The sequence below is a fragment of the Microbulbifer sp. TB1203 genome, from assembly GCF_030997045.1.
Taxonomy (GTDB): Bacteria; Pseudomonadota; Gammaproteobacteria; order Pseudomonadales; family Cellvibrionaceae; genus Microbulbifer.
In genome coordinates this window covers 1,499,462-1,614,804 of sequence record NZ_CP116899.1, presented here as the reverse complement: position 1 = coordinate 1,614,804, position 115,343 = coordinate 1,499,462, and the positions used below count along the sequence as shown (strand labels likewise).

General features: G+C 58.3%; 99 protein-coding genes (2 of these 99 running past the window's edge). 65 read left to right on the top strand and 34 right to left on the bottom strand.

Annotated elements, in window-relative coordinates:
- The 19 genes from pseB to PP263_RS06745 form a co-directional block, all read left to right on the top strand.
- Positions 1–160: the 3' portion of a UDP-N-acetylglucosamine 4,6-dehydratase (inverting) gene (gene pseB / locus PP263_RS06835; RefSeq protein WP_308367625.1), read on the top strand. Its footprint begins 839 nt before the window's first position; 160 of the gene's 999 nt are visible here — the last part of the coding sequence; the start codon falls outside the window, past its left edge; the stop codon is at positions 158–160.
- A 3-nt stretch (positions 161–163) separates the two neighbouring features.
- A complete protein-coding gene (gene pseC / locus PP263_RS06830; RefSeq protein WP_308367624.1) occupies positions 164–1,321 on the top strand; it encodes a UDP-4-amino-4,6-dideoxy-N-acetyl-beta-L-altrosamine transaminase in 1,158 nt (385 codons plus the stop codon).
- 5 nt (positions 1,322–1,326) lie between these two features.
- Positions 1,327–2,949: an aldo/keto reductase gene (locus tag PP263_RS06825; RefSeq protein ID WP_308368579.1), complete on the top strand. Its 1,623-nt coding sequence runs from the start codon at positions 1,327–1,329 to the stop codon at positions 2,947–2,949.
- Complete coding sequence (locus PP263_RS06820; RefSeq protein ID WP_308367623.1) at positions 2,946–3,746, top strand: SDR family oxidoreductase; 801 nt, start codon at positions 2,946–2,948, stop codon at positions 3,744–3,746. Before PP263_RS06825 ends, PP263_RS06820 begins: the two co-directional genes overlap by 4 nt.
- Positions 3,712–4,878: a UDP-2,4-diacetamido-2,4,6-trideoxy-beta-L-altropyranose hydrolase gene (pseG, locus tag PP263_RS06815; protein ID WP_308367622.1), complete on the top strand. Its 1,167-nt coding sequence runs from the start codon at positions 3,712–3,714 to the stop codon at positions 4,876–4,878. Before PP263_RS06820 ends, pseG begins: the two co-directional genes overlap by 35 nt.
- Before the next feature lie 40 nt (positions 4,879–4,918).
- Positions 4,919–5,401 carry a UDP-4-amino-4,6-dideoxy-N-acetyl-beta-L-altrosamine N-acetyltransferase gene (gene pseH, locus PP263_RS06810; RefSeq protein ID WP_308367621.1) on the top strand — a complete coding sequence of 161 codons (483 nt, stop codon included), beginning with the start codon at positions 4,919–4,921 and terminating at the stop codon, positions 5,399–5,401.
- Positions 5,402–5,412: 11 nt separating this feature from the next.
- Positions 5,413–6,474, top strand: a complete 1,062-nt coding sequence (pseI, locus tag PP263_RS06805) for a pseudaminic acid synthase (RefSeq protein ID WP_308367620.1) — start codon at positions 5,413–5,415, stop codon at positions 6,472–6,474.
- 50 nt (positions 6,475–6,524) lie between these two features.
- Entirely contained in the window at positions 6,525–7,718 is a 1,194-nt protein-coding gene (locus PP263_RS06800) for an acyltransferase (RefSeq protein ID WP_308367619.1), read from the top strand.
- A gap of 209 nt (positions 7,719–7,927) precedes the next feature.
- Positions 7,928–9,301, top strand: a complete 1,374-nt coding sequence (locus PP263_RS06795; RefSeq protein WP_308367617.1) for a hypothetical protein — start codon at positions 7,928–7,930, stop codon at positions 9,299–9,301.
- 196 nt (positions 9,302–9,497) lie between these two features.
- A complete protein-coding gene (locus PP263_RS06790; protein ID WP_308367616.1) occupies positions 9,498–10,811 on the top strand; it encodes an oligosaccharide repeat unit polymerase in 1,314 nt (437 codons plus the stop codon).
- A 115-nt stretch (positions 10,812–10,926) separates the two neighbouring features.
- Positions 10,927–12,045, top strand: a complete 1,119-nt coding sequence (gmd, locus tag PP263_RS06785) for a GDP-mannose 4,6-dehydratase (RefSeq protein WP_308367615.1) — start codon at positions 10,927–10,929, stop codon at positions 12,043–12,045.
- Between the two features lie 2 nt (positions 12,046–12,047).
- Positions 12,048–13,028, top strand: a complete 981-nt coding sequence (locus tag PP263_RS06780; protein WP_308367614.1) for a GDP-L-fucose synthase — start codon at positions 12,048–12,050, stop codon at positions 13,026–13,028.
- The gene (locus PP263_RS06775) at positions 13,028–13,516 is read left to right on the top strand and encodes a GDP-mannose mannosyl hydrolase (RefSeq protein ID WP_308367613.1); all 489 of its coding nucleotides are present in this window, start codon (positions 13,028–13,030) and stop codon (positions 13,514–13,516) included. The genes PP263_RS06780 and PP263_RS06775 overlap by 1 nt, the downstream gene beginning before the upstream one ends.
- Positions 13,517–13,518: 2 nt before the next feature.
- Positions 13,519–14,925: a mannose-1-phosphate guanylyltransferase/mannose-6-phosphate isomerase gene (locus PP263_RS06770; protein WP_308368578.1), complete on the top strand. Its 1,407-nt coding sequence runs from the start codon at positions 13,519–13,521 to the stop codon at positions 14,923–14,925.
- Positions 14,926–14,947: 22 nt separating this feature from the next.
- Positions 14,948–15,703, top strand: a complete 756-nt coding sequence (locus PP263_RS06765) for a glycosyltransferase family 2 protein (RefSeq protein ID WP_308367612.1) — start codon at positions 14,948–14,950, stop codon at positions 15,701–15,703.
- 6 nt (positions 15,704–15,709) lie between these two features.
- Positions 15,710–16,669 carry an SDR family oxidoreductase gene (locus PP263_RS06760; RefSeq protein ID WP_308367611.1) on the top strand — a complete coding sequence of 320 codons (960 nt, stop codon included), beginning with the start codon at positions 15,710–15,712 and terminating at the stop codon, positions 16,667–16,669.
- Positions 16,666–17,691, top strand: coding sequence for a glycosyltransferase family 4 protein (locus tag PP263_RS06755; RefSeq protein WP_308367610.1), 1,026 nt, complete (start codon positions 16,666–16,668; stop codon positions 17,689–17,691). The genes PP263_RS06760 and PP263_RS06755 overlap by 4 nt, the downstream gene beginning before the upstream one ends.
- A gap of 278 nt (positions 17,692–17,969) precedes the next feature.
- Positions 17,970–18,551, top strand: coding sequence for an acetyltransferase (locus PP263_RS06750; RefSeq protein WP_308367609.1), 582 nt, complete (start codon positions 17,970–17,972; stop codon positions 18,549–18,551).
- Between the two features lie 37 nt (positions 18,552–18,588).
- On the top strand, positions 18,589–20,592 hold the full coding sequence (locus tag PP263_RS06745) for a nucleoside-diphosphate sugar epimerase/dehydratase (protein WP_308367608.1): 2,004 nt from the start codon (positions 18,589–18,591) through the stop codon (positions 20,590–20,592).
- A 237-nt stretch (positions 20,593–20,829) separates the two neighbouring features.
- Here the strand turns inward: PP263_RS06745 and PP263_RS06740 are convergent, their stop codons facing one another.
- The 8 genes from PP263_RS06740 to PP263_RS06705 all read right to left on the bottom strand — a co-directional run bounded on the left by PP263_RS06740 (position 20,830) and on the right by PP263_RS06705 (position 29,051).
- Positions 20,830–22,407, bottom strand: a complete 1,578-nt coding sequence (locus PP263_RS06740; RefSeq protein ID WP_308367607.1) for a BatD family protein — start codon at positions 22,405–22,407, stop codon at positions 20,830–20,832.
- 193 nt (positions 22,408–22,600) lie between these two features.
- On the bottom strand, positions 22,601–22,936 hold the full coding sequence (locus tag PP263_RS06735; RefSeq protein ID WP_308367606.1) for a HepT-like ribonuclease domain-containing protein: 336 nt from the start codon (positions 22,934–22,936) through the stop codon (positions 22,601–22,603).
- Positions 22,933–23,223, bottom strand: coding sequence for a nucleotidyltransferase domain-containing protein (locus tag PP263_RS06730; RefSeq protein WP_308367605.1), 291 nt, complete (start codon positions 23,221–23,223; stop codon positions 22,933–22,935). Before PP263_RS06730 ends, PP263_RS06735 begins: the two co-directional genes overlap by 4 nt.
- A gap of 239 nt (positions 23,224–23,462) precedes the next feature.
- On the bottom strand, positions 23,463–25,313 hold the full coding sequence (locus tag PP263_RS06725) for a VWA domain-containing protein (RefSeq protein ID WP_308367604.1): 1,851 nt from the start codon (positions 25,311–25,313) through the stop codon (positions 23,463–23,465).
- The gene (locus PP263_RS06720; RefSeq protein ID WP_308367603.1) at positions 25,313–26,440 is read right to left on the bottom strand and encodes a VWA domain-containing protein; all 1,128 of its coding nucleotides are present in this window, start codon (positions 26,438–26,440) and stop codon (positions 25,313–25,315) included. The genes PP263_RS06725 and PP263_RS06720 overlap by 1 nt, the downstream gene beginning before the upstream one ends.
- Positions 26,433–26,975 carry a DUF4381 domain-containing protein gene (locus tag PP263_RS06715; protein ID WP_308367602.1) on the bottom strand — a complete coding sequence of 181 codons (543 nt, stop codon included), beginning with the start codon at positions 26,973–26,975 and terminating at the stop codon, positions 26,433–26,435. The genes PP263_RS06720 and PP263_RS06715 overlap by 8 nt, the downstream gene beginning before the upstream one ends.
- A 139-nt stretch (positions 26,976–27,114) precedes the next feature.
- A complete protein-coding gene (locus PP263_RS06710; RefSeq protein ID WP_308367601.1) occupies positions 27,115–28,080 on the bottom strand; it encodes a DUF58 domain-containing protein in 966 nt (321 codons plus the stop codon).
- Positions 28,080–29,051, bottom strand: coding sequence for a MoxR family ATPase (locus PP263_RS06705; protein ID WP_308367600.1), 972 nt, complete (start codon positions 29,049–29,051; stop codon positions 28,080–28,082). The genes PP263_RS06710 and PP263_RS06705 overlap by 1 nt, the downstream gene beginning before the upstream one ends.
- Positions 29,052–29,304: 253 nt before the next feature.
- On the opposite strand from PP263_RS06705, the gene PP263_RS06700 reads away from it, so the two are divergent.
- Together PP263_RS06700 and PP263_RS06695 are read left to right on the top strand one after the other, a co-directional pair.
- On the top strand, positions 29,305–34,176 hold the full coding sequence (locus PP263_RS06700; RefSeq protein WP_308368577.1) for an NAD-glutamate dehydrogenase: 4,872 nt from the start codon (positions 29,305–29,307) through the stop codon (positions 34,174–34,176).
- A gap of 52 nt (positions 34,177–34,228) precedes the next feature.
- Positions 34,229–35,269, top strand: coding sequence for a quinone-dependent dihydroorotate dehydrogenase (locus PP263_RS06695; protein WP_308367599.1), 1,041 nt, complete (start codon positions 34,229–34,231; stop codon positions 35,267–35,269).
- Between the two features lie 76 nt (positions 35,270–35,345).
- On the opposite strand, the gene rmf is transcribed toward PP263_RS06695, so the two are convergent.
- Positions 35,346–35,597, bottom strand: coding sequence for a ribosome modulation factor (gene rmf / locus PP263_RS06690; protein ID WP_308367598.1), 252 nt, complete (start codon positions 35,595–35,597; stop codon positions 35,346–35,348).
- A 316-nt stretch (positions 35,598–35,913) separates the two neighbouring features.
- Between rmf and rlmKL the strand changes: the two genes are divergently transcribed.
- Entirely contained in the window at positions 35,914–38,085 is a 2,172-nt protein-coding gene (gene rlmKL, locus PP263_RS06685) for a bifunctional 23S rRNA (guanine(2069)-N(7))-methyltransferase RlmK/23S rRNA (guanine(2445)-N(2))-methyltransferase RlmL (protein WP_308367597.1), read from the top strand.
- A gap of 54 nt (positions 38,086–38,139) precedes the next feature.
- Here the strand turns inward: rlmKL and PP263_RS06680 are convergent, their stop codons facing one another.
- The 4 genes from PP263_RS06680 to PP263_RS06665 all read right to left on the bottom strand — a co-directional run bounded on the left by PP263_RS06680 (position 38,140) and on the right by PP263_RS06665 (position 43,799).
- Positions 38,140–39,105: a threonine/serine dehydratase gene (locus tag PP263_RS06680; protein ID WP_308367596.1), complete on the bottom strand. Its 966-nt coding sequence runs from the start codon at positions 39,103–39,105 to the stop codon at positions 38,140–38,142.
- Positions 39,102–40,349 carry a Xaa-Pro peptidase family protein gene (locus tag PP263_RS06675; RefSeq protein ID WP_308367595.1) on the bottom strand — a complete coding sequence of 416 codons (1,248 nt, stop codon included), beginning with the start codon at positions 40,347–40,349 and terminating at the stop codon, positions 39,102–39,104. The genes PP263_RS06680 and PP263_RS06675 overlap by 4 nt, the downstream gene beginning before the upstream one ends.
- Positions 40,350–40,424: 75 nt before the next feature.
- On the bottom strand, positions 40,425–42,851 hold the full coding sequence (locus tag PP263_RS06670; protein ID WP_308367593.1) for an SUMF1/EgtB/PvdO family nonheme iron enzyme: 2,427 nt from the start codon (positions 42,849–42,851) through the stop codon (positions 40,425–40,427).
- Between the two features lie 21 nt (positions 42,852–42,872).
- On the bottom strand, positions 42,873–43,799 hold the full coding sequence (locus PP263_RS06665; RefSeq protein ID WP_308367592.1) for a protein phosphatase 2C domain-containing protein: 927 nt from the start codon (positions 43,797–43,799) through the stop codon (positions 42,873–42,875).
- Positions 43,800–44,097: 298 nt separating this feature from the next.
- On the opposite strand from PP263_RS06665, the gene PP263_RS06660 reads away from it, so the two are divergent.
- Positions 44,098–44,958, top strand: coding sequence for an FHA domain-containing protein (locus tag PP263_RS06660; RefSeq protein ID WP_308367591.1), 861 nt, complete (start codon positions 44,098–44,100; stop codon positions 44,956–44,958).
- A gap of 2 nt (positions 44,959–44,960) precedes the next feature.
- Positions 44,961–45,218, top strand: a complete 258-nt coding sequence (locus PP263_RS06655) for a glutaredoxin family protein (protein WP_308367590.1) — start codon at positions 44,961–44,963, stop codon at positions 45,216–45,218.
- 30 nt (positions 45,219–45,248) lie between these two features.
- Here PP263_RS06655 and PP263_RS06650 read toward each other — a convergent pair whose 3' ends face one another.
- From PP263_RS06650 to PP263_RS06640, 3 genes are all read right to left on the bottom strand, one after another.
- Positions 45,249–45,557 (bottom strand): hypothetical protein, encoded by a 309-nt coding sequence (locus PP263_RS06650; RefSeq protein ID WP_308367589.1) that lies wholly within the window; start codon positions 45,555–45,557, stop codon positions 45,249–45,251.
- A complete protein-coding gene (locus PP263_RS06645) occupies positions 45,557–46,345 on the bottom strand; it encodes a CPBP family intramembrane glutamic endopeptidase (RefSeq protein WP_308367588.1) in 789 nt (262 codons plus the stop codon). The genes PP263_RS06650 and PP263_RS06645 overlap by 1 nt, the downstream gene beginning before the upstream one ends.
- A gap of 731 nt (positions 46,346–47,076) precedes the next feature.
- The gene (locus PP263_RS06640; RefSeq protein WP_308367586.1) at positions 47,077–49,041 is read right to left on the bottom strand and encodes a transglycosylase SLT domain-containing protein; all 1,965 of its coding nucleotides are present in this window, start codon (positions 49,039–49,041) and stop codon (positions 47,077–47,079) included.
- A 122-nt stretch (positions 49,042–49,163) separates the two neighbouring features.
- Here PP263_RS06640 and PP263_RS06635 point away from each other — a divergent pair, with 122 nt between their 5' ends.
- Positions 49,164–51,026 (top strand): ATP-binding cassette domain-containing protein, encoded by a 1,863-nt coding sequence (locus tag PP263_RS06635; protein WP_308367585.1) that lies wholly within the window; start codon positions 49,164–49,166, stop codon positions 51,024–51,026.
- A gap of 26 nt (positions 51,027–51,052) precedes the next feature.
- Here PP263_RS06635 and PP263_RS06630 read toward each other — a convergent pair whose 3' ends face one another.
- The gene (locus tag PP263_RS06630) at positions 51,053–51,496 is read right to left on the bottom strand and encodes a universal stress protein (RefSeq protein ID WP_308367584.1); all 444 of its coding nucleotides are present in this window, start codon (positions 51,494–51,496) and stop codon (positions 51,053–51,055) included.
- Positions 51,497–51,807: 311 nt separating this feature from the next.
- On the opposite strand from PP263_RS06630, the gene PP263_RS06625 reads away from it, so the two are divergent.
- The 4 genes from PP263_RS06625 to PP263_RS06610 all read left to right on the top strand — a co-directional run bounded on the left by PP263_RS06625 (position 51,808) and on the right by PP263_RS06610 (position 56,084).
- Positions 51,808–52,323 carry a hypothetical protein gene (locus PP263_RS06625; protein ID WP_308367582.1) on the top strand — a complete coding sequence of 172 codons (516 nt, stop codon included), beginning with the start codon at positions 51,808–51,810 and terminating at the stop codon, positions 52,321–52,323.
- A 252-nt stretch (positions 52,324–52,575) separates the two neighbouring features.
- The gene (gene topA, locus PP263_RS06620; RefSeq protein ID WP_308367581.1) at positions 52,576–55,254 is read left to right on the top strand and encodes a type I DNA topoisomerase; all 2,679 of its coding nucleotides are present in this window, start codon (positions 52,576–52,578) and stop codon (positions 55,252–55,254) included.
- A complete protein-coding gene (locus PP263_RS06615) occupies positions 55,251–55,742 on the top strand; it encodes a DUF6586 family protein (RefSeq protein ID WP_308367579.1) in 492 nt (163 codons plus the stop codon). The genes topA and PP263_RS06615 overlap by 4 nt, the downstream gene beginning before the upstream one ends.
- An 84-nt stretch (positions 55,743–55,826) precedes the next feature.
- Positions 55,827–56,084 (top strand): hypothetical protein, encoded by a 258-nt coding sequence (locus PP263_RS06610; protein WP_308367578.1) that lies wholly within the window; start codon positions 55,827–55,829, stop codon positions 56,082–56,084.
- 59 nt (positions 56,085–56,143) lie between these two features.
- Here the strand turns inward: PP263_RS06610 and lexA are convergent, their stop codons facing one another.
- On the bottom strand, positions 56,144–56,749 hold the full coding sequence (gene lexA / locus PP263_RS06605) for a transcriptional repressor LexA (RefSeq protein ID WP_308367577.1): 606 nt from the start codon (positions 56,747–56,749) through the stop codon (positions 56,144–56,146).
- A gap of 185 nt (positions 56,750–56,934) precedes the next feature.
- On the opposite strand from lexA, the gene PP263_RS06600 reads away from it, so the two are divergent.
- Positions 56,935–57,576, top strand: a complete 642-nt coding sequence (locus PP263_RS06600) for a TIGR00730 family Rossman fold protein (protein ID WP_308367576.1) — start codon at positions 56,935–56,937, stop codon at positions 57,574–57,576.
- Positions 57,577–57,613: 37 nt separating this feature from the next.
- Here PP263_RS06600 and PP263_RS06595 read toward each other — a convergent pair whose 3' ends face one another.
- Complete coding sequence (locus PP263_RS06595; RefSeq protein WP_308367575.1) at positions 57,614–57,925, bottom strand: DUF6763 family protein; 312 nt, start codon at positions 57,923–57,925, stop codon at positions 57,614–57,616.
- Positions 57,926–58,056: 131 nt separating this feature from the next.
- On the opposite strand from PP263_RS06595, the gene PP263_RS06590 reads away from it, so the two are divergent.
- From PP263_RS06590 to PP263_RS06565, 6 genes are all read left to right on the top strand, one after another.
- Complete coding sequence (locus PP263_RS06590) at positions 58,057–58,689, top strand: TetR/AcrR family transcriptional regulator (protein WP_308367574.1); 633 nt, start codon at positions 58,057–58,059, stop codon at positions 58,687–58,689.
- 241 nt (positions 58,690–58,930) lie between these two features.
- Positions 58,931–59,938 (top strand): beta-N-acetylhexosaminidase, encoded by a 1,008-nt coding sequence (gene nagZ, locus PP263_RS06585; RefSeq protein ID WP_308367572.1) that lies wholly within the window; start codon positions 58,931–58,933, stop codon positions 59,936–59,938.
- A gap of 66 nt (positions 59,939–60,004) precedes the next feature.
- A complete protein-coding gene (locus PP263_RS06580) occupies positions 60,005–61,804 on the top strand; it encodes an SLC13 family permease (protein WP_308367571.1) in 1,800 nt (599 codons plus the stop codon).
- 55 nt (positions 61,805–61,859) lie between these two features.
- Positions 61,860–62,012: a glycoside hydrolase family 3 N-terminal domain-containing protein gene (locus PP263_RS06575; RefSeq protein WP_308367570.1), complete on the top strand. Its 153-nt coding sequence runs from the start codon at positions 61,860–61,862 to the stop codon at positions 62,010–62,012.
- A complete protein-coding gene (locus PP263_RS06570; protein WP_374693701.1) occupies positions 62,000–63,091 on the top strand; it encodes a mechanosensitive ion channel family protein in 1,092 nt (363 codons plus the stop codon). The genes PP263_RS06575 and PP263_RS06570 overlap by 13 nt, the downstream gene beginning before the upstream one ends.
- 284 nt (positions 63,092–63,375) lie before the next feature.
- Positions 63,376–63,591: a cold-shock protein gene (locus PP263_RS06565; protein WP_183459825.1), complete on the top strand. Its 216-nt coding sequence runs from the start codon at positions 63,376–63,378 to the stop codon at positions 63,589–63,591.
- Between the two features lie 156 nt (positions 63,592–63,747).
- Here PP263_RS06565 and PP263_RS06560 read toward each other — a convergent pair whose 3' ends face one another.
- The 3 genes from PP263_RS06560 to mfd form a co-directional block, all read right to left on the bottom strand.
- Positions 63,748–64,986 carry a DUF819 family protein gene (locus tag PP263_RS06560; RefSeq protein WP_308367569.1) on the bottom strand — a complete coding sequence of 413 codons (1,239 nt, stop codon included), beginning with the start codon at positions 64,984–64,986 and terminating at the stop codon, positions 63,748–63,750.
- 95 nt (positions 64,987–65,081) lie between these two features.
- Positions 65,082–65,789, bottom strand: coding sequence for a CsiV family protein (locus PP263_RS06555; RefSeq protein ID WP_308367568.1), 708 nt, complete (start codon positions 65,787–65,789; stop codon positions 65,082–65,084).
- A gap of 76 nt (positions 65,790–65,865) precedes the next feature.
- A complete protein-coding gene (gene mfd, locus PP263_RS06550) occupies positions 65,866–69,363 on the bottom strand; it encodes a transcription-repair coupling factor (protein ID WP_308367567.1) in 3,498 nt (1,165 codons plus the stop codon).
- Positions 69,364–69,606: 243 nt separating this feature from the next.
- Between mfd and PP263_RS06545 the strand changes: the two genes are divergently transcribed.
- The 11 genes from PP263_RS06545 to PP263_RS06495 all read left to right on the top strand — a co-directional run bounded on the left by PP263_RS06545 (position 69,607) and on the right by PP263_RS06495 (position 80,632).
- Complete coding sequence (locus PP263_RS06545) at positions 69,607–71,070, top strand: glyceraldehyde-3-phosphate dehydrogenase (RefSeq protein ID WP_308368575.1); 1,464 nt, start codon at positions 69,607–69,609, stop codon at positions 71,068–71,070.
- A 484-nt stretch (positions 71,071–71,554) separates the two neighbouring features.
- Positions 71,555–72,895: a Na(+)-translocating NADH-quinone reductase subunit A gene (locus PP263_RS06540; RefSeq protein ID WP_308367565.1), complete on the top strand. Its 1,341-nt coding sequence runs from the start codon at positions 71,555–71,557 to the stop codon at positions 72,893–72,895.
- 2 nt (positions 72,896–72,897) lie between these two features.
- Positions 72,898–74,109, top strand: a complete 1,212-nt coding sequence (locus tag PP263_RS06535) for an NADH:ubiquinone reductase (Na(+)-transporting) subunit B (RefSeq protein ID WP_308367564.1) — start codon at positions 72,898–72,900, stop codon at positions 74,107–74,109.
- Positions 74,102–74,884, top strand: a complete 783-nt coding sequence (locus PP263_RS06530) for a Na(+)-translocating NADH-quinone reductase subunit C (RefSeq protein WP_308367563.1) — start codon at positions 74,102–74,104, stop codon at positions 74,882–74,884. The genes PP263_RS06535 and PP263_RS06530 overlap by 8 nt, the downstream gene beginning before the upstream one ends.
- Before the next feature lie 3 nt (positions 74,885–74,887).
- Positions 74,888–75,559 carry an NADH:ubiquinone reductase (Na(+)-transporting) subunit D gene (locus tag PP263_RS06525; RefSeq protein WP_308367562.1) on the top strand — a complete coding sequence of 224 codons (672 nt, stop codon included), beginning with the start codon at positions 74,888–74,890 and terminating at the stop codon, positions 75,557–75,559.
- 3 nt (positions 75,560–75,562) lie between these two features.
- Positions 75,563–76,171, top strand: coding sequence for an NADH:ubiquinone reductase (Na(+)-transporting) subunit E (gene nqrE, locus PP263_RS06520; RefSeq protein WP_308367561.1), 609 nt, complete (start codon positions 75,563–75,565; stop codon positions 76,169–76,171).
- Between the two features lie 18 nt (positions 76,172–76,189).
- Positions 76,190–77,413: an NADH:ubiquinone reductase (Na(+)-transporting) subunit F gene (gene nqrF / locus PP263_RS06515; protein WP_308367560.1), complete on the top strand. Its 1,224-nt coding sequence runs from the start codon at positions 76,190–76,192 to the stop codon at positions 77,411–77,413.
- Positions 77,414–77,460: 47 nt separating this feature from the next.
- Positions 77,461–78,465 (top strand): FAD:protein FMN transferase, encoded by a 1,005-nt coding sequence (locus tag PP263_RS06510; RefSeq protein WP_308367559.1) that lies wholly within the window; start codon positions 77,461–77,463, stop codon positions 78,463–78,465.
- Between the two features lie 22 nt (positions 78,466–78,487).
- Positions 78,488–78,724 (top strand): (Na+)-NQR maturation NqrM, encoded by a 237-nt coding sequence (nqrM, locus tag PP263_RS06505; RefSeq protein WP_308367558.1) that lies wholly within the window; start codon positions 78,488–78,490, stop codon positions 78,722–78,724.
- 49 nt (positions 78,725–78,773) lie between these two features.
- Positions 78,774–80,171: a Si-specific NAD(P)(+) transhydrogenase gene (sthA, locus tag PP263_RS06500; RefSeq protein WP_308367557.1), complete on the top strand. Its 1,398-nt coding sequence runs from the start codon at positions 78,774–78,776 to the stop codon at positions 80,169–80,171.
- Positions 80,168–80,632 (top strand): thioesterase family protein, encoded by a 465-nt coding sequence (locus PP263_RS06495; RefSeq protein WP_308367556.1) that lies wholly within the window; start codon positions 80,168–80,170, stop codon positions 80,630–80,632. Before sthA ends, PP263_RS06495 begins: the two co-directional genes overlap by 4 nt.
- Before the next feature lie 61 nt (positions 80,633–80,693).
- Here the strand turns inward: PP263_RS06495 and PP263_RS06490 are convergent, their stop codons facing one another.
- From PP263_RS06490 to PP263_RS06480, 3 genes are all read right to left on the bottom strand, one after another.
- Entirely contained in the window at positions 80,694–82,004 is a 1,311-nt protein-coding gene (locus PP263_RS06490; protein WP_308367555.1) for a PQQ-binding-like beta-propeller repeat protein, read from the bottom strand.
- Positions 82,005–82,210: 206 nt separating this feature from the next.
- Positions 82,211–83,617, bottom strand: coding sequence for a winged helix-turn-helix domain-containing protein (locus PP263_RS06485; protein WP_308367554.1), 1,407 nt, complete (start codon positions 83,615–83,617; stop codon positions 82,211–82,213).
- Positions 83,618–83,812: 195 nt separating this feature from the next.
- A complete protein-coding gene (locus tag PP263_RS06480; protein WP_308367553.1) occupies positions 83,813–84,115 on the bottom strand; it encodes a hypothetical protein in 303 nt (100 codons plus the stop codon).
- A gap of 104 nt (positions 84,116–84,219) precedes the next feature.
- Here PP263_RS06480 and PP263_RS06475 point away from each other — a divergent pair, with 104 nt between their 5' ends.
- The 3 genes from PP263_RS06475 to PP263_RS06465 all read left to right on the top strand — a co-directional run bounded on the left by PP263_RS06475 (position 84,220) and on the right by PP263_RS06465 (position 87,696).
- The gene (locus PP263_RS06475) at positions 84,220–85,461 is read left to right on the top strand and encodes a lipoprotein-releasing ABC transporter permease subunit (RefSeq protein ID WP_308367552.1); all 1,242 of its coding nucleotides are present in this window, start codon (positions 84,220–84,222) and stop codon (positions 85,459–85,461) included.
- Positions 85,462–85,691: 230 nt separating this feature from the next.
- A complete protein-coding gene (gene lolD, locus PP263_RS06470; protein ID WP_308367550.1) occupies positions 85,692–86,444 on the top strand; it encodes a lipoprotein-releasing ABC transporter ATP-binding protein LolD in 753 nt (250 codons plus the stop codon).
- Positions 86,437–87,696 carry a lipoprotein-releasing ABC transporter permease subunit gene (locus PP263_RS06465; protein ID WP_308367549.1) on the top strand — a complete coding sequence of 420 codons (1,260 nt, stop codon included), beginning with the start codon at positions 86,437–86,439 and terminating at the stop codon, positions 87,694–87,696. Before lolD ends, PP263_RS06465 begins: the two co-directional genes overlap by 8 nt.
- Positions 87,697–87,884: 188 nt before the next feature.
- On the opposite strand, the gene PP263_RS06460 is transcribed toward PP263_RS06465, so the two are convergent.
- On the bottom strand, positions 87,885–88,412 hold the full coding sequence (locus PP263_RS06460) for a DUF2062 domain-containing protein (RefSeq protein WP_308367547.1): 528 nt from the start codon (positions 88,410–88,412) through the stop codon (positions 87,885–87,887).
- Between the two features lie 328 nt (positions 88,413–88,740).
- Here PP263_RS06460 and PP263_RS06455 point away from each other — a divergent pair, with 328 nt between their 5' ends.
- The 7 genes from PP263_RS06455 to PP263_RS06425 all read left to right on the top strand — a co-directional run bounded on the left by PP263_RS06455 (position 88,741) and on the right by PP263_RS06425 (position 98,203).
- Positions 88,741–89,415, top strand: a complete 675-nt coding sequence (locus PP263_RS06455) for a GntR family transcriptional regulator (protein WP_308367546.1) — start codon at positions 88,741–88,743, stop codon at positions 89,413–89,415.
- Between the two features lie 4 nt (positions 89,416–89,419).
- Positions 89,420–90,298, top strand: a complete 879-nt coding sequence (gene prpB, locus PP263_RS06450; protein WP_308367545.1) for a methylisocitrate lyase — start codon at positions 89,420–89,422, stop codon at positions 90,296–90,298.
- A gap of 142 nt (positions 90,299–90,440) precedes the next feature.
- Complete coding sequence (prpC, locus tag PP263_RS06445; protein ID WP_308367544.1) at positions 90,441–91,568, top strand: 2-methylcitrate synthase; 1,128 nt, start codon at positions 90,441–90,443, stop codon at positions 91,566–91,568.
- A gap of 221 nt (positions 91,569–91,789) precedes the next feature.
- On the top strand, positions 91,790–94,399 hold the full coding sequence (acnD, locus tag PP263_RS06440) for a Fe/S-dependent 2-methylisocitrate dehydratase AcnD (RefSeq protein ID WP_308367543.1): 2,610 nt from the start codon (positions 91,790–91,792) through the stop codon (positions 94,397–94,399).
- A 167-nt stretch (positions 94,400–94,566) separates the two neighbouring features.
- A complete protein-coding gene (gene prpF / locus PP263_RS06435; RefSeq protein WP_308367542.1) occupies positions 94,567–95,745 on the top strand; it encodes a 2-methylaconitate cis-trans isomerase PrpF in 1,179 nt (392 codons plus the stop codon).
- A gap of 189 nt (positions 95,746–95,934) precedes the next feature.
- Entirely contained in the window at positions 95,935–97,380 is a 1,446-nt protein-coding gene (locus PP263_RS06430; protein ID WP_308367541.1) for a helix-turn-helix domain-containing protein, read from the top strand.
- A 142-nt stretch (positions 97,381–97,522) separates the two neighbouring features.
- Positions 97,523–98,203, top strand: coding sequence for a PrpF domain-containing protein (locus PP263_RS06425; RefSeq protein ID WP_308367540.1), 681 nt, complete (start codon positions 97,523–97,525; stop codon positions 98,201–98,203).
- 51 nt (positions 98,204–98,254) lie between these two features.
- Here PP263_RS06425 and PP263_RS06420 read toward each other — a convergent pair whose 3' ends face one another.
- From PP263_RS06420 to PP263_RS06410, 3 genes are all read right to left on the bottom strand, one after another.
- The gene (locus PP263_RS06420) at positions 98,255–98,605 is read right to left on the bottom strand and encodes a methylated-DNA--[protein]-cysteine S-methyltransferase (protein WP_308367539.1); all 351 of its coding nucleotides are present in this window, start codon (positions 98,603–98,605) and stop codon (positions 98,255–98,257) included.
- A gap of 217 nt (positions 98,606–98,822) precedes the next feature.
- On the bottom strand, positions 98,823–99,224 hold the full coding sequence (locus PP263_RS06415; RefSeq protein ID WP_308367538.1) for an SRPBCC family protein: 402 nt from the start codon (positions 99,222–99,224) through the stop codon (positions 98,823–98,825).
- 100 nt (positions 99,225–99,324) lie between these two features.
- On the bottom strand, positions 99,325–100,170 hold the full coding sequence (locus PP263_RS06410; RefSeq protein WP_308367537.1) for an AraC family transcriptional regulator: 846 nt from the start codon (positions 100,168–100,170) through the stop codon (positions 99,325–99,327).
- A 124-nt stretch (positions 100,171–100,294) separates the two neighbouring features.
- Here PP263_RS06410 and PP263_RS06405 point away from each other — a divergent pair, with 124 nt between their 5' ends.
- Positions 100,295–100,471 carry a PrpF domain-containing protein gene (locus PP263_RS06405; protein WP_308367536.1) on the top strand — a complete coding sequence of 59 codons (177 nt, stop codon included), beginning with the start codon at positions 100,295–100,297 and terminating at the stop codon, positions 100,469–100,471.
- Between the two features lie 100 nt (positions 100,472–100,571).
- Here PP263_RS06405 and PP263_RS06400 read toward each other — a convergent pair whose 3' ends face one another.
- Entirely contained in the window at positions 100,572–101,051 is a 480-nt protein-coding gene (locus tag PP263_RS06400; RefSeq protein ID WP_308367534.1) for a DUF4234 domain-containing protein, read from the bottom strand.
- 611 nt (positions 101,052–101,662) lie between these two features.
- Positions 101,663–102,121: a GNAT family N-acetyltransferase gene (locus PP263_RS06395; protein ID WP_308367532.1), complete on the bottom strand. Its 459-nt coding sequence runs from the start codon at positions 102,119–102,121 to the stop codon at positions 101,663–101,665.
- Here PP263_RS06395 and PP263_RS06390 point away from each other — a divergent pair.
- A complete protein-coding gene (locus PP263_RS06390; protein WP_308367530.1) occupies positions 102,088–102,696 on the top strand; it encodes a tRNA-uridine aminocarboxypropyltransferase in 609 nt (202 codons plus the stop codon). The genes PP263_RS06395 and PP263_RS06390 overlap by 34 nt on opposite strands.
- An 80-nt stretch (positions 102,697–102,776) precedes the next feature.
- A complete protein-coding gene (locus tag PP263_RS06385) occupies positions 102,777–103,220 on the top strand; it encodes a PrpF domain-containing protein (RefSeq protein ID WP_308367529.1) in 444 nt (147 codons plus the stop codon).
- A 184-nt stretch (positions 103,221–103,404) separates the two neighbouring features.
- Here PP263_RS06385 and PP263_RS06380 read toward each other — a convergent pair whose 3' ends face one another.
- The gene (locus tag PP263_RS06380; RefSeq protein ID WP_308367528.1) at positions 103,405–103,857 is read right to left on the bottom strand and encodes a very short patch repair endonuclease; all 453 of its coding nucleotides are present in this window, start codon (positions 103,855–103,857) and stop codon (positions 103,405–103,407) included.
- Positions 103,858–103,929: 72 nt separating this feature from the next.
- Here PP263_RS06380 and PP263_RS06375 point away from each other — a divergent pair, with 72 nt between their 5' ends.
- Positions 103,930–105,519, top strand: coding sequence for a DNA (cytosine-5-)-methyltransferase (locus tag PP263_RS06375; RefSeq protein ID WP_308367527.1), 1,590 nt, complete (start codon positions 103,930–103,932; stop codon positions 105,517–105,519).
- 43 nt (positions 105,520–105,562) lie between these two features.
- On the opposite strand, the gene PP263_RS06370 is transcribed toward PP263_RS06375, so the two are convergent.
- A complete protein-coding gene (locus tag PP263_RS06370) occupies positions 105,563–106,723 on the bottom strand; it encodes a hypothetical protein (RefSeq protein ID WP_308367526.1) in 1,161 nt (386 codons plus the stop codon).
- A gap of 2 nt (positions 106,724–106,725) precedes the next feature.
- Positions 106,726–108,918, bottom strand: coding sequence for a sensor histidine kinase (locus PP263_RS06365; RefSeq protein WP_308367525.1), 2,193 nt, complete (start codon positions 108,916–108,918; stop codon positions 106,726–106,728).
- Between the two features lie 765 nt (positions 108,919–109,683).
- On the opposite strand from PP263_RS06365, the gene PP263_RS06360 reads away from it, so the two are divergent.
- From PP263_RS06360 to PP263_RS06345, 4 genes are all read left to right on the top strand, one after another.
- Positions 109,684–112,065: a TonB-dependent receptor gene (locus tag PP263_RS06360; RefSeq protein WP_308367524.1), complete on the top strand. Its 2,382-nt coding sequence runs from the start codon at positions 109,684–109,686 to the stop codon at positions 112,063–112,065.
- A gap of 54 nt (positions 112,066–112,119) precedes the next feature.
- Positions 112,120–112,797 (top strand): response regulator transcription factor, encoded by a 678-nt coding sequence (locus PP263_RS06355; RefSeq protein ID WP_308368574.1) that lies wholly within the window; start codon positions 112,120–112,122, stop codon positions 112,795–112,797.
- On the top strand, positions 112,797–114,071 hold the full coding sequence (locus PP263_RS06350; protein ID WP_308367522.1) for a HAMP domain-containing sensor histidine kinase: 1,275 nt from the start codon (positions 112,797–112,799) through the stop codon (positions 114,069–114,071). The genes PP263_RS06355 and PP263_RS06350 overlap by 1 nt, the downstream gene beginning before the upstream one ends.
- A 126-nt stretch (positions 114,072–114,197) precedes the next feature.
- Positions 114,198–115,343 carry the 5' portion of a DNA polymerase II gene (locus PP263_RS06345; protein ID WP_308367521.1) on the top strand. It continues 1,227 nt past the right edge of the window, so only the first 1,146 of its 2,373 coding nucleotides appear in the window; the start codon lies at positions 114,198–114,200; its stop codon lies off the right edge, out of view.

Below are 115,343 nucleotides of genomic sequence, written 5' to 3'. Positions count from 1 at the left end.
GGTCATCAACAACTGGTCGACTTGCTCTAAACGCATTAAAGGTGGTACTAAAGTGCCCGAAGGCTTCGTCTATTCCAGCGATAATAATTGCGAGTGGATGAGCGACGAGGAACTGCTAGCCTGGATCGATCGCAACTATGAAAAGATCGGGAGCATCTGAGTAATGATCCCCTATGGTCGTCAGGATATCATCCAAGCCGATATCGATGCGGTTCTTGAAGTACTGAAGTCCGATTTTCTCACCCAGGGACCGATGGTGCCTCGCTTCGAACAGAGAGTGGCGCAGCATGTCGGCGCCGGTCATGCCCTGGCCGTGAACAGTGCCACCTCGGCGCTACATATCGCCTGCCTGGCACTCAAGCTCGGTCCCGGCGACCACTTGTGGACCACGCCGATCACCTTCGTAGCCTCGGCTAATTGCGGCCTATATTGTGGCGCCCAGGTCGATTTCGTTGATATTGACCCACGCTCCTACAACCTATGCCCTCGGGCGCTGGAGCGCAAGCTGGCGCAGGCAGAGCGAGAAGGCAAATTGCCTAAGGTCGTGGTTCCAGTCCATCTCTGTGGCCAGCCCTGTGACATGCAGGCCATCCATGCACTGGCCCAGCGCTATGGCTTCAAGATCATCGAAGACGCCTCCCACGCTATCGGCGGCAAATACCAGGGCGAATTTATTGGCAGCTGTCGCTTCAGCGACATCACCGTGTTCAGCTTCCATCCGGTGAAGATCATCACCACCGCCGAAGGCGGCATGGCGCTGACCAACGATGCCGCGCTGGCCGAACGCATGGCGCTGCTGCGCAGCCACGGCATCACCCGCGATGGGGCGCTGATGACCCACGAGGCCGATGGCCCCTGGTACTACCAGCAGATTGACCTCGGCTTCAATTACCGGATGACCGAGCTGCAAGCAGCATTGGGTATCAGTCAGATGGAGCGCTTGGATCACTACGTCGCGCGACGTCATCAGTTAGCCGGGCGCTATAACGATTTGCTGGTCGATCTGCCCGTGACCATTCCTTGGCAGCATTCGGACGGTTACTCCGGGCTGCATCTATATGTGATCCGCCTACAGTTGGGCAAGTTGCAGAAGAGCCATCGCCAAGTCTTCGAGTCATTGCGCGAACAGGGTGTTGGGGTCAACCTGCATTACATACCGGTGCATACCCAACCGTACTACCAGCGTATGGGATTCAAGCTCGGCGACTTCCCACAGGCGGAAAGTTATTATAACGAAGCGATTAGCCTGCCGATGTTCCAGACCATGAGCGATGAACAGCAGGATCGAGTGACAGCAGCTTTGAGTGAGGTTCTCTATTGAAAAGCGTGGCAGTGTTGCAGGCGCGGACAAACTCTTCACGTCTACCCGGTAAAGTACTTCTTCCTATCAATGGAGTCCCTTTAGTGGTATTGGCGGCCAAACGTGCAGCAAATACCGGTAGACAGGTTGTCGTCGCTACGTCAAATGAGACAAGCGATGACGGTTTAGCAGCAATCGTCGAGCAATATGGTTTGAACTGTTTCAGGGGAAGCCTAGAAAATACCTTGAGAAGGATTGTAGATGCCCTCTCTGAGTATGACGATGAGACTATAGTTTTCCGCTTGACTGCAGATAATGCATTTCCAGATGGGGCGCTGCTTGATGAGATCGAACAGGAGTTCATTGCTGCAAAACTTGATTATATATGCTGCAACGGGGAATCATCTGGGCTTCCATATGGCTTGAGCGCTGAAGTGACTCGATTAGGCCATTTGAGGGAAGCACTAAAGAAGGGTGTCAGTGCTTATGAGCAAGAACATGTAACTCCTTATGTAATTAAGAAGTTTGGTAGGGCTTACTTCAGCAAGTATAAGTATCTTAATAAAGGGCACTATCGTTGCACTATCGACTGCTTCGACGATTATCTGTGTGTCCAAAAAGTTTTTTCAATGTTTGATGATGCTGTTTTTGCCTCGCCTTTCGAGTTGATGGCCGGGTTAGAAGGTGCAGACTATCAACCATCCGGGCTCAAGGCGACTACAAGGCTTGTATTAGGAACAGCTCAGCTTGGTATCGATTACGGTATTGCGAATACAATCGGCAAGCCTAATATAGAGTTGAGTCAGAAGTTAATAAAGACCGCCATAGCGAATGGTGTTGAATTCCTCGATACCGCACATGCATATGGTAATAGCGAAGAGGTTATTGGAAAATCATTGCTGGGGGGGTGGCAGGGGAGGGCAAAGATAATAACTAAACTATCGCCATTGGCTTCCTGTCCACAGCGTGCAACATTAGAGACAGTCAAGGCTTTTGTGGATGCCAGTATTTTCAAATCTTGCTCCAGGCTACGCATACAGAGCCTGGATGTGTTGATGTTGCATCGTGCAAGTCATTTGTACGAATGGAATGGTGCTGCTTGGAATAGACTCTTGGAGTTTAAGCAGATCGGTATGCTCAAGGAGCTTGGTGTGTCTGTGCAGAGTCCAGAGGAGCTAAAGTGGGCTCTGGCGGAGAAAGAAATATCTTTTATTCAAATGCCTCTCAATATTTTAGATTGGCGCTGGGAGGATTGTATTTCTGAAATCCGTATAGCTAAAGCTTCTCGGGGATTGACCATTCATGTGCGGAGTGCGCTTCTGCAGGGACTGTTAGTAAGTAATGATACAGCTTTGTGGAGAAAAGCTAATGTCAAACAGGCTGAAGTGGTAATAAAATGGTTGCAGGATCAGGTTGAGACATGTGGCCGACTTGATGCTGTAGATTTGTGCATAAGTTACTTGAGGGCCCAGGATTGGGTTGATGGCATAGTGGTTGGGCTAGAGTCATTGAGTCAATTGTTTGAGAATATAAAAATATTCTGTCTTTCACCTATGAATGAAGAAAACTTGGCTAAGATTCAAGCGTCCCGGCCAAAATTAGATGAGGCAACTCTCAATCCGGCATATTGGAGGAGGGGATTGAAATGAGCAAAGGCACCGATATCTTTTCCCTTGATGGCAAAGTCGCCCTCGTGACAGGAGCTACAGGCTACCTTGGATCGGCTATTGCTCTTATTCTTGCAGAGGCGGGCGCTAAGGTATTGGCGAATTCGCGCTCTCATGAGCGCAGCGAGTCCCTGGTCAATAAAATCAGAGCAGCAGGGTTTTTGGCTGAACCAGCTGTATTTGACGTGACTTCGAAAGAAAGCATCGACAGTTTTTTTTCTTCATATAAAGATCATCCCTTAGATATATTAATTAATAACGCTTATATAGGGGGGGCTGGTAGCATCGAGTTGTCATCGTCCGACTCCTATGCAGCCAGTTATGAGGTGACGCTCCTTGCGGCCCATAACCTGCTTCAACAGGCGTTACCTTGCCTACGCAAAGCGGTAGAGATATCAGGGGATGCAAGTGTAATAAATATTGCTTCAATGTATGCAATGGTAAGCCCCGATCAACGAATCTATGATCATGCGCAAGCTATAAACCCTCCATTTTATGGGGCCGCCAAAGCAGGATTGCTTCAATGGTCACGTTATGCTGCTTGTGAGTTTGGTCATGAAGCCATAAGAATAAATTGTATATCCCCTGGACCTTTCCCATCTGAGACAGTCCAGCAAGGCAATCCCGATTTTATTAACGAGCTAAGAAAGAGAGTACCCTTGGGGCGTGTCGGTGCTGCAGAAGAGATCAATGGGCCCGTACTTTTTTTAGCCTCATCCGCTTCATCTTTCGTCAGTGGTGCAAATGTCGTTGTTGATGGTGGCTGGACATGCTGGTGAAGCAGTGAAAGAAAGGATGATGGTCGTTTTTCGAGCAGATGCCTCTCTGCAAATCGGTAGTGGGCATGTTATGCGCTGCTTGACTTTGGCTGACGCGCTTAAAGCAAAAGATGTAGAGTGCCATTTTATTTGTCGTGCACACCCAGGCAATCTACTGGACTACATTAAAGATAAGGGTTACAGCACTTATGCTATCCCTATTATGCAGAAGGGTAAGGCAAAGTCGCGAGATGCAAGCCTCTTGCAGCAAACAGAATTAGTTCAATTGTCTCACGCTCATTGGCTGGACGTTTCACAACAGCAGGATGCTGATGAGTGCGTACCGATTCTAAGTGAATTGCAGCCGGACTGGTTGATAGTCGACCACTATGCGTTGGATGCTTGTTGGGAAAGTGCGCTGCAGCCGCACTATCGAAAACTGATGGTTATTGACGACCTGGCTGATCGCCCCCACACATGTGATGTGTTAGTGGATCAGACCTTTGGCCGCAAGGCAGATGACTACCTACCGAAGGTACCGACCGGGTGCAGGGTGCTCTGTGGTTCGCAATACGCTTTGTTGCGCCCTGAGTTTGCCGCACTACGCCAGTACAGCCTCAAGCGTCGAGAAACCCGGCAGATGCAAAGCTTGCTCGTCAACATGGGAGGCGTTGATAGGAACAACGCGACCGGAAAAGTAATGCAGGCGCTTAGGCACTGTGACCTGCCAGTGAGCTGCAGTATCACCGTAGTCATGGGTACTAGCGCTCCTTGGTTGAGTGAGGTGCGATTGCAGGCTGAGCAAATGCCGTGGCCAACAGATATTCGGGTTGGCGTTAGCAATATGGCCCAGTTGATGGCAGACAGTGACTTGGCGATTGGGGCCGCCGGTTCGACTTCTTGGGAGCGCTGTTGTCTAGGGCTGCCTACGGTAATGATCGTTCTCGCGGATAATCAGCGGCAAGTCGCTCAAAGCCTCGAACGGGTTGGCGCTGCAGTGGCAATAGATCAGGAACAGATTGCTGAATCTCTCCCCACTCTGTTGGCCCCGCTGGCGTCATTGTCAATTCCACGGTTGGCCATGGGTCAGGTCGCTGCCGGAATAACTGATGGGTGTGGTGTGACAGCGGTTATTCAATATTTGGACCTCTGAAGTGACTTTGATAGGATCGAATATGCAACGGGTTCGCCCAATGACAAGTGATGATCTGGAACTGGTGCTGGCTTGGCGCAACCACGAAGAGGTCCGTCCCTACATGTATACGCAACATGAAATCAGTTTTTCTGAGCACGCTTCCTGGTTTGAGCGGGTGTCCCAAGACCCCAATCGTCATCTACTAATTTTTGAAGGTAATGGAGCCCCACTTGGCTTTATCAATATTCATCAGATAGCTCTTGGTGGCATAGCCGACTGGGGTTTTTACACGGATCCGGCTGCCCCGAAAGGCACTGGGGGGAAGCTCGGCCAAGCGGCCTTGAAATACGCTTTCATCCATGCAGGGCTGCATAAAATTTGTGGTCAGGCATTAATTTACAATGAGCGCTCAATAAAATTTCACCTGCGTTTAGGCTTTCAGCAGGAAGGAATTCAGCGTGACCAGCACTTCGATGGCCAGAAATATCACAATGTTGTGTGCTTTGGCCTGCTGGCCTCCGAATGGCAAATGAGTATTTAAGAGATCTGACTATGTCAATTTTACCCGCTATTAATATTGCCGGCCGTCGTATTGCTACGGATGTACCACCTTATATCATTGCCGAGCTTTCTGCTAATCATAATGGCAAGTTAGAGACGGCGTTGAAAATCATCGAAGAAGCCAAAAAAGCCGGGGCCGATGCGATTAAGCTGCAGACTTATACGGCTGATACCATCACGCTTGATTGTGATTCCGAAGAGTTTCAGATTCATGGTGGATTGTGGGGGGGCAAAACGCTCTATCAGCTTTACCAAGAAGCTCATATGCCTTGGGATTGGCATAAACCATTGTTCGAACATGCGCGCAAGATGGAGATCACCATCTTCAGCTCGCCATTCGACAATAGTGCTGTCGATTTGCTGGAGGATTTGAATGCGCCTGCCTATAAAATCGCATCATTCGAAGCGGTTGATTTGCCTCTTATCAAATATGTGGCCAGCACAGGCAAACCGATGATTATTTCCACCGGCATGGCAGATGCCGAAGAAATTCAAGAAGCCATTGACGCTGCACTCGCGGGCGGTTGTAAAGAATTAGCCATATTGCATTGTGTAAGTGGCTATCCTGCGCCTGCAGAAGATTACAATCTGCGGATCATATCCGACATGGTGCAGCGTTTTGGTTTAGTCACCGGTCTGTCCGACCATACACTGGATAATACTACAGCCATTGCCAGCGTGGCATTGGGGGCTTCTATTATTGAGAAGCACGTTACCCTTGATCGTAGTGGCGGAGGTCCTGATGATAGCTTCTCTCTGGAGCCTAAGGAGTTAGCGGAGCTATGCAAGAACAGTAGTGTTGCGTGGAGCGCATTAGGGAAAATCGATTACGGAAGAAAGTCGAGCGAGCAAGGCAATGTTAAATTCAGAAGATCACTATACTTTGTGAAAGCGTTGAAGAAAGGTGAGACAATTACTGCCGATTCAATAAGGAGTGTTCGGCCGGGATTCGGCTTAGCTCCGAAATATATAGAAAATTTAATTGGTTGTTCTGTTGCGTCAGACGTTAAAGCCAATACTGCGGTGAGTGATGAACTAGTAGCTATGCCATAATTTGGTGCGCGAACCTCAACAAATTAGCATTGCGCTGAATCGGAATAAGTATGTTAAAGCCAGATGAGTCGCTGTTGCTGGACTTTTTAAGGGGGGGGAGTGCTGTTCTTGTCTTGGTTGCACATGTTCAGCAAATTTTGATAAATCCTAGCTGGATGCCGTTTTCGCTGAATGAGAGAAGTGACGTTGTGTCATTCATATATTCGCAGATTGGTGCCCTTGGTGTAATGATTTTCTTTGTGTTGAGTGGTTTTTTAATAACATATTCGATTGATGATAATTTAAAGAAAAACAGATATCAGAAGTTTGATGCTGCTAAGTATTTTAAGAGTCGGCTGAGAAGGTTGCTTCCACCATTGTTTTTTAGCCAGGGGCTGGTTTTACTAGTTTTTGGGTTGCTTTATTTTTTTGATGCAAATAGTTCTACGTTTTTTGCAACGGGAAAAGAATTATATTTGGCACGAAGTAAATTGGAGTTCAATGTTGTTGACTACCTTGGAAGCTTCTTTTTTTTAAATACTATTATTGATGACGTTAGTAGCCCAATTATAAATGGCCCATTGTGGTCCGTCGCACAAGAATTTTGGTTTTATGTGATTGCTGGATTGCTTGTATTGTCTTTCTATAATAGGAAGGTATTAGTCGCTCTTGCAATTGTACTGACGTTCCTTATATCTCAGGGAAGTGTGTTTTTTTTATATGGTTTTGGAGTGTGGTTATTTGGTTGTTTGGCTGCGGTTCTTCACATTAAGAAATTCTATGAACGCAAGACTGTGATCGTCATGACCATATGTTTAATTACATTCTTTATGTGGAGTGTATTGATCTACTTGAATGAGAGCTCATTTATTAGGGCGCGTCATAAGTTTGTCTTTGGGGTCGCCTTTTCATTTATTTTGCTGTTGCTGTTAAATGCTAATTCTCTAGTGAGAGCGGCGGCACGTTTGTGGCTGGTCAAGAAAATTGCTGGCCAGGCGGGGTTTTCTTACACGCTCTATCTGATTCACTTCCCATTACTTCTATTCATATGGGTGTTCACAAATAAGTATGTTCAAGGCGATATTCTATTAGCATTCTCTCTGGCTTCAGTATCTGTTGTTCTAGTGATGTGGGTTTCTGCAAAGGCTTCAAACTTGATTGAAGGGGATGCGAAGATGAAGGCTCGGCAACGCTATTTATCTCCAACATTACCTGATACCTTTTCAGCTTCAGAAAGCTCTAATGGGATAGACGTCAAGTTGTGAGGACGGCATGGATTTAAAAAACTCAGGAAGAGGTTGATGCAGTGTATGCGATTTAAACAATCGACCAGGAAAAACATTAGGCTTTGAAGCGCCAGTAAATTTAATGCAGATTCATTTGACAGCTCAGGCTGCATGAGCGATTTTCGCTTCAAAGTTGAACCCGCAAAATGAAAATTTAGTGGCGCTAAATTTTATTAAAGGTTAGATTTATGTTGAACCTGAACCAAGTTGTAAATATTTTGTGCTATGTGCGGCCATGGAATGTTGATCAGTTTCGTTCTTTGGCGAAGAATATTTTCTCTGAGGCTTCAGTTGAGTGCTGTAGCGAGCACGAGGCCGTCGACGGCGTAGGCCTACGTGCCACTTATTATATAAATCTTGAGGGCAAGTCGGAGATGGCATTAAAAGGAGTCGATATGACGTCTGATGACATCCGAGACATGATTGCTCGCTGTAGGCTTCTCAGAAAACTTCCGGTGGCCGTGGCGAAAAAACATCTGTTTGCAATGGCTATTGCGGTAAAGAGCATATTAGAGGAAAGAAAACCACAGATTGTGCTTTCAACCACTGTGGATTCATACATTATCGATTTGTTGCGCTATTTTAGTGAGCGCATGGATATTAAGTTTATTGCTTTGGTGCCGACCTTTGTCAATGGCTATTTTCGTGTCACTTCACGTGGGGAGATGAGTCTGAATCCTCAGTATGACCTTTCTGTTATAAGTGACTTGAGGCATAAATTGCTGGATCCACTTTATAGTCCGGCATTTAATGCGAAGGCTCTTTCCAACCCCAAGGCAGGTGTTTTAAAACGCTGGGCAGCAAATATAGCAAGAGTGCCATATTTTTTTGCGAAGCGTTATATAACGGGAGATCGATATAATTACCACTACTGGGCCTCTCAGCTTGTTGCGATGGAGCAGTTCAATGCTTTTTTACCGAGTGAGCCTGGTAATCCAAGTTGGGAAGTTGAGTTGGAAAAGGATTCCCGGCCTGCAATTTATATTCCTCTCCAGATGTTTCCTGAGTGCACGGTTGATTACTGGAGCGAAGAGGTAAGTGTTGTTGACTATTACGGGGTGCTTGAGCGCTTGATAGAAAAGCATCATGTTGCATTTAACATATTTATTAAAGAGCATCCTTCCGTTATGGGAGCAAGGCCTGCTGGATTTTATAAAAAAATTCAAAATGATGCGCGAGTTACAATTATTCCTACATATACACCATCAAATCTTGTCCTAGATAGAATGCAAGGTGTTGTAGTTTGGACTGGGACGGTCGGGTTTGAGTCTGCGCTTAGAGGGAAGGCTGTCTTCACGTTGTGTGAACCTTACTATGTCTGTGGTAAGAGGTTTTTGAAGATAACAGAGAATACTGATAGTAAAACAATGCTATCGCATGTGGATGCAATGGGAAGTATTGAGGTTGCAATTGAAGAACAGGAAGAGTTATTGGCTCGGCTTGTCCAACAATTGTTTCAGGGGGTTTTTAAAAATAATGGTACTTGGAGTTTAGATAATATGAAAGATTTAGAAGATGCCCAGACTATGGCTATTTCATTGCGCCCTTTGCTCTCTTCGTGATGAGTGTGGTGATTGGAGTGCGTCATGATATGCCTGTAGCTGGGTGTGAGGTGCGCGGTTCCTTGATGGCCTGATGCGTCTTTAGTGACAGGCTTTATGAGTGCGTCGCTTGTTGTCGAACTCAATGCTGTCTTATTTGTTAGGCTATAGGCGCGCGTGACGATATGAATGTAAAAGTAAATTAGGGATGATAGGTGTGAATGTGAAAGTAAATAGAGTCGGCGTCGCTCTTCTTCTGCAAGCATTTTTCTTGCCATGGCTTGCGTTTATTGTGCTGCGCTATTTGGGGCCCGTAACTTATCCGTCAGTTGATGGGTTTTCTTTTTTGTTTTTGGCGATTTTTATGTTGCCCTTCTTTTTATTGTTGCCATTTCTTTTAGTAAGCAAAAAGGTTGTTGTTAGAGAAGTGTCTGGCGTTTGGGTGAGTAATCCACTTGCCGAAGGAAGGGGGTTTAGTGTCGTAATTTTATTGGTTTTTATTTATTTTTTTGCTGTAGTACTGGATAAGATTGTGTTGTCTAACGTTTTGACCGTCGGGATTACGGAGGCGCGCTATGCAGCAATGGTTGATGGCCCCCGAGGGTCGCTGTTGGGGGCGGTCCATTATCTCCTTGCCGGTGCTCCTGTGCTTCTTGCGTGTCTACTCTTATCAAGGAGCAGGTGGCAGAAAGGAGGTGTTTTAGAATTTTGCCTATGGGTTTTGGTGGTTGTGTGTTTTGCCAGTTTTTTTCTGTCTGGAGGAAGGAATAGTTATGTTGTTGGAGTGGTTTTTATCTTGTTTTATTTTTCCCTAGAAAAGAAGCGGAGTGTTGGAGGTGAGGGTAGTGAGGGAGGCCGAAATTTAAGGTTTCCGCTATGGATAAAAGTCTTCTCAGTTTTTGGTTTTTTTTATGTGTTGTATATTTTCGTTGAGCGAGCAGAAATAAGAGGAACAAATTTAGAGGGGGCTGTTTTTGCGTTGGCTAAGAACTACAATGTTGACGTGGTGGTGCCGGAATGGATTCCCGGTGCTTTTCTACAGATTTATTATTGTTTTTTGTTTCTAGTGTTTTATGTGACGCACTCTCTTTCTTATCTTTCGTCATATTTTGAGCTGGGCTATTCTCCGAACATTGGGGGGGGGTACTCTTTTTCCGTTGTATTTAGAATTATTGATGTACTCTTCGGGACAAGTTATGTTCCTGATGCACTCGATCAGTTAATTATACCTGGAGTTTACCTAACTCTTCCGGGAACGATGTATGTGGATTTTGGGTTGTTTGGTGCGTTTTTAGCTGGGATTTTGCTTGCATTTCTTTCTTTGGTTTATGTCAGTAGAGCTCTGAGGCGTGGGGGGTGGAGTTTGTTAGCAGGTGCGTATCTTCTTACTTTACTAGCTTTGTCACCCATCTTTAGTATTACTAATGTTGGTAATGGGTTTTCAACTTTGATGATTATTATTTTTCTCTCTTTCTGGAATAGGCGACGATCTCTTTCTCGTAGTTCGGCGCGACTCTTGGTCTCTGATTGAGGCGGACTTTCCTATAGAGAGGGTGGTTCACGATTTCGGGTTGCCAGAAAAGTAATAGATTTGTCGAGAGGTATTCTTGCCTAGGACGAAATGAATTGTTCTTTTGGAGGATGTAATGAAAAAAGCTCTAATTACAGGTGTCACTGGGCAGGATGGTTCCTATCTTGCTGAGTTTCTTCTGGAGAAAGGTTATGAGGTGCATGGCATAAAACGTCGTGCTTCATCGTTCAACACCCAGCGCGTGGATCATATCTATCAGGATCCTCATGTGGAAAATCAGCGTTTCGTGCTTCATTACGGTGATTTGACCGACTCCTCCAATCTCACGCGTATCATTCAGGAAGTACAGCCGGACGAAGTGTATAACCTGGGAGCTCAGTCCCATGTGGCGGTGAGTTTCGAATCTCCCGAATACACCGCAGATGTGGATGCCATGGGCACCTTACGGATTCTGGAGGCCATTCGCTTGTTGGGGCTGGAGAAGAAAACCCGTTTCTATCAGGCCTCTACTTCTGAACTCTACGGTTTAGTGCAGGAAACTCCCCAGAAGGAAACTACGCCCTTCTATCCGCGTTCGCCATATGCGGTTGCCAAGCTCTATGCTTATTGGATCACGGTCAATTACCGAGAAGCTTACGGTATGTATGCCTGTAATGGCATTCTGTTCAATCACGAGTCGCCGCGTCGTGGTGAAACCTTCGTCACCCGTAAAATCACCCGCGCGCTAGCCAATATCGGGCAGGGTCTCGAGAAATGTTTGTTCTTGGGCAATATGGATGCGTTACGTGACTGGGGCCATGCCAAGGATTATGTGCGCATGCAATGGATGATGCTGCAACAGGATCAACCGGAAGACTTTGTGATTGCTACGGGCGTGCAGTATACGGTGCGCGAATTTGTTCGTTGGTCAGCTGCTGAACTGGGTATCAGCCTGCGTTTTGAAGGGGAGGGAGTGAGCGAGCAAGCCTTCGTCGAGAGCATTGACGGAGACAACGCACCAGCACTTAAGGTGGGTGATGTGATCGTTTCTGTCGATCCCCGCTACTTCCGTCCGACTGAAGTGGAGACTCTGCTCGGAGATCCGTCCAAAGCCAAGAGCAAACTCGGTTGGGTTCCGGAAATTACCGTGCAGGAAATGTGTGCGGAGATGGTGCGTGAAGACCTTGAGGTGGCCCAGCGTCATGCCTTGCTCAAACAGCATGGACATGATGTGCCTGTTGCATTGGAGAACTAACAGTGGCGGATGATCTGAACCAAACTATTTTCGTTGCCGGTCATCGCGGGATGGTTGGCTCCGCCATAGTCCGTCGCCTTAGGGGTTTGGGCTATAGCAATATACTCACTGCTGGCCGAGATGAACTGGACTTGTTGGATCAGCGTGCAGTACAGGCTTTCTTCTCGATAAATCGAATCGCCCAGGTGTATTTAGCTGCCGCCAAGGTAGGTGGGATTCATGCCAACAACACTTACCCTGCTGATTTTATCTACGAAAATCTGATCATCGAGACGAATATCATTCAGGTGGCACATCAGACCGGTGTGCAGAAGCTCCTGTTTCTCGGCTCTTCGTGCATTTACCCTAAGCATGCTGAGCAGCCTATGAAAGAAGAGGCGCTCCTTACCGGTGCTCTCGAACCGACCAATGAGCCTTATGCCATTGCCAAAATTGCCGGGATCAAGCTGTGTGAAAGCTATAACCGCCAGCATGGCCGCGACTACCGCAGTGTGATGCCGACGAATCTCTATGGTCCCCATGACAATTTTCATCCAGAAAACAGCCATGTGATTCCGGCGCTGTTGCGCCGTTTCCATGACGCAGTACTGCGAGGTGATCAGGAGGTAGTGATTTGGGGGAGCGGTACGCCCATGCGTGAGTTCCTGCATGTCGATGATATGGCCACCGCCAGCATCCACGTCATGCAACTGGATGACGTGACTTATCAGGCTCATACCCAGCCGATGCTCTCGCATATCAATGTGGGCACTGGGGTGGACTGCACTATTCGCGAATTGGCGGAAGCCATTGTCAAGGTGACTGGCTTCAAGGGCAGTTTAACTTTCGATAGCGGCAAGCCCGATGGTGCTCCCCGTAAGTTGATGGATGTTTCCCGTTTGAAAGCGCTAGGTTGGGAAGCGTCCATTGGTCTGGAGGAGGGGCTACACGATGCCTATCAGTGGTTCCTTGACCATCAAGACCAATTTCGGGGCCAAGTGTAGTGTTTCTTGACCAAGCTTCCTTCCGTACGGTGGTCGCGGCAACTCCGTTGGTGTCCATCGATCTGTTAGTGCAAAACGCCGAAGGCGAAGTCCTGCTTGGTCAGCGCCTGAACCGCCCCGCCCAAGGATACTGGTTCGTACCGGGCGGGCGGATTCTGAAAAGTGAGACCCTTGATGTGGCTTTTACGCGGTTGACGCAGATGGAGCTAGGCACCTGTTTCGCACGTAACGAGGCTGATTTCATGGGAGTATATGAGCATTTTTATACCGACAGCGTATTCGGAGCGAGCCCTGACACCCACTACGTCGTGCTCTGCTATCATTTACAGTTACCAACTGAGGTGCGACTTGCGCTGCCTCAAACCCAACACGGACACTTCCGCTGGTGGTCATTAGATGAAATGCGGTTGAATGTCGCTGTGCATGAAAACACTCGTGCTTATTTGCCAGCGTTGCCGCAAGCTGACGATTTGAGCAAGGGGTGTTGATGATGCTACTTCCTGTAATTATGGCCGGTGGGTCCGGCTCTCGCTTATGGCCCTTGTCCCGTCAATTGAATCCCAAGCAGTTCTTGGCGCTGGCTGATAATCTCACCATGCTGCAAGCCACGATTGCGCGCCTTGAGGGAGTGATCCATTCTGTACCTTGTCTGATTTGTAATGAACAACATCGTTTTCTGGCGGCTGAACAATTGCGCCAGATGGGCCTTGAGGCTGCGGAGATTCTGTTGGAGCCAGAGGGACGTAATACCGCACCAGCGATTGCCTTGGCAGCCTTGAATGCAACAGCCAACGGTGATGATCCTATCTTACTAACACTGGCGGCGGATCACCTAATTCGTAATGTGCCGGCTTTTCATAGGGCAATTCAAGTTGCCCTTCCGCTTGCAGAAGCGGGCAAACTGGTGACCTTTGGCATTGTGCCTACGCATCCAGAAACGGGCTATGGGTATATTCAACGCGGAACCAGCCTAGATCAGCATAGCTTTACTGTTGCCCGCTTTGTCGAAAAGCCGAACGTTGAGACTGCTAATGGGTATGTCGACAGCGGTGAGTATTTTTGGAATAGCGGCATGTTCATGTTCCGTGCCAGTCGCTACCTGGATGAACTCAGGCATTTCCAGCCCGATATACTAGAGGCGTGTCGTGAGGCTTTGCTCAAGAGTGAGCATGATATACATTTTATCCGGGTTGATAGTGACGCCTTTGTTGCATGTCCGGAAAACTCGATTGACTATGCGGTTATGGAAAAAACCGAGAGTGCAGCCATGGTGACACTCGATGCTGGCTGGAGTGATATTGGATCTTGGTCAGCGCTGCGGGATGTCAGTGGTAAGGATGCCAATGGGAATGTACTGAAAGGTGACGTACTTTATGAAAGTACTCAGAACTCTTTGGTATATGCGGAAAATCGGCTCGTAGCGACAGTTGGCGTGGATGATTTGGTCATAGTGGAAACCAAGGACGCTGTGTTGGTGGCCCATAAGAACAAGGTGCAAGATGTCAAAAAGATCGTCGAACAAATCAAAGTGCAAGGACGTAACGAGCACTTCAATCACCGTGAGGTGTATCGCCCCTGGGGTGTCTATGACTGCATCGACAATGGTGAGCGTTATCAAGTCAAGCGAATTACTGTAAGGCCGGGAGCCAAGCTATCCGTGCAGATGCATCACCACCGGGCTGAACATTGGATTGTGGTGAGTGGTACCGCAAAAGTGACCAATGGTGAGAAGACGTATCTCATGACAGAAAACCAATCGACGTTTATCCCAATTGGCCAAGTCCATGCTTTGGAAAATCCTGGCAAGATTCCGCTAGAGCTGATTGAAGTGCAGTCTGGTTCTTATTTGGGCGAAGACGATATCGTGCGCTTTGAAGATCGCTATGGTCGAACTTAGCTGCAGTTACTTTAGGTGAGAGTTGATTTTGAAAATTTCTATTATCACTGTTTGCTATAACAGTGAGACTACTATACGAGACACCATTGAGTCAGTCCTTTCGCAGAGCTATTCGGACATCGAATATATTATCGTGGATGGGGCCTCGAAAGATGGCACAATGACGATTGTGAACGAGTACAAAGATCGCATTGCAACGATTGTCAGTGAGCCTGATAACGGTATCTATGACGCCATGAATAAAGGGATCGAACTGGCAAGCGGAGATTTTATAGGGATACTCAATTCAGATGATATTTTTGCAAGCACGTGCGCAGTAAGTGATATGTCTGAGTTTCTAGCCGCTAGTCCGCAGCTTGATGGCGCTTATGCTGATTTGGTTTTTGTTCGGCGCGAGCATATTGATGATATCACTCGCACCTATTCATCAAAGAACTTTTCTCCTTGGAAAATTCGTTTCGGTTTTATGTGTCCGCACCCTACTTTTTATGTAAAGCGTAGATTCTTTGATGAGTTGGGCTCTTATAAGCTTGGTTACCGTGTGTCGGCTGATTTTGAATTGATGGCGCGATTCATGAAGCACGGCGTAAGGCTCGGTAGAAATCCTCGTGTAATGGTAAAGATGCGAGATGGGGGGATTAGCACGACGGGGTTTTGGTGGTGTATTCATCAAAATATGGAGATTGTACGGGCCTGCAAAGAAAATGGTATATACACCAATATTTTTATGGTGGCACTCAAGGTTCCATTTAAATTAATTAGCTATTTTAAAAGGTAATTGAATATGCCTGCTTTGTTGCTGACGGGAGGGACTGGGTTTGTGGGTCTGGCGCTGATCCATCGCTTACTAGAGAATGGCCACAATTCGCTTGTTGCTGCTATACGTCGTCCGTCTGTTGATTTTTCTTCGAATGTACTTAGTGTTCAGGTTGGTGATCTTTCTGCAAATACCGATTGGTCGGCTGCCCTTGTTGGGGTCAAAGTTGTTATTCATGCTGCAGGCCGGGCCCATGTATTGAATGATGTCGCTGATGATCCGCTTGCTGAGTTTCGCCATGTAAACGTTAGAGGCACCTTGGCACTTGCACAGCAAGCAGTACAAGCTGGTGTTAAGCGCTTTATTTTTATTAGTTCAATTGGTGTGAATGGTAATCAGAGTTCTCGCCCGTTTACTGTAGAAGACGTGCCAAGTCCGGCAGAGCCTTATGCAGTTTCCAAGTATGAGGCTGAGTTGGCATTACATCAGTTAGCGACAGAGACGGGTATAGAAGTGGTAATTATCCGACCTCCATTGGTTTATGGTCCTAACGCTCCGGGTAATTTTAATCGCTTAATAAAAATTGTTAGCAGCGGGGTTCCCCTGCCCTTGGGTGCCACTCGTAACCGTCGCAGTCTAGTTGCCCTAGATAACTTGGTGGACCTGATTGCGACCTGCGTCGACCACCCTGCCGCAGCCAACCAGACCTTTCTGGTCAGCGACGGTGAGGATCTGTCGACTACCGAGTTGTTGCGCAGGATGGGCTCTGCCTTGGGTAAGCCCGCACGGTTATTGCCGGTGCCTTGCTGGATGCTCGAAGCGGGCGCAGCGATGCTCGGGAAGAGAGCGCTATCCCAGCGACTGTGTGGCTCGCTACAAGTCGATATCAGCAAGACACGTGAGTTACTCAACTGGACCCCGCCGGTCAGCGTCGATGAGGCGCTGCACAAGACGGCCAAGCATTTTCTGGAACAGCATAGCAAATGACTATCTGGTGGTTGCTGCCGGCCGTGGCCGGCGTTTCGCTTTTTATGACCGGCGCGTTGCGTCGTTACGCCTTGGCCCGCAGCCTGATGGATATCCCCAATGCGCGCAGCTCGCACTCGGAGCCGACGCCCCGCGGTGGTGGGGTGGCCATCGTGCTGGCTTTTCTGGTGGCTTTGCCGGTTTTGGCCTTTGCCAATATATTGCCCTGGGCTGTGATGTGGGGTCTGTTGGGGGCGGGTGCTGGCGTGGCTGTGATTGGTTTTTTGGATGACCACGGCCATATTCCCGCGCGTTGGCGGGTATTGGGTCACTTTGCCGGGGCCATTTGGGCATTGTTTTGGTTGGGCGGGCTGCCGCCGTTGAGCCTGTTCGGCATGAGCCTCGATCTGGGTTGGTTTGGCCATGCACTGGCCGCGGTCTACCTGGTGTGGTTGTTGAACCTCTACAACTTCATGGATGGCATCGATGGCATTGCCAGTGTCGAGGCTATTTGTGTGTGCCTGGGTGGGGCACTGTTGTACGCGATGCTGGGCTTCTCGGGCTCGGCACAGCCTACGGCTGGGGTCATGCCGATGCTGTTGGCGGCCGCGGTGGCGGGCTTCCTGTACTGGAACTTCCCGCCGGCACGGATCTTCATGGGCGATGCGGGCAGTGGTTTCCTAGGAATCGCTCTCGGGGTGTTGTCCCTGCAGGCAGCCTGGGTGGCGCCCGAGCTGCTGTGGAGCTGGCTGATTCTGCTCGGGGTTTTTGTGCTGGATGCGACCTGGACCTTGATGCGCCGTTTGCTGCGCGGGGACAAAGTGTATGAGGCGCATCGCAGCCATGCCTATCAGTACGCATCGCGCCAGTTCGGCAAGCATTTACCGGTGACCTTGGCGGTGCTGGGGATCAATCTGTTTTGGTTGCTGCCGATCGCCATCTGGGTTGGGCTCGGTGGGCTAGATGGCTTGCTGGGCTTGTTGGTTGCCTATCTGCCGCTTGTGGTGCTGGCGATGAAGTTCAGGGCAGGGGAACGGGAGTAGGGAATGCTTCAGTGTGTTCTCGCAGAATTATTGCGGTTGGTGAAATGATTAGGGACGCACCCTCCCTGTAGGAGCTGGCTTGCTGGCGAACCACTGCGGTCGTCTGGTTGAATGCATCGCTAGCAAGCTGGCTCCTACAGGGTTGAGGTTTCTCCTGTAAGAGAGGGGCGGTTACAGGAGTCGAATTATCCGCGGGGTTTTGTCGTTGCTGCGTAGATTTTCGCGGATGAATCCGCTCCTACAAAAGCATTACCCCTTACGCGACACAATATTGGGATATGGCATTGAAAAAAACACTGTTGATTCTCGGTGCGGGTGGGCATGGTAAGGCGGTGGCCGAGGCAGCATTGTTATCGGGAAAGTGGCAACGGGTCTGTTTCGCGGATGACCGTTGGCCGGAATTGCACGAATCTTTCGGCTGCCCGGTGGTTGCTAGTAGTAGTACCTTGGCCGATGTGGCTGGGGAGATGGATGCGGCCATCGCTGCAGTGGGAAACAACACTTTGCGTGAACAATGGCAGGCTAGACTACAGGACTGTGGCCTGCCGCAGGCCACGGTGATGCATCCGGCCGCCTCCGTCAGCCCTAGCGCCGAACTGGGGGCGGGCAGTGCGGTGATGGCGCTGGCCCTGGTAGGGGTGGATGCACGGATTGGCAAAGGTGTTATCGTCAATGCCCATGCGACCGTCGATTATGATGCGATATTGGGCGATTTCGCTCATTTGGGCGTCGGCGTGCACTTGGCCGGCGGTGTGCAGGTGGGCGCGCGAGCGTGGTTGCAGGCGGGTTGCAGCGCGGGCTATCGCGTAGTGGTAGCCGAGGGGGAGGTGCTGGCACCGGGAACGGCGCTGATTGGGTAGTGAATGCTTCGAGATGGGAGAGGGTTTGGGAGGGATAATGGAAAAGCTACGGAATTGGTTGTTGGGGTTGTCGCGTCGTAATAAGCGCCTGCTGCAAGTGGCCACAGATGTGCTGTTGGTGTGGCTGGCGCTGTGGCTGGCGTTTGCGGTTCGTTTGGGGTTCGACAAGCCGATCAACCCCTTAGCCGGGCATGCCTGGTTGTTTATCAGTGCGCCGTTGATTGCGATACCTATTTTTATCAGGTTCGGCATGTACCGGGCGGTGATGCGCTATTTCGGCAAGGATGCGCTGATCACCATTTTCAAAGCGGTAACGCTCTCGGCCCTGGTGCTGGCCTTGGTGGTCTATTGGTATCGCGAGCCGCCGGCTGTGGTGCCGCGCTCACTGGTATTCAACTATTGGTGGTTAAGCCTGGTGATGATCGGTAGCCTGCGCTTAGCCATGCGCCAGTATTTTATGGGCGATTGGTATGAGGCTGTCCGGCAAATCCCATTTATCAACCGGGGAGACCATTTACCGAAGGTGGCCATCTACGGTGCCGGTGCGGCAGGCAACCAACTGGTAGCGGCCTTGCGTATAGGCCGGGTTATGCGGCCGGTGGCTTTCATCGACGATGATGGTGGCATTGCTACCCGGGTGATCGCCGGCTTGCGGGTCTTCAAACCCAAGCATATTCAACAGATGATCGAGCAGACCGGAGCCCAGGAGATACTCCTTGCGATTCCGTCTGCCTCCCGTGCGCGGCGCCGCGAGATTCTCGATCTGCTTGAGGGCTTTCCCCTGCACGTGCGCAGCGTGCCGGGTTTCATGGACTTGGCCAGCGGTAGGGTCAAGGTCGAGGATATCCAGGAAGTAGATATCGCCGACCTGCTTGGGCGCGATGCGGTGCCACCGCAGAAAGTGCTTTTCGAGCGCTGCATCCGTGGCCAGGTGGTGATGGTGACAGGAGCTGGTGGCTCGATTGGCTCGGAGCTGTGCCGGCAGATCGTGGCGACTGGGCCGACCACTCTGCTGCTGTTCGAGCACAGCGAATTCAATCTTTACAGCATCCACACCGAGTTGGAGCAGCGAATCCGGCGCGAGTCGTTGCCAGTGCGTCTGGTGCCGATCCTGGGTTCAATTCGCAACCCGGGTCGTTTGCTGGATGTGATGCGCACCTGGGCGGTGAACACGGTGTATCACGCCGCGGCGTACAAGCATGTGCCGATGGTCGAGCACAATATCGCCGAGGGTGTGCTGAATAATGTGCTTGGCTCCTTGTATACCGCGCAGGCTGCGGTCAAGGCTGGGGTCGAGCATTTCGTGTTGATCTCCACCGATAAGGCGGTACGTCCGACCAATGTGATGGGCAGCACCAAACGCCTCGCGGAGATGGTGCTACAGGCCCTGAGTGCAGAGTCCGCGCCGGTGCTGTTCGGTGATGGCGAGGCTGTACACCAGGTCAACAAGACCCGTTTCACCATGGTGCGTTTCGGAAATGTGCTGGGCTCTTCGGGTTCGGTGATTCCGCGTTTCCGTGAGCAGATCAAGCAGGGGGGCCCTGTGACGGTGACGCACCCGAATATCACCCGCTACTTCATGACCATTCCCGAGGCTGCGCAGTTGGTCATTCAGGCAGGTGCCATGGGTCAGGGCGGTGATGTGTTCGTGCTGGACATGGGCAGGCCGGTGAAGATTGTCGAGCTGGCGGAGAAGATGATTCACCTCAGCGGGCTTAGTGTGTGCTCGGAGAAAACCCCACGCGGCGACATTGCCATTGAGTTCACCGGCTTACGGCCTGGTGAGAAGCTCTATGAGGAGTTGCTGATTGGTGACAACGTGAGCCCCACCGATCATCCGATGATCATGCGCGCCAATGAAGAGAGCCTGTCCTGGGAGACGTTCAAGGCCGTGATGGCGAAGCTGCTCAAGGCGGTCGAGCGGGATGATTACGACCACGTGCGTCAGCTGCTGCGGGAAACGGTGAGTGGTTACACGCCGGAAGGGGAGATCGTCGATTGGATTTACCGGAAGCGATGTACAGAACCTGAATTGGTCTAATACTAACTCAAGTTTCTGAGTTCAGATCAAGGCGCCGTGCCGCCTGGTTGTGCACTGCGTCTGCTGTGGGAGCCTGCCCTGCAGGCGAAAAGAGGGTGCTAAATGGCAACGTCATTATTCGCCAGCAGGGCTGGCTCCCACAGGGTGCGGTCCCATGACTCAACAGCACCAAGGCTGGTTCCGAGAACTCCGAAGTTTGAGTACTAAGCGATCAGGAAACAGCACCTTGCATCCAGGTTAAGCGAATAAATCCGGCAGCTCGGCTGGCGCTGCCTTTTCTGCTTGCCCGGCTTTGTGTTTCAGCAATCTCTCCACCAGTATCTGTACCTGTTGCTGGTTTAACGGTTTAGGCGGTATCTGGTACAGGGCGGCGTTTAGTAATCCCCTGAGTTTTTCCAGTTCCTCATCTCCGGGTTGTAACTGTGATTTGTTGGTAGTTAGCCAGTTTTGCAGAGTCCGGTGTATTTCCTGGGCGTCACCTCTTGCGGCTGCTTCCTGCAGGGCGAGAGCTTGTTGTTGGCTGGTTGTGTTGTCTGTGGGGCGGCAATGCGGCTCGCGTGGGGCGCGCCGGCGCCAGAAATAGAGCAGCCAGAGTAGGTGCGAACCGAGTGCTGCGATGGCGAGGGTTTGCCAGAATCGGTTGTGATTTGGCGCTGGGGCCGCATCGGGCGTGATCTCGGCTGTGGCTGTTTGTGGGCTTGTGATTGGTGCGCCGGCAACCGTGAATCGGAAAGCAGGCAACTGCGTAGCCCGCTGCCGCCCACTCTTGGTATCCCACCAGGTCACCGTAATCGCCGGCAACTGATAATCCCCAGGCTTGGTGGCCACTATGGCGGTAGTTTCTATCCGGCTGCCAGTAATACCATTCGGTCCCACCTGATCCTCTTGCTGCGGCTGGTCCGGGTAGGTCTTCAAGCCTTCCACGTTCAGTGCGGGCAGCGGTGGCAGCTGCGCCGCGCGCAGGCCTTCGGCGCGCAGGGTGATAATACGGGTGATGGGTTCGCCGACCTTGAAGGTTTCCGGGTCCTGGCTCCAGCTCTGTACCAGTCCCAGGCTGGCGGCGGGGAGCCATTGGGCGCCGCTGTAGCTGTCGGGTTTGGGCATTACCTGAATGCTTTGGGGTTGCGAGCGCAGCCGCAGCCGCTGGCTGTTGCGGTTGAACAGGGAAAAGGGGTCGCGGCGGCCGGCGATGGCGACGTAGTTGAGCGCGGGGATCTGCAGTTCGCCGGAGCTCTCCGGGAAGAGGGCGTAAGTCAGTTCGTAGACGGCGTGGGCCACGCCGCCGATGCGCCGTTCGTAGCGCTGTTCATCCAGCTTTTCCACATGGGCGCCGGGAACCTGGAGGGGCTCGGTGGCGATGTCGTGCAGGCCGATGGTGGTGTAGAGGCGGACCTTGACCAGTAGTTGTTCCTGTACGTAGACCTGTTCTTTATCCAGTTCCACTTCCAGGAAGGCCTGGCGGTCGCCACCGTCCGGGCGGGCACCGGCTTCAGTGACGGTGATGGGGATGGCATCGGAGACGTTGCCGTGGTAATGCAGGGAGGGCACGAACAGTTTGCCTTCCCTTTTCGGTGCCACGGTCAGAGTCCATTCGACAAAGCTTTCGGCGCGGCCGTTGATCACCCGGTACTGGTTGGACTGCTGGCGGGAGAGGATATCGAAGTCCTGTTCCAGCAGTTCGAAATCCGGTTGGCCGCCGCTTTCGTTGCCGGAGTAGCGCAGGCGCAGATTGAGGGTTTCGTCGATGCCGATTTGGTTGCGGTCGACGGTGGCGGTGAGGTCGGAGGCGTGGGCGGTGCTGGCAAGGATAAGCAACAGCAGTACCTGTAGGAGCTTGCTTGCAAGCGATCGGAGGTGTTCGCCTGCAAGCAGGCTCCTACAGGGAGAGGGAGGGTCGATGGGCACGAGCCCGCGATGGATGGCGGGATGCCGCCCAGCGGGAATGCAGGAAACGCATGGAGCAGTTTTCTGCCTGCGCTTTGCCCGTCCTACAAATTGGAACATGGAGTTACTCATTCTCTTCCAGCATCTTCCGTACAGCTTGCTCAAGTGGGGGAAGGTGTTTGTCCACAACCTGGGCGACCGCTTCCGGGTCGATGTCGCCCAGGTAGTTGTGTACCAGGATATTGCGAAATCCGCTGATTTCTTTCCAGGGAATATCCGCCTGCTCGGCTTTCAGGTTGCCGGGTAACCGCTGGGTTGCTTCCGAGAGGGTTTGCAGATTGCGCAGTGCCGCATCATATAGCACTTCATCGGATGTGATTTCGCCGCGATCGCTTATGCGCCGAATCTTGGCGATTGAGTCGAGAATGTGCATTGCATAGGTCCGCCAGTCTTTGCTCACAAGTCAACGGCCTCTTTCAGCACTGAATCGCGGATATACCGGTTGAGTTCGTGTTCGGGGATTACTTCTACTTGACGACCGGTTAGTTCGGCGAGTCGCTGTGTGAGTGGAATTCTCTGGCCAAACAGATCGTAGCCGCGTGGTAGGTCTACCAGGAAGTCGATATCGCTATCCGGTTTTTCTTCTCCACGGGATACGGAGCCGAATACCCGGATCCGACGAGCGCCGTATTGCTTGGCCAGGGCGTTGATTTCCCTTTTTTGGCGGTGCAGGGTGTCGAGTAACATGATCGATCTTGGCGTCTTGGTCCTACGGGGAGTATACCCGGTGATTTAGTGGCTGTAGATGGTTCGGTCGTTGCCGGGGGCCGCTCTTGCGGCGAACCTGTGGCCCGCTTTGCCGAGCTGGCGGCGGGCGCTCCCGAGCTCGGCGTTCCCAGGGGCAGCCCTCTCCCCCGGCCCCTCTCCCGCAAGCGGGAGAGGGGAGGGTATTCCGCATTCATCATTCATCATTCCGCATTCTCTCCCTACCATCTCTGCGTGGCTCCGTTCTCCGGGGGCTGCCATTCGCCGCTGCGGTAGGCGCGGCGGCGCTGCAGGCTTTCATATTTGAATTTCTCGCGCATCAGGCCGGCGGGATCGTCGGGAATCTGGCGCAGCCATTGGTCCAGGGCCTGCTGGGTCTCCGGGTCCAGGTGGCTTTCCTCGGCACCGGCCCGCTGGGGCTCGCCCTGTTGCTGCTCTTGCCTCTCTCCGTTTTCGCCCTTGGCCGTCTGCTGTTCCTGTTTTTCTGATTCCTGTTGTCCCTGCTCGGATGGCTGTTCTGGCGGCTGCTCACCCGCCTGTTGCTGCTCCTGGGTATCCTGCGAGCCGCTGTTTCCGGAATCGGAGCCCTGCTGGCTCTGTTGCTGTTGCCCGCTCTGGTTCTGCTGTTGTTCGTTGTCTCCGGACTGCTGTTGTTGCTGTTGCTGCTGGTCGGATTGATTCTGCTGCGATTGCTGCTGCTGTTGTTGTTGTTTCTGCAATTCCCTGAGCTTTTCTGCGATCTCGCGGTTGTGCCGGGCGTCGGCCATCTGCGGCTGCTGTTTCAGTGCCTCGTCGTAGGCGGCGATGGCCTCGTCGTAGCGGCCCTGCTGGGTGAGGCTGTTGCCGAGATTATAGAGCCCCTGAGGGTCATCACTTTGTGCAAAATTCTCTGCCGCGGCGGGGAAGTTACCTGCGCGGTAGTTGGCGGTGCCGCGCCAGCGGGGGTTCTTGAAGGTCTTCGCGGCCTGTTCCGGTTCTCCCTGTTCCAGCAGTTCCTCACCGCGCTGGTCCGGGGTGCGCCACAGTTCCTGGGCGTCGCTGTGTTGCGGCAGCAGCAGGGCCAGGGGAAGGGCGCAGGCGAGGGCGCCGCGGCGGAACAGCAGGGCGGTCAAGGGCAACAGCAGCAGGATCAGCCACGGGCCCTCTTCGCGCCACTGGTCGAATTCGCGCTCGGTGAGCTGGGCCTGCTGCGGCGTTTCACCCTCTGGCAGCAGGTAATGGATATCGCTGTCGTCCACGGTGATTTCGGCGAAGCGGCCGCCGCTTTCCCGGGCCAGCTTTCTCAGTTCGCCGGCATTGAAATTGGCGATGATGATCGCGCCGTTACTGTCGGTGGCGAAGCCGCCGCCATTGCCCCGGGGGATGGGGCTGCCCTCGCCGCTGCCGACGGCCAGTATCGACAGTTCGACGCCGGCTTCGGAAACCAGTTTCTTCACTCCGCCCAGTGCCGATTCATCGATGCCGTCGGTGACCGCAAGCAGGTCGCCGTTGCCATTGGCGCCGTCCCGCAGCAGTTGGAGGCCCGTCTCCACTGCCATTTCGATATTGCTGCCGGGCACAGGCACAATCGACGGTGACAGGGCGGGCACCAGGTTGGCGATGGTGACGGTGTCCTCAGTGAGCGGAGTGACCACATGGGCCTCACCGCCGTAGGCTACCAGGGCGGTGAGGCCGTCTTTGCGCTCCTTGAGAATATCGAGAATTTTCAGCCGCGCGCGGGTGAGGCGGTCCGGCGACAGGTCGGTGGCCATCATCGACGGCGACAGGTCCAGCAGGATCACCAGCGCGTCCTGGTTGCTGTACACCGGCGTGGGCAGCTTGCGCCAAGTGGGGCCCGCCAGCGCCAGGATAGCGCCGGCGAGCAGGGCGAAAATCAGCGCGAACAGCCAGGGGCGTTTTTCCCCGCCGCGCAAGAGCAGATGGGGCAGCAGGTCCGGGTCGATAATTTTTTGCAGGTTGCCGCTGTTCAGCACGGTGCGCGCCAGGCCCCAGCAGAGCAGGGCGGCCGGCAGCAGCAGCCAGAGGAACTGGGGGCGCAGGAAATGGAATTGGTGCAGTTCGGAGAAAAACATCAGGCTGACTGGCTCCGCTTTGAGTATTCACCAGCGGAGCTGGGCTCTATGGCGGGCCTGCGGCCCGCTTTGCCGAGCTGGCGGCGGGCGCTCCCGAGCTCGGCGTTCCCAGGGGCCGCTTTGCGGCGCTGGAACTCGGCGCTCCCGCTGGCGAGCAGTGGCACCGCGGCCCACAGCATGGTCAGCAGCAGCGCTGCACCCAGCGGCCACACATACAGGGATTTCAGCGGGCGGTAGCTGGCGGCCTCCTGTTCCACCGGTTCCAGGCGGTCCAGTTCGTTGTAGATGTCCACCAGTTCCTGCGGGTTGTGCGCCCGGAAATACTGGCCACCGGTTTCGTCGGCGATAGCCTGCAGGGTCTCGCTGTCCAGATCCCGGGAGGGGTTGATGCGGCGCGCGCCGAAGCGGCTGCCCAGCAGGCCAGGCTGGATCATCTCCTCCGCGCCCACGCCGATGGTATAGACGGTCACCCCCGCCTGCTGCGCCAGCTCGGCGGCTTTGCGGGGGGAGATTTCTCCGGCGGTATTCGCGCCGTCGGTGAGCAGGATCAGCACCCGCTGTTCCGCGGGGCGCTGGGTCAGGCGCTTGACCGCCAAGCCGATGGCGTCGCCGATGGCGGTGCCCTGGCCGGCGAAGCCGATCTGCGCTTCCTGTAAAAGCGTGCCCACGGTTTTCCGGTCGTAGGTGAGGGGCGCCTGCAGGTAGGCGCGGGTGCCGAACAGTACCAGTCCCAGGCGGTCGCCCTCGCGCCGTTCGACAAAGTCGCTCACCACCCGCTTCACCGCTTCGACGCGCATGGCCGGGCGGCCGTCCAGCAACATGTCCGGGGTCTCCATGCTGCCGGAAATGTCCACTGCCACCAGCAGGTCCCGGGCGCTGCTCTTCTGTGCAATGGGCTCGCCGTACCACTGTGGACGGGCCGCGGCGGTCAGCAGCAGCAACCACAGCAGGCTGAGCAGCAACAGGTTGGCGAGGTTGCCCTGGCCGGCGTCGCCACTCTGGGACAATTCAGAGTAAAAAGGCACTTTGAGGGCGCTGGTGAGCGGCCTGGCACGGGGCAGCAGGCGGCGGGCCAGCCAGGGCAGTGGCAGCAGGGCGAAGACCCAGGGGGTGGCGAACTCAAACACCGTTGGCCTCCCGCTGGTGGGATTCCACCCACTGTATGGCGCAGTCGCGCAGCGCTACGGTGCAATCGCGCAGCTTCCGGTCCCACTCCGGGTTTTTATCCGGTCGCCGGTAAAGATGTTCCAGCAGGGCCTCCCGGGCTTCGGCCGGGAGTTCGTTGCCGGAGGAATTTTCCAGGAACTCGATCCAGCGCCGGCCGGTGAGATTGCCGCAGGCTGGGCGGCCGAAGCTGGCGACCGCCACCCGCTTGAGAATTTCGTTGATCTGTTCGACTGCGCGGGGATTGGCCGGGGCGACATCCTGCAACAGGCGCACGGCTTCCACGCGGTAGCGGTTGCGCGCGCGGATTTTTCGCTGCCGGTGCCAAAAGAAAATCGCCGCGGCCACGGCGGTGAGAATCAGTGCTCCCAGCAGCCACCAGCCGGGCGCCGGCGGCCACCAGCTGACCGGCGATGGTTCGTGGATATCGCGCAGTTGGGCCAGTAGTTCCTGTGCTTCGGGGCTGGGCGGGGGCTGTTGCGCTGGAGTGAATCTCATCGCGTTGCCCCCGCCTTTCGGGATCCGGGACCCGGGACCATCGGGACCCGGGGGGAACCCCGTAGGGTGCGCCGTGCGCACCGGAGAGGCCGGGCGGTGCGCACGGCGCACCCTACGCCAGTTTCGGTCGGCCGGGGTTTCATCGGGTCAACCTCCCACCGGCCTTCTGCCGCTGGCCGTAGTAAGAGAGCAGCGCTGGCACCAGCGGGCGGGTGTTGTCGAAATCCAGCAGCGGCAACCGGTGCCGCCGACAAAGCTGGGCCACTTCCGCGCGGGCCTGGGTCTGGTGGTCGGCAAAATGTTCGCGCAACGGGCGGTTGCCGGCGTTCAGGAAGGTGCGCTGGCGGCCGTCGGAAATGGTCAGCGACTGCTCCGGCAGCTCCCGTTCCATCGGGTCGCTGATCCGCAGTACCTGAAGGTCCGCATGGCGGCCGAGCAGATAGAGGGGCTGCTCGCAGGTCTCGTTCAAGTCGTGGCAGTCGCTGATGAGGAACAGGGCGCTGCCGGGGCGGGTAATGCGCCGGGCTTCCTCCAGGAGCTGTTTGAGCGGTTGCGCGGTCCCCTCGGGCACCGGGCTCCGCAGGGCGCCGGCGCGGGCCACTGTGCCGTGAATCATCGACAGGACAGCGTGATGACTGCGACGCGGGCGAACGGTTTCGAAGTCACCGTCGGAATACAGCAGGGCACCGATGCGATCGCCGTTCTGCAGGCCCGCCCAGGCCAGGGCGGCGGCGATGCCGCTGGCGGCGACGGACTTGAATGCCTGGCGACTGCCAAAAAACATTGGTGAGCGCAGATCCACCAGGATGACAACCGGTCGCTCCCGCTCCTCCTGGTAGAGCTTGGTGTGGGTCTTGCCGGTGCGCGCGGTTACCCGCCAGTCGATGGTGCGCACGTCGTCGCCGGGCTGATAGTCGCGCACCTCCTCGAAATTCATGCCGCGGCCACGGTAGCGGGTGAGCAGGTTTCCGGCCTGGTCGCTTTTCGCCAGATGCGGTTTGAACAGCTGCAGCTGGCGGGCGATGGCGCGCAGTTGGACCAGCGGCGTCACTTCCGGATAGGCGCCGCGGGGATTCAGTTCGGTGTGGGAAATGACAGTGGGCATCAGATGGCCGGCACCTGTTGCAGCAGTCGCCGGATAACCTGGTCGGCGGTGATGCCGGCCGCCTCGGCCTCGAAACTGAGCAGCAGGCGGTGGCGGAATACATCCGGGGCCACTTCCATCACGTCGTCCGGGGTGACGAAGTCCCGGCCTTTGAGCCAGGCGAGCGCGCGGGCGCACCGATCCAGTGCAATCGTGGCCCGGGGGCTTGCACCAAAATCTAGCCAGGAGGCCAGCTCGCTGTCATACTTCGCGGGCTCTCGGGTAGCAATGACAAGTTGGACAGTATAGGTCTCTACCGCTTCCACCATCTGCATTTCCAGAATCTGGCTGCGGGCGCGAAAAATGGTGTCCTGGCTGACAACACCGGAAGGGCGATTTTCGCCAAGACTTGCCTCGGATCTGGCCAGGCGCAAAATTTTCGCTTCCGCAACTGCATCGGGATAGGCAAGATTCACTTGCATGAGGAACCTATCCAGTTGCGCCTCTGGCAGCGGATAAGTCCCTTCCTGTTCTATAGGGTTCTGTGTCGCCATCACCAGGAATAATTCGGGCAGCGGATAAGTTTTGCGGCCCACGCTGATCTGGCGTTCCGCCATGGCCTCCAGCAGCGCCGACTGCACCTTGGCCGGCGCGCGGTTGATCTCGTCCGCCAGCACCAGGTTGTGGAACACAGGCCCGGGCTGAAAGTGGAACTCTCCGGTTTCCGGTCGGTAGATATCGGTGCCGGTAATATCCGCCGGCAACAGGTCCGGCGTAAATTGGACGCGATGGAAATCACCCTCAATAGCCTCGCCCAGTGTTTTGATCGCCTTGGTTTTGGCCAGTCCCGGGGCCCCTTCCACCAGCAGGTGGCCGTCCGCGAGCAGGGCGATCAGTATCCGTTCGACCAGGGTCCTCTGGCCGATAATCTGCTGTTCCAGCCAGTCGCCGAGGGCGGTGATCTGGTCTCGGGTATTCAGGTTCTGTTCCATAGCGCCACTTCTTTTATTGCGAATAATCCTGCGTCCGCCCGCCCAGGGCAGCACTCTATCTTTATGTATAGCTACCCGCGACAAAGGGCTGCGGGCGCGTTGATTTTAACGGCGGCTGCAGATGAGGCAACCGTTGGACGAATTGTAGACAGTTGGTGCGGCGCGGAGTTCAACAACTCGAAACGCCGGCCCGATATAACACAGTAATATCCGCGGCCGAGGGCTGCGAATCAATAGGAGGTTTTCCGTGAATATGGCGACGGTGATTACCGACAGCCGCGAAGAGCTGCTGGAGCAGCTGACCGCACTGATCCAGGAAAAGCTTGCGGGGGAGGCGGAACCGGTGGTGGCTTTTGCCGAGCAGTTCCTGCACCAATACCCGATGGAGGACCTAGCCGGCCGCCGCCTGGCCGACATATACGGCTGTATCTACACCTGGTGGAACTTTATCCAGGACCGCGCTCCGGATACCCCCAAGGTGCGGGTATGCAATCCGCGGCTGGAGGACGACGGCTGGGAGTGCTCGCACACGGTGGTGGGGGTGCTGCAGCGGGACATGCCATTTCTGGTGGATTCGGTACGCATGGAAATCAACCGCCGCAACACGGCGATCCACTCCATCAAGAGCACGATACTGCATTTGCGGCGCGGCCGCGGCGGCAAGCTGCTGGAGTTGTTACCGCGCTGTCAGGTCGGCGAGGAGCTCGGAGCGGACGTGTCTGGCGAGGCGCTGATCTATTTGGAGATCAATCTGGACACCTCGACAGGGCACGCCGCGGATCTGGTCGTAGCGTTGAAAGACGTGCTCGGCGACGTGGAACTGGTGGTGGACGACTATCTGCCCATGCTCGACATCTGTAGCGCTATAGAGGACCAACTGCACCTAGGCCTGGCCGAGGGCGACGGCAACCTGCAGGAGGCCTGCGCTTTCCTGCAGTGGATGCGCGACGGCAACTTCACCTTCCTCGGTTACCGCGAATATGAATTCTGCCAGCAGGGCGACAACAAGAAAGTCCTCTGTGAGGTGGAACCGCGCCGCCTGGGGATTTTCAAGAAGCTGGAGGAGCCGGCGGAGCCCACGCCGGAATACGCCTTCAACGAGGGCAAGCAGAAGTTCTACCAGGGCCCGAATTTCCTCACCTTCGCCAAGTCGTCGGTGAAGTCCCGGGTGCATCGCGCCGCCTATTCCGACTATGTCACCATCAAGCGCTACGACGCTGAAGGAAAGGTGATCGGCGAGTCCGCATTTATGGGCCTGTACACCTCGCCGGTGTACACCGAGAGCCCGGCCAAGATCCCGATCATCCGCCGCAAGATAGCCTCGGTGATGGAGTCCAGCGCCCTCGCGCCCCACAGTCACGACGGCAAGACACTGCGCCGCATCCTGGATACCTTTCCCCGCGACGAACTTTTCCAGAGCAGCACCCGGGAACTGTTCCACACGGTGATGGGCGTGCTGAGCATGAACGAGCGCGCACATATCCGCCTGTTCATGCGCCGGGACCCCTTCGGCAAGTTCGTCACCGCCACCGTGTACGTGCCGCGGGAACAGTTCAACAGTACCGTGCGGGAACAGATCTGCGAGCATATCGCCAGGGCCGTCAAAGCCAGGGAGTCCGATTTCACCACCTATTTTTCCGAGTCCATTCTCGCGCGGGTGCACTTCGTGTTTCGCGTTTCCCCCAGCGAGCCGGTGGACATCGACGTAGCGCGACTGGAGGCGCAAATCGTGGATATTACCCGCTCCTGGGAAGACGTATTCCAAAAATCCCTGATCGAAAACCACGGCGAGGAAGAGGGCAACCGCCTCTACAGTGTCTACGGCCGCGCCTTCCCCGCCGGCTACCGGGAGGATTTCGAGCCGCGCATCGCGGTACAGGATGTGGCCGCGATTCAGGATTTGAACGAGCAGAACCGCGTGGCCATGAGTTTCTACCAGCCGGTGGGCGCGGCGGCGGGCAGCCTGCGCTTCAAGGTGTTCAACTGGGGCAGCGGGCTCACCCTGTCCGATGTGATTCCGGTGCTGGAAAACCTGGGTCTGCGGGTGATCGGTGAATTCCCCTATACCATTCGCCCCCGCGGCGGCGCCGACGTGTGGATGCACGAGTTCTACCTGGAATTCGGCCTGCCCACGCGGGTGGACGCCCAGGCCTCCCGCGGCCTGTTCCAGGACGCCTTCTCGGCTATCTGGACCAATGTGGCCGAGAGCGACGCCTTCAACCGCCTGGTGCTGGCGGCGCGCCTCAACTGGCGCGAGGTCTCCATGCTGCGCGCCTACGCCCGCTACCTGAAACAGACCAAGTTCAGTGCCAGCCAGGAATATATCGCCGCCACCCTGGCCAACCACGTGGAGATCACCCGCAACCTGGTGGCGCTGTTCCGCGCCATGTTCGACCCGCGCATCAGCGGCGACAGACAGGACCAGACCCGGGTGGAGCGGCTGATCAAAAAAATCCACGACGGGCTCGACAGCGTCGACAACCTGAACGAAGACCAGGTCATCCGCCGCTACCTGGAGCTGATCCTGGCCACGCTGCGCACCAACTTCTTCCAAATGGGTAAGGACGAGCAGCCCAAGGACTATATCTCCATCAAGTTCAGCCCGCGGGAAATTCCCGGTATTCCCGAGCCCCGCCCGGAGTTCGAAATCTTCGTCTACTCACCGCGGGTTGAGGGCGTGCACCTGCGCGGCGGCAAGGTGGCCCGCGGCGGCCTGCGCTGGTCCGACCGCCTGGAGGACTTCCGCACCGAGGTGCTGGGACTGGTAAAGGCGCAGAACGTCAAGAATGCAGTGATCGTCCCCAGTGGCGCCAAGGGCGGCTTCGTGGTGCGTCAGCCCCCGGTGGACGGCAGCCGCGAGGCGATCATGGAGGCGGGGATCGCCTGCTACCAGACGTTTATCCGCGGCCTGCTGGATATTACCGACAACCTCAAGGACGGTGAGGTGGTGACCCCCGAACAGGTGATCCGCCGCGACGGGGACGACCCCTATCTGGTGGTGGCCGCGGACAAGGGCACCGCCACCTTCTCCGATATCGCCAACGGCATCGCCGCCGAGTACGACTTCTGGCTCGGCGACGCTTTCGCCTCCGGCGGCAGCCAGGGCTACGATCACAAGAAGATGGGTATTACCGCCCGCGGCGCCTGGGTGTCGGTGCAGCGGCATTTCCGCGAGATGGGCGTGGACGTGCAGAGCGAGGATTTCTCGGTGATCGGTATCGGCGATATGGCCGGCGATGTGTTTGGCAACGGCATGTTGCTGTCGGAGCATATCCGCCTCGTGGGCGCCTTTAATCACCTGCACATTTTTGTCGACCCCGAGCCGGATGCCGCGGCGGGTTTCGCCGAGCGCAAGCGCCTGTTCGAGCTGCCGCGCTCCAGTTGGACTGACTACAACAGTAAGCTGATTTCCAAGGGCGGCGGTATTTTCGAGCGGCGCGCCAAGTCGATAAAGATCACCCCGGAAATGAAAAAAGCCTTCGACATCGAAGCGGACCAGCTCAATCCCAACGAGCTGATCAGCGCCATGCTCAGGGCACCGGTGGACCTGATCTGGAACGGCGGCATCGGCACCTATGTCAAGGCCAGCACCGAGTCCCACGCCCAGGTGGGGGACAAGTCCAACGACGTGCTGCGGGTCAGTGGCCGCGAACTGCGCGCCAAGGTGTTCGGCGAGGGCGGCAACCTGGGTATGACCCAGCGCGGGCGCATTGAGTTCGCCCTCAACGGCGGCCGCTGCAACACCGACTTTATCGACAACGCCGGCGGCGTCGACTGCTCCGACCACGAGGTGAACATCAAGATTCTCCTCAACAAGGTGGTGGCCAACGGCGACCTCACCGACAAGCAGCGCAACCAGCTGCTGGAGGAAATGACCGACTCGGTATCGGAGCTGGTGTTGAACAACAACTACAACCAGACCCGCGCGCTCAGCGTGGCGGAATTCCAGGTGGCCGCGCGCATCGACGAATACCGGCGGACCATCAACGCCCTGGAGAGCGAGGGCCGCCTGCGGCGCGCACTGGAATTTATTCCCGACAACGAGCAGCTCAACGAGCGCCAGAACCGCGGCCAGTACCTGACCCGCCCGGAGCTTTCGGTGCTCATCTCCTACGTCAAGGTGAAACTGAAGGAAGAGCTGCTCAACGCGCAGATCATCGAGAACCCGCGGGTGCAGGAGGCGGTGGAATCCGCTTTCCCGCGGGAACTGATGGCCCGCTACAGCGAGCTGGTCTACGACCATCCGCTGCGACGCCAGATCGTCGCCACCCAGGTGGCCAACGAACTGGTCAACAATATGGGCATCACTTTTTACCACCGCATGAGCGGCGCCACGGGAGCGGACATCGATGCCATCGCCGCCGCCTACATCAGCGCACGGGACGTGTACCTGATGGACGAATTCCAGCAGCAGGTGGCGGCGCTGGACTATCGGGTACCCGCGCAGTTGCAGATAGAACTGCTGAACTCCATGATCGGCCGGGTGCGCCGCGGTACTCGCTGGTTTATCCGCAATCGCCGCAATGACCTGGAGCCGGCGCAGAACCGCGAGCTGTATAGGGATTCGGTACAGCGGGTATTCAAGGCGCTGCCGAAGGTGCTGTGCGGCGAGCCGCGCAACGACTGGGAGCCCCGATACCATGAGTTGCAGGAGGCCGGGGTTCCGGAATCTGTCGCTCTCATGGCCGCGTCTACCCATCTCTTCCTGGCCCTGAGCATCTCCGAATCCGCCCGTATCAGCGAACGTCCGGTGGAGGAAGTTTCCGCCGTCTACTTCCGCCTGGCCGATGCCCTGAAGCTGAACTGGTTTGGCAATCTGATTATCGACCTGCCGGCAGAGGGCTTCTGGCAGGCCCAGGCCCGCGAGACCTGCATGGACGACCTGGACAGTCAGCTCGCCAGCCTGGCGGTGAACCTGCTGCGCCTGGCCGGCGACGCGGATCTGGATCTGGATGGCGCCATGGCCCTCTGGAGCGATATCATGGCGCCGGCGATACAGCGCTGGAACAACATCCTCGCCGAACTCAAGTCCACGCCGGCCGGGGACTTCGCCATGTTCACTGTGGCCCTGCGCGAGCTGATGTACCTGGCCAACGCTACCGCGGACCAGGAGTCGCTGGCGTAGGAGCGGGCATGGCCCGCTCCTACAAGAAATGATCGAATTATTAAGGAAAGGCATGTATTCATACCTGCGCAAAGCCCTGTTTGCGCTCGATCCCGAACGGGCCCACCACCTGTCCCTGGACGCCATCGGCGCCGCTGAGCGGCTGGGGCTGATCAACCTGTTCAGCCAACCGGTTCCGGATGATCCGGTGGAGTTGATGGGCCTCACTCTGCCCAACCCCGTGGGACTGGCAGCGGGCCTGGACAAGAACGCCCAGGCATTCAACGGCCTAGGCGCCCTGGGCTTTGGCTTCGTGGAAGTGGGTACGGTGACCCCGCGCCCGCAGCCGGGCAATCCGCAGCCGCGCCTGTTCCGCCTGCAGGAGGCGGAGGCGATTATCAATCGCATGGGTTTCAACAACCTGGGGGTGGATTACCTGGTGCAGCGGGTCAAGCGTCGCCGTTACGGCGGCGTACTCGGCATCAACGTGGGCAAGAATTTCGACACCCCGGTGGAGCGGGCGGCGGACGACTACTGCCTGTGCATGGAAAAAGTCTACCCCTATGCGGACTACATCACCGCCAACGTCTCCTCCCCCAACACCAAAGGGCTGCGGGACCTGCAGTTCGGCGAAAGCCTCGACCGGCTGCTGGGCGAGATCAAGGAGAAGCAGCAGCAACTGGCCCAGAGCTGCGGCCGCTCGGTGCCTCTGGCGGTGAAGATAGCGCCGGATATTGACGGCGAGGCCATCGCCCGGATTGCCGAATCGTTGCGCGAATATGAGATTGAAGGGGTGATCGCTACCAACACCACTGTCGACAAGTCCGCGGTGGCCCATCTTCCCCACGGCAGGGAAGAGGGTGGCCTGAGTGGTCGGCCGCTGGCGGAGAAGTCCACCTGGGTGATTGCACAGCTGGCGCGGGAACTGCGCGGGCAGATTCCGATCATTGGCGTCGGTGGTATTTTTGACGGCGCCAGTGCCGTGGAGAAAATTCGCGCCGGTGCCACTGCGGTGCAGATCTACTCCGGATTTATCTACCGTGGTCCGGCACTGGTGAAAGAGGTGGTGGAGGCGATTGCCATTTTGCGCCAGCAGGGGGCGGGCGGCCGCTGATAGGCCCGACCCCGGGTATGGAACCCGGGGAGGTGGATGGTCACTTTGCATGCGTCCCTCTCGGCGGGTCGGGCCGCTACATGGTGCTCCAGCCATCCGGGTGGTGCACATTGGTGGTTACCGCTCGGTAGGTTTCCAGTTTTTGCGCTGTGACTGAACCTTCAAACCCGTTCCAGTAATCCTCCCGGCCCTCCCGCCAGCCGTTGACCCAGGCTTGGTGAAGCTCTTCATTTTCAAAGGGACAATTATCCATGGCTTTGTTTTGGGTGGCGGCCAGGTAGCCTTTGTAGAAGGCTCTGTCGGACTGGTTGCGTTTTTGGCGTTTCATAAGGTTTAGGCACCTCTCTTGCCGCTCGCTTGCCGCTCGCAGGTTTTCACTCCCTGATACTGAAGGATATGGTGAAAATCCGTGAAATAAAAAAGCGCTCGCCGCCGCGCGCTGTTTCATTCGCTGTGCACTGTCGGGTTCACATTGCGGGAACCGGTTGGCATCCTTTGAGCTGGCGGTTATGAGCGCAGCCCCCAGTAGAGCAAAAAGCACCTGGCCTGTGAACGAACGCTTTCGTCTGAAGAGAAGTGGTAATAGAAGAAATTTGTATAGTGGGGAAACCCAAAAATTGTCGCCTTGAGTGAGAGACAGGATTTTGACTGACGTAATCGACTTTACCGCCAGCTGCCCCCGGGGCCTGGAGAGCCTGTTGGCGGAGGAGCTGCGCGCCCTGGGCGCCGGCGCGACCCGCGAACAGCCAGCCGCGGTACACTTCTCCGGTTCCCTGCAACTGGCTTACCGCTGCTGCCTGTGGAGCCGCCTGGCCAATCGCGTGCTGCTGCGCCTGGGGCAGGTCCGGATTGCCGATGCGGAAGATCTGTATCGCGCCGTGGCCGGGATTCCCTGGGAGGAGCATATCAACCCCTCCGGCGTACTCTGGCTGCAGTTCTCCGGAACCAACCGGGAGATCCGCAACAGCCAGTTCGGCGCCCAAAAGGCCAAGGACGCCATCGTCGACCGGCTGCGCCGCCAGAGCGGTGCGCGGCCGGAGATAGACCGCCGCCATCCGGACCTGACCGTGGCCCTGCGCCTGCAGCGGGACACGCTGGATATCGCCATCGACCTCAGCGGCGCGAGCCTGCACAGGCGCGGCTATCGCACCCATATCGGCGCTGCGCCCCTGAAAGAGAACCTCGCTGCGGCACTGCTGTTGCGCGCCGGCTGGCCGGACATCGCCGCCGATGGCGGCGCGCTGCTGGACCCAATGTGCGGCTCCGGTACCCTGCTTATCGAAGGGGCGATGATGGCGGCGGATATTGCGCCGGGACTATTGCGCGAGGAATTCGGTTTCGAGCGCTGGCTCAACCACCAGAGCGATCTGTGGATGCCGCTGCGCGAGGAGGCGCTGGAGCGCCGGCGGCAGGGGCTGGAACGGGAACTGCCGGAAATCCGCGGCTATGACGCCGACGCCAAGGTTCTGTTTGCCGCCGAGGCCAATATCGCCCGCGCCGGGCTGGAAAAGCAGGTGCGAGTCAGCTGTCGTCCGGTGGCGGCCTTCAAGGTGCCCAGTCACCGCCAAGTGAAACCCGGACTGGTATTGACTAATCCCCCCTATGGCGAGCGCCTGGGCGAACAGGAAGCACTGCGCGAGACCTACGCGGAATTGGGCCGGCAGCTGAAAAAGGAATTTCCCGGATGGTCGGTGGGTATTTTCACCGGCAACCCGGAACTGGGCCATGCCACCGGTCTGCGATCCCACAAACAGTACCAGCTGTACAACGGCAGTATTCCCAGCCAATTGCTGCTGTTTCATATCCGCGAGCAGTCTGTGGAAAATCGGGGGGAGGAGGGTCGTCGAACGCTTTCCGCCGAGGTGGAGATGGTTGCCAACCGGCTGCGCAAGAACCTGCGTACCACCGGCAAGTGGGCGCAGAAGAGCGGTATAAGCTGCTACCGCCTGTACGACGCGGACCTGCCGGAATACGCCGCGGCGATTGACCTATACCGCTCGCTGGAAGGTGAGTTGTTTGCCCATGTCCAGGAGTACAAGGCGCCGGCGAACATCCCGGAGGAAAAGGCCCAAGCGCGGCTGCGCGACCTGGTGCGCGCGGTTCAATCGGTGCTGGAGCTGTCCGGGAAAAATATCAGCATCAAAGAGCGCCGCCGTCACAGCCACAAGAGCGGTGGCCAGTACCGCAAACACTCCGATACCGCCTCCGCCTTCTGGGTGGACGAGTACGGCGCGCAACTGGAAGTAAACCTGTGGGCTTACCTGGACACCGGGCTCTTCCTGGACCACCGCCCGGTGCGCCAGTACCTGCGCAAACTGGCCCCGGGGAAGAAATTTCTCAATCTGTTTTGCTATACCGCCAGCGCCACGGTAGAGGCGGCGCTGGGCGGTTGCGTGCAGAGCACCAGCGTGGATATGTCGAAAACCTACCGGGACTGGAGTGCGCGCAACTTCCAGCGCAACAACCTGGACCCCTATCGGCACCAACTGGTGGAGGCGGACTGTATGCAGTGGCTGGAAGCCGCGCAGCAGAACCGACGCGGCCACTACGACCTGATTTTCATGGACCCGCCCAGCTTTTCCAACTCGGCGAAAATGCGCGGCGTCTTGGATATTCAACGGGACCACCCAAAATTGATTCGCCAGTGCATGGCTTTGCTGGCCCCCGGGGGCTCCCTGGTTTTTTCCAATAATTTGCGCACGTTCAAAATGGACGAAGCGATTTGTGCGGAATTTCGGGTAGAGAATTTACCGCTGCTGGACAGGGATTTTCAGCGCAATCCGAAAATTCACAATGTCTGGAAAATCCAGAGGTGACCGGTGCGCACGGCGCACCCTACTGGCTATGTGTAGGGTGCGCCGTGCGCACCGTCAAGGGATCTTGTCGAGCAGCTTCAATAGCTCCCCGGTTTCCATATTGCCCCCGCTGACCACCGCCGCAACGCAAGAACCTTTATCGAGGGAGACGGCGCCGGCGGCGACGGCTGCCACGGCGATGGCGCCGCCGGGTTCGGCGTAGAGTTTGCCGCGGGTGATCAGCAGTTCCGCGCCGGCAGCGATGGCGTCTTCATCGAGGGCTACCAGTTCGTCCACCACCCGGCGGCTGGCGGCGTAGGTGTGCTCTCCGGCGCGGTTGGCGCCGAGGCTGGCGGCCAGGGTTTGCACCTTCTCCAGTTCCACCGGGCCCCCCGCGTCCCAGGCGGTCTTCAGGGTGGCGGCGCCGGCGGGTTCCACGCCGACGATACGGACCTCGGGCCTGGCATGCTTGATGGCAATGCCTATGCCGGAGATCAGGCCGCCTCCGCCCACCGGGCAGATCAGGGTATCCAGCTCCGGCAGCTGTTCCAGCAGCTCCAGCCCCACAGTGCCCTGGCCGGCGATGATGTACGGGTCGTCGTAGGGAGGCACCAGGGTGGCGCCGCGCTCCCGCACCAGCTCTTTGGCATGGGCCCAGGTGGCGCGGATATCTCCGTACAGTATCACCTCGGCGCCGTAGCCGCGGCAGGCTTCCACCTTGAAAGGACTGGCGCCCTCCGGCATCACCACGGTGGCGGGAATACCCCGCTCGCCGCAGGCCCAGGCCAGGGCCATGCCGTGGTTGCCGGCGGAGACGGTGACCAGTCCCCGCTCCAGCCGGGTATCGGCAGCGCTGGCCAGCCAGTTGAGTACACCGCGCGGCTTGAAGGAGCCGGTCTGCTGGAAGAGTTCGCACTTCAACCACAGCGGGCGCCCCAGCTGTTCCTCCAGGGGACGGCTGCGCAGGCAGGGTGTGGATTCCAGCAGCCCGTCGATGGCTTTGCGGGCAGCCTCTATTTCCGCTGCACCGATATCGCTCATCGCCGCACAGTCACTTTGCTGGGAACGTTGGTCAGGAATTCACAGCCGCTCTCGGTCACTACCACCGTGTCGGATATAAAGGCGTCGCCGAGGGGGCTGCGCAGCAGCCAGGACATCAGGTGGAGGACCATGCCGGCCTCCAGTTTCAGGCTGGACCCGGCGCGCAGGGCCACCGGCACGCCGCTGCCGGACCAACTGGGCGGATAGCCGATGCCCACGGAGTAGCCGCAGTGGTGGCGGCGATAACTCTCCAAGCCATTGCCGTCCAATACCGCCTGCCAGGCGTTATAGACGTCGCCGGCGGAGACTCCCGGGTGGATCGCGTTGGCGGCGGCGTGCGCCGCATCGCGACAGATAGTGTTGATGCGCTTGGCTCCCGGGGACGCCTCACCGATATAGACCAGTCGACCCATGGGGGCATGGTAGCGGCGCACGCAGCCGGCCATCTCCAGGAACAGCAGGTCCCCTTCGGCCAGCCGGTAGTCCTGCCAGGTGCCGTGTTCGTGCTCCAGGGTGGTGGTGGCGCGAACCAGGGGCACAAATCCGGGGTAGGTGCCCCCCCGGCGGCACATCTCGCTGTAGATCGCCGCCATCACGTCCCTTTTACTGACCCCCACGCCGGCGGCGGCGATGGCCGCCAGTATCATTGCGTCGGAGACGCGCGCCGCCTCCCGGGTGCACTCCAGCTCGTGATCGGACTGGCAGATGCGAAAGGCGTCCACCAGCCCCGAGGCATCGACGAACTCGGCTTCCGGCAGGGACTGCTGGATGCCCTCGGCCAGGGTCATGGGGAAGAAGCTGCCGGCCTTTTCCACTCCCAGCCGCCCGCACCCCAGGCCTATGCCGGCCAGGGCGTCGCGGGTAACCGGGATCGAGGGGGGAATGGTTTCCGGGGTGGCTTTCGGTGGGGAGGGCCAGGGTTCCAGAGTTTCCGCGCCCTTGGCTACGGGCACATGCTGGTCGCCTGCCGCGGGGCTGCCGTCCGGGTAGCCAACATGGCGCACGCCGGGTGCCATGTCGCGCACCACCGCCTTTTCCATTTCCCGGGTGACCAGTACTGGTTCGCCGCGGGCGGGCAGCACCAGCATCTGGTAGGCGAAGTAGCCCATATGGTCCAGGCCGGTAAGGTAATAGATGTTCTCGGGGCTGGTGATCAGGCAGGCGTCCAGTCCCAGCTCTGCCAGCCGGGCGCGGACCGCTTTTTGGCGCTGTCTGAACTCGCTGCGAGTGAATGGGGCGGTCACGACGGTACAGGTGGCCAATATATTCAGTGGTTAGTGTTCAGTGTAACTCACCACTGAATAGCCACCGCTGACCGCTCACTCCAGTTCCATTACCACGCGGAAGCCGACTGTCTTGGATACGGTGTGTTCGCTCAGGCCGGTGCGGTAGTCGGAACTGATATTGTTCAGGGGTTCCCGCATGGAGCCGCCGCGCACGCTGCGCAGCTCGCATTTGTCTACCACCACCGGCTGGCCGTCGTCGCGGCTCTGGCCGTAACCGTTCAGGTAGCAATCCTCTACCCACTCGGCCACATTGCCGGCGGTATCGAAGAGGCCGAAGCGGTTGGCCTGGTAGTGGCCCACGGGCGCGCTGGAGTAGCTGAACAGGCCGTTGAACTCACTGGAGCAGCCGCGGCGGCAGTTGGCTTTGCCGCGGGCTTCACTGCCGCCCCACCAGAAGGGGTGCGGCACACCGCCGCGGGCGGCGTACTCCCACTCGGCCTCGCTGGCCAGGCGGTAGCGACGTCCGGTCTGGCTGGACAGCCAGCGGGCGTAGTTCCGCGCATCCCGCCAACTCACGTTGATTACCGGTCGGTCGCCGCGGCCCCAGCCGGCATCGCCGGGCAGGGCGGCGTCGGTGGCCTCGGCATAGCGGTCGTATTCGTCGAAAGTGATTTCGTAAGTGGAGATGGCGAATGGTTTAGCAATGGTGACGCGATGCGCCGGGCTGGAGGCGTCGCGCTGGTCGTTGCCCATGGTGAAGCTACCGGCCCCGATCACCACCATCTGCGGGCCGGTGCCGCCGTCCGCCAGGGGAGAGCGAATCTTTTTGCCAGGGTAGTAGGCGCGTTCCAGGGTCACCGGCACCGTGAGGTCGGTGTCTTCTATCCCCACCCAGCGGCGCAGCGTGGTGTAGCCGGGGCGGCTCACTTCCAGGTCGTACCTGCCCGGCTCCAGGGGAATGCCCGGGCGGTAACGGGGATTGATGTTCATGATCCGTACCCGCGCATCGCGGGGTCGCGGCTGCACCGTGAGGCGGTATTTCGGGGTTTCCACCTCGGGTTCGGTGGCCGCGAGTTCGGTGGTCGCGGCCTCTTCGCCGGGGGTGATATCGGCCGCTTCCCCGGCCTCCGGCTCTGTTTCCCCGGTTCCGGCGGTCTCCACCGGTGCATCGGTTGCGAAGGTCTCTTCCTGCGGGGCCGGCAGTTCGATGTTCTGTTGAAGTGGCGCCGGTGAGACCTCCGGGTCGGGCTCCGGTTCATTGGGTGTCGCCGCTGCGGCCACCAGCGGGGTTTCGGAGGCCGCTGCGGGCGCCTGTTCCGGTACCAGCAGAGAGGCGGTGTAGTCGCTGGCGCTGTCCAGCAGGGGAGAGCCGGATTGCCACTGCAGCTTGTAGCCGATCAGGCTGAACAGCACCCAGCCAAACACCAGGGATACCGACACCAGGCCGCTGAACAGCCACTGGCGGCGCTTGCGCGGCGGCGCCTGCTGGATCACCTGGTGGATACGCATGATGGTTGCCTGCTCGGCGCGGGGATGGTTTTCGTGCAAGGGTTTGTCGCGCCAGCGAGCCCAGGCGGCGGCGATCTGGTCGCTCAGGGTGCCGTAAAGGGTCATCAGCAGGGCGCGCAGCAGGCTGGAGACGCGCACCGAGGTGTTGTTGAGCTGGGTGGCCTGGGTCGAGGGCTTGCCGGCCAGGGTGGCTATCAGCTGGTCGATGGCGTCCACCACGTCCAGCCCGCGCTGGAAGCGCTGTTCCGGGTCCTTGGCCAGGAAGCGGTCGATCAGGCTCTGATACAGGGAGTGGCGCGCCGGCAGCTTGGGGATCGGGTCGGTGAGGTGCTTGATGGCGATGGCCACCGCCTCGTCAGCCTGGAAGGGCACGGCGCCGGCAAGCATCTCGTAGAACACCACACCCAGGCTGTAGAGGTCGGCGCGCCCGTCGATGGCGGTGCCGCGGGCCTGTTCGGGGCTCATATAGTGGGGCGTGCCCACCACCATGCCGGTACTGGTCATCCGCGTGGTCCGCGCGATTGCCCGGGCCACCCCGAAATCGGTGAGCACTGCGGAGCCGTCCTCGCGAAACAGGATGTTTTCCGGTTTCAGGTCGCGGTGCACATAGCCCTTGCCGTGGGCGTGATCCAGCGCCGTGGCGATCTGGCGGGTGATATTCAGCGCCTCCAGTGGATCTATCACTCCCTCGGAAAGGCGGTCGGAGACGGAACCGCCGGGCATGTAGTCCATGGCGATATAGTTGAGGCTGCGGTAGCGGCCGATATCGTGGATGCCGACGATATTGGGATGAGAGAGCTGGCCGACGATATTGGCCTCGCGCTGGAAGCGCTCGCTGAACACCGGATCGGCGTTGAGCACCGGCGACATCACCTTGAGCGCCACCTGGCGGCCGACGCTGCGCTGGATAGCCAGGTACACGGTGGACATGCCGCCCTGGTTGATCTTCTTCAGGATGCGGTAGCCGGGGATTCCCAGCGATGTGGCGGTATTGGTGCTTACGACTTCCATCGAACCCTATTCCTTGCCTCTTTACCCAAACTGCCGGGCGACCAGTGTAGCCAGCAGGCCCAGCAGGGCGAGTGCACTCAGGACGGGGAGTATTTTGCCGCGAAATTTCAATCCGGGCGCGGAAGGGTGTGGCGTACGGCCTGTGCGGAAAGTCCACTTTCCGGATGTTGCTGGCGTCTTATCCGGCGCGCTGATCAGTTGTACGGTGATATTGTCCTTGCCCCCGGCGTCCAGCGCGGCGGCTACCAGCAGGTCCGCGGCGCGGCGGTTGTCGCTGTTGGCTGCCAGAACCTGGGCTATCTGTTCCGGCTCCACCTCGGTGCTGAGGCCGTCGCTGCACAGCAATAGTTTCTGTCCCGGCCGCCAGGGAGCGGAAACCCTGTCTATCTCCAGGTTGGGATTGGCGCTGCCGCCGATACAGCGGGTGATCACATGGCGGTTGGGGTGATTGGCGGCCTCCAGCGGATTGATCGCACCGGAATCCACGAGCATCTGCACGTAGGAGTGGTCGCTGGTGAGTTGCTTTAGTTGGCCGCCGTCCTCTCCGGGAGTCCAGAGATAGGCGCGGCTGTCGCCCACCCAGTAGATATGGAAGTAGGCACCGTCTTCTGCCACGACCACCGCGGTGGAGCCCATATTGGCGGTATTCTGTTCGTCCCCCAGAAGCAAGGCGTGAGCGCGCAGCAGGGCTCGCTCGTAGTGGCGGTCGGTGGCCGCGGAGCGCTGGATTTCCTCCACCACAGTTTTGCTGGCGATCTCCCCGGCCTGGTGGCCACCCAGCCCGTCGGCCACCACCCAGACACCGCGCTGCTCGTCGGCCCAGCATGCGTCTTCGTTCTGCTCGCGCTTGTAACCGGGGTGGGTGGCGCTGGCGCTCCGCCCGGCGCCGCTGGCGCGCTTGACTGTCCCGCTGTGCCGCGATACCTCGCGTACTTTGGCTTCACTCACTGGCGTGCAACTACCTTTATTGTGGTTAACCCGGTTGCCGGTGTGTCTGGTCGACTCTGCAGCGGTTGCAGCGGTCCAGCCTGTGTCCGCACCGGTGGCCTATCCCTGTCTGCGTGCCGTGCATATTAGAACCCAGGGGCGCGGCGGGCTGCAAACGGAATCACACGCGGGGCAAATTCCCCATGATAAACTCGCGCCGGCAGCCAGTTATCAATGAACAGTGATCGACTGTCGGTTGCCAGTGGATTTTTGTTCATTGCTTATTGATCATTGCTTATTGATCACCGGGGAATCTTATATGTTCAAACTTTGCGATCTCAAGGACGCCAGCCAGAGTGTATGGCTGGTAGCGCCGAAAGTGACCATCGGGCGCGCCGGCAGTTGTGATCTGACCATCGCGGACGACGCCGTGGCTAAGTTGCACGCCGAAGTGGCGGTGGAGGACGATCAGCTCACCCTGCACAACCTGGCCGGTGCGGGATTGGTTGCGGTCAACGGCCAGCCGGTGGAGGGGAGTTGCCCGCTACAACTGGGCGACCAGGTAAAGATCGGCGGGCGGATACTGGCGGTGCTGGATCCCAAGGTGACCAAGCTCAAAGCCAGCGCCGGCAGCGGTGTCTCCTGGGCGCTGCGCGCCAACCACCCGGCGATTGCCGGCAGGGTGTTCCCGGTACGGGAAACCAGTGTGGTGGGCCGCTCCGACGAGTGCGATATCACTTTTTCCCTGTCTCATCTGTCCCGCCGGCACGCGCGCCTGGAAGTGCGCGAGGGCCTGTTGTTTGTAATCGACCTGGGTTCCGCCAACGGCACCTACCTGAACAACCGGCGAGTGGTGGAGAGCCGCGTGCGCCGCGGGGACGAACTGCGCTTCGACACCCTCAGCTTCAGCGTGGTGGGCCCGGCGGACGACCGCGATAAAACCACAGTGCGCCCGGCGGTATCTCTGCCCCAGGACAAACCGGCAACCGCGGATGCGGCGCGGGCGGCTGCGGCGCGGCAACCGGTCTCGGGCTCGGAACCCACGCGGGAACGGCGTCGCTATGAGGGTGATTCCGCCCTGGCCGAGAGCGGCGGCAGCGGCTGGATCTGGGTGACCGGTCTGCTGCTCACCGCGGCGGCGGTCGGCTATTTCTGGGCACACAACCAGGGGCTGATCTGACGGTGCCGAAAAACCTGATCCTCTACACCACCTTGGGCTGCAGCCTGTGCGAAAAAGCCAAAGCGGAGATCTGGCCGCTGCTGGAGCAGTTCCAGCTTCGCCTGCGTGAAGTGGACATCGCCGACGATTCCCAACTGCTGGACCGCTTCGCAACGCGTATTCCACTGGTGGGGCTGGGGGACCCGGAGGATGTCTGCGGCTGGCCTTTTGATCGGGAGCAACTGCAGGAGTGGCTCCTGCGCCGGCTCCCGGAACTGTAGGAGCCGGCTTGCAGGCGAAACAGCACTAGTTCAACCTTTCCGCACTTTGCCGGCCAGTTCATCCACTGGGAAGTTTGGCTCCTGTTGCGCCAGCTTCTCCGACAATATTGCCGTCAGGACTTCGTATCGTGGCGATTGGGCGGAACCGGCTCCAACCACTGCTATCGCAAACACCACATACAGTGAGGGGGGGATCGTCTCGAAACGGATCGCACCTAACAAAATCGCCGCCGATAGAAGCAAGAATGCCATAGACAAGACAATTTTCACCCTGCGTTGCCGCCGCACCCACCGCTCGGCGGTACGAATGAGGCGGATTTCCCTCTGAGTAAAATGCATCAAGCCATCCCCAGGTAGATCACCGTAATAGCGCTGGCCAGGTTATTGCCCGCGTGCAGCAGAATCGGCAGTAGCACCGAGCCGCTTTTCTCCCGCGCCAGGCCCAGCAGCAGTGACAGTGCGAAAATAAAGCTCAACTGGACCCAGTGGTACTGGCCGAAGTGCAGGGCGGTAAATAACACCGAAGTCAGCAGCAGGGTGCCGGAGAGCCCAAGGCGCGTGTGCCGCCAGGCGCGGAACAGGTAGCCGCGGAAAACCAGTTCCTCCAGCAGCGGCGCGGCCACTACCATCATCAGTGCCAGCGGCAAGAAGCGGCTGCCCGCCAGCGATTTCATGAACTCTCCCGGATCGATATCCAGTGCGTGCGCCAGCAGCGCCTGTGCCGCCAGAAACACCAGCAGTGCCGGCAGCCATGTGGCGAGGGATTTCAGCGGGAATCGGCGCACTGCCAGGGTTTCCCAGCGGGACTGCTGCCTGAAATGCGCCACCAGCAGAACAGCCGGCAGCAGCAGGCAGAACTGGGTCATGTACATGCCCACCAGCGCCGCTGGCGACTGTATATGCGTTTCTATCTGTGCCTGTATCGCCGCCGGATCGACAACCTGGCCCTGCGTTCCCAGTTGTGCGCCCAGGTAGCCGCCATAGCCGGCTATATATAGAAATACGCCTACAAAGTGCAGCAGCGCGAAGACACAAAGCCAGCCCGCTGCACGCCAGGTACGCGGCTGAAGCTTCTCTGTGCCCGCTGTGGTATCCCAATGCGAGTTTTCGTTAGAAATGATTTCCATCTTCTTTTTTCCTTATTTAAAGGGTCTTCTGTTGAATATTTCCCCGGATCGCCCGCCAAATATCGCTCAAGCCGGGTTCCCTGCCGTACATCTGGATTCCCATGGCAGCGCATAACTGCCGGTTGTCAGCCAGCAGAGCGCGGTGACAACCCACAGCAGCAGAAAAATAAGAACCAGGGTATGGGAGAGGCGGGGGAGTAGAAGAACTTCGCCGTGCAAGCGATCGGCTCGCCTTTCCATGGCTTGTTGGCGGAACAACGCTGTCACACTGTTTCCTTACTTCACTTCTTGTTACTGCTCAGACTGTTATTCTATAAATAACATGATTTATCATATTTTTATGTTATTAGGCCCGCCAAATGGCCATCAAGGGACATTTCATTACACGCCATTACAGATGTGCACCAGATATGTGCAAAATATGTAACTACTCACCACGACAGTCCCCTCTCCCTCTTTGGGGGAGAGGGTTAGGGAGAGGGGGAGCCGGTCAGCGCCCCCTCCCCCGGCCCCTCCCTCGCAAGCGGGAGAGGGGAGAGTAGTTACCAAAATATTTTTGAGCTAAGGAGCCTCTGACTAACGTCATTCCGGCGACTCGCTAGAAGCCGGAATCCAGAAACCCACGATTTCTCTGGACCCCGGCTTCCGCCGGGGCGACGAAATGCTTTTTCGATGAGGTATCGACCTGGCAATTTTTTTTGCCAAGGGAATGGTAATAATGAAATGAGAAATTAAAGTCTGCGGCTCGCTTCCCGTTCGCTCAGCAGCGATGCCTTTTCCCCACTGCGATAGGCGTAGATCACCGTATAGGCGAGCACGTTCTGAACATAGTTGCGGGTTTCGTTGAAGGGGATGGTCTCTATCCAGACATCGTAGGGCAGCCTGTTTCCCGTTTCCTCCAGCCAGCGCGCCACCCGGGTGGGGCCGGCGTTATAGGCGGCGGCGGCGAGGAAGCGGTTGTTGTCGAAGCGGTCCAATAGTGAATTCAGGTAGTGGCTGCCGAGGGCAATATTGGTGTCGGGGCTGAGCAGGTCCCAGCTGCGCCGGTAGGGCACGCCGGCGCGGCGGGCGGTGGCGCGGGCGGTGGATGGCAGCAGTTGCATGAGCCCCAGGGCTCCGGCGCGGGACTTGGCGTCGTGGCTGAAGTGGCTCTCCTGGCGCGCCACGGCGTAGATCAGGTAGGGATTGAGAGCGGTGTTGTCGCCCATGCGCCTGCTGACATCCGCCACGATATTGGGGAAGGCCAGCGGAAATCTCAGCTCCAGGTCGTCCAGGTAATCCGCCGCCAGTACCGAGCGAATGGACTTGTGGTACCAGCCCCAGGAACTCGCCAGCTTGCCGGCGGTAAGCAGTTCCTCGTGGGACATGCCCTCGGTGGCGTAATCCCACTCCCGACGCGCGTGGTAGAACTCGCCGATGGCCTGCAGCTCCCGCGCCCGCTGCATCGCCGGCTGCGCGGCCAGCTGCTCCACCTGCTTGGGCGTGATCGGCGCCGGCCGGTCCACAAAACTGTAGTTCTCCCCTAAGGTGTCCGCGGCCAGAAAGCCGTAGTAGCTGCGCTCGGCGGCGGCCTTGCGGTACAGCGCCACCGCTTCGTCGGCGAGCCCCTTGCTGTAAAGTTCCTCGATGGCGCGGGCCTTCCAGTAGAGCCAGCGGTCGGATTGTTGCTCGCTCTCCGGCAGGCGGTCTATCCAGAATTCCACCTGGGCCCAGTCCAGCGCCCGCAGGGACTGGCGGGCCAGCCATTCGAAAATCCGGGGATCGGAAAAATCCTCGCTGCGCGCGAGCAGTTGCCGCAGCCCCTCCATGTCGTCCTGGCGTGCGAACTGCAGTGCCAGGTACCGCAGCAGCGCGTCGCGCTCTTCGTCGCTGAACAGGTAGCTGGCCTCGTAGCGGCGCCAGGCCCTGTCGCTGGCCGCGGCGTCCTCCCGGGCGAGCCTGTGCAGGCCGTGCAGGACTATATCCCGGTATTCCGGTTCGTCGCGGATAAAGCGGGTGTAATCCGCCAGTTGCGTGGGCTCGCGGTGCACCGAACGCATCAGCTGGGCCAGCCGCGCCTGCCCATCTCCCATTTTGCCGGCAATATAGCTCGCCAGGTCCAAATTGCCGCGCTCCACCGCCAGTTGGTGGCGGCGCCAGGCCAGCTCCGGGGTGAGGCCGCCGTCGCCTATCCAGCGGTTAAACGCCGGGTCGCACTCTTCGGGCTGTGAGACACCGACGGTCCACAACTCCTCCACCAGCTCATAGGCGGCCCGCTTGTCGCCGTGGCGGGAAAGGGCATCAGCGTAGTAGCAGCGCAGGGAGGTGCGGGTGATTTTTTCCGGGCGGTAGTATTTCAGGTAGGCGCGAAAGCGCTCGCGGCTGCCCAATTCGCGCAGTACGCGGACGCGCATCCAGTCGCCGATGGCGGTGTCGCGGTAGTCGGTGAGAAACTGGTCGATTTCCCCGTAGGGCAGCTGTGGAAGCTTTTTGCTCAGGGCCCAGTAGTCGAGGTAGGGCAGCAGCGGGTAACCGCGCAGCTCCCGCTTCAGTCTCGCGAGTTCGCTTTGGTCGCCGCGGGCGATGGCCGCGCGCGCCTCTTGCAGTTTTTCCCGTTGCGCTACCGCTCTCTCCGCCTCTTCCACCACCGCTGCCGCAAGCGGGGCGGGCAGCGCCAGTGAGAGCAGCAGAGCAATTCCCTTTGCGCCAATCGACATCAATATCACCTGATTGAAACTTCGCGTCTTCAATTTACCACCGAAACAACAGAATACCTTATTAAGAGACGCGAATAACGCGTAAAATATCCGTTTTTACTCAACAAAAAGTGTAGTTAAAGATGTTGCTTCAGTTGGATGGCGTGTGCCTGCGCTACGGAACCCAGGTGCTCGCGGAGGATGTCAACGCCAAAGTGGATCGCGGGGACCGCATCTGCCTGGTGGGCCGCAACGGGGAGGGCAAATCCAGCCTGTTGCGCCTGATCGCGGGGGAGATAGACGCCGATGGGGGCGAGGTGGTGCGCAGTAGCGGCCTTGTGCTGGCGACGCTGGAGCAGGAACTGCCGTCGGACTGTAGTGACTCCGTCTACCGCTATGTGGCCGGAGGCCTCGGCGACGTGGGCGTCTGGCTGGCGAATTACCGCGCGGAGCCGGACGTGGACCTGCAGGCGCGTATCGAGTCCGCCCACGGCTGGGACCTGCTGCCGCGAATTGACAGTGTGCTGGACCGTCTCGGCCTCGATGGAGGGGACCAGGTGTCGGACCTGTCAGGCGGCTGGCAGCGCCGCGCGGCGCTGGCGCGTGCGCTGGTGACCGAACCGGATCTGCTGATCCTCGACGAGCCCACCAACCATCTGGATATCGCCGCAGTGGAGTGGCTGGAAAATTTTCTCGCCAGCTACCGCGGCGCGCTGCTGTTCGTCAGCCACGACCGCGCTTTGGCACAGCGGCTGGCGAAGACGGTATGGGACCTGGATCGCGGGCAATTGCGCGTCTTCCAGTGTGATTTTGACCGCTACCAGCAGGAAAAGGAGAAGCTGCTGGAGGAAGAGGCGCGGCACGCCGAGCTGTTCGACAAGAAACTCGCCCAGGAGGAGGCCTGGATCCGCCAGGGGATCAAGGCCCGGCGCACCCGCAACGAGGGCCGGGTGCGCGCCCTGCAGGCGCTGCGACGCCAGCGGGAGGCGCGCCGGGATCGGCAGGGCAGGGCGAAAATGGCGCTGGATTCCGGGGAGCTGTCCGGCAAGCTGGTGGCGGAATTGAGCAATGTCTCTTTTGCTTATCCCGGCGAGGAGCCACTGGTCCGCGATTTGTCCTTCACCCTGATGCGCGGCGACAAAGTGGGCCTGATCGGTCCCAACGGCGCCGGCAAAAGTACCCTGATCCGGCTGCTGCTGGGCGATCTGCAACCGGATTCCGGCCAAGTACGCCTGGGTACGAAGCAGCAGGTGGCCTACTTCGACCAGCGCCGCGACCAGCTCAACCCCGAACTCTCCGTGCTCGACAATATCGCCGAGGGCAGGGAGTCCATCACTGTCGGTGGCAGGAGCCGCCACGCGATGTCCTACCTGGCGGACTTCCTGTTCAGTGGTATCAAGGCGCGCACAGCGGTGGGGGCGCTCAGTGGCGGCGAGCGAAATCGTGCGCTGCTCGCCAAGCTGTTCAGCCAGCCGGCGAACATCCTGGTGCTGGATGAGCCCACCAACGACCTGGATGTGGAAACCCTGGAACTGCTGGAGCAACTGTTGCTGGACTTCCCGGGAACCGTGCTGCTGGTCAGCCACGACCGCGCTTTTCTCGACAATGTGGTGGACTCCTGCCTGGCCTTTGAGGGCGAGGGGCGCGTGCGTGAATATGTGGGCGGCTACGCCGATTTCCTGCGCCAGGGAGGGAGCTTTTCAACCGCCGGGGAAAGGCAGCAGACAGAGGCTCAGAAGCCGGAGAGCAAGCCGGATTCGGGTACCCCGCCGGCGGCGAAAAAGAAAAAGCTCAGTTACAAGTTGCAGCGCGAACTGGACAGCCTGCCGGGGCAGATCGAGCAGCTTGAAGAGGAGATCGAAAAGCTGGAATCAGCCGTGGCACAGCCGGACTTTTATCAGCAGGGGCAGTCGCTGGTAGAGGAAAAGCTGAGCCTTCTGGCGGAGCGGCAGGCGCAACTGGAGGCGGCGTTCGAGCGCTGGGCGGAGTTGGACAATTATCAGTGAACCCTTATCGGGTAGGGAAATACCGCTCACTTTTCATTGACATGCACCCGCACCGCCAGCACATCGCAGGAGGCGCCGTGGAGCACCCCGTTGGCGGTGGACCCCAACAGCAGCGCCAGGCCGTGGCGGCCGTGACTGCCGATAACGATTAAATCCACTTCCTGCTCCTCCGCCAGGCGGTGAATTTCCGTGGCCGGCTGCCCCAGCACCACGTGCTGGCGCTCCGCGGGAATTCCCAGTTTGTCGGCGGATTTGCGCAACTGCTCCTTCGCCTGGTTTTGCAATTGCTCCTGGACTTCCGAGAGATCCATGGGGATATCCCCGCCATAGGCGAAGGTCAGCGGCTCAATCACGTGCGCTAAGCTCAGGTCCGCCCCGCAGGCGCCGCTAATATCGGCGGCCTTTTGCAGTACCTGGGAGGACTCCTTCGAGAGGTCCAGGCCGACGAGAATGTGCTTGTAGCTGGCCATAAGCGTTCCGCTCCATGTCTGGACAATAGGGGGCAGGTTGGAAAATGCCTTCATTCGAAACCTGTCGGCGCCCTCTCTCCTACCAAATGGCGATATCAGCGCCCCGGATTATTCACGGCGAGGCGCCGCTTGGCGGAATGGCCCCCGGCAGAGCCTCCGCGGCCAATCTGGAAGGCGCTCCAGCGGCCCTCTGATACCGCTATTTTGTACGTGACGGGACAATAGAAAGTCTACTTTAAAAAAAGGTTCTTGACAGAAGCGGCGCCGGGCAACGCAAAATAGGCGCCTTTTCCCACCAACAAGGAGTGGTTATGACCGGCTGGCTACCCCTCATTATTATTCTCTTTGCCGTCGTTCTGGTGGTGGGGCCGGTGATGTGGCTGAAGCCCAGCGCCCGGGACCAGCGCCTGGCCGCACTGCGCAGCCGCGCCGCCCGGGAGGGGCTGACTGTGCAGATGAAATCCCTGCCGGCGGCGGAGGGACAGGGCAGCGCGGCGGTGTACTTCACCCGTTGGGGGGATGCTCGCCGCTTGCAGACAGGCTGGGTACTGGAGCGGCAGCGGGGGGATCACGAGATGAATTTTTCCGGGCACTGGGACTGGCGCAACGGCCGCGCCGCGCCGCAGTCTGCCTGGGAACCGTTGCGGGAATTGCTGGCCGCGCTGCCGGAGGACGCCACCGCGGTTGTCGGCGCCGAGACCGGGCTGGGGGTGCAATGGCGGGAATCCTCTGGAGACAGGGGAATGACGGCGCTGGAAAAAGCCCTGGAGGCTTCGCGGCCGCCAATAGAGGAAGCGATAAGGCTACCGCGAAACAGCACCCGATAGGCCGAATAACCACTCTATGGGAGTGGTTATTGGTCTCGCCAGGAGCCTGCGCTGATGGCGGCCAGCCGCCGCTCCTGCAAAATTGTCGATACCCCGGAAAGGTGAGAAAACTGGACGTTGCGCAACAGTAATTTGCGCCGCTCGCTTGACCGCACCCGGGGCGGAGCTTATATATTCGCGCAGCGCTGGCCTTTGCCAAAGGCTGCCAAGGCTTGCGAAAGCAGTAAATTTTCTATTTAAAATCAAATGCTTATGGGTAAATCACTGGTCATCGTCGAATCGCCGGCCAAAGCGAAAACCATCAACAAGTATCTCGGAAAGGACTTTGTAGTGAAGTCCAGCGTCGGCCATATTCGCGATTTGCCCACCGGCGGCGGAAACCGGCAGCCGGTAGACGCGAAGGAGCGCGCGCGCCGCGCCGCGGAGACCCGCAAGCTTTCACCGGAGGCCAAGGAGGCCTACAAGCGCAAGAAAAATCGCGAGCAGCTGATCAAGCGCATGGGCATAGACCCGGATCACAACTGGGCCGCTCACTACGAAATCCTGCCCGGCAAGGAAAAGGTGGTGAGCGAACTGCGCAAGCTGGCCGCCAATGCCGACCATATCTATCTGGCCACGGATTTGGACCGCGAGGGAGAGGCGATCGCCTGGCACCTGCGCGAGTCCATCGGCGGCGACGAGGGCCGCTACCGCCGGGTGGTGTTCAACGAGATCACCAAGTCCGCGATCCAGGAAGCTTTCAAGGACCCGGGCCCACTCAATATCAACCGGGTCAACGCCCAGCAGGCGCGCCGCTTCCTCGATCGCATCGTCGGTTACATGGTCTCGCCACTGCTGTGGGAAAAAGTGGCCCGCGGCCTGTCCGCCGGGCGGGTGCAGTCGGTGGCGGTGCGCCTGGTGGTCGAGCGGGAGCGGGAGATTCGCGCCTTTATTCCCGAGGAGTACTGGACTCTCGCCGCGGATACCGAAACTGCCAAGGCAGATCCGCTGCGCCTGGAAGTAAAAAAGCAGGCCGGCGAAGCCTTTCGCCCGGTCAACGAGGAACAGGCCAGCGCCGCGGTCAAGGCCCTGCGGTCGAGCGAGTTCAAGGTTACCGCGCGGGACGACAAGCCCACCAGTTCCAAACCTTCGGCACCGTTTATCACTTCCACCTTACAGCAGGCGGCGAGCAATCGCCTGGGCTTCAGCGTCAAGAAAACCATGATGCTGGCGCAACGCCTGTACGAGGCCGGGCATATTACCTATATGCGAACCGACTCCACCAATCTGAGTGCGGAGGCGGTTGAATCGGTACGCGAATTTATCGGCGAGAGCTACGGCGATAAATACCTGCCGGAAAACCCCAACAGCTACAGCAGCAAGGAAGGTGCCCAGGAGGCCCACGAGGCGATCCGCCCCTCGGATGTGCGTGTGCAGCCGAACATGCTCTCCGGCGTAGAGCGCGACGCCGAGCGCCTGTACAACCTGATCTGGCAGCAGTTCGTGGCCTGCCAGATGACCCCGGCGCAGTTCACGTCCACCTCGGTGGTGGTTACCGCCGGCGACTTCGAGCTGCGCGCCCGCGGGCGCGTGATCCGTTTCGACGGCTTTTTAAAGGTGGCGCCGCCGGTCAGCAAAAAAGACGAAGACCTACTGTTGCCGGACGTGAAAGTGGGAGAGAAACTCTCGCTGAAAAAACTGGATCCGAAACAGCATTTCACCAAACCGCCGGCGCGTTACAGCGAGGCGGCATTGGTGAAAGAGCTGGAAAAGCGCGGTATCGGCCGTCCCTCCACTTACGCCTCAATCATTTCCACTATCCAGGACCGCGGCTACGTCCGCTTGGAAAACAGGCGCTTCTACGCGGAAAAAATGGGGGATATCGTCACCGACCGCCTGAGCGAGAGTTTCAAGAACCTGATGGATTACGGTTTTACTGCCAACCTGGAGGAATCCCTGGACGCGGTGGCGGGGGGGGACAAGGGCTGGAAAGAGCTGCTCGACGAATTCTACAAGGACTTCTCCGCGCGCCTGGAAAAAGCCCAGGCCGCCGAGGACGGCATGCGCCGCAACGCGCCCACGGACACCGATATCGAGTGCAGCAAGTGCGGCCGGCATATGCAGATCCGCACCGGCTCCACCGGCGTTTTCCTCGGCTGCTCCGGTTACGGGTTGCCACCCAAGGAGCGCTGCACCAACACCATGAACCTGGTGCCCGGCGAAGAGGCCGTGGACGCGGACAAGGATGAAGAAGCAGAATCCCGCCAGTTGCGCGACAAGCGCCGCTGTTCCAAGTGCGGCACCGCCATGGACAGCTACCTGCTGGATGAGCAGCGCAAGCTGCATATCTGCGGCAACAACCCGGATTGCAACGGCTACGAGGTGGAGAAGGGCACTTTCAAGATCAAGGGCTACGACGGGCCGCTGATCGAGTGCGACAAGTGTGGCAGCGATATGCAGCTGAAGTCCGGTCGTTTCGGCAAGTACTTCGGCTGCACCAGCGAAGAGTGCAAGAACACCCGTAAACTGCTCAAGAACGGCCAGCCGGCGCCACCGAAAATGGATCCGGTGCCCATGCCCGAGCTGCCCTGCCAGAAAGTGGACGACCACTATATCCTGCGCGACGGCGCCTCGGGCTTGTTCCTCGCCGCAAGCCAGTTCCCGAAGAACCGCGAGACCCGCGCGCCACTGGTGAAAGAGCTGTTGCCGCACAAAAGCGAGATCGATCCCAAGTACAGCTTCCTGTTTTCGGCGCCCACCGAGGACGACAAGGGGCGGGATACGGTGGTGCGCTTCAGCCGCAAGACCCAAGAGCAGTATGTACAGTCCGAGGAAGAGGGAAAGGCCACCGGCTGGCGCGCCTTTTATCGAGACGGCAAGTGGCAGATTGAGTCCGGAAGCAGTGGTACCACGCGCAAGCCGGCACACAAGAAAGCGGCCGCGGGCAGATGAGCAATCCTTACACCGGCGCGGTGGCGTCCGCTCTGCGTAAAAGCCAACTGCTCCTGGATGGAGAGACCGGGCCCGCGTTGCGGCAGGTGGCGGTGCAGGAGGGAGCAGTGGTGCAGCTGTGGCGCGCCTACCGCGCCTTTCTCTGCGAGCTGGCGTTTCAGTTGCAACTGGGTTGCGAACCGGAATCCGCGTCTGAACTCAAGGAGCGGGCCGCAGCCCGCGGTACGGCCTGTGCGGAGGCCGCTGAACTGCTGGAGCTGCTCGGGGACCCTGACAGCTGGCTGTCGCAACTGCAGGCCGCGTGGTTGCAGCTGTGGAAGTTCTCCGGCGGGAAGAGCGAAGGAAATCGCGGGGAGGATAACTTGATTCCGTTGCAAAACCTGTCCGCTGCCGAAATTCCGGCTCTCAGCGAAGAGCGTTTGCAAGCATGGCGTGCCGCGCTAGTGGAGTTGGTGCGGCGCCAGCGCGCGCATATGGAAGAGTGGTAGGAGCGGGCAGTTTTTAAGTCCGATTTCTGGCTTCCGGCCTCTGTATGTTACCCTGCACACAAATTGATGTAGCGGGAGAAGGGTATGTCCTCCGAGACTTTTGAAATTGTTGAACTGGCCAATGGCGATGTGGCGCTGCGCCGTGCCGGCCACCGGGAGGACCCGCTGGTGCGTATCCATTTCTCCAGTGAGAGTCTGGATTTCATACGCGAACACAAAATCGCCATTGCCCGGGCCATGCTGGAGGCCGGCATAGAAGCTGTACAGAATATCGACGATATGGAGTCGGGTTATTTCGATGAAGACGAAGAGGGGACCCCGGTAAATCACACGGTTCATTGATCAATGACCAGTTACCAATGTTCAATTGGGATTACTCCAGCCTGGTCATTGTTAATTGATCAGGGGCTCTGCCTGATCACTCCCACCGCCAGTCCTTCAATGGCAAAACGCTTGTCCCGCATATCCACTTGAATCACTTCGAAATCCTCGTTTTCCGGCAATAGCTGCACAGTGGCCTGGTTGCCTTTGCGGCGGAAGCGCTTGACGGTGACTTCATCTTCGATCCGCGCCACCACTATCTGGCCATTGCGCACTTGATCTGTGCGCTGTACCGCAAGCAGGTCGCCATCCAGTATGCCGGCGTCGCGCATGCTCATGCCGTGCACCCGCAGCAGGTAGTCCGCCGGTGGGTGAAAGAAATCTGCCGGAAGGTCGCAGTAATCCTCGATGTTCTCCTCGGCGAGGATCGGGTTGCCGGCGGCTACACGCCCTACAATCGGCAGGCCCGGTTGATAATCGGGAATGCGGATTCCCCGCGAGGCACCCGCCACCATCTCGATCGCGCCTTTGCGCGCAAGTGCCTTCAAGTGTTCTTCCGCGGCGTTGGGGGATCGAAAGCCCAGTTCCTGGGCGATCTCCGCGCGCGTGGGCGGATAGCCGGTGTCCTCCAGATAGGACTTGATCAGTTCAAGTACCTGGGCCTGGCGTGCAGTGAGATTGGTCATAGGGTCACCTGAGGTTGTTCTGTATTTATATACAGTTGCTGGGATTATATACAGATTTGCCTCCTGCGCAATCTTTGTGCCGGTGGGCGGCCGGCAACGCCATTGTCGCTATTAAGCTGCTATAAGTAGAGGAGGGGAGAAAATGGCTGGTTGAAAGAGATACGCGACAAATAAAAGGAAAGAAAATGCTGGACGCAAAAATGCCGGAAGCCTGGCGGGTACTGCGGATACAGTCCGAGCTGGTGGATGGAATTGAACGACTGATTGCGCTCACCGGTTCCGTGACAGTATTCGGCAGTGCGCGCTTTACAGAGGATACTCCGGAATATCAGCAGGGAGTCAGACTGGGGGAGTTGCTGGCCGCCGAAGGTATACCGGTGATGACCGGTGGCGGCCCGGGGATCATGGAGGCCTGCAATCGCGGTGCCTTGCCCCAGCGCGGCGTCTCCATCGGCCTCAACATAGAACTGCCTTTCGAGCAGGCGGCCAATCCCTACCAGGACATCAGCCTCAACTTCCGCTACTTCTTTGTGCGCAAGTTTATGTTCGTCAAACACGCGGTGGGTTTTGTGGGTATGCCCGGGGGCTACGGCACCCTGGACGAACTGTTCGAAGCGCTGACCCTGGTGCAGACGCAGAAGGTGCAGCGCTTTCCCATCGTGCTGGTGGGCAAGCGCTATTGGGCTGGATTGCACGGCTGGTTGATGGATACGGTGCTGGAGAGCGGCTGCATTGACGCCTCGGACCTGGATTTATTCAGCATGGTGGATACTGTAGAGGAGGCGGCGGAGATCATTATCGATTACATCAGGGGGCGGGAGGCGTGATACGAACCTCCAGTTTTCATTCTCTTGGCAAGGGGCCTCAGGACGACTCGTCCGTCCCCTCGAAAGGTTCTCCCTCAACGTGGTCGAGAGGGTTGGTATCCTCCGGCACGCTGAAGCCCCGCGCATTCGGTGACTGGTCGTCCACAGTCAGGCCGAAGGCCGCGTTGGCATCCTCCGGCTCTGCCGCCGTGACCAGCGACATCTCCCGCCACTGTTCCCAGTCGAACTCATCCAGGGTGCCGTCGGCGTATTGGACTTCGATGGTATCGTCCACCGCGACCACTTCGAACAGCAGGCCGCCGTCGATATTCTCGAACCAACTGCCAATTTCCGGTCGTTTATGAGTCATGGCAACCCTTCTCCTCGATTCTTCCCTTCAATTTAATGTCCGCGCCACCGGTTCAACACCGCCTGCTGGCGCGGAATATGCTAATCTGCCTTTTCACTAAACAACTGTTTTAATTGTTGGTTCGAATTCCTATGAGCCAGACGGATACGGTCGGCCGGATATTGGACGCCGCTGAGGTGCTCTTTGCCGAGCGCGGCTTCACCGAAACCTCCCTGCGTACCATCACCAGCACAGCCGGGGTCAACCTCGCCGCAGTAAATTACCACTTTGGATCAAAAAAAGAACTGATCCAGGCAGTGTTCGAGCGCTTTCTGACGCCTTTTACCGCCAGTCTCGCCGGCGAACTGGATCGCCGTGAGGCGGCGGGCCAGCGGCTGACGGTGGAAGAGCTGCTGGAGAGTCTCTACCGGGTGGGGCTCGGCAGCCTGGCGGCAGAGGGGCGCGATCCCCAGCGCTTTATGCGGCTGCTGGGGCTGGCCTATAGCCAATCCCAAGGGCACCTGCGCCGCTTTATCGTCTCCCGCTACGGCGACAGCTACAGCCGCTTCGCCGGCCTGCTGGAGAGGGCGCTGCCGCACCTGGACCCGGTGACCTTCTACTGGCGCCTCTACTTCATGTTGGGCGCCACTGTATTCACTCTGTCGAGCTTTGACGCCATCGAGGCTATCCTGAGAGAAGATTTCGGCGCCCAGAGCAGCCTTCCGGAAACCCTGGACCGGCTGGTGCCCGCGGCGGCGGCGATACTTAAGGTGAATGCGGAATGATGAATGCGGAATGCGGAATGCGGAATGCGGACAAATTTGGACAGCCGAAGGCTGCCCACGAAGCGGGTGGGGCACAGGGATGTGTCCCATCAATGCGGAATGAAGGATATCCGATGCGAGACGTAGTTGTTCGGGTTGCCCGTGGAGCTCGGTCGCGGCCGGTGGCGGTTCCGTGGCACGAAGCAGGCCCGCGTATTCCGCATTCATCATTCCGCATTCCGCATTGAGAAGAGGAGTTCCCATGATCGGCCCGGTAATGATCGATATTGAAGGCCAGGAGCTGACTGCGGAGGACCGCAGGCTGCTGCGGCATCCGCTGGTGGGCGGGCTCATCTTTTTTGCGCGCAACTTCCGCGACCGGGTGCAGATCGAGGCGCTGGTGGCCGATATCCGATCGGAGCGTTCGGAGCTGCTGTTGGCGGTGGACCAGGAGGGCGGCCGGGTACAGCGATTCAAGGGGGAGTTTACCGTGCTTCCCTCGATGCAGGCGCTGGCCGCCCGCGCCGACGCGAAACGGCTTGAGGATGTGGGCTGGTTGCTGGCGTCGGAGCTGCTGGCGGTGGGCCTGGACTTCAGCTTCGCCCCGGTGCTGGACGCGGATGACCACCATTGCCGCATCGTTGGCGATCGCAGCTTCTGCGCGGATCCGGCCAGGTTGGCGGCGCGGGTGCGGCCGTTTATGCGCGGCATGCACGAGGCCGGTATGGCCACCACCGGCAAGCACTTCCCCGGCCATGGCCACGTGCTCGAGGACAGCCACGAGGAACTGCCGGAGGACGAGCGCTCACTACAGGAGGTAATGGCCTCGGATGCACTGCCCTTTATCGAGTGCATCGGCGCGGGGGAGCTGGACGCGATCATGCCCGCCCATATCCGCTTCGTGCAGGTGGACAGCCAGCCGGTGGGCTTTTCCCGCTACTGGCTGCAGCAGGTGCTGCGCGGCCAACTGGGCTTCGATGGAGTCATCTTCAGCGACGACCTGTCCATGGAGGGAGCCGGTGCCGCCGGTGGCTACGGGGCCAGGATACGCGCGGCCCTGGACGCCGGCTGCGACATGGGTGTGGTCTGCAACAACCGCGCCGGCGCGCTGGAGATACTCGAAGCCCTGGACGGTTTCTCACCGGTGCGCGAGTCCAGTGACCGACTGCAACGTATGCGCGGCAGACCCGCGATAAAATCCTGGGCGGAGCTGGAGGCCAGCGAGCGCTGGCAGAAAACACGCAGCTGGCTGGCTTCGAGCATGGAATAGGGCTATCCGCTTCACCCGGATCGCGGTGGAAAACCCTCGCGCGGCATCAATGAAGGCCGAGGCTCGATGGATCAGCAACAACTCCTCTTCCTGATCATTCTCGCCGCCGCGCTCGTACTGCTCGTGACGGAATGGATCCGTCTCGATCTCACTGGCGTCTTTATCGTCGTCGCGCTGGCGGCTACCGGACTGCTCTCCCCCGCGGAGGCGCTGTCCGGATTCTCGAGCGAACCCGCGATATTGCTGGCGTCCATGTTTGTGCTCTCCGGCGGCCTGAGTCACACCGGCCTGACGGAGAGGCTGGGCGGCTGGATCGGCCGGTGGTCCGGGGAGAACGTATCGCGGGCGACGCTCGTGATCATGCCATCGGTCGCGCTGATGTCGGCTTTCAGTCATCACCTGATGATCACGGCGATGATGCTGCCGATCATCCTCGGACTCAATCGCTCGAAGAAGATCCCGGTCTCGCGGCTGATGATGCCGATGGCCTTCGCGGCATCGCTCGGAACCACCATTACGGTGATCGCTGCGCCGGCCTTTCTCGTGGCGCGCGATCTCCTCGAGCGCGGCGGGCGGCACGACATCGGGATATTCGATATCGCGCCGATCGGAATCGTACTGACGCTGATCGGGACCACCTACATCCTTCTGTTCGGCCGCTGGCTGCTGCCGACCCGTGAAGGCGCGACCGCCGAAGAGGACCGTTTCAGACTGGAGCACTATTACACCGAAATAGTTGTTCTGGAGGACTCGCCGCATAGTGGCAAGACCATGCGGGCCTTCCGCGATGAGCACGAGGAGCGCTTTCAGGTCGTCGACTGGCTGCGCAACGGGCGATCGCGCAGACGTCCCTGGAGCCGCAAGCAGATTGCCCCAGGCGATCTGTTGCTGGTGCGCGCGAGCCCCGACGAACTTGCGCGGCTCGAGAAGCAGCATGGACTCGCGCTGTATCCCGTCGTGCAGTATGGCGAGGTCATTCCGGACGAGAAGCGCAAGGGTCTGTTCGGCAGCGAACGTCTCGTGCAGGCGGTTGTGGGGCCCGATTCAGAGCTGGTCGGGCGCAGCATCCGCAGCGTCGACTTTCTCTCCTCCTACGGCGTGGTTGTCGTCGGCCTTTGGCGCAAGCGCGGCTTCCTGCGCAAGGAGTTGTCGGAGGTGCAACTGAAGGGTGGGGATCTGCTCGTCCTGTGGGGCGATCAGCGGGCGCTCAGCCGGCTGGCTGCCAGCCCCTCGTTCCTGTTGCTATTGCCGTTCTCCGCGCGCGATCGCGAGCTCCGCAGGGGTTGGCTTGCCGTATCGATTACGGCAGCGAGCGTCATCGCCGCGACAACGGGGCTGCTGCCGGTGACCATCGCCTTTATGGCGGGCGCGGCGGCGATGGTGGCCACGGGATGCCTGACGTTGAAGCAAGCCTACGGCGCGGTGGAGGTCCGTATCTTCGTCTTCATCGCCGGGGCGATCCCGCTCGGCCTCGCCATGGAGCAGACCGGCACCGCGGCACTTTTCGCCGGCGGCCTGTCGGGCCTGGTGAGCAGTTGGCCGACGGTGTGGGTGTTGCTGGCCCTGTTCCTGACGGCATCGGTCTTCACGCAGATACTGTCCGACGCCGCGACGATTATCCTGTTGGGACCGATTGCGCTCGGCATGGCCGCGCTCCTCGACATCTCGGCGCCCGCGATGGTCTTCAGTGTGGCCATGGGCGCGGTGGTCGCGTTTCTCACTCCGATCGGCCATCACGGAAACCTGTTGGTGTACGAACCCGGCGGCTACCGCTTCGCCGACTTCGTGCGCGTGGGTACCCCCCTGACCTTGCTGCTCGGAATCGCGGTGGCGGTGCTCGCGCCGGTGCTCTGGCCCGCTTCGTAGCCAGTGGATTGGTATCGCGATCAACCAGTCCCCACGCGCAGGCGAACTGGATGCGGTGATGCCGGCGCATATCCGCTTCGCCCGGGTGGATGAGCGGCCGGTGGGCTTCTCCCGTTTCTGGTTGCAGGATATCCTGCGTGGCAAGATGGGTTTCGAAAATACGGATTGGAATTTATTTATCGGGGGTAGAGGTAAGTGGAATCGATAAAAGCAATGCTGCTGTCCTGGATCGGCGACAACCGCCTGTGGATCGTGGCGATTTTCCTTATTGTCCTGGCCACGGCGCTGAGCGCCTGGCTCCTGGCGGGTTTCGTGCAGCGCCTTGCCCGGCGCGCGGAAAAAACGGTCAATCCCTGGGACGACGCGCTCGTGGGCGCGCTGAACCCGCCCGGCATGGTGCTGGTGTGGCTATTGGGCCTGACCCTGGCCGCGAGTCGGGCCGGGGTCGCCACCGGGGCAGAGATCTTTTCCGTGGCCACGCCGCTGCGGGAAATCGGCCTGATCCTGGTATTCACCTGGTTTGCACTGCGCTTCTCGCGCAACGTGGAGTACAACCTGCGCGACCCGCGCTTTATCAGCAAACCCATGGACGCCACTACTGTGCGCGCGGTGGGCAAGCTGGTGCGCGCCTCCATCATGATCACTGCGGTGATAGTGATCATGCAGTTTCTCGGCTACAGCGTCAGTGGCGTGCTCGCCTTCGGCGGCATCGGCGGCCTGGCAGTGGGCTTTGCGGCCAAGGACCTGCTGGCCAATTTCTTCGGCGGCCTGATGGTCTATCTCGACCGGCCGTTTGCAGTGGGGGATTGGGTGCGATCGCCCGATAAGGAAATCGAGGGCACTGTGGAGGATATCGGTTGGCGGTTGACCCGTATCCGCACCTTCGACAAGCGGCCACTGTACATTCCCAATGGTATTTTTACCCAGATAGCGGTGGAAAATCCCTCGCGCATGCTGAACCGGCGCATCTATGAAACCATCGGCATTCGCTACGAGGATGCACCCCGAATGAAGTTTATTGTCGACGATGTCAAAAAAATGCTGCAGCAACATCCGGAGATCGACGGCAACCAGACGCTGATTGTCAATTTCAACAGTTTCGCCCCCTCGTCGCTGGATTTCTTTATCTACACCTTCACCAAAACCACCGAGTGGATTCGCTATCACGAAATCAAGCAGGATATCCTGTTGCGGGTCCTGCAGATTATCGAAGGGCACGGGGCCTCCTGCGCTTTCCCGACCTCCACTCTGCATATTGCCGAGGTACCGGAAATGGCGACCACATAATGGAACGGACGGACCAATGCGAAGAAATCCATAAAAGCACAATTGGTCAGTTATAGGGGGTTTGACGGAATTGTTTTGGTGATATATTGCGCATAACTCACAATCCATGGGATTAAATTCACAGTGAAATCTGGACACTGGCGTCATTTTATCTAAGAATCAGAGGACGTTCGTCGGGAGCGATCCGGCGGGCGTACAGGACAGCGGCAGAGCCGCTGATTATGGGGTGGCGTTTGCCCCTTTGGACATGAGGTAAACGCAATAACAATAATGAGGTTGGCTTAATGAGTGATCGCGTTACAGGTACCGTGAAGTGGTTCAACAATGCTCGAGGCTATGGCTTCATCACCTGTGGTGAGGGAACCGAAGATATCTTTGTACACTATCGCAGTATTCGCGGAGAGGGCTACAAAACCCTGAACGAAGGCCAGGCGGTGGAATTCGAAATGCAACAGGGTGAAAAAGGCCTGCTGGCGGAAGACGTGATTCCTCGCGAATAAACCTTCCCCGCCGAAAAATCTTCTTTGAAAATCCAGCCAGTGGTGCCGCCGCTGGCTGGATTTTTATAAGCTCTGGATGCAGGAGTGCTCCCGGGGCCGTATCGATAGCGGTTTAATTCCGACTGATCGTGGCCACCGGCTGCGTATTGATGCAGATCAACCGCCGCCGGCCACTACCCGCAGCAGCTGGCCGCAGAACCAGGCTGCGTAGGTGCCGAGTGCATAGCCGAGTACCGCCAGCAGTACGCCCACCGGCGCCAGCGAGGGGTGGAAGGCCGCGGCCACCACCGGGGCGGATGCGGCCCCGCCCACATTGGCCTGGCTGCCCACCGCCATAAAGAAAGTGGGGGCCTTGATCAGTTTGGCCACCAGCAGCATCAGCCCGGCGTGTACCGCCATCCAGATAATCCCCAGCACGAACAGTTCCGGGCTGTCTTTAAGCGCGGTGATATCCATATGGGTACCGATTGTGGCCACCAGAAAGTAGATAAATACCGAGCCCACCTTGGAGGAGCCGGCACCCTCGAGCTTTTTCGCCGGTGAAAAGGCCATGGCGACCCCCAGGGTGGTGGCGATAACAATCAGCCAGAAAAACTGGCTGGTGAAGCTGAAGCGTGCCAGTTGCGGCGCATTGGCCTGGAACCAGGGTGCCAACTGATCGGCAGCGGCGTGGGCGATGGCGGTGATACCGAAACCCACTGCGGCGATCAGCATCAGGTCCGGCAGCGAGGGAATCCGCGCGTGCTTTTTCTGCAGTGTTTCCACTTTTTCCCGCAGCACAGTGATCGCTCTGGTATCGGCTCCGCGACGCTCGTCCAGCTGTTTGGCATTGCCCGCCATGAACAGCAGTACCGCCATCCAGATATTGGCGACGATTACATCTACCGCCACCATCGCGGAAAATATCTGGTCGCCCACACCGAAGATCTCCTTCATTGCCGTCTGATTGGCGCCGCCGCCGATCCAGCTGCCGGCAACGGTGGTCATACCGCGCCAGACCGCTTCCGGGCCGCTGACGTTCAGCATCCCGGGATCAATAGTGGACATGACCAGCAGCGCAATGGGGCCGCCGATCACAATGCCCAGCGTGCCGGTAAGAAAAAGGATCAATGCTTTGGGGCCGAGATTGATAATGGCTTTGAGGTCGATACTGAGTGTCAGCAGCACCAGACTCGCCGGCAACAGGTAGCGGGAGGCCACAAAATAAAGTTGGGATCCCTCGGCGTCGATAATGCCAAAAGTGGTGAGCAGCGAGGGCAGGAAGTAGCACAGTAGCAGCGCGGGAACGAAGCGGTAAAAGCGCTTCCAGAATCGGTGCTCACTGCCGGCGGTGTAAAACACAAAGCCGAGAATCGCGGCCAACATGCCGAGAATAATTGCGTCGTTGGTAATCATTATTAGTATCAGTGGTTGGTGATTGGTGGGTAAATCAGTGGCCAGTGGTTGGCGTTGGGTGGGAAATACCGGTCACTAACCACTGGCTGTGCTCATTACTCTTCAGTGCCGTCCACGGTGCGCACTTCGATCAACACGCCCAGCTGAGGGTGATCGATGTAGTGAAGTTCTCCACTGCGCAGGCGGCGCTCCTCCTGCAGGACCGCAACCCTCTGGGCGTACAGCGGTTGCACACCGACAAGCGCATCGGGGGAGCCGGTCATCAGGTCCACGGGCTCTTCGCTCGCCAGTGTGGGGCGGGAGGGCAGGGGGATGCCGTCGGTGGTCATTTCCCCGCCGACGAAATCGCTGAACCAGAGGTTGGTGGAGAGGTGCAGGTAGCGGGAGACACTGAGGGTCACGCTGCCCTCCAGTTGGCGGTGGTCGCCACTGCTGTCGCCGCCGTCGATCAGGATCGCCGGTGACTTGTGCTTTTGCTGCAATACCTGGCGCCAGGCCTTGTGAAACAGCACACGATAGCTGCCGCCGCGATTCAGCGCGGCCACTTTGTTGTCCAGCCGTGTGACGGCGGGAGAGAGTACCGTGGCGCCGTCGCCGTCGGCGGTCTGGAAATCCACCCAGCGGTCCGGGTACTGCAGCTGCGGCGCCGCGGGCCAGGTCTCGCGGGACTGCTCCATGCCTCCGGGGCGGCTGAATACGATCATCTCGATTTCAAAGGTGGTGCCGGCATAATTGGCGGCCTGGGCGCCGGCGGCGGCCAGGGCCAGGAGGAGGGCGGTGCACAGTTGAAGAGTTCTGGTCATGGTGGTACCGCTGTTATTGAGTGCTGAATGCGGAATGATGAATGCGGAATGATAAACATATATTCTGCGGTTCGCATTATTCCGCATTCCGCATTCCGTATTCCGCATTCCCGGAGAGCCGCTCCAACACTCCAGCCACCTGTTGCAGCCGTCGGTCGGGCCCGTCCTCATCCAGGGTGAAACTGAGCTGGTTGGCGCCCTGGAGCTGGTAGCGGCCGGGCTCGGTCTGCACCATCTTGACCAGGGTGAGCGGGTCCACCCGGGTGTTGTCCGCGAACTCGATGCGCCCCCGTGCCGCGGAGGCCTCCAGCTTGCGGATGCCCATATTGTTGGCCTGCAGCTTGATCTCGGTGGTGCGGAACAGGTGCTTGACCGGCTCCGGCAACAGGCCGAAGCGGTCGATCATCTCCACCTGGAGCTCCCGGAGCTCCCGGGGGTCGGCCGCATTGGCGATGCGCTTGTACATCATCAGCCGGCCGTGGACGTCCGGCAAATAGTCCTCGGGGATCAGCGCCGGCACCCGCAGGTTCACCTCCACCGCTGGTGACTCCAGCGGCTCGTCGATATTGGGCGTGCGGCCCTCGCGAATCGCCTTTACGGCATGGTCGAGCATTTCCATATAGAGATTGAAGCCCACGCTCTGAATCTGTCCGCTCTGCTCCTCGCCCAGCAATTCGCCGGCGCCGCGGATCTCCAGGTCGTGGGTGGCCAGGGTAAAGCCGGCGCCCAGGTCCTGGGCTTCGCTGATGGCCTCCAGGCGTTTGACCGCGTCGGCGGTCATCGCCCGCTTGTTCGGTGTGAGCAGGTAGGCGTAGGCCTGGTGGTGGGAGCGGCCCACACGGCCGCGGAGCTGGTGCAACTGGGCCAGGCCGAACTTGTCGGCGCGCTCGATCAGGATGGTGTTGGCGTTGGGTACGTCGATGCCGGTTTCGATAATGGTGGTGCATACAAGCAGATTGAAACGTTTGTGATAGAAGTCGCCCATCACCTGTTCCAGCTCGCGCTCACGCATCTGTCCGTGACCGATACCGATACGCGCCTCGGGAATCAGTTCCTCCAGCTCGCGGGCAATGCGCTCGATGCTCTTCACTTCGTTGTGCAGGAAATAAACCTGGCCGCCGCGCAGGATTTCCCGCAGGACCGCTTCTTTTATCAGTGCGTCGTCCCGCTCGCGTACAAAGGTCTTGACCGACAGCCGTCGAGCCGGCGGGGTGGCAATCACCGACAGGTCACGAATGCCCGCCATGGCCATATTCAATGTGCGCGGAATCGGTGTGGCGGTGAGGGTGAGGATGTCCACCTCGGCGCGCAGGCTTTTCAGCCGCTCCTTCTGGCGCACGCCGAAGCGGTGCTCCTCGTCGATAAGCAGCAGGCCCAGGTTCTTGAAGTCCAGATCGCTCTGCAACAGTTTGTGGGTGCCGATCAGGATATCCACTTTGCCGCTGGCAACCTTGTCTTTGACGTTGTCGATCTCCTTGCGGTCGCGAAAACGCGAAATCACCTCGATCTGCATCGGCCAGTCGGCGAAGCGGTCCTGGAACGACTGGTAATGCTGCTGGGCGAGCAGGGTGGTGGGCACCAGCATGGCCACCTGCTTGCCGGCGTGGGCGGCGACAAATGCCGCGCGCATGGCCACCTCGGTCTTGCCGAAACCCACATCGCCGCAAACGAGCCTGTCCATAGGCTTTTCCGACAGCATATCCGCCACCACCGCTTCGATGGTCTGCTGCTGGTCCGGGGTCTCCTCAAAGGGAAAGCCGGCGGCGAACTCGCGGTAGGCGAGACCGGGATCGGCGAAGGCATGACCCCGGCGCGCTTCCCGGCGGGCGTAGATATCCAGAAGTTCGGCGGCGGCGTCGCGCACTTTCTCCGCGGCTCTGCGCTTGGCCTTCTGCCACTGTTCGCTGCCCAGCCTGTGCTGCGGTGCCAGGGCCTCGTCGGCGCCGGAGTAGCGGCTGATCAGGTGCAGGTTGGCCACTGGGACATAGAGCTTTGCCTGGTCCGCATATTCCAGGGTGAGGAATTCCGCGGGCTGACCGTCGATATCCAGGTGCTGCAGACCCTGGTAGCGGCCCACGCCGTGATCGATATGTACCACCGGTGAGCCGATGCGCAGTTCCGCCAGGTTTTTCACCACGTTTTCGGCATCGTCCTTGGCCTTCTTGCGGCGGCGCTGCTGTAAAACCCGCTCGCCGAACAGCTGCGGCTCGGCGATCACGCTGATCGCAGGTGTGCTCAACACCAGCCCCTGGTCCAGCGGCGCCACGGTGATTCCGAAATTTTCTCCGCTGTCGAGAAACTCGCTCCAGCTTTTGAACTGGGCGGGTTGCAGGCGGATGCCGTTCAGCAATTCCAGCAGCGCCTCGCGCCGGCCGTCGCTCTCCGCACAAAAAAGCACCCTGCCCGAATATTCCATCAGGTGGCTTTCCAGTGCCGCCAGTGGTTGTTCCGATTTTCCATCCACCGGTAATTTCGGGGGGATTTCCGCGGCGAAATTGTGGTTGCCCTGGGCTTGCGGCAATGTCTCTTCGGAAAAAATTGCCCGGGGCATGGACTTGAGCGCAGCGTTGAACTCGGCCACCTCCAGCAGGATTTGGCGGGGTTTCAGGATCGGGCGGCTCAGGTCGCCGCATCGGCTCTGGTAGCGGTTGTCCACCTCCCGCCAGAAATTTTCCACCGCCGGCTGAATATCCCCCTGCAGAAAAGCGACGCTGCTTTTCGGCAGGTAATCGAATAAACCGACACATTTGCCCGGGAAAAACAGTGGCAGATAGTACTCGATGCCCGCGGGCGCAATGCCGGCGCTGATGTCCTGGTATATGGATACCAGGCTGGGATCGCTGTCGAACTCGCCGTGCCAGTTTTGCAGGAACTCCGCCAGCGCCGCCTTGTGCATGGGAAATTCCCGCGCGGGCAGCAGGTGGATTTCCTCCACCTTGTCGACGGTGCGCTGGGTCTCCGGGTCGAAGGTGCGCAGGGATTCGATTTCGTCGTCGAATAGATCGATGCGATAGGGCAGGCGGCTGCCCATGGGGTAGATATCCATGAGCGCGCCGCGCACGGCGAATTCGCCGTGCTCGTAGACCGTGTCCACGCAGTGGTAGCCAGCCTGCTCCAGCAGGCGGCGCTGGGTGTCGATGGCGAACTGCTGGCCCTCGCGCAGCAGCAGCGCATTGCCGGCCACATATTCCGGCGGCGGCAGCCGGTGCATCAGTGTGCTCACCGGGGCTATCACAATACCGCGCCCCATGCGCGGCAGGCGATAGAGTGTGGCCAGGCGGTCGGAGATGATGTCCTGGTGAGGGGAGAAGGTGTCGTAGGGCAGTATTTCCCAGTCCGGGAACTGGGCAATCTCCAGTTCGCCACCCCGCACATTTTTGTTAAAAAATTTCAGCTGCGCTTCCAGCCGGTGCGCTTCCAGGCTGTCGCGGGCCACCAGCAGGGTTGGGGCGGGGTTGTTTCGCGCGGCGTTTAGAATGGCCAGCGCGGCGGCTCCGCCGTGCAGCTGCCCCCAGAACTGGCGGTCACTGGAAGAGCGAAATCCGGGCGGGGACAAGGGGTCTGCTAGGGTCATTGAGGATTTATCAACACAGCTGATGGTAAAAAAGGAGGCTATTGTACCGGGGAAAATCTTCCCTTGCAGGAGCTGTTGGATTCCCCGATTCCAGCCCTGAATTTCGGTAGTAAAACTACAGATTTCGGGTGATTTTTTGCTCGGTTGCGCCCCCTGGAGTGTATGCTGATAATGCGCAGCCACGCGGTCTCCAGCCCGTCTGGCAGCCGCGGTTTCCCGCCTACCAAACACAAGCAGAGGTGTCTGACAGTGACCCAGAAGCGACCCAAGCCCGCGGACTTTTTCAAGGACTGGAAAGAGCGCGAAGCGCTGGCCGAATCCATGATCCCGATGATTGGCAAACTCAATCGCGAGCGCAACGTCGGTATGTATATGTACGGCCGCAACCTGGTCAATCGCTCCGTGCTGAGCATCATGAAGGCGCACCGTTTTGTGCGGCAGGTGGAAGAGAACGAACTCTCGGAGTGGGAGACCTTCCCGGTGCTGGAGGCCATCTGCAAACTGGACCTGGGGCCGGTGCATATCGACCTGGGCACCCTGACCAACAAATACATGCTCGACGATCGCGGCCTGTCTGTGGACGAGTTCGTCCGCGGGGAGTTGGCGGATGCCGAGGGCGCCGGCAAGCCGCTGCCGCAGGCTCAGGATGTGGTGATCTACGGTTTCGGCCGCATCGGCCGCCTGGTGGCGCGCCTGCTGATCGAGAAGGCCGGCAGCGGCGACGTGCTGCGTCTTCGCGCCATCGTGCTGCGCAAGGGCAACGCGGACAACGACCTGGTCAAGCGCGCCTCGCTGCTGCGCCGCGATTCGGTGCACGGCGCCTTCAAGGGCACCATCCGCGTCGACGAGGACACCAGCTCGCTGATCTGCAACGGCAATGAGATCAAGATGATCTACGCCAAATCCCCGCAGGAGGTGGACTACACCCAGTACGGTATCCGCGATGCCATCGTCGTCGACAGCACCGGCGTATGGCGCGACGAAGCCGGACTCAGCCAGCACCTGGAGAGCAGGGGCGCGGCCAAGGTGCTGCTCACCGCGCCGGGTAAAGGTGATATCAAGAACATTGTCTACGGCATCAACCACGGCGATATCCAGCCGGAGGACCGTATCCTTTCCGCGGCCTCCTGCACCACCAATGCCATTGTGCCAGTGCTCAAGGCGATGATGGACGGCTTCGGCGTGGAGCACGGCCATGTGGAGACAGTGCACTCCTACACCAACGACCAGAACCTGATCGACAACTACCACAAGGGCGAGCGCCGCGGCCGCGCGGCCGCGCTGAACATGGTGCTCACCGAGACGGGTGCGGCCAAGGCCGTGGCCAAGGCGCTGCCGGAGTTGAAGGGCAGGCTGACCGGCAACGCCATCCGCGTGCCCACGCCCAATGTATCCATGGCAATCCTCAACCTGCGCCTGGGCCGGGAGACCAACAAGGAAGAGCTGAACGACTATATCCGCGGGGTGGCCCTGCACTCGCCGCTGCGCCAGCAGATCGATTACACCAACTCGCCGGAAGTGGTCTCCTGCGATTTCGTCGGCTCCCGCCGCGCCTGTGTGTTCGATTCCATCGCCACCATCGTCGACCGCGACAACGCGGTGCTCTACTGCTGGTACGACAACGAGTTCGGCTACAGCTGCCAGGTGGTGCGCTGCCTGGAGGATATGGCCGGGGTCAAATACAAGGTGTTTCCCGAGCGGGACTAGTGGGAATGCGGAATTCGGAATGATGAATGCGGAATACGCGACCGGGCACCTGTGCGGCAGCGGGATCTTGCCCGCGATCTGGCTGCCGACGAGCACCGGGGGCAGATCGCGGGTACGAACCCCACTATCGCACTGAAGCAGGCCGCGTATGCATGAAGCACATCCCTGTGCTTCACCCCTGACGGGGCAGCCCTTCGGCTGTGTAAATCGGCTGTCCTGCCGATTTGTCCGCATTCCGCATTCATCATTCCGCATTTCCCTTATCTCCCTGTTTTTCCAGCAAAAATTTCCTTCCGCCCGGCCGATTCGGCCACTCCTACTCTGGTAAACCCCCGGGCCCGTCTATATAATGCGCGCGATTTTGGCGGGGCCGCCGTGCGCCGAGAAGTTCTCTCCTCACCCGACCCGGGGTTCAAACGGCTTAAGCCCTCGCAGCACAAGAATTCCTGCACAATTTTTAAACTAGAAACTTAGGCATAGGCGTATGAGAAAGATCCGTCGGGGATTGGATTTACCCATATCCGGCGCGCCCGAGCAGGTCATTCACGATGGTCCTGCGCTCAAAACCGTCGCTGTGCTCGGCCCCGATTACCACGGGATGAAGCCGACCATGGCGGTGGCGGAGGGGGATAGCGTCAAACTCGGACAGCTGCTGTTTACCGACAAGAAAACCGAGGGCGTGCGCTACACCGCGCCGGCCGCGGGGCGTGTCAAAGCCATTGAGCGCGGCGCCCGTCGCGTACTGCAATCGGTTGTGATCGAGATCGACGGCGACGAGGCTGAGCAGTTCGCCAGCTACAGCGCCGATCAACTCGCCACCCTGAGCGCCGAGCAGGTGCGGCAGAACCTGGTGGAGTCCGGCCTGTGGACCGCGCTGCGCACCCGCCCGTTCAGCAAGGTGCCGGCCCTGGACGCCGAGCCCGAGGCCATCTTCATCAACGCCATGGACACCAATCCGCTGGCCGCGGACCCGGCAGTGGTGATCGCCGAGCAGCGCGACGCCTTCACCCGGGGGGTGCAAATCCTCTCCCGCCTGGCGGACACCACCTATGTGTGCACCGCGCCGAAGGCGGATATCCCGGTACCCGAGGCGGCCAATATCCGCCACGAAACCTTCTCTGGCCCGCACCCTGCGGGCCTTTCCGGTACTCATATCCACTTCCTCAAGCCGGTCAAACCCGGCCGCAGCGTGTTTGCGGTCAACTACCAGGACGTGATTGCGGTTGGGGAGTTGTTCGCCACCGGCCGGCTGTATACCGACCGTGTCGTCGCCCTGGGCGGCCCGCGGGTGAAGGATCCCCGCCTGCTGCGCACCCGCCTGGGCGCCTGCCTGGACGAACTGACTGTCGGCGAGATCGAGGGGGACGACAACCGTATCGTCTCCGGCTCCGTATTTGGCGGCCGCACCGCCCAGGGCCCCCTCGGCTACCTGGGCCGCTACCACAACCAGGTGACCGTGCTGCAGGAGGGCCGCGAACGCCCGTTCCTGCACTATATGCGCGCCGGCACCAAGCGTTATTCGATACTGCCCATCTACTTCTCCCGCCTGTTCAAAAACAGGAAGTTCTCCTTCACCACCAGCACCAACGGTTCCGAACGCGCACTGATGCCCATCGGCACCTACGAGCGCGTGGTGCCCCTGGATATCCTGCCGACCCAGCTGCTGCGCGCGCTGATCGTCGGCGATACCCACGCCGCCCAGCAGCTGGGCGCGCTGGAGCTGGACGAAGAAGACCTGGCACTGTGCACCTTCGTGTGCCCGGGCAAGTACGAATACGGCCCCATTTTGCGGGACAACCTGACCCGTATTGAGAAGGAGGGTTAAGGATGTTGCGCAAATTTCTCGATTCCATCGAGCCGCAGTTCCACAAGGGCGGCAGATTTGAAAAGTGGTATGCCCTCTACGAGGCGGTGGACACCGGCCTGTTCCAGCCGGCGGACACCACCAAAACCACCGCCCACGTGCGCGACGGTATCGATCTCAAGCGGATCATGATCACCGTCTGGGCCTGCGCCATGATCCCCATGTTCTACGGCATGTGGAACCTGGGCTTCCAGGCCAACACCATTATCGAAGGCATGGCCAATCCGGAGCTTTCCGGTTGGCGCCACGCGATCATTGGTGCTCTGGCCGGCTACAACCCCGACAGTCTGTGGGACAACCTGGTGTACGGGGCCATGTACTTCCTGCCCATCTACGCCGTGACCTTTATCGTCGGCGGTATCTGGGAAGTGCTCTTTGCCGCTGTGCGCGGCCACGAGGTGAACGAGGGCTTCTTCGTCACCTCCATCCTGTTCGCGCTGGCCTGCCCCCCGGACCTGCCGCTGTGGATGGTGGCCATGGGCATCAGCTTCGGCGTGGTGATCGGCAAGGAAGTGTTTGGCGGTACCGGCAAGAACTTCCTCAACCCCGCGCTGACCGGCCGCGCCTTCCTGTTCTTCGCCTATCCGGCGTCCATGTCCGGCGACGCGGTGTGGACCGCGGTGGATGGCTACACCGGCGCCACCGCACTGTCGGTGATGGCCAGCGAAGGCGTTCAGAACGGCGCCGTGGGCGTGCCCGGTGGACAGCTGACCTGGATGGACGCCTTCTTCGGCACCATGCAGGGCTCCATCGGTGAGACCTCCACCCTGGCGATCCTGATCGCCGGTGTCATCCTGCTGTTTATGAAGATCGCCAGCTGGCGCATCGTCGCCGGCACCCTGCTGGGCATGATGGCCACCGCGACCCTGTTCAACTTTATCGGCTCCGACACCAACCCGATGTTCAGCGTGCCCTGGTACTGGCACCTGGTGGTGGGCGGCTTCGCCTTCGGCTTGATCTTTATGACCACCGACCCGGTATCCGCCGCCATGACCGATGCCGGCCGCTGGTGGTACGGCATCCTGATCGGGGTGATGTGCGTACTGATTCGCGTGGTGAACCCGGCCTTCCCGGAAGGCATGATGCTGGCGATCCTGTTCGCCAACCTGTTCGCGCCGCTGTTTGACCACTTTGTGGTGCAGTCCCATATCAAACGGAGGTTGGCACGTGGCTAATAAAGACTCTGTCAAGGGCACCATCCAGGTCGCCCTGGTGCTGTGTATCGTCTGCTCGGTGGTGGTTTCCACTGCGGCGGTGTTGCTCAGGCCTGCACAGCAGGCCAATATCGCGCTGGATATGAAGCGCAACGTGTTGATGGCCGGCGGCCTGATCGGGGACACGGGGGCCGGCAAGGCCGAGGTGGAGAAGGCTTTCGAGTCCGTGACCGTCAGGTATGTGGACCTGGATACCGGTAAGTTCACCGACGAAAAACCGGCCGGTGGCAGCGGTCGCGCCGCAGCCAAGATCCCGGCCGCCAGCGAAAAGCTTCCGCCGGAGGAGGATATCGCCAAGATTATCCGCCGGGAAAACATCAAGGAGGTTTACCTGGTGGAGAAGAACGGCGAACTGCAGAAGGTTATTCTGCCGGTGCGCGGCTACGGCCTCTGGGGTACCCTCTACGGCTTCGTGGCGCTGGAGAGCGATCTCAACACTGTGGCGGGCCTGGGTTTCTACGAACAGAAAGAGACCCCCGGGCTCGGCGGTGAAGTGGACAATCCCAATTGGAAGGCGTTGTGGCTGGGCAAGAAGATCTACGGACCCGAGGGCAATGTGGCCATCGACGTGATCAAGGGTGCCGTCAACCCCGCCAGCGCGAAAGCCGAATACCAGGTGGACGGCCTGTCCGGTGCCACCCTGACCAGCAACGGTGTGGACAACCTGCTGCATTTCTGGTTGGGCAACGAGGGCTTTGGCCCCTTCCTGAAAAACCTGAAAGCAGGGGAGGCGTAGCAAATGAAACTGAGAGATACTCTGCTCGAGCCCATTTTCAACAACAACCCCATCGCGCTGCAGATCCTGGGTATCTGCTCTGCACTGGCGGTAACCAGCTCGCTCAAGGTGACGCTGGTAATGTGTATCGCACTCACCCTGGTGACCGCATTTTCCAACCTGGCGGTCTCCTCGGTGCGCAACCAGATCCCCAACAGCATCCGCATCATCGTACAGATGACCCTGATTGCCTCCCTGGTAATCGTGGTGGACCAGATCATCAAGGCGGTGGCCTATGATATCTCCAAGCAGCTGTCGGTATTCGTTGGCCTGATCATCACCAACTGTATCGTGATGGGTCGTGCGGAAGCCTTCGCCATGAAGCACGGTCCGATGGAGAGCTTTTTCGACGGCATCGGCAACGGCCTGGGCTACAGCGCCATGCTGATCGTCCTGGCCACCATCCGCGAGCTGCTCGGCGCCGGCAAACTGTTTGGCTTCGAGATACTGCCCACCGTCAGCAACGGTGGCTGGTACCAGCCCAACGGTCTGCTGCTGCTGCCGCCCAGCGCCTTCTTCCTGATCGGCCTGATTATCTGGGGGCTGCGCACCTGGAAACCCAAGCAGGTGGAAGAGGTGGAGTTCAAGATTGCGCCCAACTCTCAACCTCTACAGCCGCAAGCGCAGGAGGCCTGATTCGTGGAACATTTAATTTCGCTGGTTATTCGCGCCGTTTTCGTCGAAAACATGGCGCTGGCCTTCTTTCTCGGTATGTGTACCTTCCTGGCCGTGTCCAAGAAAATCGAGGCGGCTGTGGGCCTGGGCGTAGCGGTGATCGTGGTGTTGACTCTGACCGTGCCGGTCAACAACCTGATTTACACCTACCTACTCAAAGACGGCGCGCTGGCCTGGGCCGGTTTCCCTGATGTGGACTTGAGCTTCCTCGGGCTGCTTTCCTATATCGGCGTAATCGCCGCATTAGTGCAGATCCTGGAGATGTTCCTGGATAAATACGTCCCCGCGCTCTACAACGCCCTGGGCGTATTCCTGCCACTGATCACTGTGAACTGCGCCATCATGGGTGCATCCCTGTTCATGGTGGAGCGGGAATACAACTTTGGTGAGAGTGTGGCCTACGGCTTCGGCGCCGGTCTCGGCTGGGCGCTGGCGATTACCGCACTGGCCGGTATTCGCGAGCGGATGAAATACAGTGACGTGCCCGAAGGCCTCAAGGGCCTGGGTATCACCTTCATTACCGTGGGGCTGATGTCACTGGGCTTCATGTCTTTCGGCGGTATCGATATCTAAGCGGGGGAGCGCAATAGCATGAATATTGAAATTATCCTCGGCGTAGCCATGTTTACCGTCATCGTGCTGGCTTTGGTGGCGGTGATCCTCGCCGCCCGCTCGCGCCTGGTAAACACCGGCAACGTCAACATCCTGGTCAACGGTGAGAAAACCCTCACCGTGCCCGCCGGCGGCAAGCTGCTGCAGACCCTGGCGGCCAACAACCTGTTCCTGGCCTCCGCCTGCGGCGGTGGCGGCAGCTGCGCCCAGTGCGTGTGTAAAGTAACTTCCGGGGGCGGCGATATGCTGCCTACGGAAGCCGCGCATTTCACCCCGCGGGACGCGAAGGAGGGCAAGCGCCTCTCCTGCCAGGTGGCGGTCAAACAGGACATGGAAATCGAGGTGCCCGAAGAGGTGTTCGGTGTGAAGCAGTGGGAATGCACTGTGGAATCCAACCCCAATGTGGCCACCTTCATCAAAGAGTTGACCCTGAAGCTGCCGGAAGGCGAGAACGTCGATTTCCGCGCGGGTGGTTACGTGCAGTTGGAAGCACCACCCCATCACGTGAAATTCTCCGATTTTGATATCGAGAAAGAGTACCGTGGCGACTGGGAGCACTTCGGTTTCTTCAACCTGGAATCCAAGGTCACCGAGCCGGTGGTGCGGGCCTATTCCATGGCCAACTACCCGGAAGAAAAGGGTGTGGTGAAGTTCAACATCCGCATCGCGACCCCGCCGCCGCGCACCGAAGGTGTGCCGCCGGGACAGATGTCCTCCTACGTATTCAGCCTCAAGCCCGGTGACAAGATCCGTGTATACGGCCCCTTCGGCGAGTTTTTCGCCAAGGAAACCGACGCGGAAATGGTATTTATCGGCGGCGGCGCCGGCATGGCACCGATGCGCTCGCATATCTTCGACCAGCTCAAGCGCCTCAACAGCAAGCGCAAGATCAGCTTCTGGTACGGTGCCCGCTCCCTGCGCGAGATGTTCTACGAGGACGACTACAACGGCCTGCAGGCGGAATTCGACAACTTCCAGTGGCACGTGGCCCTGTCCGACCCGCAACCGGAGGACAACTGGAGCGGCTTTACCGGCTTTATCCACAACGTGGTCTACGAGAACTATCTCAGGGATCATCCGGCGCCGGAGGACTGCGAATACTACATGTGCGGGCCGCCCATGATGAACGCCGCAGTGATCAATATGCTCAAGGAGCTGGGCGTCGAGGACGACAATATCCTGCTCGATGACTTCGGAGGGTAATTAAATTGCTGACGCAATTTAATTATAAAAATGCAAAAACAGGGTCTTTGTTCAAGGCCCTGTTTTTGCTTTGTGTAGCGATTATTTTTTCCGCCTGCAGTCCGGCGCAGAAGAACTGGCAGCTCTCTGGCCGCACCATGGGCACCAGCTATCACATCACCGTGGTGGATGTGCCTCCGGATTTGGATAAAGCACAGTTACAATCGCTTATTGACGGCGCGCTAAGCGCCGTCAACCAGGAGATGTCCACCTATATCGAGGATTCGGAACTGATGCGCTTCAACCGCGGGCCGGTGGGCGAGGCGGTGCCGGTCAGCGAACACCTGGCACAGGTGGTGGATCTGTCCCTGGATATCTACCGCCGCAGCGGGGGCGCCTTCGATGTCACCGTCGGACCGCTGGTGAACCTGTGGGGCTTCGGTCCGCAGCCGGAACCGGAACAGATACCGGATAAGGCCGCCATCGGGGAATTGCTGCAGCAGTTGGGCTCCGATGCGCTGAAAGTCGAACGCGCGCCGGACCGCATCACCCGCAGCCGCCCGGTGGAAATCGACCTCTCGGCAATTGCCAAAGGCCACGGCGTGGACAGAGTGGCGCAACTGCTGGAAGAACAGGGCATTCGCAATTACCTGGTTGAGATTGGCGGCGAGCTGCGCACCCTGGGCAAAAACCCCAAGGGCGCGGATTGGCGCATCGGTATCGAAAGACCGGACCCCGCCGGCCGCTCGGTGCAACAACCGATAGCGGTTAGCGGAAAATCCGTGGCCACCAGTGGAGACTACCGCAACTACTACGAGCGCGATGGCAAACGCTACGCCCACAGCATAGATCCGCGCACCGGTTATCCGCTGGAGCATCGGCTGGCGTCGGTCACCGTGGTCGCCGATACCTGCGCCGAGGCCGACGGTCTTGCCACCGCGCTGAATGTGCTCGGCACCGAAGCCGCGCTGGAGATGGCGGAGCGGGAGAAGCTCGCAGTCTTCCTGCTGGTTAAAACCGATAGCGGTTTCGAAGAGCGCTACAGCAGTACTTTCACCCCGTATTTGGATTAAAGAGCCTGAAGAGGTCTGAGCTGTGACAGTTTTCATTTTTGCATTTATTGCCATGGCACTGATCGTCACCGGTATGGCCTTGGGTGCCATCGTTCAGAACAAGCCCCTGAAAGGTTCCTGTGGCGGGCTCAATACCTTGGGCCTGAAAGAGGGCTGCGAGATCTGCGGCGGCGACGACGAGGCCTGCAAAAAGGAACAGGAGCGCCAGCAGCGCCTGGCCGAGGCCCCGGAACTGGCCTACGACGCCACAAAGCACTAGCCCCGCCGCTCCTACAGGGGTATCAATTGAATAACAACAGAAGTTGCAGATGGCACAGCAGAAATTTGACCTGGTAGTAATAGGCTCCGGCCCCGCCGGCGAAGCCGCGGCCATGAGTGCGGCGAAAAAAGGCATGCGAGTCGCGGTTGTCGAAAAACGCCCGCTGGTGGGCGGCAATTGCACCCACAAGGGGACCATCCCTTCAAAAGCCCTGCGCCACTCGGTCAAACAGTTGATGCGCTATAACACCCAGAGCGTGTTTCGCGCCCTGGGCGAGCCGCGCCGGCTGACTTTTCCCGAGGTGATGAAAACCGTCAACAAAGTCATTTCCATGCAAGTGGAGATGCACACCAGCTTCTACGCGCGCAACAAGGTCGATCTGGTTATCGGCGAAGCGAAGTTTATCGACGCTCACAAGCTGCGCGTGCAACTGCCGGATGGCGCGGTGGAAATTCTCACCTCGGACAAATTCGTGATCTCCACCGGCTCGCGCCCCTACCGCCCGGAGGATGTGGACTTCGATCACCCGAGGGTCTACGACAGCGACACTATACTGGATATGCAGCACACCCCCCAGGCCATCATTATTTACGGCGCCGGGGTGATCGGCTGTGAATACGCTTCGATTTTTGCCGGCCTCGGTATCAAGGTGGACCTGATCAACACCCGCAGCCACCTGCTGGAATTCCTCGACGACGAAATTTCCGATGCGCTCAGCTACCACCTGCGCTATATGGGCGTCACCGTGCGTCACCGGGAGGAGTACGCAAAAGTGATTCCCAGTGACAGCGGTGTGATTATGGAAATGCAGTCCGGCAAACGCATTCACGCCGACGCATTGCTCTGGTGCAACGGCCGCTCCGGCAATACGGAAACCCTGGGTCTGGACAGTATCGGCCTCAAGGCCAACCACCGCGGCCAACTGAGCGTGGACGAACATTACTGCACCGAAGTGGAAAATATCTACGCGGTGGGCGATGTGATCGGCTGGCCCAGCCTGGCCAGTGCCTCCTACGACCAGGGACGCGCCGTCGCAGCCGCCATCGCCGGCCGCGGCCACCGGGTGGTCGAGGACGCGCCCACCGGCATCTACACCCTGCCGGAAATTTCCTCCGTGGGTAAAACCGAATCCGAACTCACCGCCGCAAAGGTGCCCTACGAAGTGGGCCGCGCCCTGTTCAAGCACACCGCGCGGGCACAGATCTCCGGCGAGAGGGTGGGAATGCTGAAGATCCTCTTCCATATCGACACCCACGAGATTCTCGGCATCCACTGCTTCGGCGCCGAGGCCGCGGAGATCATCCATATCGGCCAGGCGATCATGAAACAGCCCGCGCCGAACAACACCATCGACTTCTTCGTCAACACTACCTTCAATTACCCGACCATGGCCGAGGCCTACCGCAGTGCCGCGCTGGACGGGCTCAACCGGGTAATGCGCCTGTGAGCGAACCGTCTCCCAGCGAATTTCGCGAACTGGTGCGGGGCTTTTTCGAGCAGATCCCCTTCAACCGCCAGATCGGCCTGGAAATGCATGAGTTGGACCTGGAGCAGCTCACCATTTCCGCGCGTTTCGAGCTGCGCCCGGAACTGATCGGCAACGTCTGGAAAAATATCCTGCACGGCGGCGTGATCGCCACCGCGCTGGATACCGTGGGCGGCCTCACCGCCCTGGTGGCCGCCTACCGGCACCTGGGGGATATCGACTGGCAGGAAAAGATCCAGCGTCTCTCCAAGATCGGCACCGTGGATATGCGGGTGGATTACCTGAAGCCGGGCAGAGGGGAAAGCTTTACCTGCCACGGCTCCATACTGCGCACCGGCAACAAGTTGGTGGTGTCGAGGATGGAGCTGCACAACAATTGCGAAGAGTTGATTGCTACGGGAACCGCCACTTACCTCTACTGAGCAGGAGTGCCCCATTCCGGCGTGGTGCGCCAAAAGCATTGCGCGGGGCAGGGCGTTCAGTTTATCGAAATACCAGTATTTCTCCCTTGGTGTTGGCGGCGATCAGCCGCTCGCGATGCCAGATGGGGGATGAGAGGAAGGCGCCCAGGCGCTTGATGTGCTCGAGGGAGGAGTAGAGTTTGGTGCGGCTGCCGTAGAGGCGCTTGCCGTCGAACCTGCCCTGCGGATCCAGAGCGCCGTAGGGATCGAGCTGGCTCTGCGGGTCCCGGTGGCTCCACAGGGGTTCCCCGCTGGGGGCGTCGAGGGCGAGCAGCTCCCCTTTCATATCTCCCATCACCAGGGCGCCGCCGGCGAGCAGGCCGGAGGCGTAGGTCCATACGCCCTGTTTGCGACGATAAACTTCCTCTCCACTCCGCTTGTCCAGTGCCAGCAGCAGACCGGTGTCTGAGGTTCCCAAATAGAGGCGTTCGCCGTCGAAGGCGGCGGTGGTGACCACCCAGGAGCGCTCGGCGTCATAGCGCCATAGTCGTTCGCCGCTCTCCAGGTCGATGGCGTAGGCGTAGCCGTCGCGGGAGCCCAGATAGACGCGCTCGCCGTCCACCGCGGGGCTGGCCTGGAAGCCGAGCCAGGTGCTGTACTGGTGCTCGCTTTCGCCGCTGAAGCGCCAGATTTCCTTTCCGCTCTCCGCCTCCAGGGCGTAGAGATTACTGTCCCAGCTCGATACCAGAACCCTGTTGCCGGCGCAGGCGGGGGCGCTGTGCACCAGGCCGCCGGTCTTGAAGGACCACTGCAGCTCGCCGCTCTCCGGGTCCAGCGCGTAGAGGCGCTGGTCGCTGCTGCCGAAAAAGAGTTTCCCCTCGCAGATGACGGGGGAGGAGAGGTAGAAATCCCAGGGATCGGCTACCGGCTGCTGGCCCTGGGGGCCGAGGCGTTCGCCGTAGAGCAGGGGGGCGGAGAAGTAGTGCTCGCCACCGGTGGCAAAGCGCCAGCGCTCCTCGCCGCTGTCCCTGTCCAGGGCGTAGAGGTGGCCGTCGCGGCTGAGGGCGTACACCAGTTCGCCGTGCACCGCCGGGGCGCCACTGAAGCCGCCGCGCCCGTGGAATATCCAGTTCAGCTGGCGGCTCTCCAGATCGATGGCGTAGAGGTTGCCGTTCTCCGCGCCGATGTACAGCTGCCCGCCAACGGCGACCGGCGAGGAGCGGGTTTCCGCGTGCAGTTCGAAGCGCCATTCCAGTTGCAGCCGGCTGAGGTCCTTGTCGGTATCGGCGCGGCCGCGGTGGGCGGCGTCGCCCATAAAGACGGGCCAGTCGGCGGCGGCCGCGGGTCCGGCGGCGAGGGCGCCGAGCAGCAGGGCAAAACAGGTTCTGAACATACCGGGTTCCTCGAATGTTTGGGAAACCCAGTCTCGCGGAAGCCGGCGGCGGCCGTCCTGAAGGGCCGTTAAAGAATCCTTAAGAAGGCTTAACCTGGATCAGCGTAGGGTGCGCCGCGCGCACCATTGCGGGAACATCGCGGGACCATCGCGGGACCGATGCGGGCTCTCACATTTCCCGGTGCGCACGGCGCACCCTACGGGTTTCACTGCCAGCCGTTGCTGTGCAGCAACGCGGCGAAGCGGGGGTGCCCATGCAGGGGGGCGTACTTGGGATCCACCGCCAGCCACAGCAGCGGCAGCTGGCGTTCGGCGTAGGCCTGCTCGAGGAATTCCATGGCGGTTTCCGGATCGCCGGCGCCGAGGGCGTAGCGGGCCCAGGACAACGGCGGCCGGTACTGGCCCAGTTCGGCCTGCTCCCGGCTCGCCAGCAGCCAGGCGTCCACCGCCGCCAGGCCGCCGCGGCGGAAAACCTGCTCCGCCTGTTGCCGGCGCTCTTCGGCGATTCCCGCATCGCGCATCAACCAGCGCAGATGCGCGAAGGCGGTGTCCTCTTCGTCGAGGGCGGCGTGGAGCTTGTAGGCGGAGCTGTGGTAGTCGCGCCGCTGGGGTTCGGTGCTGGCGATGCGCGCCAGTTCCTCCCGCGCCTCGCCATAGCGCCCCTGCATATAGAGTATCCAGGCGACGCTGGGCACCGAATAATTGAGCGGTTCCAGGCGGCGCAGTTCGGCGATGTGCGCGCGGGCTTCGGCGAAGCGGCCGCGGGCCAGCAGCCATTGGGCGAACTGGAAGTGGGGCCGGCCCCGCCGGGGTGCCAGCGCCAGGCTGCGGCGGTAGTGCCGCTCCACGTCCCGGTGGTCCCGCCCTTGCCAGAACAGCAGGTCCGCCATTAGCAGATGGGGCCGCCAATCGGTTTCGTCCAGTGCCAGGGCGCGGGCGAGCAGGCTGTGCAGCTCATCGAAATGCACAGCCGCGGTGATCTCGCCGCCAAGCAGTCGCATCTTGATTTCCGCCAGTAGGGTATAGGCAGCGGCATCCTCCGGCGCTTTTCGGAGGTGTTCGCGGAGCGGGTCTATGGCCTGGCGCCAGGCCTCGCTGTCGCCTTCCCGGAGCGCCTCGCGCGCCTGTTGCAGGGCGGCGGCCGGCTCCGGGGCCGGTCCGTGCCCGGGCACCGTCGCGAGCCGAATTGACACCCCGGCCACCAATACCAGGGCTACCAGGGCGGAGAGCACCGCGGGCAGGCGCCACCGGCGGATGCGCGGTGGTCGCGCTTCCAGCGGCTGGCAGGGGGCGACCAACTGGTAACCGATCCCCGGCAGGGTCTTGATATAGGCCGGACGCCGGGGGTTGTCGCCCAGGGCCTTGCGCAACTGGCTCACCGCCACCGCCAGGCTGTCCTCGTTGACCACCTTGCCCGGCCAAAGGGTATCGAGCAGATCGCCCTTGCCCAGCGGTTGGTTCGGGTGGCGGGCCATATGCGCGAGCAGGTTGCTGAGGCGCGGCTCCAGCAGTTGTTCGCGGCTTCCCTGTCGCAAGAAGTTGCCCTGGGGATCGAACAGCCATTGGCCCAGTTGGAAGGCGGTCTTGGAAATTGTCGGGGAAAGCTCGGACACGGCTGGCTACTGACTACCGAGGGGTGATTCTCACGGGCAAAGGGCATTTCAACCCCGGTGAGGCTTCTCAAATTATCCAGAGAGATTTCCCTGGGTGGGTTAGCTCCGTCGTCCCCGGCCGCGCAATATGTGGATATGCCCGCTGCTGAATTAAAGGGGGAGCGGGAGCCTTTCATAGGGCCGGGGCCGGGGGTTTTAGCCGCGGTGTTTCTTCACCGTATGCAGCACAATGTCCCATTCGAAATACACATAGAAATCCGGGTACTCCCAGCGGGAGATCGCCGGGTCGCCCACCGGGCCCTGGATGCCGAGGGGTTCACCCAGGCGAGTGGTGACAGCGTCTTTCTTGAGGCCGCGCAATTCGGCGATTTCTCCCAACTGGTCTTGTTGGCCAACGGGTACTTCCACGGTTTCCGCCCGGGCGCCCATCGTTGCGGTCAGCAGGGCAACGATGGCGAAGTGGTGGAGGGCGGAGCGGGTGCGGAGTTTGCTGAACATCTGTCCTTCTCCGGTTGTGCGTTATTTTGAAGATTCGCCAATTAAAGCAGATATTCTGTCTAAACACTTGGATTTCTTCACGTTTTTCCGCTTAAATCAATTCCATGATCAAGCCTGTCCCCCTCTATATCGGCCTGCGCTACGTGGCCGCCCGTCGCCGGCAGCAGTTTATCTCCTTTATCAACGGCTTCTCCCTGCTGGGCATGGCGCTGGGGGTTATGGCGCTGATTGTGGTGACTTCGGTGATGAACGGTTTCGACCGGGAGCTGAAGACCCGAATCCTCAGCGTGGTGCCCCACGGCTTCGTGGAGAAGGCCGATGGCCTGGAGAGCTGGCGCGACGTCGCGCAGCAGCTCGAACAGAAACCCCATGTAGAGGCGGCGAGCCCCTTTGTGCGGGGCTTTGCATTGCTGGGTGCCGGCGGCGGCAGCCACGGCGTGGAGTTCCAGGGGGTGGACCCGCAGGCGCTGCGCAGTGTTTCCGCCGTGGGCGAGCATATGATCATGGGCAGCCTGGACGCGTTGCAGCCGCGCAGCTACAACATCGTCGTCGGACGCATCCTCGCCCGCCAGTTGAACGTGATCCCCGGCGACAGCCTGGTGCTTACCCTGCCGGAGGTGGTGGTTACCCCCGCCGGACTCTTTCCCCGCACCAAACGCTTTACTGTGGCCGGCGTCTTTTCCGTGGGCGCCCAGGTGGACCAGAGCATGGCGCTGATGCATATCGACGACGCCGCGCGGCTGCTGCGAATGCGCGGAAAGGTCCAGGGGCTGCAACTGCGCTTCGATGATATGGACAACGCCCTGGGCCGGGTATCCACCTATGCGCAAAGCCTCGGCGAGGGCTACAGTGGCGAGGACTGGAGCCACTCCCAGGGCAGCCTGTTCCAGGCGGTGAAGATGGAAAAGACGGTGGTAACCCTGATGCTGATGATTATCGTCGCCGTGGCCGCCTTCAATATTGTCTCCGCGCTGGTGCTGATGGTGGCCGACAAGCGCTCGGACATCGCGGTGCTGCGCACCCTGGGCCTGACCTCGCGGCAGATCATGTCGGTGTTCGTGGTACAGGGCAGCGCCATCGGTATTATCGGCGCCTTTATCGGCGCCCTGCTGGGCATACTGATCGCTTTCAACCTCACGGACATGGTCAGTTGGATGGAGAACCTGCTGGGAGCGAAGATCTTCGACCCGCGGGTATTTTTCGTCAGCTTCCTGCCCTCCGAATTCCGCACCGCCGACGCGGTCGTGGTGCTCACTGCCGCGGTGCTGATGAGCCTGCTGGCCACACTGTTTCCCGCCTGGCGCGCGGCGCAGATAGAGCCGGCGGAGGCGTTGCGCTATGAGTGATCGCAAGCAGGCCCCTGCATCGTTCCGCCGTCATTCCGGCGTAGGCCGGAATCCAGATGCCACGAAACTGGATACCGGTACCGGATCGCGTCCGGCATGACGTTCCTACGCCGGTATGACCAACAAAACAGTTCCGTAGGATGGGCAAAGCGAAGCGTGCCCATCACGATCGAGCTGATGGGCACGTCGCTTCGCTCCTTTGCCCATCCTACGCAGAAAAGAATTAATTGATGAACAGCCAAGTGGAAATAACTGAAGAGCAGGCCGCGGCATCGAATTCCGGTACCGACGTGGTGCTCGCCTGCCGCACCCTGCGCAAGAGCTACCGCCAAGGCAATAAAGAACTGCAAGTCCTGCGCGGCGTGGAGCTGGAGGTGAAAGCCGGCGAGAAGCTGGCCATAGTGGGCGCCTCCGGGTCCGGCAAATCCACACTGCTCAACCTGCTCGGCGGCCTGGATACACCCAGCGCCGGCGAAGTCTGGGTGGCGGGGCAGAATCTGGCCAGCCTGGACGCCAACCAGCGCGGCTGGCTGCGCAACCGCAGTCTGGGCTTCGTGTACCAGTTCCACCATCTGCTGGGCGAGTTTTCCGCGCTGGAGAATGTGGCCATGCCGCTGCTGATCGGCAAGCAGTCGGTGGCCAGTGCCCGCGAGGCGGCGACCGCCATGCTGCAGGCAGTGGGCCTGGGCGAGCGGTTGACCCACAAGCCCTCGCAGCTGTCCGGTGGCGAGCGCCAGCGGGTGGCCATTGCCCGGGCACTGGTGACGCACCCCGCCTGCGTGCTGATGGACGAGCCCACCGGCAACCTGGACAGGGCCACCGCCAAAGAGATTCACAAGCTGATGGACAGGCTCAACGACGAGATGGGAATCAGCTTCGTGATCGTCACTCACGATCCGGACCTGGCCGCGGCGCTGGATCGCACGCTGCACCTGATTGACGGCGCACTGGAGAGCGACTGGCACCGGGGCGATCATGTTTAGGCCGCTGCCCGCGTTTATCGGCCTGCGCTACGCCGGCGCCCAGCGCCGCGGCGAGGATTCCGCCGGGCTGGTATCGTTTATTTCCGGGCTGTCCATGGTGGGGCTGATTCTCGGCGTGGCGCTGATGATCGTGGTGATGTCGGTGATGAACGGTTTCGACCGCGAGCTGCGCGAGCGCATCCTGGGCATCATGCCCCACGCGACCATCTACAACGCCAGCCCCGACATCGACTGGCCGGCCCTGCGCGACCAACTGGCGGCGGACCCGGAAGTGTTGGCGGCGGCGGAGGTCTGGCAGGTCAACGCCCTGGCGCGCAGTGGGCCCGAAGTAACGCCGCTGCTGGTGCAGGGCATCAATCCCGAGACCATTGTCGAAGTTTCCAATATCGGCGGCTTTCTCGATCCCGAGGCTTTTGTCGAACTTACTGACCCCGCCGAACCCGGGGTGATCCTGGGGCAGGGCATCGCCGACAAACTGGGGGTGCAAAAGGGTGAGCATATATCCCTGATCGTCCCCGACAGCGGCGCCGACGGCGGCCGCCGCGCGGCGCGCCTGGCGGGCTTCCGGGTGGCGGACATCTTCCACTCCGGCACCGCGCTGGACCAGTCCCTGGCACTGCTGGACTGGACGCAGGCCCAGTCACTGGCGGGGGGAACCGGCGGCGCCGGGATCCAGCTGCGCTTTGGGAAAATGCTCGAGGCCAACTGGATCATGCGGCGACTGCTGGGCGAGCTGCCGGCGCAGAATTTCTACGGCAGCGACTGGAGCAGCACCCACGGCAATCTCTACCAGGCGATACAGATGTCGCGCAATCTGGTGGGGCTGCTGGTGCTGCTGATCATCGCCATCGCCGCTTTCAACGTGGTTTCCACCCTGGTGATGGTGGTGATCGACAAGCACAGCGACATCGCCATTTTGCGCACCATGGGCGCCAGCACCCGCGAGATACTGCTGACGTTCGTCAGCCAGGGAGCGCTGGTGGGACTCGTCGGTGCGCTGGTGGGGGGAGCTCTGGGAGTTGTGGGTTCGCTGGTGGTGACCGACCTGGTGAAGGGGCTGGAATCCCTGTTTGGCATCCAGTTCCTGAAATCCGATGTCTATCCGGTGGACTACCTGCCGTCGCAATTGCAGTGGCCGGATGTGGCACTGGTAGTGGGAGCGGGCTTCCTGCTCAGCCTGCTGGCGACTCTCTACCCCGCACTGCAGGCCAGCCGTGTGCAGCCGGCGGCGGCGCTTCGCAATGAACAGTGAACGAGTTACCAGTCGAGGTTCCGTCCGGGATGGTCGATAACTGTTAAGGAGCCTCTGAATAAGTCAAATTCGTCACTCCGGCGAAGGCCGGAGTCCAGAGAAATCACAGTGCCCTGGATTCCGGCGTGAGCTTCGCTGCTCTAGCGAGTCGCCGGAATGACGATATTCAGAGGTTCCTTAACTGCCCGCTATTCACTGACCACCGACCGCTTAGCCAGCCGCATTTTCCACCGCTTCACCACATGCCACCGCCACAGGGCCTGCATCGCAAAGTAGGACGCGGCGGCGAAGAAAATGCCGCTGAGCAGCGAGCCGAAAAACAGCGGCAGCCAGATTTTTCCCACCTCACTGGTCAGCCATTCCCAGGAAAGTTCTATCCTGAAATCCAGCGGCGGGGTGCCGAGTATCCAGGCACCCAGCTTATAAGTGCTGTAGAAGATGGCCGGCATGGTGATCGGATTGCTGATCCACACCAGGATCACCGACAGCGGCAGGTTGCAGCGAAACCACAGCGCCAGCAGCGCGGCGATAATCATCTGCCCGGGCACCGGCAGGAAGCTGGTAAAGACACCGACGGCAAACGCGACTGAAACCGAGTGGCGATTGAGATGGAAGAGGTTGGGGTCGTGGAGCAGAGCACCCAGAAATCTCAGGCCGCTCTTGGCGCGAACCTGTTCGGGAGTTGGCAGCCAACGCCTGATAATACTCTTCGGCATAACTCAGTCTACTCGGGTATCGGCAGCCGGCCCAGCGGTTCAATTGTTGCCAATGATCGGGGTGGGTTTGCGTCCCGGCCAGCCGATCCATTGCACTATCCCAGACAAGAATAGGGTGCAGAGCGGGCACAGGCGTACCGGCGCGGGCGCTATTATGCCCGCATAGTCGCGTCAAGACTACTGTTGGGGGATAGGTCAGCTTCACCATAAAATTGTCAACAATAGCTCTTCTAATAATCGGTTGACGGCTACTTTTCCCTGAATTATGGTGCGATCACTTTAGAGATTGTCGACAATTCTGTTTCGAAGCTGAAGGAGTGACCCAAGGGTGCAAGGGGAGACGTTACAGCCGCTGGAGCCGAGCCTGAGCCTGCCGGAACGCCTGTTTGTGACTCTGAGAGGCGAGATCGTCGAGGGCAGGATTCCCGCCGGCAGTAAAATCAGCGAGCCGGAGCTGGCGCGGCGCTTCAATGCCAGCCGGGGCAGCCTGCGCGAAGCACTGATGCGCCTGGAGTCCCTGGGACTGCTGGAGCGCCGGGTGAATGTGGGGGCGCGGGTGGTGGATCTCACCGAGCGCGGCCTGCTGGATCTCTACGAAGTGCGCGAGGCCCTGGAGGGCATGGCCTGCCGCCTGGCCGCGCAGCACCGCAGCGACGAAGACGTCGCCGAACTCTGGCAGATGCTCGGGCGCCACGAGCAGCAGGAGGAACTGCAGGCGGGCAGGGCCTACTTCCAGCCGGAGGGGGATTTCGATTTCCACTTCCGCATCGTGCAGGCCTCCAACAACCACCTGCTGATCGACACCCTGTGCAACCGTCTCTACTACCGCGTGCGCATGTACCGCTACCAGCTGGGCATGCCCAGCCCCCGGGCGCAGCGGGCCTTCCGCGAGCACAGCCATATTATCGAAGCCATCGAGATGGGTGATGGCGAACTGGCCGAGCTGTTGATGCGCCGGCATATCCGCGCCTCCCGCCAGAACATCGAGAAAAAACTGAGGTGAGTCCATGAGCCAGAACCCTTCCGCCGGCGCGCGCTTTCGCCGCGCCCTCGCCGAAAACAATCCATTGCAGGTTGTGGGCACCGTCAATGCCTACAGCGCAGTCATGGCCGAACGCATCGGCCACAAGGCCATCTACCTCTCCGGCGCCGGCGTGGCCAACGCCTCTTACGGGCTGCCGGACCTGGGAATTACCAGCCTGGACAATGTGCTGGAAGACGTACGCCGCATTACCGGTGCCAGCGAACTGCCGTTGCTGGTGGACGTCGACACCGGCTGGGGCGGCGCCTTCAATATCGCCCGCACCGTAAAGGAAATGATCCGCGCCGGCGCCGCCGCCGTGCATATCGAGGACCAGGTGGCGCAGAAGCGCTGCGGCCACCGCCCGAACAAAGAGATAGTTTCCAAAGAGGAAATGGTCGACCGCATCAAGGCCGCGGTGGACGCGCGCACCGACGATGATTTCTTCATCATGGCACGCACCGACGCCTTCGCCCAGGAGGGACTCGAAGCCGCCATCGACCGCGCCCGCGCCTGTATCGAAGCCGGCGCCGACGGCATTTTCGCCGAGGCGGTGACCGAACTGGAACACTACCGCGCCTTCAAGGACGCATTGAATGTACCCATCCTGGCCAATATCACCGAATTCGGCAAAACCAAGCTATATAACGCCACAGAGCTGGGCGAGGCGGGTGCCGATATCGTTCTGTATCCACTGTCCGCTTTCCGCGCCATGAACCGCGCCGCGGAAAACGTTTATACCAGCATCCTGCAAAACGGAGACCAGCTGGCGGTAGTGGACAGCATGCAGACCCGCGAAGAGTTGTACGACTATCTGAACTACCATCAGTTCGAGCAGAAGCTGGACGAGCTTTTCAAGAAGTAAGACGTCCTCAATAAATCATCAGTCGTCATCCCGGACTCGGTCCGGGATCCAGTCAGAGGTTGCCGGAGGGCATGGTGCTGGATACCGGCGTACGCCGGTATGACGAAACAACAGTTTAATTCGAGGAAAAAGGGGAATAGAGATGGCAGAGAAAAAAACCGGAGGCGCCGGCCTGCGCGGCCAGGTAGCCGGCAAAACTGCGCTGTCCACCGTTGGCAAGTCCGGCTCCGGCCTGACCTATCGCGGCTACGACGTCAAGGATCTGGCGGAACACTGTGAGTTTGAAGAAGTCGCCTACCTGATCCTCTATGGCGAGCTGCCCACCGGCGCACAGCTGGCGGATTACAAAGGCCTGCTCAAATCCCGGCGCGGCCTGCCCCAGGCACTGAAGGATGTGCTGGAACGCATCCCCGCCGACGCCCACCCGATGGACGTGATGCGCACCGGCTGCTCCATGCTGGGCAACCTGGAAGGGGAGGAGAATTTCGACCAGCAGCTGGAAAAAGCCAACCGCCTGCTGGCCGCCTTCCCGTCGATCATCTGCTACTGGTACCGCTTCACCCACGACGACCTGCGCATCGAAACCGAAACCGACGGCGACTCCATCGGTGCCCACTTCCTGCATATGCTGCGCGACGAAAAACCCAACGCGCTGCACGAGCGGGTAATGAACGTATCGCTGATCCTGTATGCAGAGCACGAGTTCAACGCCTCCACCTTTACCGCGCGCGTCTGCGCCTCCACCCTGTCCGACCTGTTCAGCTGCATCACCGGCGCCATCGGCTCCCTGCGCGGCCCGCTGCACGGCGGCGCCAACGAAGCGGCCATGGAGCTGATAGAAAAGTTCTCGTCACCGGATGAAGCGGAAAAAGAACTGCTGGGCATGCTGGAGCGCAAGGAAAAGATCATGGGCTTCGGCCACGCGGTCTACACCGAATCCGACCCACGCAACGCCATTATCAAGCAATGGTCCGAGAAACTGGCCGCCGACGTGGGCGACGAAGTGCTCTACCCGGTCTCCGTGCGCTGTGAGGAAGTGATGTGGCGCGAGAAGAAGCTGTTCTGCAACGCCGACTTCTTCCACGCCTCCGCCTATCACTTTATGGGCATCCCCACCAAGCTGTTTACGCCGATTTTCGTGATGTCCCGCGTTACCGGCTGGTGCGCCCACGTATTCGAGCAACGCGCCGACAACCGCATCATCCGCCCGAGCGCAGAATATATCGGCCCGGAACTGCGCAAGGTTGTGCCGATTGCCGAGCGCGGCTGATTCGCTCGCTACCTCGTCATTCCGGCGTAGGCCGGAATCCAGCTCCTTCGGGGGTTCCGTGGGCACTGGATCCCGGCCTACGCCGGGATGACGACGGTTAAGATTCGTAGGATGGGCAAAGCGCAGCGTGCCCATCACGCCATGCAAGATGGGCACGCTGCGCTTTGCCCATCCTACAGATGAAAGCGGGTGCTGAGTCTCCCCAGAAGTACCACCAAATCATGAACACTGAATACCGCAAGAACCTCCCCGGCACGACCCTCGAATACTTCGACACCCGCGCCGCCGTAGACGCCATCCACCCCGGCGCCTACGCCAAGCTGCCCTACACCTCCCGCATCCTGGCGGAAAACCTGGTGCGCCGCTGCGAGCCGGAAAAACTCACCGACGCACTAAAACAGATCATCGAACGCAAACGCGAACTGGACTTCCCCTGGTTCCCGGCTAGAGTGGTGTGCCACGATATCCTCGGCCAGACCGCCCTGGTGGATCTCGCCGGCTTGCGCGACGCCATCGCGAAAAAGGGCGGCGACCCATCCAAGGTCAACCCGGTGGTACCGACCCAACTGATCGTCGACCACTCCCTGGCGGTCGAACACGGCGGCTTCGAAAAAGACGCCTTCGAAAAAAACCGCGCGATCGAAGAGCGCCGCAACGAAGACCGCTTCCACTTTATCAACTGGACCAAGACCGCCTTCGAAAACGTCGACGTGATCCCGCCGGGCAACGGCATCATGCACCAGATCAACCTGGAAAAAATGTCCCCGGTGGTGCAGGTAAGAGACGGCGTCGCCTTCCCGGATACCTGCGTTGGCACCGACAGCCACACCCCGATGGTGGACGCCCTGGGCGTCATTTCAGTAGGCGTCGGCGGCCTCGAAGCCGAAAGTGTAATGCTCGGCCGCGCCTCTTATATGCGCCTGCCCGATATCGTCGGCGTCGAACTGACCGGCAAACTGCAGCCGGGCATTAACGGCACCGACCTGGTACTGACCCTGACCGAATTCCTGCGCCGTGAGCGCGTGGTCGGCGCCTACCTGGAATTCTTCGGCGAGGGCGCCTCCAACCTGACCCTGGGCGACCGCGCCACCATCTCCAATATGACCCCGGAGTACGGCGCCACCGCAGCCATGTTCTCCATCGATGAGCAGACCATCGACTACCTGAAGCTGACAGGCCGCGACGACGAGCAGGTGGCTCTGGTAGAAAAATTCGCAAAGGAAACCGGCCTCTGGGCGGACACACTCAAAGAAGCCGAGTACGAGCGGGTACTGAAGTTCGACCTGTCCTCCGTAGGCCGCAACCTGGCCGGCCCGTCCAACCCCCACGCGCTGCTGCCGGCTTCCGAACTGGCCAGCCGCGGTATCGCCCGGGAGTGGAAAAAGGAGTGGAAGGAAGAAGAGGGCCTGATGCCCGACGGTGCCGTAATCATCGCCGCGATTACCAGCTGCACCAACACCAGCAACCCGCGCAATATGATCGCCGCCGGCCTGATCGCCCGCAACGCCAACAAACTGGGCCTGGTCCGCAAGCCCTGGGTGAAATCCTCCCTGGCGCCGGGCTCCAAGACCGTAAAAATGTACCTGGAAGAAGCCGAGCTGCTGCCGGAACTGGAACAGCTCGGCTTCGGCGTGGTGGCCTTTGCCTGTACCACCTGCAACGGCATGAGCGGCGCGCTCGACCCGAAGATCCAGCGGGAAGTGATCGAGCGCGATCTCTATGCGACCGCGGTGCTGTCCGGCAACCGCAACTTCGACGGCCGCATCCACCCCTACGCCAAACAAGCCTTCCTGGCCTCGCCGCCCCTGGTAGTCGCCTACGCGATCGCCGGCACCATCCGCTTCGATATCGAGAAGGACGTGTTGGGCCATGATAAAAACGGCAACCCGATTACGCTAAAAGATATCTGGCCGAGCGATGAAGAAATCGATGCGATCGTGAAGCAGAGCGTCAAACCGCAGCAGTTCCGCGACGTCTATATCCCGATGTTCGATCTGGAGAAAGGCGAGAACGAGAAGGCCGAGCCACTGTACGACTGGCGCCCGATAAGTACCTATATCCGCCGCCCCCCGTACTGGGAAGGCGCTTTAGCGGGAGAGCGCGCCCTAAAAGGCATGCGCCCGCTGGCAGTGCTCGGTGACAATATCACCACCGACCACCTCTCGCCGTCCAATGCAATCCTGGCCTCCAGCGCCGCCGGCGAATACCTGGCGAAGATGGGCCTGCCGGAGGAGGACTTCAACTCCTACGCCACCCACCGCGGCGACCACCTGACCGCCCAGCGCGCCACCTTCGCCAACCCGAAACTGCTGAACGAAATGGTCCGCGACGAAAACGGTGAGGTGAAGCAGGGCTCCCTGGCCCGCGTGGAGCCGGAAGGGCAGGTGACCCGCATGTGGGAAGCCATCGAAACCTATATGGACCGCAAACAGCCGCTGATCATCGTCGCCGGCGCCGACTACGGCCAGGGCTCCTCCCGCGACTGGGCGGCCAAGGGCGTGCGCCTGGCGGGTGTGGAAGCCATCGTAGCCGAAGGCTTCGAGCGCATCCACCGCACCAACCTGATCGGCATGGGCGTACTGCCGCTGGAATTCCAGCCGGGCACCACCCGCAAGACTTTGGGCATCGACGGCACCGAGACCTTCGACGTCATCGGCGAGCGGACTCCGCGCGCAACCTTGACGTTGATCATCCATCGTAAGAATGGCGAGAGCATCGATGTGCCGGTCACCTGCCGCCTGGACACTCAGGAAGAGGTCTCCATCTACGGCGCCGGCGGCGTACTACAGCGCTTCGCCAAGGATTTCCTGGAAGCCGAAGCGAGCGCCTAAGTTCGAACATCGTCATGCCGGACTCGATCCGGAATCCAGGTACCACTGAGCTGGATTCCCTGCGCCGGAATGACAAAAGAACACCGTAGGGTGCGCCGTCAAACACCGGATCTGGCAGCAAACCCGGCCCGGTGCACCCGACACAAAACAAATCCGAGAGTGAATAAATGACTCATCCTCCCCAAATCCGAGTCCCCGCCACCTACATGCGCGGCGGCACCAGCAAAGGCGTCTTCTTCTGCCTGCAGGATCTCCCGGAAGCCGCACAAGTACCCGGCCAAGCCCGCGACAAACTCCTCCTGCGCGTAATCGGCAGCCCCGACCCCTACGGCAAACAGACCGACGGCATGGGCGGCGCCACCTCCAGCACCAGCAAAACCGTGATCCTGTCCAAGAGCGAAAAGCCCGATCACGACGTCGACTACCTCTTCGGCCAAGTCTCCATCGACAAGCCCTTCGTCGACTGGTCCGGCAACTGCGGCAACCTCACCGCCGCCGTCGGCGCCTTCGCCATCAACAGCGGCTTCGTCGATCCTGACCGCATTCCGGAAAACGGCATCTGCACCGTGCGCATCTGGCAGGCCAACATCCACAAAACCATCATCGCCCACGTGCCCATCACCAACGGCGAAGTGCAGGAGACCGGCGACTTCGAACTGGACGGCGTCACCTTCCCGGCGGCCGAAGTCCAGATCGAGTTTATGGACCCCGCCGACGGCGAGGGGGCCATGTTCCCCACCGGCAACCTGGTAGACGAACTGGAAGTGCCTGGCGTAGGAACCCTGAAAGCCACCATGATCAACGCCGGCATCCCGACGATTTTCGTCAACGCCGCGGATATCGGTTACACCGGCACCGAACTGCAGGAAGCCATCAACGGCGACGACAAGACTCTGGCCATGTTCGAAGCTATTCGTGCTTATGGCGCAGTGGAAATGGGCCTGATCGAAAAGGTCGAGCACGCAGCCAACCGCCAGCATACCCCCAAGGTCGCATTCGTCGCGCCGCCCAAGGACTACGTGGCATCCAGTGGTAAAGAAGTCGCGGCCGGTGATATCGACCTGCTGGTACGCGCGCTGTCCATGGGCAAACTGCACCACGCCATGATGGGCACCGCCGCCGTCGCTATCGGCATCGCCGCCGCCATCCCCGGTACCCTGGTCAATCTGGCCGCCGGAGGAGGGGAGCGCAACGCCGTGACCTTCGGCCATCCGTCCGGCACCTTGCGTGTCGGCGCGAAAGCGGAAGTCGTCAACGAACAATGGACCGCCACCAAGGCCATTATGAGCCGCAGCGCGCGGGTGCTGATGGAGGGCTGGGTACGGGTACCCGGTGATTGCTTCTAAGGTGGCTTTGCCGGGTGTAAACTTTGTGTCGCACCCGCGGATCTCGCGGTCGAGGAGGTGCAACGCGTAAATTTTCAACTGGTTTACGCGTTTCTGAACGGAAACTAGTTACCGCAGTGTGTACCGGCAAGCTCATGCGCCTGCGTTAAATGTGACAACGACGACCATGAATCACAGGCCACAGCTAACATGGACATCAGTCAACTGCTGCAGCAGCCTGAGGGAAAGCAGCTTGAATTCAAGCGCGACCTTTCTTCACCATTGCCGCTACTCAAGACCCTGGTAGCGTTTGCCAATACTGCGGGCGGCCAGCTGATTATTGGCGTAGCCGATGACGGCGGCATTGTCGGAGTGGAAGACCCGCTGGCTGAAGAGGAGCGGCTTACCAGCCTGATTGCAGACAGTATTGCTCCTCGTCTGTTGCCCAGCATCGAACTGCTGACTTTCGCGGACAAAACCCTGCTGCGTGTTGAAGTATTCCTGAGCAGCTCGCGGCCCCACTACCTCAAAGCCAAAGGGCCAGAGCAGGGCGTTCTGGTGCGCATCGGCTCCAGCAACCGGCGAGCTGACCCGCAACTGATTGCCGAGCTGCAACGCCAGGCAATGGGTGAAACCTTCGATGCCATGCCCATGCCGGAGCTCAGCCTGGACGATCTCGACCAGGATGCCATGCAACAGCAGTTCGGTGCTGATATTCGCCTGGATGAACAGAAACTGGTTACCCTCAAGCTGCTGGTACGCCATCAGGGCCGTTGGGTGCCCAGTCAGGGTGCAGTGCTCTTGTTCGGCAAACAGCGAAATCTCCATTTTGATGATGCCTGGATTCAGTGTGGGCGTTTTCGTGGCACCGACAAGGTGGACATCTTCGACCAGGCTGAACTCCATGATCATCTGCCCCAGGCAGTGGACAGTATCGAGCTGTTTCTCAAGAAGCACGCCTTCAAGAGTGCCGAATTCGCTGGCATGCGCCGCACCGACCACTGGAGCATACCGCTCACTATCCTGCGGGAGGCGATCATCAATGCGCTGGTACACAGTGACTACTCTCAACGTGGCTCGCCGATCCGCATCGCCTTCTTTGACGACCGCATTGAAATCGAAAGTCCCGGCATGCTGATGCCCGGCATGACCATCGAGGACATGAGACGCGGCGTTTCCATGATCCGCAATCCGGTGATCGCCAGGGTATTTCGCGAGCTGAAACTTGTAGAGCAGTGGGGCAGCGGCATTCCTCGCATCTTTGCCGAAGCCGCTGCCCAGGGGCTGCCGGAGCCTCGCATAGAGGAGGTTGCCAACCGCCTGCGCCTTATCGTTCCGCTCGCTCAGTCCCAGTTTGTGACCCAGTCGCAGCCCGAGTCACGGCTAGAGTCACGGCTAGAGTCACGGCTAGAGTCACGGCTAGAGTCACGGCTGGCGTCCCGTATCCTGCCTTTGCTTGCCGAACAGCCAATGGGCAAGGCCGCTTTGGCCGGTGAACTGGGCCACCAAAGCGTTTCCGGTGAACTGAATAAGCAGATCAAACGCTTGATTTCTATGGGACTGATCGAAATGACCCTGCCGGACAAACCCAGCAGCCGCCTGCAAAAGTACTGCCTCACCAATAAGGGCGAGCAAGTGCTCAAGGACAATACATGAACACCCGCCCCTAACCGGCCGAAACCAGACTTCGGCTTCTTTGTATTGGTGGCCGCCCCGGAGGTTGAATTCAATCCAGGGTTACGTACTGATCTTTCCCAGGATAAACATCCCGGCCTATTCTGCGTGAGACGAGTAAGGCGTGTCCCACGCAGCCATAGTTTATGGACCGGCGGACGGCCCCGAAGACGAAGGTGGAAAGGGAGTCATGTTCCCCACCGGCAACCTGGTAGACGAACTGGAAGTGCCTGGCGTAGGAACCCTGAAAGCCACCATGATCAACGCCGGCATCCCGACGATTTTCGTCAACGCCGCGGATATCGGCTACACCGGCGCCGAACTGCAGGAAGCCATCAACGGCGACGACAAGGCCCTGGCCATGTTCGAAGCCATTCGTGCTTATGGCGCAGTGGAAATGGGCCTGAACGAAAAGGTCGAGGACGCAGCCAACCGCCAGCATACCCCCAAGGTCGCCTTCGTCGCGCCGCCCAAGGATTATGTGGCATCCAGCGGTAAGCAAGTCGCGGCCGGTGATATCGACCTGCTGGTACGCGCCCTGTCCATGGGCAAACTGCACCACGCCATGATGGGCACCGCCGCCGTCGCCATCGGCACCGCCGCCGCCATTCCCGGCACCCTGGTCAACCTGGCTGCCGGAGGAGGGGAGCGCAACGCCGTCACCTTCGGCCACCCGTCCGGCACATTGCGCGTCGGTGCGGAAGCGGAAATCGCTAATGGCCAGTGGACTGCCACCAAGGCCATTATGAGTCGCAGTGCGCGGATACTGATGGAAGGGTGGGTGCGGGTTCCGCTGGAGCTGTAAAGCTTTCCCCATGGCTACCCTCCGAGCCGGGTTGTGCCAATATTGGTTGCTTCAGGTCCGAACCGTGACGGGGCGGCCGAGGGTTACTCCTTCGATCTCGAGCATTTTCGCTTTGGTCGTCAAACCGCCGTGAGCGGAGAAGCCTCCCCGCCTGTTGTCGGCGGCAATGACGCGGTGGCAGGGAATAATCAGCGGGACCGGATTCCTGCTCATAGCTTGGCCAACGGTGCGTGCGGCACCTGCGCAACCTGCTGCTTCCGCCAGTTGGCCATAGGTTGTCGCCTGTCCAGCGGGGATGGCGCGTGGGGCTTGGTAAATTGCTTTTGCAAGCTTACCAACCCCGTCCAGGTCCAGCTCGATATCACTAAAATCCTGGGCTTCCCCACTGAGATGGAGCTTCACCCGTCTGATGATTTTCTGTATGGGAGGGGGACACTCTGCGCTCTCTTTGCCTCCCAGCGCCTTTCAATTCGGGCTTCCGTCAGGAGTGGTGTTGCCTCGGGCAGTTGAAAAGCGGTTACCGGGAAAGCGCCCACCGACCCGGGCGCTGTCCACACTATGCCGCAATACCCCAGCATCGTATCGAAGAGGGTATAGACCTTCACATCACCTCCTTCGCCTATACTCCCGAGCCATCAAATTTAGTTTTAATGGCACCGAGACCGGCATCCATCATCGCGGAGACGTGGTCCTTTAACTCATCTGGCAACAGGTCGGCGATCCAGACAAAGCGACTGGAACCAGATGGGTCGGCGAATACCTGCGCCGATGCATTGTAGTGGCGAAAGGGTTCGTCCGTGACAGCCCAGGCAACGCGCCGGTCTGTGTCATTTACGTCGACAATAAGCTCCCGAACTACCTGCCTGTTGCTAAACGTCACTATACGTGCGCCGGGTTCAAGTTTCGTGTCCGTGACAAAGCCCGGTACCAGGCGCGTATGCAGTGCACCGACATCCCGCAGAGCATCCCAAATGACATCAACAGGAGCGTCAACGGTGATTTCTTTACGAATTGAGGCCATGGGAGTCCTCCTGTTTCAGGCGCAATACAAGGCTTTTGGGTGTCGGGCTAATACAGTTTTGTGTCATCACATGCTCCAAGGATTACTCGAAAGCGTGATGTTAGAAGCCCTGCGGGAAGAGTTCTTGGAAAATATTGCGGTTACCCCGAGCAGCCTGGCGGAATCTTGCCGGTGACGCACCGGTAGCCCGGTGAAAAGTGCGAACAAAATTTGACACATCCGCGAAGCCGCTATCGTATGCGACATCCGTAATCGTTCGGTCATCCGTGGACAAAAGGCGCGCAGCCCGGCGCAACCGGGAACGTATCAGGTACTGATGTGGCGTGACGCCCAGGACTTTGCTGAACATCCTCAAGAAGTGAAATGGGCTCAAGCCCGCTTCCCGGGCCAAAGTATCCAGATGAAGGGTTCGCTCGGCGGACTCGTCGATCCACAATGCCGATTCCACGGCGCGACGGCGGTCCAGTGGACGCAGCTTAACAGGCTTCCTGCCACGACCCGCGATCAGCTCCACAAAGCGTGCAGCAAACATCATGCCCACTTCCTCGACTCCAAGTGCAGTGTGACCTTCCGCTGTGGCCTGGGCCAGCTCGCCGAGTCCTATCAATTCCGTCAACGGAGGCACGCCACCCACGGTCCAACCCTGAAAACCCGGAGCAATAGATTCCACCAACTCGGGAATCAGTTGAAACGACAGGCATTCGTCACCACCGTTGTGATGATCGTGTGTGCACATATATTCGTCATTGGCTCTGCCCACGAATACTGAACCGGCCACGAGATCAAAGTTCTTGCCCCGGACGCAACAGCCGAAGCTGCCTTTGCGAACATAGGAAACGGAATGATAGTGGTGAACTTCCCAAAAGGGCTCGTCGCCGGGCTCTGCGGTACAGCGATAATCGAGTACGGAGATTGAACCACTGTGGAGATTGGTGATGGTCGGCATTGAATAAACCAGTTATTCCTTGGATGGCACCACATATACGAACACTCGACTCTCGCTTGAGTCCTCAAAGTGGTCGCCTGGCATCTGGATCGTTTTTCCCAGGCCGCCATCCTCTGGTTGAATTTTGTTCAGATTGCCTGTAAAGGATACCATCGTCAAGGGCTTGGGTGCCCGTTTGGCATCTCTGCGCGTCGAAGCGGAAGTCGCCAACGGCCAGTGGACCGCCACCAAGGCCATTATGAGCCGCAGCGCGCGAATTCTGATGGAGGGGTGGGTGCGGGTCCCAGGCGATTCTTTCTAAGGAGAGCAGGGCGGGATTTCCCGCCCCACGGTGCGCCGGCCGCCTTTGCCAATTGCCGCGCGAAGCCGTGCGGCAAAGGGAAACGCCCGGAGGGAATGGGTTACTTGTCAGCTGATTGCTGGCTCTGGTCGATAAACTCGTTGATTTTGTATTGCAAGTAGATACTGTTGAACAGGAAAGTCATGACCGGGCCCAGGCGATAGGCAGAGCCGGTGCTCTGACTCATGAGATCCTGCAGGCGGTTTTTGACTTTAAACAGGCTCGCGAGGTAAGTCACTATATAGCCGATGTACACCATCAGATAAAAAATGCCCATCTCAGGGATGATAAACCCTGCCAAGAAGGTCAGTGCACAAAATATTGCCATCAGGTAGAACCAGGCGGGAGCGATCGGATTGTCGTGGATGCGGTTGACCACTTGGGCGCGGGTGCAAATCCAGTAAACAGGGTAAATTCCCAAGGTAACAATTGAGAGAATAAATACCCACCAGGCGCTGAAGCGCTGGAAGTCGCCGGAAATGAGATCATCAGTTGCGGCAGTCAGTTCGGAAGTTGGTGCACTATACGGATTGGATTCCATCGGAAGGTTCCTTTGATCTTGTTTTTCTTGCGCCGTGCCGACCCTTCTACTCATAGGGGGTTGGCGTAAGCTTCCACCAAAGCGTATCACAGGCCGATACCTTGGTCATTCGGCTTGTAGAACCGTGGAAACAAAGTTCTGCCACTGCTGCAACACGATATCCCGTCCCTGAGAAAGCTGGTCCGAGCCCTTGAATACTCGTCATGCCGGACTTGATCCGGCATCCAGTACCGCTGAACCCGCCGAAATCAACGGACTTAGCAAATTACCGCGGCGCCGCTTGATATCTCATCATCAAAATATCCCGCCCCTGTTTCACATAGGTCTGGAAGCGGTCAACGGTGGAAAACTGGGCCCGAGTCCTTGAATACTTGTCATGCCGGACTTGATCCGGCATCCAGTACCGCTGAGTCCGTCGAAATCAACGGGCTTTGCAAATTACCGCGGCGCCCCTCGATATCTCATAATCAGAATATCCCGCCCCTGTTTCACATAGGTCTGGAAGCGGTCAACGGTGGAAAACTGGGCCCAAGTCCTTGAATACTCGTCATGCCGGACTTGATCCGGCATCCAGTACCGCTGAACCTGCCGAAATCAACGGGCTTAGCAAATTACCGCGGCGCCCCTTGATATCTCATAATCAGAATATCCCGCCCCTGTTTCACATAGGTCTGGAAGCGGTCAATGATCGCAGAAGGCTGCCCAGCCTCATCAACCACCACAAACCCCAAAGATTCATAGAATGGCACCAAATGCCTATACGGAAAGGTAAAAGTACTCCCGTCAAACGCCCCCGCCATACCCCTCAATAACAGTCGCGCTACACCTCGACCACGAAACTCCTCCGCCACAGCCACCCCCGCCAGCAACTGGCAATCCGCCAGCTTCCTCAGACAACCACAGGCAACAATCTGCCCCTGATCGCCCCGAACGACCATGCACGGCTCATTCCGCCGCGCTTTGCCGCGGAATTTGTGCATGCGGTAGAATTTGTTGGCCAACGGCATCTCCGCCTCGGAAAGCCACTGCGCCGAGAATGAGTGCCCCGAAAAATCCTGATCTTCAGTCATCTATGCCGCGCCAAACCTGCCCAACCTGCCAACGCCCGCTGAAGGTCTGCTACTGCAGCGCACTGGTCGAGATCGCCAATCGAATTGAGGTGCTGATCATACAGCACCCCCTGGAACAGAAGCACCCGTTCAACACCGGGCGTATGGCGCACCTGTGTCTGAAGAATAGTGAGCTGGTGGTGGCGGAAAGCCTGTCCGAGGCAGAGCTGGCACAGCTGCTGACTCCCCGTTCAGCCTTGTTGTACCCTTTCCTGAGCTGGCTGCCGGAAGTAGAGCAGATGGAGCCTGGCACGCTGCAGCCCGAGGATCTGGAACAACTGGTGGTGATCGACGCTACTTGGCGGAAGTCCAAGAAAATGCTCCACCTCCACCCGGCGCTGCAGCAGTTGCCCCGGATCAGTTTGGCAGGAGAGTGGGGTTCCAACTACCAGATTCGGCATTCCTCGCTTGCGAACAGCCTGTCGACTTTGGAAAGCATTGTGATAACTATGCAGCAACTGGAGCCGGAGCGGGATTTTAAGGTCATGCTGCGGCCATTTGAAAAGATGATCGCGCTGCAAAAAGCCAATTTTTAGCCAGAAAAAATCTGAGGATAATTGGGGACTCTATAGGGAAGCCTGCAGCTCAGCTCGGAACCCGAAATCGTGGACGAAACATGATTCACGGCGCACCTCATGGCGCAGTGGAAATGGACCTGATCGACAAGGTGGAAGACGCAGCCAACCGCCAGGATACCCCCAAGGTCGCATTCGTCGCGCCGCCCCAGGGCTATGTGGCATCCAGTGGCAAGGAAGTGGTAGTGGATGATATCGACCTGCTGGTGCGCGCCCTGTCCATGGGCAAACTGCACCACGCCATGATGGGCACCGCCGCCGTGGCTATCGGCACCGCTGCCGCCATCCCCGGCACCCTGGTCAATCTGGCCGCTGGGGGAGGGGAGCCCAATGCCGTTACTTTCGGCCATCCGTCCGGCACATTGCGGGTCGGTGCGGAAGCAGAAGTCGTCAATGGACAATGGACTGCCACCAAGGCGATAATGAGCCGCAGTGCGCGGGTTCTGATGGAAGGGTGGGTGCGGGTGTCTGGGGAGTGCTTTTAGTCCGGTTTGCAGGAGGGTCAGCGAAAATCTGTGAGTACTGTTTAAGCTGATTTCGGAAGCTGAAAAAGCGGGTTAGGTTCCGGCTCGCTTTTTTATGTTTGTTAAATTGAATTAAATTGGCAAATTTGCGTATCAAGAGAGCGCAATGAAATGAGCACAGCCCCTACATTCGACTCAAACGGAACTAACGACCTGCAATCTCAGCACTTTTGGAGTCAAACTGTAGCCAATTGATTATGATGCAAACAATCTCTTCAGTGGACAAATGTGTCCGCCCCTTCACAGCACATTCCCACACTGTCATAACCTTCCAACCCAAACTTTCATAAATGGCGAGGTTCTTTGCATCCCTTGCAACATTGGAATTTATCTTCTCTCTCCAAAAGTCAACGCGAGTTGACGGCCATTTGAACAAATGACAATTATGTCGGTGCCAGAAGCATCCATTGATCAGAATGATCGCCCGGTACTTAGGAAAGACAAGATCTGGCTTTCCTGGCAACTTCCTGTAATGAATCCTATATCGAAATCCCTCTCGAAACAGCGCCTTCCTGATAGCAATTTCTGGCTTAGTGTCTTTCCCTCTGATGCCAGACATCATCCTTGACCTGGTTGATTTATCAACAATATCTACCATCCAATTTTGCTCCTGGAATAAGCTGAAATTACTGGTATTCTAATCCGCTATTATATGCTTAATGATCAATAAATGAACAAAGATATTGCTGTAATTGACCTATTTGCCGGCCCTGGCGGACTTGGGGAAGGCTTCTCATCTTTAAAAGTGGAAAATTATCATCCTTTCGAGATCAAGATTTCCGTAGAAAAAGAGGAAAGCGCCCACAAGACTCTCACATTAAGGTCATTTTATCGAAAGTTCTCTGGAAAAGGAGTACCCAAGGAATACTACGAATATTTAAGGGACGAGAGGCTTGGCACTAGTCACCTATCCAACTCCTATCCTGAAGAATGGGAAAGTGCCAGAAAAGAAACATTATACGGTCCCAAAGAACTAGGTAATGCAGAACACGACCGAATAGTATTTGGCCGCCTCAAAGAGATCAAAAGGGCTCATGACGGTCCATTCGTTGTTATAGGAGGCCCTCCCTGCCAGGCATACTCAGTTATGGGGCGGGTGAAGAATAGTAGCTTGAAGGGGTACATCGCGGAGGACGATCGCAGGAATTTCCTGTACAAGGAATACCTGAAAGTATTGGCAGAAGTGCAGCCCGAAGTTTTTGTAATGGAAAATGTGCGCGGATTAGTGACAGCGAAGGTTCATGGAGAACCTATTTTCCCCAAAATTTTGAAAGACTTGGAATGCCCCGGCGCAGCTTTAGAGCTGACTCAAGGAACAACTACTAAGCAACATTACTATATATATTCATTGGTTAAAGAACCTGACAATAAGTTGGCTTCTGATAACTATCCCAATTATCAGGATTTGAATGATTATGTAATCAAAGCTGAAGATTACGGGGTGCCGCAGTCAAGGCATAGGGTTATCCTATTGGGGGTTCGAAAGGATCTGGCATTAAAAAAGACACCAAGAACCCTGGTGCCAGGACGGAAGGTCCATGTTAAAGACGTTATTGGCGATTTGCCAAATGTAAGAAGTGGTGTATCTAAAGAAGAAGACTCTCCTGAGTCATGGAAAAAAATTGTCCAGGAAGTTGGCTTTGACTTGGCAGGCAAACTCTTCTCTAGTGGTAGGAGTGAGCTCGCTGAGAAAGTGCTAAGCGTAGCTAACAATCTGACTGTTCCCCGGAAAAAAAGAGGGCATAAAAGATTCTTAAAATACAACCTTAACTCATCCCTCGAAAATGAAAAGCTTGCAAATTTCTATCTAGACAGCTCATTGGGAGGAATTCTTAACCACTACGCCCGGGGTCATATGAGGTCAGACCTTCAGCGATACATGTTCTGCGCCAGCTATGCGGAACTAAACAGGAGGGACAGGAATCCATCCCCAACAAAGAGCGAATTCCCTGGTTTTTTAGCCCCAAAACACAAAAGCTGGGATAGCGGTAAGTTTTCAGATAGATTTAGGGTGCAGATAAAAAACCGTTACGCGACAACAATCACGAGCCATATAGGCCGAGACGGCCATTACTTTATTCACTATGATCCAAAGCAATGTCGAAGCCTGACTGTTAGGGAGGCAGCTAGAATTCAGACATTTCCTGACAACTATTGCTTTGAAGGAAACCAGACCCAGCAATATGTGCAAGTCGGTAATGCTGTCCCACCTTATCTAGCTAGGCAGATCGCAGGTATAGTATTTCAGCTTATCCAGTAGAGAAGAGAGTAAGCACTTCTCTACTGAAACTCAGCTATATTCATTAAAAATGGCTATAGTCTGGCGAACCTATTCTGCTCATAAATACCCCAAGTCGCTGAACTAGAGCGGGAACAAACTCAGGGGATAACGCGGCAATTTTTTCGAGCTCTTCTTCCCTGCCGCTCCCAATTACAATGGTTGTTATGTCACTAAAATCGACGAAAAAAGGACCTTGGGCGTCTTCGAATGGTTTCGTAATTTCAGGTAAAAAGTGCAGGCTGAAATTTCCATCTTGGTGCCCATAGTATTTCTTTCTGAAACTCGAGTACGCTTCGCCTATTTTTTTTTTCAGTTTTGTTTGTCGTTGTTCATTTGCCCCTTTAAGTTGACTGGTCAATCCGGCAACTTTTTCATCTACCTTCTTCTTTTCTTCAGTCCAGCACTCTGCGATTTTCATCTTGGAAAATAGCAGAGTGCTGCCGGGAGAAAGCCTCTCCAGGTCACAGCGAGGAGTAACAAGAATATAATGAGAATCACCAATTTTAACGATGTCTCCGGTATGAAATCTATCCTGTGATGGTGGCTGAAAGTACCACTCTTCCGGATGAACTTTACCTTCTCCCTCCTCAAGAAATTTTGAATACAGGTGCGAAGTTATATGGCGGGTGATGCTGGAGGAAATAAAGTCGCCATTCTCGTCGCTTGCTGATTTCCAGCCCGGCCATCTTGGCCAAATTGAAGCATAGAAAAGGTCGGCCATTTTTGAGGCAATATTGGACTTAACAGTTTTCATGGCTTCGATGATGTCGGACTTTTCTCTCAGCCAAGATAGAACCTCCTCATGAACTGATCTTTCTTCTGAAGAGTCAGCCTTGGTAAAAATTCGCACGAGACCCTTGTAATGTGCATCACCAATATTTACTGCATCAGGTTCGCCGGTCACGTGAGCAACTAAGACTATTTCTGAGCGCAGCAAGAGATCTCTAACGTCATTTCCTTCTGTGGTCGCTTCCTGTACTCCAATAGGATTTTCCAGCCTAATATCAACGATAGCTGCATCGTATTTATTACTATTTATTAATTTTTCCGCTTGTTCATAAGATGAAGCGTAATCTGCGCTGTAGTTCTCCTCATTTTTTGCATTGTTTCTTTCAATTTGCCTTTTCCATGTATCTACTTGTGCAGCATCATCTTCAACTATTAATAGTCTGGCCCCATCCATCTCTAACCACCTAAAGGAAAATCAATAATAAAAGTTGTATGTACGGCGTCTGCATCTAAATACAAATCACCATTGCTGGCCCTGCAGGCCTCTCTTGCAATAGCTAGTCCCAAGCCGTTGCCGTCCGACTTGAGGGAAAACCCCGCATCAAACAGCCTGCCTTGATATGCTTCATCAATTTCCGGGCCGCTATTTGAAATAGAAATAAAGGCCTTGTTTTTGTCGCTTCTAGCATCGATTGCTAGCTGTCTCTCTCCCCCCTCGACAGTTGACAGCCAATGAGCTGCATTTTCGATAATGTTCAAAAACGCTGCATTCAAGTCCTCTCGATAGCCGTAACACTTAATTCCTGCAGGGAAATCACACTTCACCTCGATTCCATCACTGCCAAGTTTGTTCTGGAGAATTGATAGAGCATCATCCAATACTTCTTCAGCCTTGAAATTGGTGGGTCTACCTCTCCTTCGACCTGAAATCGGGTCAAGTCTCTTAAAAAGTTTGGCTAAAGCTGTCCCACCGGAAAGCAAAGTTTCAATCTCGGTAGGAAAATTTCTCCGGTATAGCTCTCCAATTTTGCTATCTTCGAAAGCATATTTATGATCTGCCTTTAATGTTTTTGCGGAGGTTAACATTGGATCTAGCCGACGACGCCCCTCATGGATAACCTCTGCGACAACCAGTCCAAGTGCAGACCGTGACTGTAGTAGCTTCTGATAAGCGTCGACTTCGTCCAGCATGTCGTTGATTGCCATCGCGTCTTTATCAATTGCCGCAACTAGCTTGGATCTGTATTCCTGGGGCACTTTCTCCAGCGCTTTACTGACTTGTTTCAGCTTCGACGCCTCGCGAGCCTTTTCCAGGTTGGTTGCAGGCTTTCTTCCAATGCCTGCTTTTTCCCGGAAATCAAATCGTCGTTCCTCAATGTGCGGTAAAAGTTGATAGATTAGAGATTTAAGTCGCCGGTATGCTCCATTTTCTTCGAGACCTTCCCTGCTGCTCTTTTCAATAATTCCTGACTCAATCTCATCTTCAATTTCCACATAGCCGGAAACCTGATCTGAACCCAGTCGCTTTGATGGTTCCTGAACACGTTTTGCTTGTAACCCTAACCAATCAAAATCTGGGTCGCCATATGGCCTAATTCGAAATCCATTCCTGGAAATTGAAACGCCAGAAAAATCCCTGAGGATTTTTCTAGCGTTTCTCACTCCAAAATTTGAAAAATTCAGCTGCATTCTTCCGAATAATTTTTCTATCGAGTCTGGTTCTTTATCAAAAATATTTAGCCGAATTTTTACTGGGCCACAAGAACGTTCTCCTTCTTGCAGCGCCAATGGAGGTAGCTCGATAGGTTGAGCCGCATTATCACCACGCTGGATCTGAAATATCCCCTGAAACGTGCCATCGTTTAAAAAGTGGCCTTCCAGTCTGTAGTCGGTAATTTCTCCAACCTCATACGGCTGAATGAGATGCTTATCTTCACCCTCGAGCGCAGCTTCTGTGGATATATGAAGACTACTATTCTGCTGATTAAAAATAGTGGCGCCATCAAAGGTTGAGTTATTTTCGTTAAAGCACTCAATATCCAGGTAAATTGAAAACTTATCTTCTTTTCTGGGGTGAGACAATCTTCTGAGTTCGATGATAAGATGTTCTAGCTGTTTTTTGGTCCAAACTTCACGTAGTTGAGCTACTTCAATTTCTACGCCTGTGGCAGTACTTTTTTCAACGCTTTCCTTCACTATATCCAGATCTATATCTTCAAGATATTTTTCAGCGGTAAAGGAAGACCAATCTACACAGATACTGCTGCGCTCCAAACTTCCGGTTTCGGTATTCTCTGCAGTGGTAGTCAGTAAGCTTATTTCGCCTAATCTCGATACTGCAAATCTGCCAATGCCTTTGGCGCCTAAAAGTCTTCTGGCCCCGCTTCGGGACCAAAGGTTCTTAATCTTCGCATCTGTGGCAGGTTCGAGCCAATTGTCAACAATTTCTTCATAGGTCATTCCATGACCATCATCTTTAACGATGATGGAGAGGCCTTCCATATCGGAATATCCAAACTTGACCTTTGCATAAGTTGCTTCAGCATCATATGAATTCTTGACCAATTCGATTATCGCAGCTTCAGGACCGCTGATTAGCTGGTCACCAATTGTTCGGATAATCCGGGCCCTAGGCTTTAGCTTTGCCATTTAATGGTTCTCGTTTGATTTCCTGCACTAGAAGCTAGGCTGCTATCATTGCTTAGAATAACAAGTCTGGTTTATAGAAGTAAGTCCTGATTCAATCTACCCTGGGAATATTAAGTGGTCTACCAGACTCCCGTTCCCATATCATCCGTTCAGATAGATGAAGAGAGCACAGGGCCAAAGAGAGCACAAGGTTAGGTCTTATATTTGACATGGCCTGCAAGGATCACGGGGTCAAAGGATCACGGGGTCAGGCCTAAGGATCACGGGGTCAGGCCTTACCTAAGGATCACGGAGTCAGGCCTTACATTTGACATGGTCCCATTAATGGGTGACCCCATTCATTCATTACGGCACGTTAGTGTTGGCGGCTGGTGGAATGCGACATGCAGGAAACTCGAGTCGCCATCTGGTGGTTTTTTATCCGCTAGCGGATAGAGGAAGTAAAATAAAGGGTCTTTTAAACAAGTGAACGGAGTTGCATTGGGGCTCTAGCGGTTAAAAAGTGGCCGCTGGCGGCCTGGTGCGTTCTAAAGTCTAGATATACACGAATGACAGGAAAAGAATGAGGCGCAAGTAGCGTTTCAAAACGTCCCGCACACCGCATTAAATAGCCTGGTGCCAGTATTTCCCTTGAGCTGAACCAGCTGTAGGCATCCGGGCTCTGATGTTGTTTTCACATTTCAGCGACTTTTTAGTCACATTGGTGCTGCTAACCTCCCAGCGTTTCACCAAATAAAAACGGCAGATTGTTGGAGGGATAGCAATATGAGCAGGCAATTGAGACGGGTATCGCGGTTGACTCTATCGGCGCTCCTGATTGGATTTCCACTTTTTACCCAGGCAGCAGAGGCGCCCGGTGCGCTGACTTTCGTAGTCAGAGATCAGAACACTGACCGGCCACTCTCAGCGGTGGAGGTCACGATCGAGGAACGGGAAACCAATTCCACGCGATCTGTAGAAACCGACGCACAAGGTCGCATCGTCGTTGAACAGCTCGACCCCGGCCTCTACTCGGTGAGGGTAGCCAAAGGCGGGTTCAATGCATTGTATGAGCCAAGCGTACGCGTGGTTACGCGCAAAAATATCAAGCTTGAATTCGAGCTTGGGGGGCAGGCAATTGAGGAGGTGGCGGTTCTCGGACAGCAAGCTGAAGCATTATCAGTTAACAGCACCTATCTCGATAGAGAAGCGTTGCGAAGTGCTGTTGGCGGCGGTGCAGATCCGCTCCTCTCGCTGGATGGTTTACCTGGCCTGGCATCCGCCAGTGAATTCGCGAGCTTTAGCGTACGCGGCCGTGGCCCAAGAGATAATTTGCTATTCGTTGATGATTTTCCCTTTGACAAAGCGATACACTTTGATGCGACTCTGGGTGAAGAAGAAGATGTCGGTGGTGGCGGCCGTTTCTCGATTTTCGCACCGAACGTTATCAGTGGTGCAGAATTTTCACCGGGTGGGTGGAGTGCGGCTTATGGCGGCCGGGCAGCATCGCTACTCAAACTGGAAGTCGCCGATGGCAATCCAAGCCCTTCAGCAAGTCTGCGCCTCGACCTTGCGGGCTATGAAGTTGGTTACGACGGCCCTACCGGTATCACGGAAGACTCTACGTTGCTCGTTTCTGCTCGACGACTGGATTTCGGCGCTTTTTTTGAAACTATCGAAGAACTCGATATTGGGGAGCCTGTCTTAAGAGACATCATCGTAAAGTCGGTCATACCAATCAACCAGAACCACACGTTCGAAATTCTACTGATAGATACACGCGAAGACTATACCCGCGGCGTGACTCACGTTTTCGAGTCGATCAATTTCGAAGATGCTGCGCTTCAAGATTCTGAACAGGATAGTGATTTGTACGGTCTGACATTGCGATCATTGATCGGTGAAGAAGCTGTCTTGACCAACAAGATTTACTACCGCACAAGCGACAAGATTAGTTCAGAGGGTGAATCATTTCCTGATCTGGTACCTGCGGGATCGCCCGCGTCCAGCTTTCCGGTGCGGGAAGACATTATTACCATCGGTGAAGATGAGACAGAGATCGGCTGGCGAAGCGACTTCGAGACAGTGAATCAATGGGGCGTGTTCAGTGCCGGCGTTCGAGTAACGCAAATTGAACTGGACTATGACACCGTCTTGGATGGCGATTGGGTCCGATTTGTCTACGACGACGATGATTTTAGACCAGACCCAGATCAGCGTTATATTGTTCTGACGCCCGCGAACATCAACTCTTCACTGATTCAGAAGGAAACGAGCTATGCAAGTTATGTAGAACAGCTTTTTGAGCGAGGCGATTGGGATTTTCGCACAGGCGTGCGGTTCGAGCGGGACGGTTTTGCAGACCAAAGCTTCGCGTCGCCCAGGTTCAGCGTCAATTGGCGGCCGAGTAAAACGGTTAGATATTTTGCGACTGCAGGGCTCTTTCACCAGTCGCCACGGTTTTTAGACCTTGCCGCTAACGAGTCGAACGACCTTGAGAACGAAGAAATCACGCACGGTAGTATCGGTTTTGAATATTTTCCGAACAACAGTTGGTCGGTGTTGACGGAAGCCTATTATCAAAACCTCGACAATCTGGTGGTAGACCTTGATCGAGCAAGCGGAACCTTTGCAAACATTGGTGACGGCACATCGTACGGCGTTGATGTCGTGGCCAACGGTATGATTCGCGAGGGTATTTACGCTACCGCAACTTACTCTTATAACGATGCCGAAGTCGACCGGAAAGACGGACGCGGTGACGTTGCCGCCGAATTCAGCCGCGAGCATGTCGCTACCCTCGGCCTGACCTGGGAGATCAGCAACCGCTGGAAGGTAGCCGGGCGCTACAAATATCTCTCCGGCAGGCCGGACGACGTCTTTATTATTCACTCAGACGTATTGGGAGCTGGACAACCTCTACGCTTCTCGAAAGAGATCACTGAGCGCAATGTCGGTCGCAATAGCGGTTCCGGATCGTTGAACGTTCGCGTTGACTACCGGCGCGCATTTGGCCCTATCGATGTAACAGCCTTTCTCGATGTCATCAACGTAACGGCAGCGTCGTCGAGCGACGACTCCGAGTTTGACTACCGCCGAGGCATTGAGGTGGAAGACGATAGCGAAGCCGAGCCGCTTATTGGCCTGCGGCTGGACTATGCCTGGTAAATCGTGCCTGGTAAGGGGGAGCAGCAGATGGTACACGTGCTTGGTGCCGTGCCGATTAGAGTGTTGATTGTCGAAGACAACCGCGACATTTGCGAGAACATTGCCGCGTATCTTGAAAAGCATAGCTATGTTATGGATTTTGCCTATGACGGTATAAGCGCGATGCACCTGGCGTTGACGAATCGGTTCGACGTTATTGTTCTGGACCTCATGCTTCCAAGGATGGATGGCCTGAGTTTCTGCCAAAAGCTGCGAACTGATGCCGGAATAGAAACGCCCGTGCTTATGCTAACGGCGAGAGACACGCTTGACGATAAACTTAAGGGGTTCAGGGCGGGAGCCGATGACTATTTGGTAAAGCCATTCGCATTGCAAGAGCTCCATGCGCGACTGCAGGCGTTGTACAAACGTAGACACGGAAAAACCGACAACCTGTTAACTGTAGGTGATCTGACGATGAATCGGTCCACGCTGCAAGTGCATCGCGCGGGGCGGCGCATCGATCTCACCCCTGCTGGCATGAGACTACTTCAACGTTTGATGGAGACGGCGCCGTCTGTTGTGGCTCGCGATGATCTCGAAACTTTGTTGTGGGCTGACGAGCGCCCCGATGGTGATGCGCTTCGCTCGCATATGTACAAGCTGCGGCAGGCCATCGATAGGCCGTTTGATAGCCCGTTAATTCATACGGTGCATCGAATCGGGTACCGAATTGCGGAGGATGCTCAGTAATGTACCGGTACAGTTTACGTAAGCGTGTCGCCATTGCATTTGCAATGTGTGTTGCTGTACTCAGCGTGGCCTGGGGGTTCGCTTTCTTCTCTGCGATCAGGTTGAGCGAAGACCGTGTGCTGGCGAGTCAGCTACAGCGTGCCGCCGAAAGCTATCCCTCTCTGACGACGAACCTTCGCGGATACGATGAGGTTGGTAGCTTGCCGGAATCACTCAGGGAATGGGCGCAGACAAACCCAGATGAAGGGTTGTACGAATTCGAAGCCGAAGAGTTGCATGTCGCCGTGCTATCTACCGACAATGAAAAGCTACCTACCAACAATGAACAGCGAAACGCATTTGTGGTTTTCGACGTTGCCGGGATTGAGGCTGCGTCGTCAGAGGATTGGTGGTTGCTGCTCGTTATCACCGGAGTCGTGGGTACGCTCGGTGCTCTTGGTTTCGGGCTGGGAGTTCTTGTGATGCGTAGAGCGGTCGCCCCTGTCGCGCAACTCGCTAAAGTGGTCGCGGACATCGACCCAGAAAAACTATCGGCCGAAGATCATAAACGCATAGAGTCAAGCCGGTTCGGCGATGATGAGGTTGGCGTGCTCGCCAGGACCATGGAGAAGACGCTTGAGCGTATCAGCGCATTTGTTGAGAGGGAGCGATACTTTACCGGTTCAGCCAGTCATGAGTTGCGGACGCCGATCACTGTGATAATAGGCGCGCTTGAGCTGTTGGAACAAAGCGATCTGTCAACGACCGATGCGAAGGTGGTAGATCGAGTGAGGCGTGCGACCTTCGAAATGAAAGCCACGATTGAGATGTTCCTGTGCCTCGCTCGCGAAACCGACGACGGGTTGTATGACGAACAGTTTTCAGTGATGCCGCTGATAAGCCAGGCGATAGATCAGCAGCGCCACCTGTTGAACGGCAAGTTCGTCGATGTTGAAATCGACTTAATCGATGTCGAAATCGATGATCTAGAAAAACCCATTGCCTGCGGACATTCACAGGCTTTTTCTATCGCGGTCAATAATCTGGTGCGAAATGCATTCGAGCATACGCTTGACGGGCAGGGACCGATCAAGATTCACATCAAAGAGCACGTGCTATTCGTCACCAATCAGGTGAGTAGTGACGCTGATGAGCGGCACACACTGACCGAGGCGTCGTCGCCTAACGGGTATGGTCTGGGTCTGGGTATCGTTCAACGGCTGTGTGAACGTAATGGCTGGTCTTTTTCATTGCACGCTGATGAGGCGCGTGTAGCCGCCCGTCTTTCGTGGTGACGACGGCAGACCATCAGAGCCCTCTCGTCCAGCTCTGGCCATTGCTGATATCTGTGCATTTATCCAGTAGAATGGCGCCCATCGCCAACAAAAGCTCCAACCCAAACCTCAACCCAGAACAGCCTCTTGCCTCAAGGATTCCTCCTCAGCCGCCACAGCTTTGATCAGCGCGGCAGCACCTGCATCCACTACTGGCTGGCCACGCCCGAGGGCCCGGTCAAGCTGGTCATTGAAGGGGAGCGCCCTGTCTTTATGGTGAAGGTGGCGGACCGGACCCAGGTGACCGAGGCTCTGGCCGGCGTGCCCTACGATTGGCAGCAGCTGGGCTTCCAGACCTTTGGCCGCGAGGAAGCGGCCATGCTGTATTTTCCCACTATCGACGCCCACCGCCGGGCCCAGACCCTGGTGCAAAATCGCGGCATCGACGTGCTGGAAGGGGATTTTCGTCTCCACGACCGTTACCTGATGGAGCGCTTTGCCCGGGGTGGCCTCTACTTTGAAGGTTTGGCCCAGGCCAAAGACGGCTATACGGAATATCGCCAGGTGCGCCTCAAGGGCGCCGAGGTGCAGCCGGATTTCAAGGTGGTTTCCCTGGACGTGGAGTGCTCCGGCCAGGGCGAGCTGTATTCCATCGGTCTCTACGGCGATGGCGTGGAGGAGGTGCTAATGGTGGGCTTGGCGGAGGGCCAGCCGCAGAGCGCCGGCACCGCGATCCACTGGGTGGATGACGAGCGGGCCCTGCTTAAAGCGCTGGAGGTCAGGTTCAAACGACTGGACCCGGACATCATCATCGGCTGGTCGGTGGTGGACTTTGATTTTCGGCTGCTGTTGAAAAGGGCTGGGTGCCACGGCCTGCGCCTGAAGCTGGGGCGTGGTGGCGCTGATGCCCGCTGGCGGGATGGCCGGGAAGGCAGCCAGGGCTTCGTGACGTTGCCGGGCCGGGTGGTACTGGACGGCATCGACGGACTAAAGAGCGCCACCTACAACTTCGAAAGTTTCAGCCTGGAATTCGTGGCACAAACCCTGCTGGGCAGAGGCAAAGACACCGAAGACGTGGACAACCGCCTGGCCGTGATTGAACACGACTTTCGCCATAACAAACCCAAGCTGGCCGCTTACAACCTGGAAGACTGCCGCCTGGTCTGGGACATTTTCCAGCACACCAGATTGCTGGATTACCTGCGCCTGCGGGCCCAGCTCACCGGCCTCGAGCTGGATCGCAGTGGCGGCTCCGTGGCGGCCTTCACCAACCTCTACCTGCCCAGGCTACAC

What these genes read in the sequence shown, in the direction of transcription:
- PP263_RS06725 (WP_308367604.1), bottom strand. Translation starts at nt 25,313, where the DNA reads ATGTTTTTCTCCGAACTGCACCAATTCCATTTCCTGCGCCCCCAGTTC.
- prpF (WP_308367542.1), top strand. Translation starts at nt 94,567, where the DNA reads ATGACTCATCCTCCCCAAATCCGAGTCCCCGCCACCTACATGCGCGGC.
- PP263_RS06615 (WP_308367579.1), top strand. Translation starts at nt 55,251, where the DNA reads ATGAGCAATCCTTACACCGGCGCGGTGGCGTCCGCTCTGCGTAAAAGC.
- PP263_RS06580 (WP_308367571.1), top strand. Translation starts at nt 60,005, where the DNA reads ATGGATCAGCAACAACTCCTCTTCCTGATCATTCTCGCCGCCGCGCTC.
- PP263_RS06390 (WP_308367530.1), top strand. Translation starts at nt 102,088, where the DNA reads ATGAGTGCCCCGAAAAATCCTGATCTTCAGTCATCTATGCCGCGCCAA.
- PP263_RS06610 (WP_308367578.1), top strand. Translation starts at nt 55,827, where the DNA reads ATGTCCTCCGAGACTTTTGAAATTGTTGAACTGGCCAATGGCGATGTG.
- PP263_RS06475 (WP_308367552.1), top strand. Translation starts at nt 84,220, where the DNA reads ATGATCAAGCCTGTCCCCCTCTATATCGGCCTGCGCTACGTGGCCGCC.
- PP263_RS06760 (WP_308367611.1), top strand. Translation starts at nt 15,710, where the DNA reads ATGCCTGCTTTGTTGCTGACGGGAGGGACTGGGTTTGTGGGTCTGGCG.
- pseH (WP_308367621.1), top strand. Translation starts at nt 4,919, where the DNA reads ATGACAAGTGATGATCTGGAACTGGTGCTGGCTTGGCGCAACCACGAA.
- PP263_RS06375 (WP_308367527.1), top strand. Translation starts at nt 103,930, where the DNA reads ATGAACAAAGATATTGCTGTAATTGACCTATTTGCCGGCCCTGGCGGA.
- PP263_RS06380 (WP_308367528.1), bottom strand. Translation starts at nt 103,857, where the DNA reads ATGGTAGATATTGTTGATAAATCAACCAGGTCAAGGATGATGTCTGGC.
- PP263_RS06820 (WP_308367623.1), top strand. Translation starts at nt 2,946, where the DNA reads ATGAGCAAAGGCACCGATATCTTTTCCCTTGATGGCAAAGTCGCCCTC.
- acnD (WP_308367543.1), top strand. Translation starts at nt 91,790, where the DNA reads ATGAACACTGAATACCGCAAGAACCTCCCCGGCACGACCCTCGAATAC.
- PP263_RS06465 (WP_308367549.1), top strand. Translation starts at nt 86,437, where the DNA reads ATGTTTAGGCCGCTGCCCGCGTTTATCGGCCTGCGCTACGCCGGCGCC.
- PP263_RS06645 (WP_308367588.1), bottom strand. Translation starts at nt 46,345, where the DNA reads ATGGAAATCATTTCTAACGAAAACTCGCATTGGGATACCACAGCGGGC.
- prpC (WP_308367544.1), top strand. Translation starts at nt 90,441, where the DNA reads ATGGCAGAGAAAAAAACCGGAGGCGCCGGCCTGCGCGGCCAGGTAGCC.
- PP263_RS06640 (WP_308367586.1), bottom strand. Translation starts at nt 49,041, where the DNA reads ATGTCGATTGGCGCAAAGGGAATTGCTCTGCTGCTCTCACTGGCGCTG.
- pseG (WP_308367622.1), top strand. Translation starts at nt 3,712, where the DNA reads ATGTCGTTGTTGATGGTGGCTGGACATGCTGGTGAAGCAGTGAAAGAA.
- PP263_RS06560 (WP_308367569.1), bottom strand. Translation starts at nt 64,986, where the DNA reads ATGATTACCAACGACGCAATTATTCTCGGCATGTTGGCCGCGATTCTC.
- pseI (WP_308367620.1), top strand. Translation starts at nt 5,413, where the DNA reads ATGTCAATTTTACCCGCTATTAATATTGCCGGCCGTCGTATTGCTACG.
- PP263_RS06635 (WP_308367585.1), top strand. Translation starts at nt 49,164, where the DNA reads ATGTTGCTTCAGTTGGATGGCGTGTGCCTGCGCTACGGAACCCAGGTG.
- PP263_RS06710 (WP_308367601.1), bottom strand. Translation starts at nt 28,080, where the DNA reads ATGCCCACTGTCATTTCCCACACCGAACTGAATCCCCGCGGCGCCTAT.
- lolD (WP_308367550.1), top strand. Translation starts at nt 85,692, where the DNA reads ATGAACAGCCAAGTGGAAATAACTGAAGAGCAGGCCGCGGCATCGAAT.
- PP263_RS06595 (WP_308367575.1), bottom strand. Translation starts at nt 57,925, where the DNA reads ATGACTCATAAACGACCGGAAATTGGCAGTTGGTTCGAGAATATCGAC.
- PP263_RS06415 (WP_308367538.1), bottom strand. Translation starts at nt 99,224, where the DNA reads ATGGCCTCAATTCGTAAAGAAATCACCGTTGACGCTCCTGTTGATGTC.
- PP263_RS06800 (WP_308367619.1), top strand. Translation starts at nt 6,525, where the DNA reads ATGTTAAAGCCAGATGAGTCGCTGTTGCTGGACTTTTTAAGGGGGGGG.
- PP263_RS06480 (WP_308367553.1), bottom strand. Translation starts at nt 84,115, where the DNA reads ATGTTCAGCAAACTCCGCACCCGCTCCGCCCTCCACCACTTCGCCATC.
- rmf (WP_308367598.1), bottom strand. Translation starts at nt 35,597, where the DNA reads ATGAAACGCCAAAAACGCAACCAGTCCGACAGAGCCTTCTACAAAGGC.
- PP263_RS06395 (WP_308367532.1), bottom strand. Translation starts at nt 102,121, where the DNA reads ATGACTGAAGATCAGGATTTTTCGGGGCACTCATTCTCGGCGCAGTGG.
- PP263_RS06695 (WP_308367599.1), top strand. Translation starts at nt 34,229, where the DNA reads ATGTATTCATACCTGCGCAAAGCCCTGTTTGCGCTCGATCCCGAACGG.
- PP263_RS06795 (WP_308367617.1), top strand. Translation starts at nt 7,928, where the DNA reads ATGTTGAACCTGAACCAAGTTGTAAATATTTTGTGCTATGTGCGGCCA.
- PP263_RS06680 (WP_308367596.1), bottom strand. Translation starts at nt 39,105, where the DNA reads ATGAGCGATATCGGTGCAGCGGAAATAGAGGCTGCCCGCAAAGCCATC.
- PP263_RS06350 (WP_308367522.1), top strand. Translation starts at nt 112,797, where the DNA reads ATGTACCGGTACAGTTTACGTAAGCGTGTCGCCATTGCATTTGCAATG.
- PP263_RS06460 (WP_308367547.1), bottom strand. Translation starts at nt 88,412, where the DNA reads ATGCCGAAGAGTATTATCAGGCGTTGGCTGCCAACTCCCGAACAGGTT.
- PP263_RS06700 (WP_308368577.1), top strand. Translation starts at nt 29,305, where the DNA reads ATGGCGACGGTGATTACCGACAGCCGCGAAGAGCTGCTGGAGCAGCTG.
- PP263_RS06625 (WP_308367582.1), top strand. Translation starts at nt 51,808, where the DNA reads ATGACCGGCTGGCTACCCCTCATTATTATTCTCTTTGCCGTCGTTCTG.
- PP263_RS06650 (WP_308367589.1), bottom strand. Translation starts at nt 45,557, where the DNA reads ATGCATTTTACTCAGAGGGAAATCCGCCTCATTCGTACCGCCGAGCGG.
- mfd (WP_308367567.1), bottom strand. Translation starts at nt 69,363, where the DNA reads ATGACCCTAGCAGACCCCTTGTCCCCGCCCGGATTTCGCTCTTCCAGT.
- PP263_RS06400 (WP_308367534.1), bottom strand. Translation starts at nt 101,051, where the DNA reads ATGGAATCCAATCCGTATAGTGCACCAACTTCCGAACTGACTGCCGCA.
- PP263_RS06660 (WP_308367591.1), top strand. Translation starts at nt 44,098, where the DNA reads ATGTTCAAACTTTGCGATCTCAAGGACGCCAGCCAGAGTGTATGGCTG.
- nagZ (WP_308367572.1), top strand. Translation starts at nt 58,931, where the DNA reads ATGATCGGCCCGGTAATGATCGATATTGAAGGCCAGGAGCTGACTGCG.
- PP263_RS06730 (WP_308367605.1), bottom strand. Translation starts at nt 23,223, where the DNA reads ATGTTACTCGACACCCTGCACCGCCAAAAAAGGGAAATCAACGCCCTG.
- PP263_RS06750 (WP_308367609.1), top strand. Translation starts at nt 17,970, where the DNA reads ATGGCATTGAAAAAAACACTGTTGATTCTCGGTGCGGGTGGGCATGGT.
- PP263_RS06365 (WP_308367525.1), bottom strand. Translation starts at nt 108,918, where the DNA reads ATGGCAAAGCTAAAGCCTAGGGCCCGGATTATCCGAACAATTGGTGAC.
- PP263_RS06385 (WP_308367529.1), top strand. Translation starts at nt 102,777, where the DNA reads ATGATTCACGGCGCACCTCATGGCGCAGTGGAAATGGACCTGATCGAC.
- PP263_RS06715 (WP_308367602.1), bottom strand. Translation starts at nt 26,975, where the DNA reads ATGAGATTCACTCCAGCGCAACAGCCCCCGCCCAGCCCCGAAGCACAG.
- PP263_RS06430 (WP_308367541.1), top strand. Translation starts at nt 95,935, where the DNA reads ATGGACATCAGTCAACTGCTGCAGCAGCCTGAGGGAAAGCAGCTTGAA.
- PP263_RS06410 (WP_308367537.1), bottom strand. Translation starts at nt 100,170, where the DNA reads ATGCCGACCATCACCAATCTCCACAGTGGTTCAATCTCCGTACTCGAT.
- PP263_RS06565 (WP_183459825.1), top strand. Translation starts at nt 63,376, where the DNA reads ATGAGTGATCGCGTTACAGGTACCGTGAAGTGGTTCAACAATGCTCGA.
- sthA (WP_308367557.1), top strand. Translation starts at nt 78,774, where the DNA reads ATGGCACAGCAGAAATTTGACCTGGTAGTAATAGGCTCCGGCCCCGCC.
- PP263_RS06745 (WP_308367608.1), top strand. Translation starts at nt 18,589, where the DNA reads ATGGAAAAGCTACGGAATTGGTTGTTGGGGTTGTCGCGTCGTAATAAG.
- PP263_RS06670 (WP_308367593.1), bottom strand. Translation starts at nt 42,851, where the DNA reads ATGGAAGTCGTAAGCACCAATACCGCCACATCGCTGGGAATCCCCGGC.
- PP263_RS06705 (WP_308367600.1), bottom strand. Translation starts at nt 29,051, where the DNA reads ATGGAACAGAACCTGAATACCCGAGACCAGATCACCGCCCTCGGCGAC.
- prpB (WP_308367545.1), top strand. Translation starts at nt 89,420, where the DNA reads ATGAGCCAGAACCCTTCCGCCGGCGCGCGCTTTCGCCGCGCCCTCGCC.
- PP263_RS06770 (WP_308368578.1), top strand. Translation starts at nt 13,519, where the DNA reads ATGCTACTTCCTGTAATTATGGCCGGTGGGTCCGGCTCTCGCTTATGG.
- PP263_RS06360 (WP_308367524.1), top strand. Translation starts at nt 109,684, where the DNA reads ATGAGCAGGCAATTGAGACGGGTATCGCGGTTGACTCTATCGGCGCTC.
- topA (WP_308367581.1), top strand. Translation starts at nt 52,576, where the DNA reads ATGGGTAAATCACTGGTCATCGTCGAATCGCCGGCCAAAGCGAAAACC.
- PP263_RS06370 (WP_308367526.1), bottom strand. Translation starts at nt 106,723, where the DNA reads ATGGATGGGGCCAGACTATTAATAGTTGAAGATGATGCTGCACAAGTA.
- PP263_RS06535 (WP_308367564.1), top strand. Translation starts at nt 72,898, where the DNA reads ATGTTGCGCAAATTTCTCGATTCCATCGAGCCGCAGTTCCACAAGGGC.
- PP263_RS06490 (WP_308367555.1), bottom strand. Translation starts at nt 82,004, where the DNA reads ATGTTCAGAACCTGTTTTGCCCTGCTGCTCGGCGCCCTCGCCGCCGGA.
- PP263_RS06525 (WP_308367562.1), top strand. Translation starts at nt 74,888, where the DNA reads ATGAAACTGAGAGATACTCTGCTCGAGCCCATTTTCAACAACAACCCC.
- PP263_RS06755 (WP_308367610.1), top strand. Translation starts at nt 16,666, where the DNA reads ATGACTATCTGGTGGTTGCTGCCGGCCGTGGCCGGCGTTTCGCTTTTT.
- nqrF (WP_308367560.1), top strand. Translation starts at nt 76,190, where the DNA reads ATGAATATTGAAATTATCCTCGGCGTAGCCATGTTTACCGTCATCGTG.
- PP263_RS06630 (WP_308367584.1), bottom strand. Translation starts at nt 51,496, where the DNA reads ATGGCCAGCTACAAGCACATTCTCGTCGGCCTGGACCTCTCGAAGGAG.
- gmd (WP_308367615.1), top strand. Translation starts at nt 10,927, where the DNA reads ATGAAAAAAGCTCTAATTACAGGTGTCACTGGGCAGGATGGTTCCTAT.
- PP263_RS06590 (WP_308367574.1), top strand. Translation starts at nt 58,057, where the DNA reads ATGAGCCAGACGGATACGGTCGGCCGGATATTGGACGCCGCTGAGGTG.
- PP263_RS06540 (WP_308367565.1), top strand. Translation starts at nt 71,555, where the DNA reads ATGAGAAAGATCCGTCGGGGATTGGATTTACCCATATCCGGCGCGCCC.
- pseC (WP_308367624.1), top strand. Translation starts at nt 164, where the DNA reads ATGATCCCCTATGGTCGTCAGGATATCATCCAAGCCGATATCGATGCG.
- lexA (WP_308367577.1), bottom strand. Translation starts at nt 56,749, where the DNA reads ATGACCAATCTCACTGCACGCCAGGCCCAGGTACTTGAACTGATCAAG.
- PP263_RS06555 (WP_308367568.1), bottom strand. Translation starts at nt 65,789, where the DNA reads ATGACCAGAACTCTTCAACTGTGCACCGCCCTCCTCCTGGCCCTGGCC.
- PP263_RS06600 (WP_308367576.1), top strand. Translation starts at nt 56,935, where the DNA reads ATGCTGGACGCAAAAATGCCGGAAGCCTGGCGGGTACTGCGGATACAG.